Origin of the sequence: Streptosporangium sp. OZ121 (assembly GCF_051918885.1) — a bacterium.
Taxonomy (GTDB): domain Bacteria; phylum Actinomycetota; class Actinomycetes; order Streptosporangiales; family Streptosporangiaceae; genus Streptosporangium.
In genome coordinates, this window is record NZ_JBPXMC010000008.1 from 228363 (window position 1) to 324886 (window position 96524).

General features: G+C 71.1%; 82 protein-coding genes, 2 tRNA genes and 1 pseudogene (1 of these 85 only partly in view). 52 read left to right on the top strand and 33 right to left on the bottom strand.

Annotation, left to right across the window (positions count from 1 at the left end; genetic code table 11):
• A protein-coding gene (locus tag ACTOQ1_RS17855) for a leucyl aminopeptidase (protein ID WP_440068456.1) crosses the window boundary here: on the top strand, positions 1–171 show its 3' portion. Its footprint begins 1323 nt before the window's first position; only the last 171 of its 1494 coding nucleotides appear in the window; its start codon lies off the left edge, out of view; it ends in the stop codon at positions 169–171.
• A gap of 22 nt (positions 172–193) precedes the next feature.
• On the opposite strand, the gene ACTOQ1_RS17860 is transcribed toward ACTOQ1_RS17855, so the two are convergent.
• Positions 194–844: an O-methyltransferase gene (locus tag ACTOQ1_RS17860; protein WP_440068458.1), complete on the bottom strand. Its 651-nt coding sequence runs from the start codon at positions 842–844 to the stop codon at positions 194–196.
• Between the two features lie 171 nt (positions 845–1015).
• On the opposite strand from ACTOQ1_RS17860, the gene sigE reads away from it, so the two are divergent.
• From sigE to ACTOQ1_RS17885, 5 genes are all read left to right on the top strand, one after another.
• Positions 1016–1648: an RNA polymerase sigma factor SigE gene (sigE, locus tag ACTOQ1_RS17865; RefSeq protein WP_329085768.1), complete on the top strand. Its 633-nt coding sequence runs from the start codon at positions 1016–1018 to the stop codon at positions 1646–1648.
• A gap of 52 nt (positions 1649–1700) precedes the next feature.
• On the top strand, positions 1701–2231 hold the full coding sequence (locus tag ACTOQ1_RS17870; protein WP_440068460.1) for an anti-sigma factor family protein: 531 nt from the start codon (positions 1701–1703) through the stop codon (positions 2229–2231).
• Positions 2228–3268, top strand: a complete 1041-nt coding sequence (locus ACTOQ1_RS17875) for a sigma-E factor regulatory protein RseB domain-containing protein (RefSeq protein ID WP_440068462.1) — start codon at positions 2228–2230, stop codon at positions 3266–3268. Before ACTOQ1_RS17870 ends, ACTOQ1_RS17875 begins: the two co-directional genes overlap by 4 nt.
• A gap of 95 nt (positions 3269–3363) precedes the next feature.
• A complete protein-coding gene (locus ACTOQ1_RS17880; RefSeq protein WP_440068464.1) occupies positions 3364–4998 on the top strand; it encodes a S1C family serine protease in 1635 nt (544 codons plus the stop codon).
• A 104-nt stretch (positions 4999–5102) separates the two neighbouring features.
• A complete protein-coding gene (locus ACTOQ1_RS17885) occupies positions 5103–5465 on the top strand; it encodes a sec-independent translocase (protein ID WP_440068465.1) in 363 nt (120 codons plus the stop codon).
• 190 nt (positions 5466–5655) lie between these two features.
• On the opposite strand, the gene ACTOQ1_RS17890 is transcribed toward ACTOQ1_RS17885, so the two are convergent.
• Positions 5656–6798: an Mrp/NBP35 family ATP-binding protein gene (locus ACTOQ1_RS17890; protein ID WP_440068467.1), complete on the bottom strand. Its 1143-nt coding sequence runs from the start codon at positions 6796–6798 to the stop codon at positions 5656–5658.
• Between the two features lie 266 nt (positions 6799–7064).
• Between ACTOQ1_RS17890 and ACTOQ1_RS17895 the strand changes: the two genes are divergently transcribed.
• Both ACTOQ1_RS17895 and ACTOQ1_RS17900 read left to right on the top strand, forming a co-directional pair.
• The gene (locus ACTOQ1_RS17895) at positions 7065–7550 is read left to right on the top strand and encodes a MarR family winged helix-turn-helix transcriptional regulator (RefSeq protein WP_440068469.1); all 486 of its coding nucleotides are present in this window, start codon (positions 7065–7067) and stop codon (positions 7548–7550) included.
• Positions 7551–7918: 368 nt separating this feature from the next.
• Positions 7919–9838: a Xaa-Pro dipeptidyl-peptidase gene (locus ACTOQ1_RS17900; RefSeq protein ID WP_440068471.1), complete on the top strand. Its 1920-nt coding sequence runs from the start codon at positions 7919–7921 to the stop codon at positions 9836–9838.
• 155 nt (positions 9839–9993) lie between these two features.
• Here the strand turns inward: ACTOQ1_RS17900 and ACTOQ1_RS17905 are convergent, their stop codons facing one another.
• Positions 9994–10476: a DUF1003 domain-containing protein gene (locus ACTOQ1_RS17905; RefSeq protein WP_440068472.1), complete on the bottom strand. Its 483-nt coding sequence runs from the start codon at positions 10474–10476 to the stop codon at positions 9994–9996.
• On the bottom strand, positions 10466–11710 hold the full coding sequence (locus ACTOQ1_RS17910) for a magnesium transporter MgtE N-terminal domain-containing protein (RefSeq protein WP_440068474.1): 1245 nt from the start codon (positions 11708–11710) through the stop codon (positions 10466–10468). Before ACTOQ1_RS17910 ends, ACTOQ1_RS17905 begins: the two co-directional genes overlap by 11 nt.
• A 139-nt stretch (positions 11711–11849) precedes the next feature.
• Here ACTOQ1_RS17910 and ACTOQ1_RS17915 point away from each other — a divergent pair, with 139 nt between their 5' ends.
• Complete coding sequence (locus tag ACTOQ1_RS17915) at positions 11850–12800, top strand: EamA family transporter (protein WP_440068476.1); 951 nt, start codon at positions 11850–11852, stop codon at positions 12798–12800.
• A 130-nt stretch (positions 12801–12930) separates the two neighbouring features.
• Here the strand turns inward: ACTOQ1_RS17915 and ACTOQ1_RS17920 are convergent, their stop codons facing one another.
• Positions 12931–13293: a hypothetical protein gene (locus tag ACTOQ1_RS17920; RefSeq protein ID WP_440068478.1), complete on the bottom strand. Its 363-nt coding sequence runs from the start codon at positions 13291–13293 to the stop codon at positions 12931–12933.
• Positions 13294–13353: 60 nt separating this feature from the next.
• A complete protein-coding gene (locus tag ACTOQ1_RS17925) occupies positions 13354–13929 on the bottom strand; it encodes a biotin transporter BioY (protein WP_440068480.1) in 576 nt (191 codons plus the stop codon).
• 162 nt (positions 13930–14091) lie between these two features.
• Here ACTOQ1_RS17925 and ACTOQ1_RS17930 point away from each other — a divergent pair, with 162 nt between their 5' ends.
• Positions 14092–15033, top strand: coding sequence for an HpcH/HpaI aldolase/citrate lyase family protein (locus tag ACTOQ1_RS17930; protein ID WP_440068482.1), 942 nt, complete (start codon positions 14092–14094; stop codon positions 15031–15033).
• Here the strand turns inward: ACTOQ1_RS17930 and ACTOQ1_RS17935 are convergent.
• Positions 15023–15589 (bottom strand): DUF6529 family protein, encoded by a 567-nt coding sequence (locus ACTOQ1_RS17935; protein ID WP_440068484.1) that lies wholly within the window; start codon positions 15587–15589, stop codon positions 15023–15025. The genes ACTOQ1_RS17930 and ACTOQ1_RS17935 overlap by 11 nt on opposite strands.
• Complete coding sequence (locus ACTOQ1_RS17940; RefSeq protein WP_440068485.1) at positions 15589–16212, bottom strand: hypothetical protein; 624 nt, start codon at positions 16210–16212, stop codon at positions 15589–15591. Before ACTOQ1_RS17940 ends, ACTOQ1_RS17935 begins: the two co-directional genes overlap by 1 nt.
• Positions 16213–16968: 756 nt before the next feature.
• On the opposite strand from ACTOQ1_RS17940, the gene ACTOQ1_RS17945 reads away from it, so the two are divergent.
• The gene (locus ACTOQ1_RS17945) at positions 16969–20145 is read left to right on the top strand and encodes a hypothetical protein (RefSeq protein WP_440068487.1); all 3177 of its coding nucleotides are present in this window, start codon (positions 16969–16971) and stop codon (positions 20143–20145) included.
• 95 nt (positions 20146–20240) lie between these two features.
• Here ACTOQ1_RS17945 and ACTOQ1_RS17950 read toward each other — a convergent pair whose 3' ends face one another.
• Entirely contained in the window at positions 20241–20639 is a 399-nt protein-coding gene (locus tag ACTOQ1_RS17950; protein ID WP_440068489.1) for an NUDIX hydrolase, read from the bottom strand.
• Between the two features lie 74 nt (positions 20640–20713).
• On the opposite strand from ACTOQ1_RS17950, the gene ACTOQ1_RS17955 reads away from it, so the two are divergent.
• From ACTOQ1_RS17955 to ACTOQ1_RS17965, 3 genes are all read left to right on the top strand, one after another.
• Entirely contained in the window at positions 20714–21355 is a 642-nt protein-coding gene (locus ACTOQ1_RS17955) for a DUF6758 family protein (RefSeq protein WP_440068490.1), read from the top strand.
• A 145-nt stretch (positions 21356–21500) separates the two neighbouring features.
• A complete protein-coding gene (locus ACTOQ1_RS17960) occupies positions 21501–22223 on the top strand; it encodes an MBL fold metallo-hydrolase (protein WP_440068492.1) in 723 nt (240 codons plus the stop codon).
• Positions 22224–23132 (top strand): RecB family exonuclease, encoded by a 909-nt coding sequence (locus ACTOQ1_RS17965; protein WP_440068494.1) that lies wholly within the window; start codon positions 22224–22226, stop codon positions 23130–23132. It abuts the gene before it with no gap.
• Between the two features lie 111 nt (positions 23133–23243).
• Here ACTOQ1_RS17965 and ACTOQ1_RS17970 read toward each other — a convergent pair whose 3' ends face one another.
• From ACTOQ1_RS17970 to ACTOQ1_RS17980, 3 genes are all read right to left on the bottom strand, one after another.
• On the bottom strand, positions 23244–24170 hold the full coding sequence (locus ACTOQ1_RS17970) for an oxygenase MpaB family protein (RefSeq protein ID WP_440068496.1): 927 nt from the start codon (positions 24168–24170) through the stop codon (positions 23244–23246).
• Between the two features lie 56 nt (positions 24171–24226).
• Entirely contained in the window at positions 24227–25099 is an 873-nt protein-coding gene (locus ACTOQ1_RS17975) for an alpha/beta fold hydrolase (RefSeq protein WP_440068498.1), read from the bottom strand.
• Positions 25100–25211: 112 nt separating this feature from the next.
• Positions 25212–27140 carry a DEAD/DEAH box helicase gene (locus tag ACTOQ1_RS17980; protein WP_440068500.1) on the bottom strand — a complete coding sequence of 643 codons (1929 nt, stop codon included), beginning with the start codon at positions 27138–27140 and terminating at the stop codon, positions 25212–25214.
• A 369-nt stretch (positions 27141–27509) separates the two neighbouring features.
• On the opposite strand from ACTOQ1_RS17980, the gene ACTOQ1_RS17985 reads away from it, so the two are divergent.
• The gene (locus ACTOQ1_RS17985; protein ID WP_440068502.1) at positions 27510–28160 is read left to right on the top strand and encodes a ferritin-like fold-containing protein; all 651 of its coding nucleotides are present in this window, start codon (positions 27510–27512) and stop codon (positions 28158–28160) included.
• 461 nt (positions 28161–28621) lie between these two features.
• On the opposite strand, the gene ACTOQ1_RS17990 is transcribed toward ACTOQ1_RS17985, so the two are convergent.
• From ACTOQ1_RS17990 to ACTOQ1_RS18015, 6 genes are all read right to left on the bottom strand, one after another.
• Entirely contained in the window at positions 28622–28852 is a 231-nt protein-coding gene (locus tag ACTOQ1_RS17990) for a DUF3107 domain-containing protein (protein ID WP_440068504.1), read from the bottom strand.
• A gap of 210 nt (positions 28853–29062) precedes the next feature.
• Positions 29063–29692, bottom strand: a complete 630-nt coding sequence (locus tag ACTOQ1_RS17995; RefSeq protein WP_362685409.1) for a TetR/AcrR family transcriptional regulator — start codon at positions 29690–29692, stop codon at positions 29063–29065.
• Positions 29693–29752: 60 nt separating this feature from the next.
• Entirely contained in the window at positions 29753–30049 is a 297-nt protein-coding gene (locus ACTOQ1_RS18000; protein WP_440068505.1) for a hypothetical protein, read from the bottom strand.
• A 675-nt stretch (positions 30050–30724) separates the two neighbouring features.
• A complete protein-coding gene (locus tag ACTOQ1_RS18005; RefSeq protein ID WP_440068507.1) occupies positions 30725–31072 on the bottom strand; it encodes a hypothetical protein in 348 nt (115 codons plus the stop codon).
• Positions 31073–31846: 774 nt separating this feature from the next.
• Positions 31847–32167: a hypothetical protein gene (locus tag ACTOQ1_RS18010; RefSeq protein WP_440068509.1), complete on the bottom strand. Its 321-nt coding sequence runs from the start codon at positions 32165–32167 to the stop codon at positions 31847–31849.
• A gap of 667 nt (positions 32168–32834) precedes the next feature.
• Positions 32835–33161, bottom strand: coding sequence for a hypothetical protein (locus ACTOQ1_RS18015; RefSeq protein ID WP_362685421.1), 327 nt, complete (start codon positions 33159–33161; stop codon positions 32835–32837).
• 446 nt (positions 33162–33607) lie between these two features.
• On the opposite strand from ACTOQ1_RS18015, the gene ACTOQ1_RS18020 reads away from it, so the two are divergent.
• From ACTOQ1_RS18020 to ACTOQ1_RS18070, 11 genes are all read left to right on the top strand, one after another.
• Positions 33608–34516 (top strand): alpha/beta fold hydrolase, encoded by a 909-nt coding sequence (locus tag ACTOQ1_RS18020; RefSeq protein WP_440068510.1) that lies wholly within the window; start codon positions 33608–33610, stop codon positions 34514–34516.
• A 77-nt stretch (positions 34517–34593) separates the two neighbouring features.
• Positions 34594–35775 carry an adenylyltransferase/sulfurtransferase MoeZ gene (gene moeZ / locus ACTOQ1_RS18025; protein WP_440068511.1) on the top strand — a complete coding sequence of 394 codons (1182 nt, stop codon included), beginning with the start codon at positions 34594–34596 and terminating at the stop codon, positions 35773–35775.
• Between the two features lie 230 nt (positions 35776–36005).
• Complete coding sequence (locus tag ACTOQ1_RS18030) at positions 36006–36740, top strand: hypothetical protein (RefSeq protein WP_440068513.1); 735 nt, start codon at positions 36006–36008, stop codon at positions 36738–36740.
• Complete coding sequence (locus tag ACTOQ1_RS18035) at positions 36734–38110, top strand: S8 family serine peptidase (RefSeq protein WP_440068515.1); 1377 nt, start codon at positions 36734–36736, stop codon at positions 38108–38110. The genes ACTOQ1_RS18030 and ACTOQ1_RS18035 overlap by 7 nt, the downstream gene beginning before the upstream one ends.
• A 110-nt stretch (positions 38111–38220) precedes the next feature.
• Entirely contained in the window at positions 38221–39189 is a 969-nt protein-coding gene (locus tag ACTOQ1_RS18040; RefSeq protein WP_440068516.1) for a hypothetical protein, read from the top strand.
• Positions 39190–39446: 257 nt separating this feature from the next.
• Entirely contained in the window at positions 39447–40601 is a 1155-nt protein-coding gene (locus ACTOQ1_RS18045; RefSeq protein ID WP_440068517.1) for a S8 family serine peptidase, read from the top strand.
• 111 nt (positions 40602–40712) lie between these two features.
• Positions 40713–41081, top strand: a complete 369-nt coding sequence (locus tag ACTOQ1_RS18050) for a hypothetical protein (RefSeq protein ID WP_362685440.1) — start codon at positions 40713–40715, stop codon at positions 41079–41081.
• Complete coding sequence (locus ACTOQ1_RS18055; RefSeq protein WP_440068521.1) at positions 41069–41377, top strand: MGMT family protein; 309 nt, start codon at positions 41069–41071, stop codon at positions 41375–41377. Before ACTOQ1_RS18050 ends, ACTOQ1_RS18055 begins: the two co-directional genes overlap by 13 nt.
• Positions 41378–41595: 218 nt before the next feature.
• Positions 41596–44496, top strand: a complete 2901-nt coding sequence (locus ACTOQ1_RS18060) for a CDP-glycerol glycerophosphotransferase family protein (protein WP_440068523.1) — start codon at positions 41596–41598, stop codon at positions 44494–44496.
• A 503-nt stretch (positions 44497–44999) separates the two neighbouring features.
• Positions 45000–48230, top strand: a complete 3231-nt coding sequence (locus ACTOQ1_RS18065; RefSeq protein WP_440068524.1) for an ATP-dependent helicase — start codon at positions 45000–45002, stop codon at positions 48228–48230.
• A gap of 84 nt (positions 48231–48314) precedes the next feature.
• Positions 48315–52088, top strand: a complete 3774-nt coding sequence (locus ACTOQ1_RS18070) for a UvrD-helicase domain-containing protein (protein WP_440068526.1) — start codon at positions 48315–48317, stop codon at positions 52086–52088.
• Between the two features lie 34 nt (positions 52089–52122).
• On the opposite strand, the gene ACTOQ1_RS18075 is transcribed toward ACTOQ1_RS18070, so the two are convergent.
• The gene (locus ACTOQ1_RS18075; protein WP_440068528.1) at positions 52123–53136 is read right to left on the bottom strand and encodes a LacI family DNA-binding transcriptional regulator; all 1014 of its coding nucleotides are present in this window, start codon (positions 53134–53136) and stop codon (positions 52123–52125) included.
• Positions 53137–53198: 62 nt separating this feature from the next.
• Here ACTOQ1_RS18075 and ACTOQ1_RS18080 point away from each other — a divergent pair, with 62 nt between their 5' ends.
• The 4 genes from ACTOQ1_RS18080 (at position 53199) to ACTOQ1_RS18095 (ending at position 57552) form a co-directional block, all read left to right on the top strand.
• Positions 53199–54368, top strand: a complete 1170-nt coding sequence (locus ACTOQ1_RS18080; protein WP_440068530.1) for a trans-sulfuration enzyme family protein — start codon at positions 53199–53201, stop codon at positions 54366–54368.
• Between the two features lie 98 nt (positions 54369–54466).
• Complete coding sequence (locus ACTOQ1_RS18085; RefSeq protein ID WP_440068532.1) at positions 54467–55756, top strand: ABC transporter substrate-binding protein; 1290 nt, start codon at positions 54467–54469, stop codon at positions 55754–55756.
• The gene (locus ACTOQ1_RS18090; RefSeq protein ID WP_440068534.1) at positions 55753–56712 is read left to right on the top strand and encodes a carbohydrate ABC transporter permease; all 960 of its coding nucleotides are present in this window, start codon (positions 55753–55755) and stop codon (positions 56710–56712) included. Before ACTOQ1_RS18085 ends, ACTOQ1_RS18090 begins: the two co-directional genes overlap by 4 nt.
• Positions 56713–56715: 3 nt before the next feature.
• A complete protein-coding gene (locus ACTOQ1_RS18095; RefSeq protein ID WP_440068535.1) occupies positions 56716–57552 on the top strand; it encodes a carbohydrate ABC transporter permease in 837 nt (278 codons plus the stop codon).
• A gap of 71 nt (positions 57553–57623) precedes the next feature.
• Here ACTOQ1_RS18095 and ACTOQ1_RS18100 read toward each other — a convergent pair whose 3' ends face one another.
• Positions 57624–58427: an SAM-dependent methyltransferase gene (locus ACTOQ1_RS18100; RefSeq protein WP_440068536.1), complete on the bottom strand. Its 804-nt coding sequence runs from the start codon at positions 58425–58427 to the stop codon at positions 57624–57626.
• A 182-nt stretch (positions 58428–58609) separates the two neighbouring features.
• Between ACTOQ1_RS18100 and ACTOQ1_RS18105 the strand changes: the two genes are divergently transcribed.
• Both ACTOQ1_RS18105 and ACTOQ1_RS18110 read left to right on the top strand, forming a co-directional pair.
• The gene (locus tag ACTOQ1_RS18105; protein WP_440068537.1) at positions 58610–59056 is read left to right on the top strand and encodes a hypothetical protein; all 447 of its coding nucleotides are present in this window, start codon (positions 58610–58612) and stop codon (positions 59054–59056) included.
• A gap of 255 nt (positions 59057–59311) precedes the next feature.
• Positions 59312–62554: a penicillin acylase family protein gene (locus ACTOQ1_RS18110; RefSeq protein WP_440068539.1), complete on the top strand. Its 3243-nt coding sequence runs from the start codon at positions 59312–59314 to the stop codon at positions 62552–62554.
• A gap of 43 nt (positions 62555–62597) precedes the next feature.
• Here ACTOQ1_RS18110 and ACTOQ1_RS18115 read toward each other — a convergent pair whose 3' ends face one another.
• The 4 genes and pseudogenes from ACTOQ1_RS18115 to ACTOQ1_RS18130 all read right to left on the bottom strand — a co-directional run bounded on the left by ACTOQ1_RS18115 (position 62598) and on the right by ACTOQ1_RS18130 (position 67204).
• Positions 62598–63137 (bottom strand): IucA/IucC family C-terminal-domain containing protein, encoded by a 540-nt coding sequence (locus ACTOQ1_RS18115; protein WP_440068540.1) that lies wholly within the window; start codon positions 63135–63137, stop codon positions 62598–62600.
• 79 nt (positions 63138–63216) lie between these two features.
• A pseudogene (locus ACTOQ1_RS18120) lies at positions 63217–64194 on the bottom strand (IucA/IucC family protein); the annotation flags it as partial.
• On the bottom strand, positions 64191–65924 hold the full coding sequence (locus ACTOQ1_RS18125) for an IucA/IucC family protein (protein WP_440068542.1): 1734 nt from the start codon (positions 65922–65924) through the stop codon (positions 64191–64193). The pseudogene ACTOQ1_RS18120 and the gene ACTOQ1_RS18125, both read right to left, overlap by 4 nt.
• A 122-nt stretch (positions 65925–66046) precedes the next feature.
• Positions 66047–67204, bottom strand: a complete 1158-nt coding sequence (locus ACTOQ1_RS18130) for an ATP-grasp domain-containing protein (protein WP_440068544.1) — start codon at positions 67202–67204, stop codon at positions 66047–66049.
• Between the two features lie 177 nt (positions 67205–67381).
• Here ACTOQ1_RS18130 and ACTOQ1_RS18135 point away from each other — a divergent pair, with 177 nt between their 5' ends.
• The 6 genes from ACTOQ1_RS18135 (at position 67382) to nudC (ending at position 72906) form a co-directional block, all read left to right on the top strand.
• Positions 67382–67804, top strand: coding sequence for a hypothetical protein (locus tag ACTOQ1_RS18135; RefSeq protein WP_440068546.1), 423 nt, complete (start codon positions 67382–67384; stop codon positions 67802–67804).
• A gap of 123 nt (positions 67805–67927) precedes the next feature.
• Positions 67928–69316, top strand: coding sequence for a sensor histidine kinase (locus ACTOQ1_RS18140; RefSeq protein ID WP_440068548.1), 1389 nt, complete (start codon positions 67928–67930; stop codon positions 69314–69316).
• Between the two features lie 91 nt (positions 69317–69407).
• Positions 69408–70070 (top strand): response regulator transcription factor, encoded by a 663-nt coding sequence (locus ACTOQ1_RS18145; protein WP_440068550.1) that lies wholly within the window; start codon positions 69408–69410, stop codon positions 70068–70070.
• Between the two features lie 96 nt (positions 70071–70166).
• On the top strand, positions 70167–70964 hold the full coding sequence (locus tag ACTOQ1_RS18150) for a hypothetical protein (protein ID WP_440068551.1): 798 nt from the start codon (positions 70167–70169) through the stop codon (positions 70962–70964).
• Positions 70965–70966: 2 nt separating this feature from the next.
• Positions 70967–71602 carry a class F sortase gene (locus ACTOQ1_RS18155; protein ID WP_440068552.1) on the top strand — a complete coding sequence of 212 codons (636 nt, stop codon included), beginning with the start codon at positions 70967–70969 and terminating at the stop codon, positions 71600–71602.
• 326 nt (positions 71603–71928) lie between these two features.
• Positions 71929–72906, top strand: coding sequence for an NAD(+) diphosphatase (gene nudC, locus ACTOQ1_RS18160; protein WP_440068554.1), 978 nt, complete (start codon positions 71929–71931; stop codon positions 72904–72906).
• Between the two features lie 175 nt (positions 72907–73081).
• On the opposite strand, the gene ACTOQ1_RS18165 is transcribed toward nudC, so the two are convergent.
• Both ACTOQ1_RS18165 and ACTOQ1_RS18170 read right to left on the bottom strand, forming a co-directional pair.
• Positions 73082–73336: a glutaredoxin domain-containing protein gene (locus ACTOQ1_RS18165; protein ID WP_440068556.1), complete on the bottom strand. Its 255-nt coding sequence runs from the start codon at positions 73334–73336 to the stop codon at positions 73082–73084.
• A 58-nt stretch (positions 73337–73394) separates the two neighbouring features.
• Positions 73395–74666 (bottom strand): alpha/beta hydrolase fold domain-containing protein, encoded by a 1272-nt coding sequence (locus tag ACTOQ1_RS18170; RefSeq protein ID WP_440068558.1) that lies wholly within the window; start codon positions 74664–74666, stop codon positions 73395–73397.
• Positions 74667–74856: 190 nt separating this feature from the next.
• Between ACTOQ1_RS18170 and ACTOQ1_RS18175 the strand changes: the two genes are divergently transcribed.
• The 4 genes from ACTOQ1_RS18175 (at position 74857) to ACTOQ1_RS18190 (ending at position 78916) form a co-directional block, all read left to right on the top strand.
• The gene (locus ACTOQ1_RS18175; RefSeq protein WP_440068560.1) at positions 74857–76929 is read left to right on the top strand and encodes an ATP-dependent DNA helicase UvrD2; all 2073 of its coding nucleotides are present in this window, start codon (positions 74857–74859) and stop codon (positions 76927–76929) included.
• On the top strand, positions 76926–77792 hold the full coding sequence (gene tesB, locus ACTOQ1_RS18180; protein ID WP_440068562.1) for an acyl-CoA thioesterase II: 867 nt from the start codon (positions 76926–76928) through the stop codon (positions 77790–77792). Before ACTOQ1_RS18175 ends, tesB begins: the two co-directional genes overlap by 4 nt.
• 543 nt (positions 77793–78335) lie before the next feature.
• On the top strand, positions 78336–78605 hold the full coding sequence (locus ACTOQ1_RS18185) for a WhiB family transcriptional regulator (RefSeq protein ID WP_329085648.1): 270 nt from the start codon (positions 78336–78338) through the stop codon (positions 78603–78605).
• A 116-nt stretch (positions 78606–78721) separates the two neighbouring features.
• The gene (locus ACTOQ1_RS18190; protein ID WP_440068564.1) at positions 78722–78916 is read left to right on the top strand and encodes a hypothetical protein; all 195 of its coding nucleotides are present in this window, start codon (positions 78722–78724) and stop codon (positions 78914–78916) included.
• A 463-nt stretch (positions 78917–79379) separates the two neighbouring features.
• Here ACTOQ1_RS18190 and ACTOQ1_RS18195 read toward each other — a convergent pair whose 3' ends face one another.
• A complete protein-coding gene (locus ACTOQ1_RS18195; RefSeq protein ID WP_440068566.1) occupies positions 79380–80717 on the bottom strand; it encodes an ABC1 kinase family protein in 1338 nt (445 codons plus the stop codon).
• A gap of 63 nt (positions 80718–80780) precedes the next feature.
• Complete coding sequence (locus tag ACTOQ1_RS18200; protein WP_440068568.1) at positions 80781–81881, bottom strand: ThiF family adenylyltransferase; 1101 nt, start codon at positions 81879–81881, stop codon at positions 80781–80783.
• Positions 81882–82346: 465 nt separating this feature from the next.
• Here ACTOQ1_RS18200 and ACTOQ1_RS18205 point away from each other — a divergent pair, with 465 nt between their 5' ends.
• From ACTOQ1_RS18205 to ACTOQ1_RS18215, 3 genes are all read left to right on the top strand, one after another.
• Complete coding sequence (locus ACTOQ1_RS18205) at positions 82347–83132, top strand: enoyl-CoA hydratase/isomerase family protein (RefSeq protein ID WP_440068570.1); 786 nt, start codon at positions 82347–82349, stop codon at positions 83130–83132.
• Positions 83133–83273: 141 nt separating this feature from the next.
• A complete protein-coding gene (locus ACTOQ1_RS18210; RefSeq protein ID WP_329085638.1) occupies positions 83274–83789 on the top strand; it encodes a M48 metallopeptidase family protein in 516 nt (171 codons plus the stop codon).
• Positions 83786–84385, top strand: a complete 600-nt coding sequence (locus ACTOQ1_RS18215) for a DUF2064 domain-containing protein (protein WP_440068572.1) — start codon at positions 83786–83788, stop codon at positions 84383–84385. The genes ACTOQ1_RS18210 and ACTOQ1_RS18215 overlap by 4 nt, the downstream gene beginning before the upstream one ends.
• Before the next feature lie 125 nt (positions 84386–84510).
• Here the strand turns inward: ACTOQ1_RS18215 and ACTOQ1_RS18220 are convergent, their stop codons facing one another.
• From ACTOQ1_RS18220 to ACTOQ1_RS18230, 3 genes are all read right to left on the bottom strand, one after another.
• A complete protein-coding gene (locus tag ACTOQ1_RS18220; RefSeq protein ID WP_440068574.1) occupies positions 84511–85512 on the bottom strand; it encodes an endonuclease/exonuclease/phosphatase family protein in 1002 nt (333 codons plus the stop codon).
• 160 nt (positions 85513–85672) lie between these two features.
• Positions 85673–86218 (bottom strand): NUDIX hydrolase, encoded by a 546-nt coding sequence (locus ACTOQ1_RS18225; RefSeq protein ID WP_440068576.1) that lies wholly within the window; start codon positions 86216–86218, stop codon positions 85673–85675.
• On the bottom strand, positions 86215–87537 hold the full coding sequence (locus ACTOQ1_RS18230; protein WP_440068578.1) for a zinc-dependent metalloprotease: 1323 nt from the start codon (positions 87535–87537) through the stop codon (positions 86215–86217). Before ACTOQ1_RS18230 ends, ACTOQ1_RS18225 begins: the two co-directional genes overlap by 4 nt.
• 79 nt (positions 87538–87616) lie before the next feature.
• Between ACTOQ1_RS18230 and ACTOQ1_RS18235 the strand changes: the two genes are divergently transcribed.
• The 7 genes from ACTOQ1_RS18235 to ACTOQ1_RS18265 all read left to right on the top strand — a co-directional run bounded on the left by ACTOQ1_RS18235 (position 87617) and on the right by ACTOQ1_RS18265 (position 95135).
• Positions 87617–88690 carry an NAD-dependent epimerase/dehydratase family protein gene (locus tag ACTOQ1_RS18235; RefSeq protein WP_440068603.1) on the top strand — a complete coding sequence of 358 codons (1074 nt, stop codon included), beginning with the start codon at positions 87617–87619 and terminating at the stop codon, positions 88688–88690.
• Between the two features lie 209 nt (positions 88691–88899).
• Positions 88900–89325: a molybdenum cofactor biosynthesis protein MoaE gene (locus ACTOQ1_RS18240; RefSeq protein WP_440068580.1), complete on the top strand. Its 426-nt coding sequence runs from the start codon at positions 88900–88902 to the stop codon at positions 89323–89325.
• Positions 89326–89408: 83 nt separating this feature from the next.
• The gene (locus tag ACTOQ1_RS18245) at positions 89409–90455 is read left to right on the top strand and encodes a YlbL family protein (RefSeq protein WP_440068582.1); all 1047 of its coding nucleotides are present in this window, start codon (positions 89409–89411) and stop codon (positions 90453–90455) included.
• Positions 90456–90733: 278 nt separating this feature from the next.
• Entirely contained in the window at positions 90734–93670 is a 2937-nt protein-coding gene (locus ACTOQ1_RS18250) for a UPF0182 family membrane protein (RefSeq protein WP_440068583.1), read from the top strand.
• Between the two features lie 74 nt (positions 93671–93744).
• A tRNA-Met gene (locus tag ACTOQ1_RS18255) sits at positions 93745–93818 on the top strand.
• A gap of 650 nt (positions 93819–94468) precedes the next feature.
• Positions 94469–94545: transfer RNA gene (locus tag ACTOQ1_RS18260), tRNA-Met, on the top strand.
• Between the two features lie 161 nt (positions 94546–94706).
• Positions 94707–95135: a PH domain-containing protein gene (locus ACTOQ1_RS18265; RefSeq protein WP_440068584.1), complete on the top strand. Its 429-nt coding sequence runs from the start codon at positions 94707–94709 to the stop codon at positions 95133–95135.
• A gap of 150 nt (positions 95136–95285) precedes the next feature.
• On the opposite strand, the gene ACTOQ1_RS18270 is transcribed toward ACTOQ1_RS18265, so the two are convergent.
• Together ACTOQ1_RS18270 and ACTOQ1_RS18275 are read right to left on the bottom strand one after the other, a co-directional pair.
• Complete coding sequence (locus ACTOQ1_RS18270; protein ID WP_440068586.1) at positions 95286–95519, bottom strand: hypothetical protein; 234 nt, start codon at positions 95517–95519, stop codon at positions 95286–95288.
• Positions 95520–95572: 53 nt separating this feature from the next.
• Positions 95573–95983, bottom strand: a complete 411-nt coding sequence (locus ACTOQ1_RS18275; protein WP_440068588.1) for a hypothetical protein — start codon at positions 95981–95983, stop codon at positions 95573–95575.
• Positions 95984–96524 lie beyond the last annotated feature (541 nt).

The following is a 96524-nucleotide window of genomic DNA, read 5'->3' on the forward strand; positions in this document are numbered from 1 at the left end:
GTCACCGCGGCGCTGTTCCTGCGCGAGTTCACCGGTGGACGGCCGTGGGCGCACCTGGACATCGCGGGTGTCGGCCGCAGCGGCGCGGACGAGGGCGTCTTCAGCAAGGGGGCCACCGGGTTCGGCGTGCGCCTGCTGCTCGAATGGCTGTCGGGGTTCCGGAAGCGCTGACCGGGGCGCCGGAGGGGCGGTGTCAGTCGGCGAGCTTGACGGCCGCCAGGATGCCGTCCCCCAGGGGCATCATCAGCGGGCGGAGCCGCTCGTCGGAGCGGACCAGCTTGCCCAGCTCCCTGATGGAGACCGTGTCGGGGTCCCGCTGCACGGGGTCGGCCACCCGGTTGCCCCAGAGGGCGTTGTCGAAGACGACGATGCCGCCGACCCGCAGCAGCCGTACGGACTCGGCCAGATAGTCGGCGTACTCGTGCATGGCGCCGTCGCAGAAGACGAGGTCGTAGCCGCCGTCGGAGAGGCGGGGGAGCACGTCGAGGGCGCGGCCGGTGATCAGGCGGATCCGGCCGCCGGAGAATCCGGCCTGGGCGAAGCTCTGCCTGGCCAGCCGCTGGTGCTCCGGCTCCACGTCCACGCTGGTGAGCGTGCCGTCCTGGCGCATGCCGCGGAGCAGCCACAGCCCCGAGACTCCGCAGCCGGTGCCGATCTCCACGACGGCGCGGGCGTTGATGGCGGTGGCGAGGAAGCAGAGGGCGGCGCCGCCACCGGGCAGGATCGGGGGCGCTCCCACCTCCGCGCCGCGCATGCGCGCGGCCCGCAGGATGTCGTCCTCCCTGTGGAACTCGTCGGCATAGGCCAGAGTGGCCTCCAACGGACTTGTCGGCGTCTCTGCCATCGGCCTCTCCTCCCGCTTTCTCCGTACACAGTCATATAGGCACTGGGTCGCAGCCTAAGGGAGGCAGGCCCGATCGGGAACTCATGTCACCCCCGGTGCGTTGCACGGTTTAAGCGGCCTTTGCCGGTCCTGAAGGTAGTCAGTGCGCACGAAGGGACGAAACCAGGCACTATGGCGATAGCGGTGGTCCCGGAGAGAGGAGTGCTGGTGGAGGAGTCCGACCACCAGGCCGAAGCTCCCGTGTCTGATTGGACGCCTCCTACATGGGAGGAGGTGGTCCGGACGCACTCGGCGCGCGTCTACCGGCTGGCCTATCGGCTGACCGGCAACGTGCACGATGCGGAAGATCTCACACAGGAGGTCTTCGTCCGGGTCTTCAGGTCATTGTCGAACTACACGCCAGGCACTTTCGAGGGCTGGCTGCACCGCATCACCACCAACCTGTTCCTCGACATGGCGCGGCGCAAGCAGCGCATCAGGTTCGAGGGGCTCGCCGACGACGCCGCCGAGCGGCTGCGCGGGCGCGAGCCTTCTCCCGCACAGGTGTACGACGACACCCACCTGGAGCCCGACATCCAGGCGGCACTCGACGCGCTCGCGCCCGAGTTCCGCGCGGCCGTCGTTCTGTGTGACATCGAGGGGCTGTCCTACGAGGAGATCGCGGCGACGCTGGGCGTGAAGCTCGGCACGGTACGCAGCCGGATCCACCGTGGGCGGGCGCAGCTGCGTGAGGCGCTGGAGCATCGCGCGCCGCGGAACGACCAATTCCCCCCGAGCGTTACCCACGGGGAGGAATTCGCATGAGAAACCACAGTCATGACGAATGTCACGACGAGCCACTTGGCAAGGAGTGCGCATGAGTCACCTTGGAGAACGCGTTTCCGCACTGGTCGACGGTGAGCTGAATCACCACGAGCGCGACCGTGCCCTGTCGCATCTGACCTTCTGCGCCCCCTGCAGGGCCGAGGTCGACGCCATGCGGGCGCTGAAGAGCCGGTTGCGCTCCCTCGACGGTCCCGCGATGCCGACGGACCTGACGATGTCCCTGCTGCGGATGGCGGAGCCCGGCGGCCCGCTGCCCCCGCGCGAGCGCCCCTTTCCGGCCTCACGCACCTTCGGCGGCGCGCCCATTCCGAGCATGCACAGCGTCGCTCCCCCCGACAACCGGCCCCGGGGCCGTTCCGGGGGCCCTCGCCGTGCCCGGAGGGCGGGATACGTCGCGGTGGGCGTCGCCTCGGCGGCCGTGGCGATCGGGACGCTGTTCGTGGTAGGCGGGACCGACCCCAACCCTCGTGTCGTGCCACCGGTCGACATGTTCGCCAACCAGCACAGGAACACCGCGCCCTACGGCGGATCGGCGACGCCGATTCTCTCCCCCTCTCCGTGATCCGGCTGCCCGCCACGGTCATCCTGGCCGCCCTGTTGCTGCTGGGGCTGGTGGCGGGCGGTCCGGCGTACGCCGTCCGGTCCCCGCACGCCGTGCCGCCGGACGACGTCGAGAGCGAGGACACCGGCCTGCACCTGCTCCGTGAGGCGGCGGTCGCGGGCCGGTCCCGTGGATACTCCGGCACCCAGTACGTCACCGCCTGGGGCGCCGACGGCTCCTCCGGCGCCGCCGCCTCGGTGCTGGAGGTGCGAAACGTCCCCGGAGAGGGAATGACGGTCCGCGCCGAGCCCTCAGGCTCCGTGCGGAAGGCCGATCCCGGCACCCCGGCCGGGGGCATGTCCAGCCCGTCCGAGGCGATGCTCGAGGTCCTGGCCCGCAACTACCGGGTCGTGACGGCGGGGGAGGGCTTCGCCTGCGGGCGCCCCGCCCGCCTCGTGGACGTCCTGCGGGCCGACGGCACGGCCGCCGCCCGATACTGGCTCGACGAGTCCGGGGGCCCGGTGCTGCGCCGCGAGCTCATGGACGCGGAGGGCCGGGTCGTCAGCGCCGGGGCCTTCGTCGATCTGACGCTCGACCCGGTGGCGAGGGCGCCGGTGCCGGTGATGGCCGCCGGCGGCCCGGACCTGGCGGAGCTTCCCCGGCTGGAAGCCGAAGGCCGGCGGTTCCCCCGCACCCTGCCCGGGCGCCTGGAGCTGTTCGCCGCGCACGACATCCCTCCTGGATACTTGTATCTGGGCTACTCGGATGGCCTGTCGGTTGTGTCGGTTTTTATCCAGTCTGGGATGCTTGATGAGGAACGCCTCCGTGGTTGGCATGCGGAGGAGCGCAAGGGGCATACGATCTGGGTTCGAGACCCAGCTGGGCAGGAGACGATCTGGGCGAGTGGGGGTCATGTCTACACCGTCTTTGCCGACGCGCCGGCCGACATGGTCGACGCCGCTGTCGCGGCGTTGCCGCACGAGCCCGTTCCCGATCTCTGGACGCGGCTCGGCCGAGGCGCGAGCCGCCTGCTCTCCTGGGTCAATCCCTTCGGATAACGCGTGCTTTACACATCTCGTATGCCGCTCGGGGGAAGATTGCCGGGTTGACTCGGTGAGCGGCCGCCTGCGAGGCAAGGAGTAGTGAGTATTCGATGACCGACGATGCCCGTACTTCCCATGAGGCGCACGATGCTGAGGGGCGTACGCCGTCGGACTTCACCGACGGCGGACACGGCACTGCCGAGTCCCGGCGCGCCGACTCCTCAGGCCCTGAGTTCTCCCGCCCGGAGTTCCTGCCCGCCGGGGAGGGGCCCTTCCCGGCGGAGCAGCCCCGCGACGACGGCTGGAGCCAGCTGGGCGCCCCGCCCGACCGTGCCCGGTGGGGCGGGCGGCAGGACCAGCCCGAGCTGCTCCGCCACGACGACAGGGACGTGCCGCCCGGCGAGGGCGGCCGGGATCCCGGCCTCACCGGGGAGCACTGGGGTGACCCCTCGGGCAGGCCCAGGCACGACACGGCGGCCTTCGCGTCCCAGGCCCCGCCACCCCCGCCACCCCCGCCGCCCGCCCAGGCGTTCGGCATGGGACCGGGCTGGGCGCCGCCTCCGGGGAGCCTGGGGGCTCCCGGGAGCTTCGGCGGCCCGCCGCCCCCACCCGCGCCCGTCCGGCGCGGGCCGCGTACCGCCACGCTGGTGATCCTCGCCCTGATGGTCGCGCTGCTCGCCTCCACGCTGGGCAGCGTCGGCACCTACCTCCTCACCAAGCCCGCGGGCTCGGGGCGCGACCCCTCCTTCAGTCTGGGAGGGGCACCGACGGGTTCCAGCATCCGGCCCCCCGAATCCGTCGCGGGTGTGGCCTCGAAGGTCCTGCCCAGCGTGGTGTCGCTGGCGGTCGAGGGCGGAGCGAGTTCCAGCACCGGCTCCGGCTTCCTGATCAAGGGCGGCTACGTGGTGACCAACAACCACGTGGTGGCCAACGCCGAGCCGAGCGGTCAGATCCAGATCCAGTTCAACAACCGCAAGTCCACCTCCGCCGTCGTCGTGGGCACCGATCCCGAGTCCGACCTGGCCGTGGTCAAGCCCGCGGAGACCTTCGGCGCCCCCGAGATCACCCTCGGCAACTCCGACAACGTGGTCGTGGGAGATCCGGTCATCGCCATCGGGTCCCCGCTGGGGCTGACCGGCACCGTCACCTCCGGCATCGTCAGCTCGCTCAACCGTCCCGTCCAGGCGGGCGAGGAGAACAGCTCCGAGGCGACCTGGCTCAGCGCCGTGCAGACCGACGCCGCGATCAACCCCGGCAACTCGGGGGGCCCGCTGGTCAACGTCAACGGTGAGGTCATCGGCGTCAACTCGGCGATCGCCACGCTCGGCAGGTCGGTCGGCGGCCAGAGCGGCAGCATCGGCCTGGGCTTCGCCATCCCGGTGAACCACGCCCGGCGGGTCGCCCAGGAGCTGATCACCACGGGCAAGGCCAAGAAGTCGCGGATCGGCGTCGCCATCGACCCGACGTACCAGGGCGTCGGGGTGCGCATCGCCACCGAGCCCAGGCAGGGCACCCAGCCGGTCGAGCCGAACGGTCCCGCCGCCCAGGCGGGGCTCAAGCCCGGAGACGTCATCCTGGAGGTCGAGGGTGTCGTGCTCCAGGACGGCAACGAGCTGATCGCCATGATCCGCAACAGGGCCCCAGGCGAGAAACTCTCGATCAAGTACCAGCGTGGCGGCCAGGAGAACACCGCGACGGTGACCGTCGGCGCCGCCCCCGAGCAGCCCTCTCCCAAACCTTCCTGAGCGTGAGGGCGGGGCGCGTGCTCACGAGCAGGGGCGTTAGTGTGGAACCTCTCCGGTGTGTGGCCGGAGAGGAGCTTCTGGCATCCTCCCGGTAGGAGATCACCGTGTTCGGACTCGGCTGGCCTGAGATCGTGGCGCTGGTGGTGATCGCCCTTCTCGTCTTCGGCCCGGAGAAGCTTCCCCAGGCCGCCTCGCAGGCGGGCAAGACGCTGCGCAACCTGCGCCGGATGGCCAACAACGCGAGAGACGACCTGCGGACGGGCCTCGGGCCCGAGTTCGCCGACTTCGACCCGGCCGACCTCAACCCGAAGAACTTCGTCCGCAAGCACCTCACCGCCGACCTCGAGGACGACTGGAACGGCACCTCGGCCACCACGGCCACCGCCGAACCGGCCGACCACGCGATGAGCGGCGCCGACGAGCTGGGCTACGGCGAGATCCCCCCGTACGACTCCGACGCGACCTGATCGCCGGACCTCGCCCGGTCTTCGGGCCTCATCCGGCCGGCACGCGTCTCCTACGGCCGACGGCGGCGCCCCGTGAAGGGGCGCCGCCGTCGTCGTGCCGGGGGAGAGCCCGGACCGGCCGGGTGGAGCCGGTCCGTTCTCCCGGGGCGTGCGGCCGGTCCTGCGGGACGGCGGCCACGGTGGCCGGGGTTCAGCCGCGCCGGGTGGGCGAGATGCCGAGCTGGAGGCCCTTGATGCTGCCCGACTTCTTGCTCAGGGAGGCGGCGATGCGGCTCAGCTCGGTGGCCGCGGGGGCGTCCGGGTCGGTCAGCACCAGCGGCTTGCCCTCGTCGCCGCCCTCGCGCAGGCGCATGTCGATGGGCACCTGGCCCAGGAGCGGCACGCGGGAGCCGAGGGTGCGGGTCAGCGCGTCGGCCACGGTCTGGCCGCCGCCCTCGCCGAAGACCGAGATCCGCTCGTCGCAGTGCGGGCAGGGCAGCCACGACATGTTCTCGATGACACCGGCGATCTGCTGGTGGGTCTGGACGGCGATCGACCCGGCGCGCTCGGCGACCTCGGCGGCGGCCTGCTGCGGGGTGGTCACCACCAGGAGCTCCGCCGACGGCATCCGCTGCGCCACGGAGATCGCGATGTCGCCGGTCCCCGGGGGCAGGTCCATCAGCAGCACGTCCAGGTCGCCCCAGTAGACGTCGGCCAGGAACTGGTGCAGGGCCCGGTCGAGCATCGGGCCGCGCCACACGACCGGGGTGTTGCCCTCGGGCTTGAACATGCCGACCGAGATGACCTTGATGTCATGCGCCACCGGCGGCATGATCATGTCCTCGACCTTGGTGGGGCGCTCGGAGACGCCGAGCATGCGGGGAACGCTGTGACCGTAGATGTCGGCGTCGACGACGCCGACCTTCAGGCCGCTCGCGGCCATCGCGGCGGCGAGGTTGACGGTGACGGACGACTTGCCGACGCCGCCCTTGCCGGAGGCGACCGCGAAGACGCGGGTCAGCGAGCCGGGCTGGGCGAAGGGGATCTCCTTCTCCGGCCCCTTGTTGCCGCGCAGCTTGGTCTGCAGCGTCTTGCGCTGCTCGGTGCTCATGACGTCCATCTCGACGGAGACGCCGGTCACTCCGTCGATCTTGGAGACCGCGCCGGTGACGTCCCGGGTGATGGTGTCCTTCATGGGACAGCCGGACACCGTCAGGAAGATCGCGACACGTACGGCTCCCTCGGGGGAGATGTCGACGCTCTTGACCATGTCGAGTTCGGTGATCGGCCGACGGATCTCAGGGTCGTTGACGGTCGCGAGGGCGGCCATCACCAGTTCCGGGGTAGGTGCCATCGAAGTGTCGGCAATCACGCCACCCGGGGGCGACGGGGGATGCCGTCCCTCCTTGTCTGTTATCGATGAGGCGTCTCACGGGCGGGAACCGCCCGTCGTGGCGCCCGTATGGCTTGGCAGGAGGCCGATCCCCTCGGGGAACGGTCGGCGTCGTGAGTCCATGGTATGAACCCGGGGACACCGGAAGGAATTCCGAATCCGGCGACGATCACTGAATTCGGACAATTCGCTGTGTAGATGCGCGTGCAACGTTCTAAGGTTACTCCGTGACCCTCACGGCGGGCGAGTCAAGAGAGAGCCTCGGCTCGGCGGAGCTGGTGGTCTGGCGCATGCTCCAGCGGGCCCAGGTCCGCATCACCCGGGCTCTGGAGGCCGACCTGCTGGTCGAGCACGACCTGGCCCTGGCTTCGTACGAGGTGCTGTCGCAGCTGTCCGAGGCGCCCGAGCGGCGGCTGAGGATGAACGACCTGGCCGACCGGGTGCTGCTCTCGCGCAGTGGCCTGACCAGGCTCATCGACCGCCTCCAGCGTGACGGCCTGGTCGAGCGCGAGGCCTGCGCGAGCGACGCGCGCGGCCTGTTCGCGGTCCTGACGGACGCGGGCGCCGCGCGGCTGGCCGAGGCCGGCCCCACCTACCTGCGCGGGGTCCGCGCCCAGTTCCTGGACATGCTCGACGCCGACGAGCTGCGGCGGTGCGCGGCCATGCTGACCAAGCTCTTCCCCGGCCCCCGGACCGACACCGACCCGTACTGAGCCGCGGGGCCGGCACCGGCCTGTCCTGAGCCGCAACGGCCCTGTGCCGGTACCGGCCCTGCCCGGGTCGCGGGGTCCCCAAGTACCGCCCATGCCGGCCTGTCGCGGTTCCCGGCCGGACCGGGCCGTATCCGGCGCGGAGTGTCACCGAGGCGTTCCCGGGACACGGCCGCGGGCTCTTCCTGGCGACACACCGGGTTTCCGGCTTGCCGCGATCCGGCTCGGCCGTTCTGACCCTCCTTCGGACAAGACCGTCGAGCGCCATGTCACATGCCAGACCCAGAGTGATGTCGAACACATAAAGGATCTTGCCGGTTATACGGACACTCGTGGAGATTGCGGATATTCACGACTAATGCGGAGGCTCGATGCCCACGTTACGAGCAGCCCTCACCGCCCTCATCGTGGTCGCGGCGGGTGTCACCCCGGCCCACGCGGCCGCCCAACCCTCTCTCACCGTCGAGCGGGGACGGACCCAGCCGGTCTTCTCGTACGCCGACGCGGTCCGCGAGCACGTCTACGTCGAGTCGAGCGTCGACAGTGACGCCGACGGAAGGCCGGACCGGGTCCGGGTCGACATCATCAGGCCGAAGGAGTCCGGTCCGGGGCTCAAGGTGCCGGTGATCATCGACGAGAGCCCGTACTACGACAACTCCGGCCGGGGGAACGAGGCCGAGCGGAAGGTCTACGACGCCGCGGGGAACGTCACGAAGTTCCCCCTGTACTACGACAACTACTTCGTGCCGCGCGGTTACGCCGTCCTCAACGTCGACATGATCGGGACCACCAGGTCCGACGGCTGTCCCGACGTCGGAGGGCGGGCCGACGTGCTGGGCGGCAAGGCCGTCATCGACTGGCTGAACGGCCGTGCCACCGCCTACCGCGCCGACGGCACGCCCGCGGTCGCCGACTGGACCACCGGCAAGGCCGCGATGATCGGCAAGTCGTACGACGGCACGCTGGCCAACGCCGTGGCGGCGACCGGCGTGCAGGGACTGGAGACGATCGTCCCGATCTCGGCGATCAGCTCCTGGTACAAGTACCAGCGCTCCAACGGGGTGATCTACAACTACGACTACATGTCGTGGCTGGGCAACTACGTCGACAGCGAACCCACGGCCAAGTGCGCGGCCACCTGGGCGCGCCTGGACGCCGAGGACGGCGACGACACCGGGAACTACAACGACTTCTGGGCCGAGCGCGACTACATCGCGGGCTCGCTGGCCGACGTCTCCAAGGTGCGCGCCAGCGTCTTCGCCGTGCACACGGTCAACGACCTCAACGTCATGCCCGACAACTTCTCCACATGGTGGAAGGCCCTGGCCGACCGGAACGTGCCCCGCAAGATCTGGGTCGGGCAGTACCAGCACGTGGATCCCTTCGACTTCGAGGGGCGCCGTGACATCTGGGTCGACACGCTGCACCGCTGGTTCGACCACTGGCTGCTCGGCGTGCAGAACGGCATCATGCGCGAGCCCCGCGCCGACGTGCAGAGCAGCCTCGACCGCTGGACCACCCAGCGCGACTGGCCCGCCCCGCTCGCCCTGAAGATCCCCTTCCGCCCCGCGGCCGACGGCTCGTTCGGCCTCGTACCGGCGAAGAAGGGCCAGACCGCCACGTTCACCGACATCCGCCAGTCCGAGGAGGCGATGGTCGCCGACGTCGGCACGGTCAAGCCGGGGAGGGTGGCCTTCACCACCGGCGCGCTGCCGCTGGACCTGCGCCTGTCCGGCACGCCCGTGGTGGACCTGCGCGTCGCGCTCGACAAGCCCACCTCGAACCTGACCGCGCTCCTCGTCGACTTCGGCGAGGACACCCGGATCGACTGGCGGCGCGGCCAGGGCATCACCACGGTCACCGAGGAGAGCTGTCACGGCGAGAGCACGGCCGAAGACGACGCCTGCTACAAGCAGGTCGTCACCAACCGGGCCACCCGCCCGCTGGAGATCGTCGCCCGAGGCTGGATCGACGTGCAGAACCGCGACTCGCTCAGCACGCCCTCGCCGCTGCCCGCGGGCACCTACGGCAGGGTGAGCTGGGAGACGCTGCCGCAGGACTACGTCTTCAAGAAGGGGCACAGGCTGGCCCTCGTGATCGCGGGCACCGACGCGACCTACAGCGACGAGACGGCCACCGGCGCGAACGTCACCGTCGACCTGGCCGGGAGCAGGGTGCTCCTGCCGCTGGCGATCAGCACCCTGCGGAGCACCGACGTGCCGAAGGACACGGCCAGGTGGAGCGGACCGAGGCAGCTGGACCTGCCGGAGCCGGAGAATCAGTTCTTCTGATCCAGGAGTGATCTCCAGGAGCCTCCGATCCTCGGGAGGCCCGCGGGGGGTGGGCCGGGCGGGACGCCCGGCCCACCCCCCGTCCCGTGTCACCGGGTAGGGGCTCAGCCCGCGCGTCCGCCTGGCGGGAGGGGCCGGGCCCGCGACACCCCGGCTCACGACTCCACGGACTCCTGGGGCTCCTGGAGGTCCTCCTGCAGGCGTTGCAGCTCCGAGCGGATGTAGTCGCGGGTCGCCACCTCGCCGAGCGCCATCCGCAGGGCGGCGATCTCCCTGGTGAGGTAGTCCAGGTCGGCCTGGTTGCGCTCCGCCGCCCTGCGGTCGTGCTCGTTCTGGACCCGGTCGCGGTCGTCCTGCCGGTTCTGGGCGAGCAGGATCAGCGGCGCCGCGTACGAGGCCTGGAGCGACAGGATCAGCGTCAGGAAGATGAACGGGTAGGGGTCGAACTTCAGCGACTGGGGGGCGAAGACGTTCCACAGGACCCAGAGGGCGACGAAACCCGTCATGTAGACCAGGAACCTGGCGGTGCCGAGGAAGCGGGCGATCCGCTCCGACAGCCGCCCGAACGCCTCGGGGTCGTAGTGGGGGCGCAACCGCAGGCCGGGCTGCCTGGGCTGGTCGAGGCGGTCAGGCATCATCGCCCTCCCTCGGCCGGTCGTCCCGCTCGCGCCAGTCGTCCGGCAGCAGGTGGTCGAGCACGTCGTCCACGGTGACGGCGCCGACCAGGCGGCCCGCCTCGTTCACCACGGGAGCCGCGACGAGGTTGTAGTTGGCCAGGTAGGAGGTCACCTGGTTCAGGCTGAACCCCGGCCTGATCGGGTCCAGGGAGGTGTCCAGGATGCCGCCCAGCAGGGTCGAGGGCGGCTCGCGCAGCAGCCGCTGGAAGTGGGCCAGGCCGAGGAAACGGCCGGTGGGCGTCTCGACGGGCGGCCGGACCACGTAGACCTGCGCGGCCACCGCCGGGGTGAGCTCGCGCTGGCGGATGCTGGCCAGCGCCTCGGCGACCGTCGCGCTCGGGGGCAGGACCACCGGCTCGCTCGTCATCATCCCGCCCGCCGTGTTCTCGGGGTAGATCAGCAGCCGCCTGACGGGTGCCGCCTCCTCGGGCTCCATGAGCGCCATCAGCGCCTCGGCCTGCTCGGCGGGGAGATCCTGGAGCAGGTCGGCCGCGTCGTCGGGGTTCATCTCCTCCAGCACGTCCGCGGCCCGCTCGGGGGCGAGCCTGCTCAGGATGCCGATCTGGTCCCGTTCGGGAAGCTCCTCGAGCACGTCCGCGAGCCGTACGTCGTCGAGGGCCGCCGCCACCTCGACCCGCCGCTTGTCGGGCAGTTCGTGCAGGGCCCCGGCCAGGTCGGCGGCGCGCATCGACTCGAAGGCGACCAGCAGGTTGGCCGCGCCCTGGTCCTTCTGGACGGCGCCGAAGCCGCGGACCTCGCCCCAGTCGACGATCTTGGTCGCGCCGCGCCGGCGCAGTCCGATGCCGGGGGGACTCCCGACCACCGCGACCTTGGTGATCAGCCACTCGGAGCTTCTGGTCTCCTCCATGGCCAGATCCAGGACCGTCATCCGCTCGCCGTCGACCTGCACGCCGAGGTCGAGCAGCTCGGCGATGGCCAGGGTCTCGGTCGCCCGCTGCTCGAACCTGCGCATGTTGAGCTGGCCGCTGAAGACGACGGCGCCGGCCTTGGCGGACCGTATCCGGGTGATCGGCAGGAAGACCCTGCGCCGGGGCTGCACCTCGACGACCAGCCCGTGCACGTGCGGTGGCGTGCTGCCGGCGATGGCCACCACCACGTCGCGGACCCGGCCGATCTGGTCCCCGGCGGGGTCGAAGACCGGGGTGCCGGCGAGACGCGCGATGAAGATCCTCACATCTGAAGCGTAGGCCGCATCTCGGGCCGACCGGTCGCTGCCACGCACCCCGGCTCACGATCCGGAATCGGCTTGCTGTCCGATATCTCGACATGCCAGCATCAAACGTGCTTAACGGTAATTACGGAAACGGTGGGTCATGAGACGTGCAGGACTGCTGATCGCGCTCGCGTCCTCCCTGTGCTTCGCCTTCTCGGGACCCATGGCCAAATATCTGGGCGCGGCGGGACTGGCCCCGCTGGAGGCGGTCTGGGTCCGCATGGCGGGCGCCGGGCTGCTGCTCGTCGGCATCCTCGCGGTCGCCCGGCCCTCGGCGCTGCGCATCCCCCGCTCGCGGCTGCCGTTCCTCCTGGCGTACGCGATGATCGCGGTCGCCGGTGTGCAGGCGCTGTTCTTCGCGGCGATCACCCGGCTGCCGGTCGGCGTCACCCTGCTGATCGAGTACACCTCGCCGGTGGTGGTGGTGCTCTGGGTGCGGTTCGTCCGGCGGGTACGGCTGCCGCGGGCGGCCTTCGTCGGTGCCGTCGTCGCCGTGGTCGGGCTCGGCATCGTGGTGGAGGTCTGGTCGGGTCTCGCCCTCGACCCGGTGGGACTGCTGCTCGCCTTCGCCGCGATGACGGGCTGCGCCGGATACTTCCTGCTCAGCGACAGCTTCGGCGACGACGTCGACCCGCTCGGCCTGATCGCCTGGGGCCTGCTCGGCGCCGCCGTGGCGCTCCTGCCGATCTCCCGGCCGTGGAACATCCCCTGGGGGGCGCTCAGCGGGACCGCCACCCCCGAGGGCGGCCACACGCTGCCGGTCGTCGGGGCGCTGGTCTGGCTGATCGTGGTCGCCACGGCCGCCGCCTACATTCTTGGCGTTCTCGCGATCCGCCGCCTGTCGGCCGCCATCGGCTCCACGGTCGCCTCGCTGGAGGTCATCGCCGGGGCGGTGGTCGCCTGGATCCTGCTGGGCGAGGCGCTCGGGCCCTTCCAGGTCGCGGGCGGGGTGATCGTCCTGGTCGGCGCCTACCTGGCCCAGCGGGCCACGGCCGCGCTGCCGGCGCCCGTACCCGTGCGAGAGACCGGGGAACCGGCTCCCGTGGGATGAGCCTGTGTGCCGGGATGAGCCGGGATGAGCCGGGGTGGACCGGGATGGGGCGACATGCCGGGATGGGCCGGTGTGAGCGTCGCCGGATGGACCCGGCGGCCGACGGGGCCGTGCCGGACGGTGGCGGCGGTCAGGCGGGTTCGCGCGGGACCAGGCGTATGACCTTGGAGGCCGCCGCCCAGCGCTCCAGGAGCCTCGTGCCGTCGGGGGCGTTGAGCCGTTCCTTGGCGAGCGCCGCGACCGCGTCGGGGGCCTCCGCCTGGTCCACCACCTCCACGGAGGCCTCGAAGGCCACCAGGTGCCCGCCGTTGTCCTTGCTGCGCAGCGTCACCCGTACCTCCCCGGCCTCGGCCAGCCCCGGCAGCGGCTGCTCGCCCCCGCCGGTGACCAGGTAGATCGCGCCGTCGTGCCAGGTGTGCCAGGCCAGCCGGGGCCGGTCCAGCGACAGCCACAGGACGCTCGACTTCTTCGCGCCCTCCTCGATCACACCCATGAGACGAATGTACGGCCTGTGCCTCCCCGAATGGCGGTACAGGCCATACACGCCGCGAGGTCAGCGTCGCGAGAGCCTCCAGGCCGCCGGGAGCAGCCCCGCCGCGACGACGATCTTGAGGGCGTCGCCCAGCAGGAAGGGCACCACGCCCAGGGCGAGGCCGGTGGCGAGATCCACCTGGGCGACGGCGACGAGGACCGGCAGGCCGAAGGCGTAGATGACCAGGTTGCCGAGGATCATCGTGCCGATCGTGCGCGGGACGGTGCGGTCACCGCCGCGCTCGGCGAGCTTGCCGACGACGGCCGCCGCGGCGATGAAGCCGATGACGTACCCGAAGGACGCTCCGCCGAAGCCGGAGGCGCCGTCGGCGAACCACGGCACGCCCGCGACACCGGCCAGCATGTAGAGCGCCATGCTCAGCACCGCGCGGTTCATGCCGAGGGCGGCGCCGACCAGCACGACCGCGAAGGTCTGGCCGCTGACCGGCACCGGCGAGCCGGGCAGCGGGAAGCTGAGCTGCGCCGCCAGGCCCGTCAGGGCGGCGCCACCGACCACGAGCGCGACGTCGCGGACGCGGGAGGCCGGGATGAGGTCGGACAGTACGGCGGGCCTGGCCACCGAAGAAGCGTTTGCCATGGTGCGTGTCTCCTTTGGCAGATTCTTGATGTCCATTCTTCTGACATCTCCGGCAAGGGTCCTACGAGATCATCGCCAAGAACGAAGCGGGGTCTTTGTGCGGACGCCATAACGTCCGTCCGGTCTGTCGTCCGTCCCCCGACGGGCGTTAGCGTGTTCCCCATGCGTTCCCGACGATCGTGCCTCGCGGTGCCCGGCAGCAACCCCAGATTCCTGGAGAAGGCGCAGGGGCTCCCCGCCGACGAGGTCTTCCTCGACCTGGAGGACTCCGTCGCGCCGCTCGCCAAGGAGGGCGCGCGCAAGAACATCGTGGCCGCCCTGCGCGAGGGCGACTGGTCGGGCAGGACGAGGGTCGTCCGGGTCAACGACCTCGGCACCCAGTGGACCTACCGGGACGTCATCGAGGTCGTGGAGGGCGCGGGGGAGTTCGTCGACTGCCTGATGCTGCCCAAGGTGGAGGACGCGGCCCAGGTGATGTGGCTCGACACGCTCCTCACCCAGATCGAGAGGGCGAACGGCCTCCCGGTCGGCCGGATCGGCATCGAGGCCCAGATCGAGAACGCCAGGGGCCTGGTCAACGTGGACGCCATCGGCGGAGCGTCCCCGCGCCTGGAGACGCTCGTGTTCGGCCCGGCCGACTTCATGGCCTCGATCAACATGCGGACCCTGGTGGTCGGGGAGCAGCCGCCCGGCTACACCGAGGGCGACGCCTACCACTACATCCTGATGCGGATCCTGATGGCCGCCAGGACGCACGACCTGCAGGCCATCGACGGCCCGTACCTGGCGATCAGGGACCTGGACGGCTTCCGCCGCGTGGCGGGGCGGGCCGCGGCGCTCGGATTCGACGGGAAGTGGGTGCTGCACCCCTCCCAGATCGAGATCGCGAACGAGGTGTTCTCGCCGTCGCAGGAGGACTATGACCACGCCGAGCTGATCCTCGACGCGTACGAGTACTACACGACGGTCGAGAGGCGCGGCGCGGTCATGCTCGGCGACGAGATGATCGACGAGGCGTCCAGGAAGATGGCGCTGGTGGTCGCGGCGAAGGGCAGGGCCGCAGGTCTGCGGCGCACCACGGCCTTCACCCCGCCTACAGCTTGACCCCGATGGTGGTGAAGAACCAGAACGACGAGGTCAGCCAGAGGCCGGTCAGGGCGACGAAGGTCAGCCCGCCGAGGACCGGGAGGGTCCAGCCGGGCAGGCCCCGCTTGGGCAGCGACAGCATCTTCGCGGTGAAGACACCGTAGAAGAAGCAGCCGAGCAGCGAGTGGATCATCACGCGCGGCACGTCGAACTGGGTGCCCAGCGCGTACAGGCAGTGGAGCGCCACCGGGATCGTCAGGATGAACGCCACCCGCCCCGACCAGCGGTGCAGGGTCCCGATCCACGGCACGTCCAGCTTGATCCGGCCCCACATGACCAGCGCGGAGAAGAGCTGGACCAGTGCCAGCAGGAACGCGCCGGTGGTGAGCCAGGCCTTCATGGCCAGCGCCCCGGAGAATCCGGCCAGGCCGATCGCGTACCCGGTGGGCGCGTGGACCCGCCCGTAGACGCCCAGCCCGACCGCGACCAGCCCGCCGACGACGAGCGGGACGAGGAGCGGCGCGAGGTTGTTCGGCTGCCGGTCCTGGACAGGTGTGATCTGCGTGTCACTCATCAGAACCCCTCGATGAACTCGTCGACGTCCTGCGGATCGACCTCCACGCCGTTCACGACGGCGTTCTCGCCCGGCTCGGGGATCGGCACGTCGGCGACCTTGTCGCCCACGAGGGTGAGGCCGACCCTGGTGCCGTCGTCGAGGTAGATCCATCCGGCGCGGACGTTCGCGCCGCGCACGAGCGCGGTCGCCCTGTAGAGGCCGGAGGGCTTCTTCACGGTCGGAGCCTTGAAGCTCCACTTCCTGCCGTCGAAACCGAGGCTCCCCGCGGCCCTGCCGCCGCCGAGCTGGGCGGTGAGCGAGGCGCCGTGGCGACCGGACAGGGTGACCTTGCCGTCGGCGGCCTTGCCCTTCATCCAGGCCTCGATCTTGCCGTCGCAGAAGTAGCCGACCGCCTTGCCGTTCCTGATGGAGATGGCGATCAGCCCGCCGTTGCCGGTGACCCGCCCGGCGTAGTCGGCCTTGACGGGGGTGGGCTTGGCCGTCTTGACGACCTCCGGCTCCGGCGTCGGCGACGCCACCGTGGTGACCTGGGCCACCGGAGGGGGTGCGTCGTCCTGCGCGTTGACGGTCTGTGTGGTGGGTGAGGTGGTGGCGCTGGCCACGCCGAGGGCGACGGCCATCACCGCTCCTGCCGCCAGTGTGTATACGGGCCCCAGCCGTGTCATATCTGCTCCCTGGGGTGGTGGGTTGTGAAGTCAGGTGTACATGCCATCGTTCCGGGAGTCTGTGAACTAATCCGCACACGGGCGGACGACACCGGATTTTTCGCGAAGAGCTTCTTGCCGAGGAGCTTGTCGCCGGAGGCGGGCCGCTGATGATCGTGGTGATTCGCGACTCTAGGCGGATCGAGGCGTCATTCAAGGCGGATTAACCGGAAAAGTCGTGGCTGATGGCCGAAAAGGTCATGCTCCGCGACGCCGAGAGGGGGCGGGGCGGCCGGCGCCGAGGCGGTCTCGGGTCCGCCGGCCGTCCGGTCCCCGCGACGGAGGATTCAGGGGGATCTTCCAGTGGCTGATGTTTTTGAAATTTAAAGGATAAAACCTGACAATTCCGGCGCTCGGTTGATAAATCTGACTAGAGAGGTCTCGTCATCGCGGCCCGGACGTGTTGCTCTTGACTGTGTACGGACGGGGCCGGGTATCCGGCCGTGGGAGGTGATCGTTTCCGGAGAACGGGGTAGTAGTAGGGTCGCGTGCGATTTGCCGCATCCGTAGGGGTTGCGGCCTGCTGTTACGGAGACGACTGGAACGGTCCGGGGTGGTGACTCCGGGCTGGAACGGGCTTCCTGCAAGGAGGTGCTGAGCGTGGCCTCGGGCCCTCACGACCCGCGCTCGCAAGAGTGGCCGGCGGACGACGACGGCGTTCACGACGATGCTGTGCACGAAGGCAGGTCCCAGGAGTCCCACACGTCCCCGCCGACGATCCAGCACTCCCCGCCGGGCCCCTCCGACGACGGGGCGCGAGGGCGCCCCATGGCCTCCCCGTGGATGCTCCCGCCGTTCGCGGCACCCACCCCGGACGACAGCGAGCCGCCCCAGGCCCGCCCCGAGGGACTGGGCGGCGAGCGCCGCCGCCCGTACGCCCGCCCCTACGGCCCCGCACCCCAGCCTCCCGCCCGGCCCGCCGGACCCCCGCCCCCGCAGCAGCCTCCCGCCGGCCCTGCCGTCTCTCCTCCGCCCGAGGAGGAGAGACCCGCGGGGCAGGGACGCCACGCCACGCCCGAGCAGGGGCGGCCGCGCCTGGCGGACCGTCCGGACCTCCTGGTCGCCTCCGGGCCGGCCCCCGAGCGCAGGGGCAGGAGAAGGGCGGAGCGGCCCGATCTCCTGGTCGCCTCGGCGCCCCCCCGAGAGCCGGCGAGGGACGAACGGACGGAGCCTCCGCCGCCACCCGCGCCCGAGGACCGGATCAGGGTCGAGCCGAGCATCGCGGCGACGCCGGAACCGGCCCCGGAACCCGGCCCCGAGCCCAGGGCTGAACCCGGAGCGCGGGCCAGGCCGGACACCGGTCCGGATCGCGGATCGGCGCCCGGCCCAGGACCTGAGTGGCCTGCCGGGCCCGAGTGGTCCTCCGTGCCGGTCGAGGACGACTTCGAGCCCGTACGCCGGGTGGGGCGCCCGCCGGGCGGCAGGCCCGCCAGGCCCGACCTGCTCGTCGCGCAGGGCCCGCCCGACAGGCGGGGGCCGAACGGCGGGCGGCACCACCGCCCGGCCAGCGCGCCCTCCGCCGTGCGCCGTTCCACCCCGACCAGGCGCAGGCGCGGCCGGGGCCTGGCGATCCCGTTCCTGATGGTTCTGGTCCTCACCGTCGCGGTCGGCGGTGGCCTGGTCCTGTGGGGCTGGGTGAGCAGCCCGTTCGCCACCGGTCTCCGGCTGGTCGGCGACGAGGTGAGCTCGGGCGACGACAACTTCGTGCCGCAGGCAGGTGTCGGCGGCAACGGGTCCAACCAGGTGCTCAACGCGGTGGCCTCGGTGGGCTCCGTCATGGTCGCGGTCGGCAGCGACACCACCAGCCCGGTCCCCAGACCGCTGTTCCTGGTCTCTCCCGACGGCGGCACGACCTGGCGGCTGGGCACGGTGACCGGCCCGGAGGGGCATGAGACGGGACCGACCACGGTGGGCCGGGTGGCGGGCGGCGACGGCCTCTGGCTGGCCGCGGGCAACGACCCCCTCGGCTCCGGGCACGGCCTGTGGACCAGCTCCGACGGCCAGGCCTGGACCGCCGCCGACCCCGGCGAGCTGGGCGCCTTCACGCGCGGGGACAAGATCATGGATCTGGCCAGGACCGGCTCCGGGTTCGTCGCGGTCGGCGCGGCCGTACTGGACGACGGCACCACCGGGGCCGTCGCCTGGGTCTCCCCGGACGGACGTGCCTGGGACCGGGTGGAGACCCGCGAGATCGGCATGCCGGACAAGGTGCGCGGCATCAAGGCGGTCGTCGCCAGGGGGGACGCCGTCGTCGCGCTGGCCGACCCGGCCCAGGGCCAGTCCACCTCGGTCATCCTGCGCTCGGCCGACGGGGGCAGGAGCTGGCAGCGGACCGGCACCGCGCTCAACGACGTCGTCCCGGAGCCGGGCGCGCTGGCCGTGGCCGCCGGCGGGTTCGTGCTCGTACCGACCCAGCAGCGCAGCGACAAGGGCGAGGTCCGCGTCTACTGCTCGCCCGAGGGCGCCGACTGGAAGGCCTGTGGCACCATCACCGGCCTGGGGCCCGAGGGCACGGGCGTCAAGCGCCTCGCCTCCTCCTCGGCGGGGGTGGCCGCGGTCGTCGAGTCGGGCTTCGAGCGCTACACCGTCCACACCAGCGAGGACGGCCGCGACTGGAGCAGGACCACCGACCTCGGCGAGGTGCCGGGCTCGCTGCGGGCACTCGCGCTGTCCGACACCGGCACGCTCGTCGTCGGCGGCGACGAGCGCGCCGCCGACGTGGACAACCGGGTGGTCCTCATCACCGCGCCCAAGGGCGGCGAGCCGAGGCCGGTGCCCCTGAGCGGGATCCAGGGCCTCGCCAGAGCCGCCCGCGAGACGGCCAGGGTGGCCGCGGGGGACGGCAGGTTCGTCGCGGTCGGCGCCGTCTCCGGCGACGCCGGGATCTGGAGCAGCGCGAGCGGCGAGGACTGGAAGGCCGGCGGCCCGGCGCAGCTCCTCGGCGGCCCCAGGCGGCAGGCGCTCGCCGACGTCGCGCACGGCAGGCGGGGCTGGCTGGCCGCGGGCAGCACGATGACCGACGCCTCCTCCACCGAGCCGCTGCTGCTCACCTCCTCCGACGGCCAGAGCTGGCGCAGGGTGCCGGTGCTGGGTCCCCTCGCCCCGGCGGGCGACCACGACTTCCTCGCCCCGCACGCGGTGGCGGCGGGGCCGTCCGGCTACGTCATCGCGGGCGAGGACCGCGGACCCGCCGCCACAGTGCCCGTCCTGTGGTTCTCCACCGACCTCAAGCGCTACTCCAGGGCGGCCAAGCTTCCCGCGGGCGGTACGGGGGTGCGGCTGCACGACGTCTCGGCGACCTCGTCCGGGTACGTGGCGGTCGGCGGCACCGGCACGGCCGAGCGCGAGACCGGGGTGGTCTGGGTGTCGGCCGACGGGGTCAACTGGACCGCGCGCAAACCGGTCCTGCCCCCGGGGGCGACGTCCGCGGGCCTGCGGCACGTGGTCCTGTACGGCGGGTACGTCGTCGCGGCGGGCACGGCCAGGACCGAGGACGGCACGAAGGCCTTCGGCGCGGTGTCGGACGACAACGGGGCGAGCTGGGAGTTCTCCTGGTTCCCCGCGGACCGGGCGTCCGCCGTCCAGGACCTCGCCGCGACGCCGGAGGGCGTGGTGGCCGTCGGCTGGCACGGGGTGCCGGGGGCCGGAGACAGCGCGGCCTGGACCTCTGAGGACGGGCTGAAGTGGCAGCGCCACACCCCGAGCCAGGGCGGCCTGGACGGAGACGGCGCCCAGTGGCTCGGCGCGGTGGCGGTCTCCGGCGGCCAGGTCGTGGCCCTGGGCCGCTCCACCACCTACAGCGCGGACCACCTCACCCTGTGGCGTTCCACGCTCACCTCGTCGCGATGACCGGAAAGCACCGGAAAGCACCGGAAAGCACAGGGAAGCACCGGGAACCGCGGTGCTCCACGCTCGCGGCGGTCCCGTGACCGGACCCCGCGAGCTCACCCGGGCGCGATGACCGCCCACTCGACCAGCGCGTCCAGCAGGCCCGGGGCGAGGGGGAGGCGCGCGAGCTCCTCGGGGGCGAACCAGCGGGCGTCCGCGGCGTCGTCCCCGGCGGCGAGCGTGCCACCGGAGACGACGGCGAGATAGTCGCGGATCTCGTAGACGGCGCCGCCGGGGCCGGGGCGGTCCACGGTCCCGGCCAGGAGCCCGGGGACGACCGTCAGGCCGGTCTCCTCGAGGACCTCCCTGGCGACCGCCTCGGGATCGGACTCCCCGGGTTCGACCCGCCCGCCGGGGATGGACCACAGGCCCTCACCGGGCGGCCGGCCACGGCGGACCAGAAGCATCCGCCCCGAGCCGTCAAGGATGATCGCTCCGACACAATTTACGCGCACATGGAAAAGATTACGTTGTGATAACGACCAAGCCTCTTGACGGATGGCCCGCCGAAGAAGCAGCGTGGGTAGTCGTGAAAGCCGCCCCTACGTGCCCACGGTGTTTCGGCCCGCTTCGTCCGCCGAGTGCTTGGTCAAGCTCCTGGAGATGCGGTCCCCACGGCGATGTCCTGCCGTTCCAGCCACCCAGACCTCCGTCCTCCGCCGCGGTGGAGGCCGTCACCCGAGGTTCCCGCGTACCCGTCTGGGTCCCCTGGCCGCTGCCCACGGGGTGGCTGGTCACGGGGTTCGGCGAGGTGGGCGACGAGCGCAGCGACGTGCGGGCCACCGTGGTCGCGCTCTCCGGTCCCTCGCTGACCCATGGTCCCGCCGACCTGCTGATCATCGCCGAGGAGCCCGGAGTGGGGCTCGGCGCGGCGTTCGCGGGGCTGGAGGGCACCGATCCGGGGACCGGGTTCGACACGGGCCCGCCGCACGCCAAGATCGCCGTCAGGGGCCATCCGGCCGCCCTGTGGTGCGTCACCGCCGCCCCCGACCGGGCCGTCTACGCGGGTGAGGCACTCGGAAACTGGCTGTGGGCGGTCGTGTGGCCGCCCGAGGCCGGTTACCTGATCACCCTGGCCGAGCTGTCCCTGCGCGACCTGCGCGACCAGGACCAGACCCTCGACCTGCCCTTCGGGGCGTTCTCCCCGCGTCTGGACGTCCCGGCACCCTGACACCGCCCGCGCGCCCGCCCTCCCGCCGGGCCGCCCTCGCCCTCCCCGCCCGCTCCTTCTCCGGAGCCCCCGCCCGCTCCTTCTCCGGAGCCTTGACCCTCGCGTCCGAACCGGAGGGCGGGGGGAGGCAGTAAAGTTCGGAAGCGTGACAGCGCGTATCGAGCGAGTGGTGACCGAGGGCGTCGTCGATGTCGACGGCGTCGAGCACAAGGTCGAGAACAACACGTGGATCCTGGGTGACGACGAGGATGTCATCGTCATCGACGCCGCGCGCGACGCGGAGAAGATCCTGGAGAAGGTCGGCGAGCGTGAGGTGCTGGCGATCATCTGCACCCACGGCCTGCCCGACCACGTGGGCGCGGCCATCGAGGTCGCGGCCAGAGACGAGGCGGTGGTCGCACTCCACCCGAAGGACCGGCCACTGTGGCGGCTGACCTGGCCCGACACCTGGCCGGACATCGACATGGAGGACGAGGGCCTGTTCGAGGTCGGCGGCGTCCAGCTGGAGGTCATGTCCACCCCGGGCATCTCCCACGGCGGCGTGTCGCTGTACTGCGAGGCCCTGGACGTGGTCTTCACCGGCAAGACCCTCCAGGCCGACGGCCCCGGCAGGATCGGCGGTGAGTATCCCGCCCTGGCCGACCAGCTGACCGCCATCGGCGGGCGGCTGTTCACCCTGCCGCACCGCACCCGGGTGCTGCCCGCGCACGGCGAGGAGACGACCATCGGCGATCTGGAGCCCCAGTTCGACGCCTGGCTCTCCGGCTCGCTGACCCGCGGCCCCGAGGCGCCGCAGGAGGAGGGTCCGCTGACCGACGGCACGCGCGCGGCGGGAATCCGGCTGAATCCCCGGAACGACCTGCTCTAAATGGACCAACTTCCCCTGGAGGGCATGCCGCGGCGGCTCTACGCCTGCACGCCGTCGCGGCTGAACAACTGGCTCGACTGCCCCCGCCGCTACCGGTTCACCTACCTGGACCGGCCCACGCCGCAGAAGGGCCCGCCGTGGGCCCACAACAGCGTGGGCGCCAGCGTACACAACGCCCTGGCCGCCTGGTGGCGCGAGCCGTACGAGCGGCGCACGCCCGAGGTCGCGGCGAGCCTGCTCACCAGGGGATGGATCAACGAGGGTTTCCGTGACGCCGAGCAGTCGCGGACCTGGCGCGACCGGGCCGGGGAGATGGTCTCCGGATACGTGGCGAGCCTCGACCCGTCCGCCGAGCCGGTCGGCGTCGAGCGCACGGTCGCCACGCGCACCTCCGTCGTGGCGCTCTCCGGCCGCGTGGACCGGCTCGACCGGCGCGGCGAGGAGCTGGTCGTGGTCGACTACAAGACCGGCCGCCGCCCGCTGAGCACCGACGACGCCCGTTCCTCGCTCGCGCTGGCGGTTTACGCCATCGCCTCCTCCCGGATGATGCGCCGCCCCTGCCACCGGGTCGAGCTGCACCACCTGCCGACCGCCTCGATCGTGGAGTGGGAGCACACCGACGAGTCGCTGGCCCGCCACCTGGGCCACGCCGAGGAGATCGCCGTCGAGGCCTCCGAGGCCGACGAGCGCTACAAGGAGTGGTCGGCCACCACCCGGCCCAGGGGGACCGCCCCGCCCAGGGCGCGCGGCGACGGCGACGGCACCCCGCCCGCGGTGCCCCCCGAGATCGACGCGGCCTTCCCGCCCCGTACGGGCCCGCTGTGCTCGTGGTGCGACTTCCGCCGCCACTGCCCCGAGGGCCAGGCCGCGGGCGACGACCGCGAGCCCTGGGCCGCCCTCGCCGACTGAGCCGCGGGACCTGCCCGACCGGGCCGGGGCCGCGGTCGCATTCGCGAGAGCGTTCCGTCAGTGCCGTCAGTGCCGTCAGTGCCGTCAGTGCCGTCAGTGCCGTCAGTGCCGTCAGGAGGGCCGGGACGGCCAGCGGCGCGGGTCGGTCAGTCCCCTGAGCCCTCCCGCCATGTCGTAGCCCGCCGCGCCGAGCCGCTCGCGCGAGCGGGTGAGCATCTCGCGGGTGGCGGGCATGAACGCCCGGTCGTGGACGCGCTCGGGAAGCGTGTCCATGGCCAGCCGGAACGCCCTCAGCGCCGCGGTCACCGCGCCCGGCGGCACCTCGGGCAGCACGCCGTACATCCGCCTGGCCCAGCCGGGCAGCGCGTAGTAGCAGAGCGCCCCGAAGGGGAAGTAGGCGGGTTTGCCGGGGGTGAGGGCGCGCAGCCCGGCGGGCAGGCGCGGCCACATCAGGAAGCGGACCGTGGCCACGGCCTCGGGGGTGACCCTCAGCAGCGGGCGCGTCGAGGCGAGATAATCGTCCAGCTCCGCCACGGAGCCGGGTACGTCCTCGGCGTGCAGGCCGACATAGGTGGCGCTGCGGCGCTGCTCGGCCAGGTAGCGGTCGGCCTGGCGGTCGTCGAGCCCCAGGCCCGCCCGCCGTGCCACGGACAGGTAGGAGGAGACCTCCGCGCAGTGCACCCAGAGCAGCAGCTCCGGGTCGTCCACCCGGCGGACCCGGCCGGTGTCGGGGTCGTCGAAGCGCAGCCGCCGGTGGATCCCCCGGACGCGGCGGCCGATCTCGTCGGCCTCCGCGGGACTGCCGAAGGTGACCCTGCCCACGAAGTCCGCCGTACGGTGCAGCCTCCCGAACGGATCCCGCCGGAAGTCGGAGTTCTGCCAGACCCCGCGCATCGCGAGCGGGTGCAGGGCCTGGAGCATGAGGCCGCCGACCCCGCCGATCCACATGGAGCGGTCGATGTGCACCAGCCACGTCACGGTGTGCGGGGGCTGGACGACGATGTCCTCGATGTCCTCGATGTCCTCGATGCTGGCCATGGTCGGCACATGGTTACACGGCGGCCGGCGGCCCGTCCAACAAGGTCCCCGGCCGGTCAGCTCCTCAGACGGCTCTCGGCGGCGTTCCAGAAGCGGATGAGGGCGGCGGCGGTGGTCTCCGGGGCCTCCACCGCAGGGGAGTGGGCCGCGCCGGGGACGACCACGCAGTCGGCGTCCAGGCGGCGCGCCATCTCCGACTGCATGCGCGGCGGCCAGCCGTCGTCGTGCTCGCCGTACAGGACCAGGGTGTCGACGCCGACCTGGGTGAGATCGTCGCACCGGTCCGGCGCGGAGAGCACCTCCTCGGTCATCGTGATCATGCCGACGGTCGAGTTGGCGAACAGCCGCTTGCGCAGGAAGGCGATGATCTCGTCGGACACCCCCGAGGCCAGGGCCTCCGGCTCCATCCGGGTGTGCCACAGGTGCTCCAGGCCGACGCCGGGCAACTCCGAGATCATGAAGCGGCCCGCGCGCTCGCGGGGCCCGACGATCGCGGCGGGCCCGGAGCTCATGAGCGTGTAGGACACGAACCGGGTGCGGCCGTCGATGACCGCCTCCCGGGTGACCAGGCCGCCGAACGAGTGGCCGACCAGGTGGATCGGGCCGCCGTGGCCGATCACCTGGGCCAGGACGTCGACGTCGTTGCCGAGCGCGGCGCAGGTGTAGGCGCTCCTGTCGTCAGGGCCGCTCGTCTCGAACTGGCCGCGCATGTCGATCGCGACGACCTGACGGCCCGACTGAGCGAGCGTCTGCAGGACCGCGATGAAGTCTTCCTTGCTGCCGGTCAGGCCGGGAACCAGCAGGGCGGGCCACCGCTCGGGAATGCCGCTGACGGGCAGGGCCTCCAGTACGGCGAAGGCGCCCACCGCCGTCTCGATCTGGCGAGAGCGGACGCCAGGAGGCAGGGTCAGAAAACGCGGCGTACTCACGTGGCCCCACGATACCTCTCTTGGTGACATCGCTCCGTGCGTCCGGGAGGGGCCGGGAGCGTGAAAAGGGGCGCCACCGACATGGTCGCGCCCCTTCTCATGGTGACACTTGCTAGTTGGGGCGACGCGTTCCCCGCTGCTGCTGGCCACCGCGCACCGGCGGGCGGCGACGGCTCTGCACCCGTTCCGAGGCCGCCGAGGGGGCGATCTCGTCGTCCTCCGACGCGAGGTCCGGCGACTTGAAGATCACCGCGAACGGGCTCGGGGGGATGATCTTCTCGGGCTGCGGCCGGGGCTTGGAGGCCTCCACCACGGGTTCGTCGTCCCAGCGCTCCGCCATGGTGTCGTCGTCCTCTCCGCGATCCGTGAACTCCGCCACCCGCTCCTCGGTCCACGACGGAGCCGAAGGGGCCTCCGAGATCGCCGGGGCCGCCGGCTGCTCGCGCCTGCCACGGCGCTGCCGGCGAACCGGCTCCTCCGCCGTGGGCTCGGCGTGAACCGCGGCCGCCGGGGTCGCCGGGGTCGCCGGGGTCGCCGGGGTCGCCGGGGTCTCTGCCGTGCCGACGAGGCTCACCTCGGGGTTCAGCCCGGCCTTGCGAGCCCGGCCCCTGCGGGGCGCGGTCTCGGCGGGCTGCTCGTCACGGATGTCCCTGCGGGCTGCCATGTCCGTCTCCACCTCGGCGATCTCGACGACAGGGGGCTGAACCTCCTCGGCCACGACCGGCGCGGGGATCTCCTCGCCGGTACGGCCTCCGCGGGTGCGACGGCGCTCGCGGGACGTGCGCGCGGGGCGCTCGCGGCGCTCCTCGCGATCGTCCTCGCGTCCCCTGCGGGGGTCGTCCTCGCGCCCCTTGCGGGGAGAGCGGGAGCGGATGCGGCCGGTCTCACCGAGATCCTCGACCTCCTCGGCGGCCAGGCCCGCCCGGGAGCGGTTGGCGCGCGGCAGCACGCCCTTGGTGCCCTCGGGGATGCCCAGGTCGCTGAAGACGTGCGGGGAGGTCGAGTAGGTCTCGACCGGCTCGGGGAAGGCGAGCGAGAGCGCGTTGTTGATGACCTTCCAGCGAGTGAGGTCCTCCCACTCGACGAAGGTCACCGCGACGCCCGTCTTGCCGGCCCGGCCGGTGCGGCCGATCCGGTGGACGTACGCCTTCTCGTCCTGCGGGCAGTCGTAGTTGACGACGTGGGTGACGTCGTCGACGTCGATGCCGCGCGCCGCGACGTCGGTCGCGACCAGCACGTCGATCTTGCCGTTGCGGAAGGCCCGCAGGGCCTGCTCGCGCTGGCCCTGGCCGAGGTCGCCGTGCACGGCCGCGGCGGCGAAGCCGCGCTCCTTGAGCTGCTCGACGACCATGTCGCAGGCGCGCTTGGTCTCACAGAAGATCATCGTGAGCCCGCGGCCCTCGCACTGCAGCAGCCGGCCGACGATCTCGATCTTGTCCATCCGGTGCGTGCGCCAGACGAACTGCGTCGTCTGCGGGGTCGCCTCGGCCTCGATGTCGTTGTTCTCGGCCCGCACGTGGGTGGGACGGGTGAGGTAACGCCTGGACAGGGCGACGATCTCGCCCGGCAGGGTCGCGGAGAACAGCATCGTCTGCCGCTCCGCGGGGATGAGCTTGATGATGCGCTCGATGTCGGGCAGGAAGCCCAGGTCGAGCATCCGGTCGGCCTCGTCGAGGACGAGCGTCCCGATCTGGCTGAGGTCGAGGTGCTTCTGCTTGACCAGGTCGAGCAGGCGGCCCGGGGTGCCGACGATGACGTCGACGCCCTGCTTGAGCGCCTCGATCTGGGGTTCGTAGGCGCGCCCGCCGTACACGGTGAGGATCCGCGAGCCGAGCTTGCCGGCCGCCGTCACGAGGTCCTCGGTGACCTGGACGGCGAGCTCGCGGGTCGGTACGACGACCAGCCCGCGGGGCTTCTTGCGGTTCTTCCTCGGCTTGCCGACACGCTGCAGCATCGCCACGCCGAAGGCGTAGGTCTTGCCGGTGCCGGTGCGCGCCTGGCCGATGATGTCCTGGCCGTTGAGGGCCAGGGGGAGTGCCATTTCCTGGATCGGGAACGGCGCGATGATGCCCTCGGTCTCAAGGGCATCGGCGATCTCTGGGGTGACTCCGAGGTCTCGGAACGTCGTCAGCTTGGCCTGCCTAAATCTCCGTTGAAGGCAGGCCTGCCGGGACCACGGGCAGAAAACGTGTTCCCCGTGCCGGGTCCTCGCGGAAGGTCCAGCCCTCTCATGTCATCAGCGACCGCTGCGGCGTCACGCCGACTTTTGGGGGCGTCCGAGAGTGGATATCCCGGATTAACACGGTGCGGTCGCACTTTCACAGAGCAGTGTACTCGATACCACAACGGAGAACCGATTTCTTCGTATTCCCGGTGAATCGCGAGGTCGCTCAGCTCGTAGGCTGCCTCCATGACCGATTCCCCTCCCGGTGTCTCCGACCTGCTCGGGGTCCTCGCCTACGCCGAGCTGACCGCCTTCCTCAGACTCGCCGAGGACGCCACCCGGTACGCCCCCTCACTGACCGACCAGGCGGCGCTCGGCGGTCTCGCGGCGGCCGAGTACGCGCACTTCGAGTTGCTCCGCGACCGGCTCGCCTCCCTCGGGGTGGATCCCGAGAAGGCGATGGCGCCGTTCACCGGGCCGCTGGACGACTGGCACGCCCTGACCTTCCCCGGAGACTGGCTGGAGGCTCTGGTCAAGGCGTACGTCGGCACGGGGATCGCGCTCGACTTCTACCGCGAGGCGGCCGTCGGTGTGGACGACGAGACGCGGAACCTCGTCGACGAGGTCCTCGCGGACGAGGGGCGGTCGCAGTTCGCCGTCGAGAGGGTCCGTGCGGCGCTCCAGGAGGATCCCAAACAGGCCGGGCGGCTGGCGCTGTGGGCCAGGCGCCTGGTGGGGGAGGCGTTGAGCCAGGGACAGCACGTGGCCGCCGCCAGGCCCGAGCTCGCGGCCCTGCTGGTGGAGGCGGCAGGGGAGGACATCAGCCGGATGTTCGCCCGGCTGACCGAGAAGCACGGCGAGCGGATGTCCGCCCTGGGGCTGACCCCGGGCCCGTAGCGCGGCGGCCGGGTCCCCACCGGCCTTCCGGCCGTCGTGACCGCCGTTCCCGCCCGGCGGGACCGGACGCGGGCGACCTCCCGGGTGCCGGTCCGCCGTGGTGACGAATCAGCGTTTTCCGCCCCGCTACGTGGGAGAGCCCGTTTCACCTTTGGCGTGAACGCCGGAGCGCCGCGGACGGATCCGGTAGCGTGCGAGACATGAGGGCCTCGCGCCGCTATGGCAGTTCCTTGACGAGATGTGGGCCGAACCGCTGGACTTCGCGTCCCGTGCTGCGCAGGGGAGGCGCGGGCTGTCCGGCCATCAGCCGGGGGCGGGAGCATCTCCGCCGTGTCAGACGCCCGCGCTGCTGCGGGCTCGGCGAGCGGGACGATTGCTCGGGCGGCTGAGGGCCACGCTCGCGCCGGATCCGCGGACCGCGCCATGCCGCGAAGGGCGACCTGGCGCGAGCCCGGAATCCGTCAGAGCGTGCCGCCGAAGCCGACGGGTCGCGCCTCCTCCTCGCCGATCTCGATGAAGCCGAGCGAGGCGACCGGGACGATGATCTTCCGGCCGTTGACGTCGGTGATGGTGAAGACACCGCTGCTGGACGCGAGGGCGGCGCTGATCTCGCTCTCGAGCTGCTCGGCCGTGAGGTCGGTCTCCACTACGAGTTCACGGTGTACGGAACGTACGCCGATCTTGATTTCCATCGTGCTCCCTTTCGATGAGGGTTGCTCGTCCCATGGTCGCCCCACGGGAAGGCCGACGCGCCGGTTGATCGCGTCAAGCGAACAGATGATCGCGGCAGGCGAACAGCCGGTCCGGAGGCCGGGACATCGCAGGATCCCTCGACGCCCGGCGAGGGAGCGGGGGAAACCGGCCCGGCCGGCGCCGGGAGCGCGGGCGGTGCCGGGGGTCTCTCAGTGGTCGGCGACGGTGCGGGGGAAGCCGGAGATGCCGCGCCACGACAGGCGGGCGATGAGCTGGGTGGCCGCGTCCTTGGGAATGGAGCCGTTGCTGCTGATCCAGTAGCGGGCGCTGACCTCGGCCATGCCGACGAGCCCGACGCCGAGCAGGCGCGCCTCGTCGCTGGAGCAGCCGGTGTCCTCCTGGATGACCTGGCTGATCATCTCGGCGCTCTCGCGGAGGTTGCGCTCCATGCGCTGGCGGACCGGGGCGACGTTACGGAGATCCGACTCGAACACCAGCCGGAACGCCTCACCCTGGCTGGAGACGAAGTCGAAGAAGGCGCCGATCGCGGCCTGGACGCGCTGCTTGTTGTCCGTGGTGGAGGCGAGGGCGTCGCGGCAGCGGGTGATCATGTCGTCCACGTGCAGGTCGAGCAGGGCCAGGTAGAGCTCCTGCTTGCCGGGGAAGTGCTGGTAGAGGACCGGCTTGCTGACCCCCGCCCGCTCGGCGATCTCGTCCATCGCGGCCGCGTGGTAGCCGTTCTCCACGAACACCTCCTGCGCCGCGCTGAGCAACTGGCGGCGGCGGGCCGTCCGGGGCAGCCGGGTGCCCCGGGGCTTGGCGTCCGGGGTAGCGGTCACGTGGTCTCCTCGTGTCAAGCTCCTGGCGTTCGTGGCCATCCTACGCGCGGGTAACCCGGGTCAGCGATAATCGTCCTCGTCGAGCTCGACGGTGCGCCGCTGCTCGAAGGTGTCCGCGGGATCGGCCTCCAGGGGGATGGAGTCGGGCCACTCCGCCTCCTCCTCGCGCACCGTGCGGCTCTGCTCGGCGGCGTCGGCGGGGTCCACCTCGACCGGGAGATCGACGGGCGCGTCGGAGCCGTCCTCGCGCACCGGCCGGTGCTGCTCGGCGGCGTCGGCCTCGGGTGTCTCGACGGAGAGCTCCTCGGGAAGGTCGTCGACCGCTTTCCCGTGCGATGTGTCGCCGCGCGCGTTCATATGTCTGACATCCCCTGTCGTCATCCGGGCTCCGGCACGTTCCCTCTCCTCACCCGGCTCCTGCAAACGTCGGACATCGCCCAGCGTACGACCTCGGATGCCGCGCGCCGAGAAAGACGCGGCATCGGATTGCCCATGACGGCACCTGCCGCGTTGACGGCGTTTCGCGTCCGTGCGGACGTGTTTCGAACGTGAGTGCGATGCCGATGGCGAGGTGTCCGGCCGGAAGAACCGTGCCGGGGGCCGGGGGCCGGGGGGCCGGGAGGTGCGCCGCGCCGCCTGAGGCGGGAGGGGGGCGAGTGGTTCCGGGGAGGCGGGTGGCCTGAGGGGAAGGGCGGGGGAACGCCGGCGAGGGCTCCCGCGCCGGGCTTCGGATGTCTCGGATATGACAGGGCGGGGGCCGGACATGACAGGGCGGGGGCTCCGCGGTCGGAAAACCGCGGAGCCCCCGCCTGCAATTCGTGAGAAATGATAACTCGCATTTTATCGAGAGCCGGAATCCGGGAGATCCCTCCCCGGCCTTCCGTGCTCATCGTTCGGATCGGCGTTTCTCCGTGGAGGAGCGCGACCCTGGTGGATACGGGACTTCTACCTCTCCGTCACGGTTTCGGAGCCCCCTGAAAAAGGGTTCCGACCGTTTTCGGTGTCGTATTCCGATCCCGTGTCAAGCGTGGATCAGGACGCGACCGGAGCCACCGGAGCCAGGGGCGGTCCGGGAGGGCCAGGAGGCCTGTTGTCCGTCTCCAGGGGCACGAGGCGGTCGGAACGGGTCTTGTTCTCCAGGCGGTTGCGGTTGCAGTTGTCCTGGTTGAGAGTCAGCCTGAAGCGGTGGTGGTGACGACGGTAGTGGTGACGACGGCCGCAGCAGCCGCCGCCGCCCCAGGTGGTGAAGGTGCCGGCGGTGACCGCGGTGGTCATCGCGTTGGCGCTCGTGACGGTGGTCGCCGCGCCCATGGCGACGACCCCGCCGGCCAGCGCCGTGCTGATCGCGAGCCCTGCGAGCACACTCTTGAACTCGGGCATTGCGTTTCCCCCTTGAAAGGATTGATTTACCAATTTTTGGCATTTTCCGTATGAGTCGGAAATTGCCAGAGATGGCTAGAGATGACCGATGATGAGCCATCCCTGGTTGTCATAGTTTCCTCGCATGTCTGCCGACAAACAGAGATCGAAGGCTTTTACCCTACTCTTAGCTATTTATCGTCGACGTTGGATACTTATTGGTCGCTTTAAAGTGAAATGTATTTAATGTCGGATTTGTTCTTCTGGGCGGAGAAGAAAGGGGCCGGGTATCGCAGGGGGGCGGGCCGGTGCCGCTCGCGCATGTCCCCTCGTGTGCCGCTCGGTGCCGCCATGGGGCCTCGGCTCCGGGGTGCGGTCCAGGGCCTCCCGGAAGGGGGGTGGGGGCCGGCCCCTGCCGCGGGCGATCCGCCGGCGTGCTTCGGCTTCGAGGTGGTGGAGACGGGAGTTTCGAGGTGGAGGGGAGCAGGGGGTGTGTCATGAACAGGACATAACAGACGAAAGCCCCGCGGTCCGGAAACCGCGGGGCCTCGCCTGTGACTTCGTGAAATGAAGAACTCGCACTGTGAATGAGGGTCAGGTCCCTGGGGATCTCTCCTCAGGTTCCCGCTGTCGCCGTTCGACCGATGTTTCCGGATGGGAAGCCCGGCCGTGGCGGATGCGAGGATCCCGTCCCTCCGTCACGGTCTCGAAGCCGCGGACGATCGCGGATCCGGCCGTGAATGAGCTCGTCCTGCGACCGCGCCCCGATCGGGGTGTGCGGCCTCGGGCCGGCGACTAGCTGCGGACACCGTCAGTGAAGAGCGGAACGATGCGGTCGCTGCGGCTGTCGTTGTACAGCTCGTTGTCGTTGTTGTTGTGGTTGTTGATGATCAGCCTGAAGCGCTTGCGGCTGTGGTGACGGTGGCAGTGGCCGCCGCCGCAGCAGCAGCAGCGACGCCCGCCGTAGCCACCGCAGGTCGGGAAGGCGGCGGCGGTGACCGTGGTGGTCATCGCGTTGGCGCTCATGACAGTGGTCGCCGCGCCCATGGTGACGACCCCGCCGGCCAGTGCCGTGCTGATCGCGAGCCCTGCGAGGACACTCTTGAACTTGGGCATTGCGTTTCCCCCTTGAAAGGACTAATTATCCCTGTTTTCGACATTTTCCTTATAGGCCGGAAAACGTCAGAGATGGCCGGTGATGAGCCATCCCTGGTTGTCATAGTTTCCTCACATGTCTGCTGACAAACGGACATCGAAGGCTTTTGCACTCCTCTTAGCTATTTATCGTCGATGTTGGATGCCTATTGGTCGTTTTGAAATGAAATGTATTTAATGTCGGATTTGTTCTTTGAAAACGGAGGAGGGGGCGGGGCGCCGCCCGCCGGTGAGCCGGTGCGACCCTCGCGTACCGGTGCCGAGGCGGAGGGTGTGGGGCGGGGGTGCGGGGCGGAGTGCGGGGCGGTGGCGGGAAAGGCGGTGCGCGGGAAGCCAGGGCGCACGCGAAGGCCCCGCGGTCCGGAAACCGCGGGGCCTCGCTTGTGACTTCGTGAAATGAGAACTCGCACTGTGGCGAGGGTCAGGGTCCTGGGGATCTCTCCTCAAGTTTCCGCTGTCGCTGTTTGGCCGGCTTCTCTGGGTGAGAGGCGGCGCCGCGGCGAATGTGGGAGTCCTGTCCCTCCGTCACGGTTTCGAAGCCGCCGGAAATCGCGGATCGAGCCGTGAGTGATCCTGTCCTCTGATGGTGCCGCGCCTCCGCACGAACGCGCGGTTCCGGGCCTGGCGACTAGTCTTCGTCGCCACCGAAGGTCAGAGGCCGGAGACGGTCGCTGCGATTGTCATTGCGCAGGTAGTTGTCGTTGTTGTTGTGGTTGTTGATGATCAGCTTGAAGCGGTGGTGGCTACGACGGTGGTGGCGGTGGCCACCGCAGCAACGGCCGCAGCCGCGACGCCAGCCGCAGCCGCCGCCCCAGGTCGGGTAGGCGGCCGTGGTGATCGCGGTGGTCATCGCGCTGGCGCTCGTGACGGTGGTCGCTGCGCCCATGGCGACGGCTCCACCGGTCAGCGCCGTGCTGATCGCGAGCCCTGCGATGACACTCTTGAACTTGGGCATGCGTTTCCCCCTTGAAATGATCGGTTACCCCGATTTTCGACATTTTCCGCATAAGGCGGAATTGCCAGAGATGGCCGGTGATGAGCCATCCCTGCTTGTCATGATTTCCGCCCATGTCTGACGAGAAACGGGAATCGATGGGTTTTGCTAACCTCTTATCTATTTATGGCACGTGTTGAACTCTTATTAGTTGTTTTGAAGTGAAATGTCTTTAATGTCGCTTTTGTTCATCGAAGGTGGGAGGGGTTCCGCTGCCGGGGTCGCGCTCGACGGGCGGGGGCGGGGGTGGGGCGGAAACGCCGCCGAGTTGATGATGATAAATCATGTAATAAAAGACATCTGGGGAAAATAGGCTTATGTGTCTTTTGTGATACCCGGAGGCTGTTGCCTGGCGTGTGGCGGGCCGAACTATCGTGGAAGGCAGCGGAACGACAGGAGGAGGCGCGGTGAACAGCCCAATCCCCATATGGCAGGGCGAGATGATCGACCTCGGCGACCAGCGGGTCCACGTGCGGTCGACGCCGCGAGGGCCCGCCGAGACCGCCGTCTACGTGCACGGCCTCGCGGGTTCCGCGACCAACTGGACCGACCTGATGGGCGAGCTGTCCGGAGTGGCGACCGGATACGCCCTCGACCTGCCCGGCGCCGGATACTCGCCGGAGCCGCCCGGCGGCGACTACTCCGTCGACGCCCACGCCCGGACCGTCACCGCCCTGATCGAGCGGGTCTCCGGCACCCCCGTACACCTGTTCGGCAACTCCCTGGGCGGCGCCGTCTCGGTGCGGGTCGCCGCCACCCGCCCCGACCTGGTCCGCTCGCTGACCCTGATCTCGCCGGCCCTGCCCGACCTCCTGCCCCGGTACGGCCCGGCGCGGGTGGCGCTGTCCACCGTGCCCCGCATCGGCGAGTGGGCGGCGGGCCGGCTCACCCTCGTGCCCGCCGAGCGCAGGCTCGGTGTCACGCTCGCCATGTGCTACGCCGACATGGGGCGGATCCACCCGGACCGGCTCAAGGAGGCGGCCGACGAGCTGCGCCGCAGGGACGGCCTGCCGTACGCGGTGGAGGCGGTGATCAACTCGGCCCGCGGCATCGTCGCCGAGTACTTCAGGCGCGGGGAGACGAACCTGTGGCGGCAGGCGGCCATGGTGACCGCGCCGACGCTGGTCATCCACGGCCGCCACGACCGCCTCGTCAACCCCCGGATGGCCGCCCGCGCCGTCCGGACGTTCCCGCGCGTGCGGCTGATGCTGCTGCCCGACGCCGGGCACGTGGCCCAGATGGAGTTCCCCGAGCGGGTGGCCCGCGAGGCCGGGCTCCTGATCGCCGAGACGGCCCTCGCGCCGGTTGGGGAATGACAGGGGCCCCGGGTTAGGTTGTGAGGGGAGCGTGCTGCGCCAGCCGCATCAAGGACCCCTGAAACGGGAGCAGAACTGTGTCGTTGCCACCGCTGGTAGAGCCGGCAGCCGAACTGACCGTCGACGAGGTGCGTCGTTACTCGCGCCATCTGATCATCCCTGACGTCGGCATGGCCGGGCAGAAGCGCCTGAAGAACGCCAAGGTGCTCTGTGTGGGCGCCGGAGGCCTGGGTTCCCCCGCGCTGCTCTATCTCGCCGCCGCGGGAGTGGGCACGCTCGGCGTCATCGACTTCGACGTGGTCGACGAGTCCAACCTCCAGCGGCAGGTCATCCACGGCCAGTCCGACGTCGGACGCCCCAAGGCGGAGAGCGCCGCCGACAGCGTCAGGGAGATCAACCCGTTGGTCGACGTGGTCGTCCACAACGAGGCTCTCACCACCGACAACGTGATGGAGATCTTCGCCGCCTACGACCTGATCGTGGACGGCACCGACAACTTCGCCACCCGCTACATGGTCAACGACGCGGCGGTCCTGCTCGGCAAGCCGTACGTCTGGGGCTCGATCTACCGCTTCGACGGCCAGGCCAGCGTCTTCTGGGCCGAGCACGGTCCCTGCTACCGCTGCCTCTACCCCGAGCCCCCGCCGCCCGGCATGGTCCCCTCGTGCGCCGAGGGCGGCGTGCTCGGCGTGCTGTGCGCGTCGATCGGCTCCATCCAGGTCAACGAGGCCATCAAGCTCCTCGCGGGCATCGGCGAGCCGCTGGTCGGCCGTCTGATGATCTACGACGCCCTGGAGATGAACTACCGCTCGGTCAAGGTCCGCAGGGACCCCGAGTGCGTGCTCTGCGGCAAGAACCCGACGGTCACCCAGCTGCTCGACGACTACGAGGCGTTCTGCGGCGCGGTCTCCGAGGAGGCCCAGGAGGCCGCCTCCGGCTCCACGATCACCGCCGCCGAGCTCAAGTCCTGGCAGGACAAGGGCGAGAGCATCTACGTGATCGACGTCCGCGAGCCGAACGAGTACGAGATCGTGTCCATCCCCGGCGCCGTGCTCATCCCCAAGGGCGAGTTCCTCAACGGCTCCGCGCTGGAGAGGCTGCCACAGGACAAGAAGATCGTCCTGCACTGCAAGTCCGGTGCCCGCTCCGCCGAGGTCCTCGCGGTCGTCAAGAGCGCCGGCTTCTCCGACGCCGTCCACGTGGGCGGCGGCGTGCTCAGCTGGATCAAGACGGTCGACCCGAGCCTGCCCACCTACTGAGGCCCTGTTTAAGGCACTGTCCGAGGGCTTCGTCCGAAGGTCCCGTGCCCGCGCGACCCGAAAGGCCTCGTGTCCCGCGCGACCCGCGCCCCGTGGAGCACCCGCTCCGCGGGGCGCTCGCCGTTCAGGGTTCCGCCGGGGTTCCGCCGAGGTCACCAAGTCCTCTCCACGCTGACGGATCTGGACGGAACGGCGGATGACACCCGCCATACCGCATTAAGGTCGGGTGCGTGAATGAAGTCCCACGTCAGCGGCGGCGTTCATGGCCGACGCTGGTCGTGGCTTCCGCCCTGACGCTGCTCTGCGCGATCGTGGCCGGGGTGGCGAGCAGCGCCGCGGCGACGGAACTCACCCGGGGGCCGACCCAGGCGGAGCTCGACCGGGCCGCCCTCGACGAGGTGGCCAGGCGCTGGCAGGCCTGGCCCGCCGGGCGAGTCTTCCCCGAGACCGTCCCCTACGCCGCGGAGCAGGGCGGTGAGGAGAAGGCCCGCCGGGTGGGCATCTCGCCGGAGACCCGCTGTGACGGCGCGGTCGACGCCAGGTTGCGCAAGGCGCTGCGGCGGGCGGGCTGCCTGGGCATCCTGCGGGCCACCTACATCGACGCGCTCCAGGGGATCGTGGTCACCGTCGGCGTCGCGGCCTTCGCGGACGAGTCCGGCGCCGCCAGGGCCAAAGCGGCGCTGCCCGGGGGCGGCGCTCCCTCGCCCGGCCTGAGGGCGCTGGCCTTCCGCGGCACCGTGACCGACCGGTTCGTCTCCGCCGGACGCCAGGCGGGCCTCGTCCGGCAGGCGGGCCCGTACGTGGTGATGGCCACGGCCGGCCAGACCGACGGCCGGCCCGCCAGGGCGGTCGGCGAGCAGCGGCCGACCCTGTTCGCGTTCACCGGGGACATCGCCGACCGCATCCTCGCCGATCTGTCCATGCCCGCCCGCCCCGACTGCGTCTCCACGGAGTGGCGATGCTGACCACGCCGAGGTGTCTCCCCGCCACCGCCGGACCGCCCGCGAGGACGAGGCCGGAGGGCCGGGTGCCGGGGGCACTGCGGGCACTGGGGGCGCTGGGGGCGCTGGGGGCACTGTGGAACGTTGCGAGGCGGACGGTGCCGGTGGTGCTGGCGGCGGTGGTGGTGCCGGTGGTCATGGCCCCGGTTCCGGCCGCGCGGGCCGACGACGTCAGGGACAGCCAGCGGGAGGTGCTGCGGACCCTCGACCTGCCCGCCGCCTGGCGGATCTCCGAGGGCAGGGGCGTGACCGTGGCCGTGCTCGACTCCGGGGTGGACCGCGACCACCGTGACCTGGTCGGTTCGGTGACCGAGGGCAAGGACTTCACGGCCGGGGCAAACCCGCCGGGAGTGAGCCCCCTGAGGCTGCACGGCACGTACATGGCGTCGCTGATCGCCGGGCACGGCCATGGGCCGGGCGGGGCAGACGGGGTGATCGGCGTCGCGCCCCGCGCGAGGGTGCTGTCGGTACGGGTCATCCTGGAGGACGAGGAGCCGGGTTTCCGGGAGTTCAACACCGCCGAGCGCTACGAGAACGTGGTGGCCAGGGGCATCAGGCACGCGGTGGACCGCGGCGCCGACGTGATCAACATGTCGATCTCCAAGGAGCTGGCGACCAGGGAGGAGCGATCGGCGATCCGCTACGCGATCTCCAAGGGGGTCGTGCTCGTCGCGGCGGCGGGCAACGAGGGCGCCGAGGAGCCGGACGCCGGCGGCCACGCCCCCTACTCCTACCCTGCGGCCTTCCCGGGAGTGGTCTCGGTCGCCGCGACGGACCGCGGGCTGCGCCGGGCCTCGTTCTCCAACCGCAACCCCTCGGTCCTGGTGGCCGCGCCGGGGGTGGACATCCTCGGCGCCGGTCCGGGGGACGAGTACTGGGTCGGCCGGGGCACCTCTCAGGCGACTGCCCTGGTGTCGGGGGTTGTCGCCCTCATTAAGGCCAAATATCCAAAAATGTCGCCCGTGCTGGTCGTGCAGGCGATCACCGAGGGAGCCACCCGGCGGCCCGCGGGCGGCTACGACACCGGTACGGGCTTCGGCGTCGTCAACGCGACCCGGGCCCTCGCCGCCGCCGCCAGGATCTCCCGGCACACCCTCACCGCCGAGGGGGCCGGGGGACACGACCCCGCCCGCCCGCTGGGCCTGCCGGTCGAGCCGGTGCGGGTCGTCCACCGCGACCGGGACCGGATCACCCTGTACGGCGGCGTGGCCGTGGCCGCCGGGTTCGGCGCGGTCGTCTCCCTGATCGCGCTCGCCGTGTTCGTCGGCCGTACCCGCCCGCCGGAGGCCTTCGAAGAACCCGGGCCCGGTCCGGCCGCGGCCCCCTGGCCGTGAGCTCCCGACGGTGCCGGGCGAACTCCCGAGGCCCGGTCCGGCCACGCGGAGTGCCGCGAAAATACCCGCCGCCGATAGGGCGGAGAGGTCCTTCGACGTAGCATCGGAGTATGTCGCAGCAAGGGCGGTCCCAGGAGCCGGAGCGGCCTCTGGGAACCCCCGCCCCCCGCGCTCGCGGCGGCTGGCCGCCGTCAGGCTCCCGGGTGGGCGGCGTCGGCGGGTCCGGCGGTGGCCGGATCCGGCGGGCGCCCGCGCCGGGCTCCGCGGCCAGGCGGGCCCGCGTGCGGGCCTGGCCGGCGGCGGGGCGCGACCGCGCGGCGGTCAGGCGGACCGAGCTGGCGACCCTGGAACAGGGCATCCGTTTCCGTACGATCTTCCTGATCCTGATGGGCACGATCCTCGCCATCGCCGCCACCAACGTGCTGACCGGTACGGTCGGTCTGGTGCGCGAGACGAGCTCGCGCCCGCTGACCGCCGCCGAGCAGGCCCGCTACATCCAGGACGACATCGCCAGGCGCTGGCACACCTGGAGCGCCGACCTGGTCTTTCCCGTCGAGTTGCAGTACATCGGCCTCGGCAGGGTCCAGCAGTACGCCCGCAGGGTCGGCCTCGCCCCCGAGGTGGCCTGCGCGGCCGGAACGGACGCGCCGGTGGGCTCGGTGCTCTCGGAATACGGCTGCCGCACCCTGCTGCGGGCCACCTACGTCGACCAGACGTCCTCCTTCGCCTTCACCGTGGGCATCGCCGTGCTCGGCGACGAGGAGCGGCGGATCGCCGCCTCCGCGCAGCTGGCCGTGGACGATCGGGTGGGGGTGCGCCCCGTGGCCTTCCCCGGCACGGCGACCGAGCTGTTCGGGGCCGCGCAACGCCAGCGCAACGCCTGGATGGGTGTCGGTCCCTACATCGTCTTCTCCACCGCCGGCTACACCGACGGCCGCACCCGGCAGGCGGTCTCCCCCGAGGAGATCCTGCACAGCGAGCTGTGGCCCGCGGCCCAGGCGGTCGCGGGACGCATCGCCCGCGCCCTCGGCGACGAGCCCAGCGCCGTGCCCCAGTGCACCCAGGGGAACGTGTGCTGAGGCGGCGGTTCTGGGCGGCGGGAGCGCTGGTCGCGCTCTCGGTGGCGGGTCCGGTCCCGGTCGCCGCCCCGGCGACGGCCACCTCGGCGCTCGCCGGGCCCGTGTCGACCCCGCCACCGGAGCCGGCCGCGCCGTCGGGATCGGCACCACCTGAGTCGTCAGGGCCTGGGTCGGCTCCGTCGGAGTCGGCACCACCTGGGTCGGCTCCGTCGGAGTCGGCACCGCCCGAGCCCGCGCCTCCCGAAGGCGCCGCGGACGTGCGCGAGGACCAGCGCTGGGTGCTGGAGATGCTCAACGCCGAGAAGGCGTGGAAGGTCACCAAGGGGTCGGGCGTCATCGTGGCACTGGTCGACAGCGGGGTGGACGACCAGGTCGCCGAGCTGCGGGGGCGGGTGATCTCCGGGCCCGACATGGGGTCGATCAGGTTCGACAGGGACACCCCGGACGCCGGACGGCACGGCACCGCGATGGCCTCGCTCATCGCCGGGGCGGGCAAGGGGGAGGGGGGTCTTCTCGGCGTCGCGCCCGAGGCCAGGATCCTCTCGCTGCCGTTGATCGTCGAGGAGCGGCCCGAGGACGGGTCCGCCCTGCCGGAGGAGGACCTGCGCTCGCGCAACGACAGCCCTCTGGCCCGCGCGATCCGTTACGCCACCGACCACGGGGCCAAGGTCGTCAGCATGTCGCTGGGCGCCTACGGGCCGCACCGGAGCGAGCGTGAGGCGGTCTCCTACGCGCTCTCCCGGGGGGTGGTGCTCGTCGCCGCCGTGGGCAACGACGGGGACTCCCAGTACGCCATGGACAACGCCACCTCCTTCTGGAACTTCCCCGCCGGATACTCCGGGGTCATCGGGGTGGGCGCGGTGGACGACCTGGGCAGGCCTGCGACGTTCAGCAGCGACAACCTGTCGGTCCTGGTCTCGGCGCCCGGCGTCGACGTGCCGGTGGTCGTTCCCGGCGGGAAGTACGGATCCTCGGAGGGGACCAGCTCGGCGACCGCGCTGGTCGCCGGGGTCGCCGCCCTCATAAAAGCAAAATATCCAGATATATCGCCGCAAATGGTGTCGCAGGCTCTCACCTCCACGGCGACGGCGGGTCCCGCCACCGGCTACGACGACCACATCGGGTTCGGCGTCGTCGACGCCGCGGCGGCCCTGGCCAAGGCGGGCCGGCTGGTGGCCGGCGCGGCGGAGGTCCCGGTGCCCGACGGCAGGCGCTTCGGCGACGGCACCCTGCCCACCGAGCCCAGCAGGCCGGGCCCCGAGCCCGTGCGCCTCTGGCTGTACGGCGTGGGCCTCGCGGGCGGCCTGCTGGCGTTCGCGGGGGCCGTGGCGATGCTCAACCGGCACTCCGGCAGGGCCGGGCCGGCGATGGCGGCCTTCGAGCCGGTCCGGCGCGGTAGATCGCGAAGGTAACCGTAATTCGACTGCGATTCGAACGCGTTTTGGACACCGTTCGGATGCGGTAGCCCGGATGTCTGGATTCACGCCCCGGAAAACCGGGAACGTTCGCTAGTCTCGCGCGTTATGGGGTACGAGTTGCGCGTGGAGCGCCCTGCGCCTCTCGCCTTCGCGGAACTCGCGACTGTGCTGGGGCAGGCGGGGTTCGAGTTCAGGGGCTCGCAGGAGTCGGGAGAGATCCTGGCCCGCCACAACGGCGCGGTCCATGCCATCGCGGTATGGGACGGCCGCCTTTCCGGCACTCCCGGATCCGACTGGCAGGTGGCCCAGCTGGCGCGCGTGTCCGCCCTGCTGGGAGCGCGGCTGGTGGGCGAGGACGGCGAGTCCTACGCGATCCGCGGCGGCCTGGTCGAGCAGCTGAACGGCTCGGCGGCCTACGAGTTCGGCAAGCTCGACGAGATCCTCTCCGCCGGACCGACCGTATGGAGCCAGTAGGCCATCCCACCCCGTACGCCGAGCGGGTGCTCGACCTGGTCGAGCGCATCCCGTCCGGAATGGTGATGTCCTACGGCGACATCGCCGAGTACCTCGGCGAGGGGGGCCCGCGCCAGGTCGGCAGGGTGATGTCCACCTGGGGCGGGGGCGTGCCCTGGTGGCGTGTCGTGCACGCCGACGGCACCCCGCCGCCCGGCCACGAGCAGCGGTGCCTGGCGAGCTGGCGCGAGGAGCGGACCCCGCTCAGGGGCGCCCGCGCCGACATGCGGGCGGCCAGGTGGGACGGCAAGCCGTAGATCGCGCGGGCGGTCAGGTGGGGTGGGAAGCGTGGATGGTGCGGGCGGCCAGGTGGGACGGGAAGCCGTGGATCGCGCGGCGGGAGGACGGGGGAGACCCGCCAGATCACAAATGCCTGTAAATCCTGCAAGCCCGTAAATCACGGCGTAACCGGCCCTGCCGTGGCGCACTACCATGGCCTAGGACAGCGCTCTGTCCGAAAGGCGGTGCTTTCCCCATGGCCACCGGTGCCACTCCCGCGCGATCCAGCGGCGACCCCGTCGCTGATCGTCTGCGGGCTGTCCAGGATCTCTGCGACCGGGGAGAACCCCTCGACTCGATCATGGCGGCGGTGCTGGCCGACGGGCTGAAACCGGCTGAGCGCCGCCGCTTCGACGCCGACGCGCTGGCCGGCCCCCTGGGCTCCCGGCTGGAGATCGCGGCCAAGCGGGGCGCCGCCAGGCGCCGCGAGTTCGTCACGCTCCTGAAACCGTACGTGACCGGTGTCGACGCGAAGGTCAAGCGCGACCTGCCGGTCGCCCGCAGGATCGCCTTCCACCTGATCGAGCACCGCGGGATCGACGAACTCGCCGACGGCGACGCGCTGCAGAAGCTCGTGACCGCCGCCGCGGAGCCGTCCAAGCGGGTCCGCAAGAGCCTCCGCTGGTACGCGGACCTGCCGCTCCAGGACGAGCTGCCCGAGGCCCTGTACCGGCTGCGGGCGGCCGACCTCATCCCGATGACCCAGATCGAGGACATCTCCTGGTCGGGCGGGCGGCTGCACATCAGCGGCCACGCCTACCTGGCCGGGCTGTCCGTACGAAGCCGCCGCTTCAACCGGGCGAGCGTGGTGCTGCGCGGCCCGCGCTGGCTGCCGCCGGTGCGGCTCCGCACCCGCAGGGTCTTCCACCCCGAGGCGACCCACGGAGCGGAGGAGGCGGGCTGCAACTACGACTGGTCCGGCTTCACCGCCGAGATGAGCCCGTGGCCGCTGCGCTGGCGTTCGGCCGTACGGGCCGTGGTGCGCGGGGGCAAGCGGCTGCTGCGCCGCCGCGCGACCGTGCAGGACACCACCACCTGGCGTACCGAGATCGTGATCTGGAGCCGGGGCGCCCGCGCCGGCGGCCTCCTGCGCGGCCCCTCCATCGGCCGCACCGAGCGCCCGGCGGGGATGGACCTCGGCAAGGGCTGGTGGATCCGTCCCGTCTGGACCTCCGACCGCGCCCTCCAGATCGTGCTGCAGCCCACCCGGGCAGAGCTGGCCGGCGTGCGGCTGGCCGGCGAGCGCCTGGAGGTCGAGGTCTTCCTGCCGGGCAAGGGCGTGACCAGGGGACAGGCCCGCCTGGACGGCCACCGGATCGCCGCCGACTTCACCCCCGTCGAGGGCGGCACCACCGTCGTCGTGCCGCTCGCGACGGCGTCCCTGCTGCAGGAGCGCGACGGCGGCCGGCTCTGGATCGAGCCCAAGGGCGACCCCGCCGCCTCCGTCATGATCGGGAAGGCTCAGGAGAGCCGTACGGTCGTCGGCGACCGCGAGATCACCGTGCTGCGCGACCGGCGCGACCGCGTGAGCGTCTCCGCCCACCGGATCCGCCCGGTCATCACCGCGGCGACCTGGGACGAGCGGGGCGCGCTCACCCTGGAGGGCTCCTACCCGGGCTCCGGCGAGGCCGCGCTGACCCTCAAGCACCGCAGCGGGCTGATCCACGCCGTCCCCCTGGAGCGCGACGACTCCCGCTTCACGGTCCGGCTCGCGCCCGCCGCGATGCCCCGCTTCGGCGACACGGCCCCGCTGAGCAGCGGCACCTGGAGCATGGCGGTCCGCGACGCGGCCGGGCAGATCGTCCCGTTCCGCGTCGACCACGCCATCCTCGACGGGCTGGACGAGGACACGAAGATCCTCGACGGCCGTGAGTACCGCCTGATCTCCACCCGTTTCGACATCCCGGTGCTGTCCGTCGCCGAGCACCTGCCCGACGACGAGAAGGGCGCCGGCGGCCTGTACGCCCTGCGCCGGCACTTCTACCCCGCCGAACGGACCCGCGAGCTGAACGACGCGACCGTCTACGCCGCCTACGACGGGCGGCAGTACGAGGGCAGCGTCCGCGCGGTCTACGAGGAGCGCGTGCGGCGCGGTGACGCCGGTGAGCACATCTGGGTGGTCAAGGACGGCGCGTTCGTGCCTCCGGGCCCGCGGGAGCTCGGCTTCGGCACGGGCGCCGGCCCGACCGTGGTGCGCGCGGGCAGCCGCGAGCACTACGCGGCGCTGGCCCGCTCGCGCTACGTGGTGACCAACGGCTTCCTGCCGCCGTGGTTCCGGTCCCGCGAGGACCAGGTCGTCGTGCAGACCTGGCACGGCACCCCGGTCAAGCGCCTGGGCAACGACCTGCCGCACATGTCCCGCGACCCCAAGCCGCCCGCCTGGCACCGGCAGGCCGTCGAGGTGCGCGGCTGGGACCTGCTGGTCTCCCAGAGCCCCTGGGCGACCCGCGTCCTTCGCAAGGCGTTCGGCTACCAGGGCGAGGTCCTGGAGAGCGGCTACCCGCGCAACGACGTGCTCGTCGCCCCCGACCGCGACGAGCTGGCCGCGGCGGTGCGCGCGCGGCTCGGCATCGCCGAGGGCGCCAGGGTGGTCCTCTACGCGCCGACCTACCGCGACTACGACCGCAAGAACGCCTCGATCCGCCTGGACCTGGCCGAGGCGCACCGGGTGCTCGGTCCGGGCCACGAGTTCCTGATCCGGGGTCACTCGATGCAGGCGGCGCCGAACGTGCGTGCCGGCCTCGGACGCGACGTCACGACATATCCGGATATCACGGATCTGCTGTTGATCGCGGACGTGCTGATCACGGACTACTCGTCGGTCATGTTCGACTTCGCGGCGACCGGCAGGCCGATGCTCTTCTTCACCTACGACCTGCAGCGCTACTCGTCCAAGCGTGGCGTCTACCTCGACCTGGCCGCCGAGGCCCCCGGCCCGCTGCTGTCCACCGGGGCGGAGGTCATCAAGGCCCTGCGGTCGATCGACGAGGTGGTCGCCGCCCACGCCGAGAAGTACGACCTCTTCCAGCGCACCTATGCGCCCCGCGACGACGGCAAGGCGACGGCGAGGCTCGTCGACCACGTCTTCCCGACCTGATCGTCCCGCGCCGGTCCGGGTGATCCGACCGGCCTCGGGGGCCGTTTCCCGGAAACGGCCCCCGAAGCCGTCTCCGGGCTCGCTCCGCGAGGGCGTCCCCGGCCCGTTCCCGACTCGTCCCGGCCGCCTCGCGGTCCCCGGCCCGTTCCCGACTCGTTCCCGGTCGTCTCGCGGTCCCTGACCGGTTCCCGGCCCGTTCCGGATGTCCCGTGATCCCTGACCGGTTTCCGATGGTTCCGCGGGTGGCCCGCACGACGCCCGTCCCACCCGTGAACCCGCCCTGACCTCTCCCCTCGGGGGCTTCCGCCCAGGTCCGCGCGGTGCTCGGGCCGGCGGATCTTCCGGAAACCGCCCGTCGCCCGCCGTGTTCGGTGGAGAATCCGCCATGCCGTACCCGCCGACTCGGCACGATCATCGTCCGGGATCTGGTGGAATGGCGAGTTGTGAGTGGTCAGGACTGGCGGCTGATACGTCGTGAGGGCGCGGGGAGGGCTGTTGCCCCTGTGCTCGACGAGCACCAGCGGGCGGTGGTGGCCCATGAGAGCGGCCCGCTCCTCGTGCTCGCGGGGCCCGGCACCGGCAAGACCACCACGATCGTCGAGACCGTCGTCGACAGGATCGAGCGCCGGGGCGTCGACCCCGAGCGGGTGCTCGTCCTCACCTTCAGCCGCAAGGCCGCCGAGGAGCTGCGCGAGCGCATCACCGCCCGGATGCGCCGCACCACCCGCACCCCCCTCGCCCTCACCTTCCACAGCTACGCCTACGCGCTGCTGCGCCGCGAGGCCGTGCTCGCCGGAGGGCTGCCGCCGCGGCTGCTGACCGGTCCCGAGCAGCTCCTGGAGATCCGCCGCCTGCTCCACGGCGAGCTGGAGGACGGTGCCACGCACTGGCCCGACGACATGCACGAGGCGCTCAAGACGCGCGGCTTCGCCTCCGAGCTTCGCGACTTCCTGGCCCGCGCCGCCGAGCGCGGCCTCGACGGGCCCGAGCTGAGAGAGCTGGGCCGCCGCCACGGCCGCGCCGACTGGGTGGCGGCCGGAGGGTTCGCCGACCGCTACCAGGCCAGGTTCGACCTCGACCTCGAACCGGTCCTCGACTACGCGGAGCTGATCCGCGCGGCGGGGGCCCTGCTCTCCGACCCCGAGGTGCGGACCCGCGAGCGGTCGGCGTACGACGCCGTCTTCGTCGACGAGTACCAGGACACCGACCCCGCGCAGGAGTTCCTGCTCCAGCAGCTGGCCGGGGAGGGCCGCGACCTGATCGCGGTCGGCGACCCCGACCAGTCGATCTACGGTTTCCGCGGCGCCGACGTCCGCGGGATCATGAACTTCCCCGACCGCTTCCGCGCCGCCGACGGCGCGAAGGCCCCCGTCGTCGCGCTGCGCGTCTGCCGCCGCAGCGGCCGGGACCTGCTGCGGGCCACCCGCCGCGTCACCGCCCGCCTGCCCGCCACCCCCGGCGGCGCCGCCCACCGCGACCTGCGCGCCCTGCCGGACGCCGAGCCCGGCGACGTACGGGTGCTGGTGGCCGACGGCGCCACCCAGGAGGCGGCGATCGTGGCCGACACGCTCCGCAGGGCGCACCTGCTGGACGGCGTCCCCTGGTCGCGGATGGCCGTGCTGGTGCGGTCGGCGACGCGCCAGGTGCCGCTGCTGCGCCGCGCCCTGGTCACCGCCGGGGTGCCGGTCGTGGTCGGCGGCGGCGAGGTGCCGCTGTTCCAGGAGCCGGGCGTGCGGCCGCTGATCAGGCTCATCCAGGTGGCGCTGCACCCGGAGACCCTCGACGAGGGGGTCGCGGAGGAGCTGCTGACCGGGGCGCTCGGCGGCACCGACATGATCGGGGTGCGCCGGCTGCGCCGCGCCCTGCGGATCGCCGAGCACGAGGCGCTGGCCAATCCCGGTGAGCACGAGGTGCCGGACGGTCCCGGCGAGCACGACGTGGACCACGTGGACGACGCTGACGACGCTGACGACGTGGACGAGATGGTGGGACGCGTCGCCGAGCGCGAGACCCCCGGCCCGCGTTCCTCGGGCGAGCTGATGGTCGCGGCGCTGAAGGACGCGCGGGAGCTGGTGAGGGTGGAGCCGCACGTGGCGCTGCCCGCCGAACGGCTCGCCGGTCTCATCTCCGCCGCCACCGAGGCCGTACGGCAGGGCGGCACCGCCGAGGACGTGCTGTGGGCCGTCTGGCAGGCCACCGGCCTGGCCAGGAGGTGGACCGACATCAGCCTCAGGGGCGGCGTCAGGGGCACCATGGCCGACCGTGACCTCGACGCCGTCGTGGCGCTGTTCGATCACACGGCCAGGTTCGTCGACCGGCTCCCGCACGCCGGGGTGGACGTGTTCGTCGAGGACCTGGTCGCCCAGGAGATCCCCGGCGACTCCCTCGCCGACCGGGCCCCCGACGGGGACACGGTCCGCATCCTCACCGCGCACCGCTCCAAGGGCCTGGAGTGGGACGTGGTGATCGTCGCGGGGGTCCAGGAGGGCGCCTGGCCGGACCTGCGGCTGCGCGGGTCCATCCTGAGCACCGACGACATGGTCGCCAGGGCCGAGGGCTCCGAGCACGAGAACCCGGCGGCCGTCTCCGCCGCCCTCGCCTCGCAGCTGCTGGCCGAGGAGCGCCGCCTGTTCTACGTGGCCGCCACCAGGGCCAGGAAGAGACTCATCGTCACCGCCGTGGGCGGCGACGACACCGAGGAGCGGCCCTCCCGCTTCCTCACGGAGCTGGTCCCCGGCTCGGCCGAGGACGCCGCGGGCGTCGACGAGCGGTCCCGCTGGCTCAGCATGTCCGCGCTCGTCGCCGACCTGCGCTCGGCGGTCGCCGACTCCACCAGGCCGGAGCCGCTGCGCAGGTCCGCGGCCGAACACCTGGCCAGGCTCGCGGCCTCCGGGGTGCCCGGCGCCCACCCCAACGAGTGGTACGCCCTCACCCCCATCTCCGACGACCGCCCGCTCAGCTGGCCCGATGACATCGTGCGCGTCTCGCCATCGGCGGTGGAGAGTTTCAGCAAGTGCGGCCTGCGCTGGCTGCTGGAGACCTCCGTGGGCGCGGGCGGCACCGACGTGGCCCGCGGCCTGGGCACGGTGGTGCACGCGCTCGCCGTCCTCGCCGCGACGGGCATGCCCACCGAGGAGACCCTCGGGAAGCGCCTGGACGACGTCTGGCACGAGCTCGACTTCGGCGGCGTCTGGTACAACCGCAAGCAGCGCAGGGTCGCCGAGGAGATGATCTCCAAGTTCGTCCGCTGGCACGAGGAGAATCCCCGGGAGCTGGTCGGCCTGGAGGAGGCGTTCACGGCCATGGTCTCCGAGGGCGTGCAGATCAAGGGCCGGGTCGACCGGGTCGAGCGCGACGGCGAGGGCCGGGCCGTGATCATCGACATCAAGACCGGAAAGAACGGCCCCAAGGACGCCGATCTCGAACGCCACCCCCAGCTCGGCGTCTACCAGCTCGCCGCGCTGCTGGGCGCCTTCCAGCGGCACGGCATGACCGAGCCCGGCGGCGCGGCCCTGGTCCAGGTGGGCGACGCGGCGGGCAAGAAGGCCGCCAAGGAGCAGATCCAGCCTCCCCTGGCGGACGACCCCGACCCCGGCTGGGCCCGCGACATGGTCGACACCGTCGCCGTCGGCATGTCGGGGCCGTTCTTCCAGGCCAAGGTGAACGACGGCTGCCGCACCTGCGCCGTGCGGTCGAGCTGCCCGGTCAGCAAGAACGGAGATCAGGTGTGCTGAGCCGCACGACCCCGGGGGACGCCCCGTGCTGAACCGCGTCACGCGTGCGGGGAGCCCGTGCGCGGCCCGGCACGGGGGCGCCACGTGCTGAGCCCGGTCCAGCTGGCCGCCAAGCTGGGCATCCTGCCGCCGACCCCCGAACAGGCCGCCGTGATCGAGGCCGGTCTCGAACCGATGGTGGTGATGGCCGGAGCCGGGTCGGGCAAGAGCGAGACCATGGCCGGGCGCGTCGTCTGGCTGGTCGCCAACGGCCTGGTCCGCCCCGAGCAGGTGCTCGGCCTGACGTTCACCAGGAAGGCCGCCGGAGAGCTGGCCGCGCGCGTGCGCGAGCGGCTCAACGGCCTGGTCGAGACCAAGCAGGTGCCCGCCGACCTGATGGAGGGCGAGCCGACCATCTCGACCTACCACGCCTACGCGGCCCGCCTGGTCACCGACCACGCCCTGCGCGAGGCGCTGGAGCCGACCATGCGCCTGGTGTCCCCTGCCGTCTCCTGGCAGCTCGCCGGTCGGGTGGTCAGCGCGTACGACGGGCCGATGGAGCAGGTCGAGTGGAGCCCGGCGACCGTCACCCGGGCGGTGCTCGAGCTGGCCGGGGAGCTGGCCGAGCACCTGCGCACCCCGCAGGACGTGCGCGACGTCGGCGCCTGGCTCGCCGGCCGGTACGCCGCGCTGCCCGGCACGCCGGTCAAGGACCAGCGCAGGCCGCTGGCCGTCCAGCGGGTCAGGGAGCAGCTGCTGCCGCTGGTCGAGGCGTACGACCGGCTCAAGCGGAGCAGGGAGGTCGTCGACCACGGCGACCAGATGGCGCTGGCGGCCAGGATCGCCGCCAAGCACGCCGACGTCGGCGAGATCGAGCGCGGGCGGTTCGCCGTGGTCCTCCTGGACGAGTACCAGGACACCAGCCACGCCCAGCTCGTCCTGCTGCGCGCCCTGTTCGGCGGAGGCCACCCGGTGACGGCCGTGGGCGACCCCTGCCAGTCCATCTACGGCTGGCGCGGCGCCTCCGCGGGCAACCTGACCCGCTTCCCCCGCGACTTCAGGACCGCCTCCGGAGAGCTCGCCCCGATCAACCGCCTGTCGGTCAGCTTCCGCAACGGCGACGCCGTGCTGGACGTCGCCGCCCGGCTCCAGCTGCCGCTGCGGATGGAGGCCAGGGAGGTGCCGGTCCTGGTGCCCGGCGGCAACCGGGTCGATCGCGGCCGGGTGGTGTGCGCCTTCCACGAGACCGCCGACGACGAGGCGGAGTGGATCGCCTCGGGGATCGCCAGGGTGCTGGGCGCGGAGAGCGCGCCCGACGGCATGCCCTGGGGCGAGGGCGAGCGCAAGAGGGCCAAGCAGAGCGCCTGGGGCGGCCCGCAGTGTCTCCAGCCGCACGACGTGGCGATCCTGGCGCGCAAGCGCTCGCAGTTCCCCGCGCTGCGCAGGGCGTTGGAGGCGCGCGGCATCCCGGTCGAGATCGTCGGTCTGGGCGGCCTGCTCACCGTGCCCGAGGTGGCCGACATCGTCTCCACCCTGCGGGTGATCTACGACCCGAGCGCCGGGGACGCCCTGGTGCGGCTGCTGTCCGGTCCGCGCTGGCGGATCGGCCCCGCCGACCTCAAGGAGCTGGGCGAGCGGGCCCGCGAGCTGAACCGGGAGACCCGCGAGGGCTCCTCGCCGGTGGCCGACCCGCTGGACCAGGTCGTGGCGGACATGGCCGAGGAGCGCGGCAGCCTGGTCGACGCCCTCGACGAGCTGCCCGACCGTCCCGCGTGGCAGGACCTGTTCTCCCCCCTGGCCGCGGTGCGGCTGGTGGCGATGGCCCAGGAGCTGCGCGTGCTGCGCGCCCACACCGGCCAGCCGCTGCCCGACCTGATCCTGGAGATCGAGCGCACGCTCGGCCTGGACATCGAGGTGGCGGCCAGGGGAACCGCCGTCGGCCCGTTCGCCGCCCGCGCCGACCTCGACGCCTTCCTGGACGCCGCGGCCCGGTTCGCCGGCGACTCCGAGGACCCGACGCTGGGCGCGTTCCTGGCGTTCCTGAAGGCGGCCGACGAGGAGGAGAACGGGCTGGACGCCGGGCGGGTGGGCGAGAGCAACAGCGTGAAGCTGATGACCGTGCACGCCTCCAAGGGCCTGGAGTGGCCGGTCGTCGTGGTGCCCGGCCTGTCCCAGGCGCTGTCCAAGGCCGGGACGCTCACCGTCGGCACCATGTTCCCCGCCCGCCCCACGACCAGCCCGAAGTGGACGGAGAACCCCCGCAAGCTGCCCTACCCGCTGCGCGGCGACGCCTCGGACCTGCCGGAGCTGGCCGGGCTCGCCAAGGAGGAGCTGGCCGACTTCGACGAGCGCTGCCGCGACCGCGACCTGCTGGAGGAGCGCCGCCTGGCGTACGTCGCCGTCACCCGCGCCCACTACCTCCTGATCGCCTCCGGCTACCGCTGGGGCACCGCGGCCAAGCCGCTGGAGCCGTCCGACTTCCTGGTGGAGATCCGCGAGACCTGCGGCCGGGTGGCCTTCTGGGCTCCCGAGGCGGAGGAGGGGGCTACCAACCCGCTCCTCGCCGAGCCCGCCGAGTCCGTATGGCCGATCGCCCCGGAGGACGTCCGCTACGCGGCGGTCCTCGACGGCGCCACCATGGTCGAGGCGGCCCTCGCCGCTCTGGCGGGGGGCGCGGCCTCCGGGGGCGGGGCCGGTTCCGCGTCCGCGTACGAGGATGTCCCCTTCCCGGAGTCCCCGGAGGCTTTCCCGGGGGAGGCGGACGTGCCGTTCCCTGACGACGAGAGCGTGCCTTTTCCCGGCGACCCTTGGGACGAGTCCTTCCCGGCGGATCCGGAGGACGAGGACGTGCCGTTCCCCGCCGATCCGCAGGACACGGGCGCTTCTCCCGGAGCGTCCGGAGCCGTGTCCCCCGCCCGGCGGAGCGAACCGGCCGGGGCCGGGACGGTGTCCGGGACGCTGCCCGAGGCCGGGTCCGGATCGGAAACCTGGTTCGCGCCGGTATCCGGGGGATCCGGGGCGGGATCGGTGTCCGAGGGCGGGGCCGAGCCGGTGGCGGTGACCGCGGAACCCGAATCCGGAACCGAGGCCGAGGCCGAGTCCGAGCCCTGGGCCGGGTTCGAGGCCGAGGCCGGGGAGCCGCCCGAGCGGCGGCCGGTGCCGACGGCCGACCTGCGGGGGTGGGACAGGGAGCGCGCGAAGGCGTGGGAGCGCGATATCGAGCTCCTGCTCAGGGAGCGGGAGCTGAACCGGCGGCGCGGTGGCGGCCGGGTGGAGCTGCCCACCCACCTGACCGTGTCCTCCCTCGTCACCCTGGCCTCCGACGCCAAGGCGCTGGCCCGGCAGATCCGCCGCCCGGTGCCCAAGAAGCCCGCCCCGCTGGCGCGCCGGGGCACCTCCTTCCACCGCTGGCTGGAGGGGCGCTGGGGCCAGCAGCGGCTGATGGACGAGTTCGAGCTGCCCGGCGCGTCCGACGACTTCGAGGAGACCGACGCCCACCTGGACGAGCTGCGCGCCCGCTTCGAGGAGAGCGAGTGGGCGGGCAGGGAACCGTTCGACGTCGAGGTCCCCTTCGAGACCATGATCGCCGACCGGGTGGTCCGCGGCCGGATGGACGCGGTCTTCCAGATCTCCGACGACCGCTACGAGGTCGTCGACTGGAAGACCGGCCGTCGCCCGAAGGGGAAGAAGGCCGAGGCCGCCGCCTCCGTCCAGCTCGCCGCCTACCGGCTGGCCTGGTCCCACCTGGCCGCCGTCCCCCTGGACCGGGTGAGCGCGGCCTTCCACTACGTCCTGCTCAACGAGACGGTCCGCCCTGTCAACCTCCTCGACGAGCGGGGCCTCGTCACCCTCGTCGAGTCGGTGCCGGCCCTCCGCTGATCGTCCCGGCTGATCCGCCGGGCCCGCGCGGGCGTCACCTCGGTGGCAGCTCTCCCGAACCGCGGACGACGAGCTCGACCGGCACGGTCACCTGCTGCCTCGGGCGCGCGGGATCCCGCAGCCGGTCGAGCAGGAGCTCCACCGCCGCGCTGCCGAGGCGGCCGACGTCGTAGCGGACCACGGTGATCCCCGGGTTGAGGACCCCCGCCATCTCGAAGTCGTCGAAGCCGACGAAGGCCGGGCGGGGACCCGGATGGTCGCGCAGGGCCTGTACGAGGCCGAGCGCGGCACGGTTGTTGGTCGCGAAGAACGCGGTCGGCGGGTCGGGCAGCGCGAGCAGCCGCCGCACCTCCTGCTCCACCCGCCAGGGGTCGAACACGCCGGTCACGCACAGCGCCGGGTCCGCGGCGACCCCGGCCGCGCGCAGCGCCGCGCGGTGCCCCTCGGCCCGGGCGTGCACCGAGCTCAACGGGTCGTTGTCCGAGATCAGGGCGATCCGCCGGTGGCCGTACGCGAGCAGGTGCTCGGTGGCGATCCGGCCGCCCGCGCCGGCGTCGAGGAGGACGGTGTCCACCTCCGCCATCCCCTCGGGCACGCGGTCGACGAAGACCGCGGTGAGCCCGCTCGCGACGTACTCCGCCAGCCAGGAGTGGTCACCGGCGGTCGGGACGATGACCATGGCGTCCACGCCCCGCCCGTACATCGTCTCGATGATCATTACCTCGCGGTCGGCCCGCTCCTCGTAGCTGCCGAACACCACCAGGGCCTCGTGCGCCGAGGCGGCCGACTCCACGGCCTTGGCGAGCCGCGAGTAGAACTCGTTGGAGATGTTCTCGATCACCAGGCCCAGGGTGAGGACCGAGCCGCCCCGAGCCAGCCGGCTGGCGGCCTCGTTGCGCCGGAACCCCAGCGTCGTGATCGCGTCCTGGACGCGTCGCACCACGTCCTGCCGTACGTGGGGCTCCTGGTTCACCACCCGGGAGACCGTCTTGAGGCTGACTCCCGCGTGGCGCGCGACGTCGGCCATCGTGGTCCTGCGAGGGCTCATCCCCACCCTTTTCCCGGACTGGTCGAGCTGATCTTCCGGAACATGTTGTACCTTGCGCAGTCATGTACGAACACATCGACGACAACTGGATCTGCAGCCGGTACGGCGAGGACGAGCCCTGGATGCTCGGCGCGGTCAACCCGCCGGTCTTCGAGAGCTCCCTGTTCACCTTTCCCACGGCGGGGGCGCTGTCGCGGAGCCTCGCGGCCGAGGACGAGAACTACGTCTACTCGCGCGGCACCAATCCCACGGTGGACCTGCTCCAGCGCAAGCTCGCCGCGCTGGAGCGGGCGGAGCGGGCCAAGTGTTTCGGCTCCGGCATGGGCGCCATCGCCGCGACGATCTCCTCGCTGGTCTCCGCGGGCGACCACGTGATCGTGCTCGGGGCGGTCTACGGTCCGACCACCCAGTTCCTCCGCTACCTGGAGAAGTTCGGGGTGTCGCATACGACGGTGCACACCGATAATCCTGCCGCTCTTGATAGCGCTGTCAAGCCGAAAAGCAGGATGCTCTACCTGGAGTCACCCTCGTACATGCGCTACGGGGTCATCGACATCCGCGCCTTCGCCGAGTGGGCGCGCGGCCGCGGCCTGACCACCGTGATGGACAACACCTGGGCGACGCCGATCTTCCAAAAGCCCCTCACGATGGGGGTCGACCTGGTCGTGCACTCGCTGTCCAAGTACATCGGCGGCCACAGCGACCTCGTCGGCGGCGTCGTGGCGGGTCCCGCGCGCCTGGTCAGGCCGCTGGCGCTGACCGAGTACCAGCTGTACGGCGCCGCGCTGTCGGCCCACGAGGCGAGCAAGGCGATCAAGGGGCTGCGGACCCTGCCGATCCGCATGGCGGCACACCAGGAACGCGGGCTGCGGGTGGCGGAGTTCCTGGTCAAGCACCCCGCGGTCCGGGCGGTCAACCACCCGGGTCTGCCGGGCCATCCGGGGCACGAGCTCGCGAGCACCCAGATGACGGGCTTCTCCAGCGTCTTCAGCGTCGAGCTGGACACCGAGGACGTCGCCGAGGTCGGCCGGTTCGTGGACGCGCTGCGCCACTTCCGCATCGGGGTGTCGTGGGGCGGCTACGAGAGCCTGGTCAACGCGCCGGCGCTCACCACGCTGGACTCCGTGCGCGCGACCATGGAGATCCCGGTGGGTCTGGTCCGTCTCTCGGTGGGGCTGGAGGACCCCGCCACGCTGATCGCCGATCTCGCGAACGCCCTGGAGAAGTCTTGACGGACCACTGAGGGCTCCGTAGCATCCCCGTCATCCAGAGTTGTGACAGCGCTGTCAAAGGCACTGCCCTCCGTTGAGCCAACCCCGTTGGGGAGACCATGAGAACACCCCCCAGGTTCGCCGCCCTGATGGTCGGCGTGCTGACCATGACACTGGCCGCCTGCGGCGCCGACGACGCCGCGGGCACGGTCAGGCTGCGCATGATCGAGAGCCTGACCAGCCCGGACCGCACCAAGCTCCTCAGGAGCCTGATCACCGACTTCGAGCGGCAGAACCCGGGGGTCAAGGTCGAGCTGATCTCGCCGCCCCTGGAGAGCGCCGACCAGAAGATCACCCAGGTGCTGCAGACCAAGAAGGGCGTGGACGTCCTGGAGGTCCGCGACCACACCGCCAAGTCGTTCTCCAACAACGGCTGGCTCGCCGAGCTCCCGACGCAGGGCTGGCCCGGCTGGGGCGAGCTGACCGAGCTCGCCCAGAAGAAGGCCGTCGAGGTGGGCGGCAAGCCGTACCTCATCCCCTACGGCTTCTACGAGAAGGTGCTCTTCTACCGCTCGGACTGGCTGCGCGAGGCCGGCGTCGCACAGCCGCCCGCCACCTGGCAGGAGGTGCACGACACCGCCAAGCGGCTCACCGACAAGGGCAAGCGCCGCTACGGATACTCCTTCCGCGGCGGCAAGGGCGGCTTCGACTACGCCGTCCTGATCGTCAGCGCCTTCAACGGCGACAAGGTGGACCCGGAGAAGTCGTTCTTCCTCAAGGACGGCAAGACGATCTGGTCCACGCCGGAGGCCGCGCAGGCCATGGACCTGTTCGTCCGGCTGTTCAAGGAGGCGTCCCCCGCCGACTCGGTCTCGTGGAGCTTCCCGGAGATGGTGCAGGGCTTCACCTCCAACGTCACCGGCATGCTCATCCAGGACCCCGAAGTGATCAAGACGATCCAGGAGAGCGGCGTGCCCAAGGACGGATGGAGCGCCGCGCCGATCCCGAAGGGCCCTGGCGGGTACGCGCTGCAGCCCGTCGGGTACGCCGGCTGGGGCGTGACGTCCTTCAGCACGTACAGGAACGAGGCGACCAAGCTCGTCCAGTTCCTCAGCGAGAGCGCGCAGAGCATCAAGTTCGCCAAGGGCAACTCGCTCATCCCGATCGCCAAGGCCGCCGAGCAGGACCCCGAGTTCTCCCAGGGAGCCTGGAAGGCGTACCTGGACGCCCAGCAGGACGACAAGCAGGTGATCACGATCCGGCCGGTCGACTACCCGGGCTGGAGCGAGTGGCAGCAGGCCGCCGACAAGGACATCCAGTCCCTGCTGACCGGCGGCAAGACGGCCGCGGACGTCCTGGCCGCCTGGGACGCGTTCTGGACGGACCAGGCGACGAAGAAGACCTCGTGACGGTGGTCGGGAAGGCGGGGTCGCGCGGGCGGGTCACCGGCGGCACCGGCGGCACCGGCGGCGCGACCCGGCCCGTCTTCGACGCCAGGCGGGCCCGCTTCATCGCGCTCTGCCTGCTGCCCGGGGTCGTGTTCGTCGCGGTGTTCACGTACTACCCGATGATCCGGGGCGGCGTGCTCGCGTTCCAGCGCTACAACCTGTTCGACCTGACCTCCACGCCGTTCGTCGGGCTGGAGAACTTCCGCGCCGTCCTCGGCGACGACCAGTTCTGGACCGCGCTGGCCAACACCGGCATCTGGGTGGCCGTGTCCGTGGTGTTCCAGCTCGTGCTCGGCTTCGGCCTCGCCCTGCTGCTGCGCAGGCACTTCCGGGGTCGCGGGCTCTACCAGGCGTGGGTCTTCTTCCCCTGGGCCATGTCGGGCTTCCTCATCGGCCTGCTGTGGCGCTGGATGTTCAACGGCGAGTTCGGCGTCGTCAACGACCTGCTGATCAAAACCGGCCTGGCCGACGAGCCGATCCCCTTCCTCTCCTCGCCCGGCTGGGCGATGGCCTCGATCATCATCGCCAACGTCTGGTACGGCGTGACGTTCTTCGCCATCATGATCATCGCGGCGCTCCAGTCGGTGCCCCGCGAGCTGTACGAGGCGGCGGACGTCGACGGCGCCTCCCGCTTCCGGCAGTTCCGCCATGTGACGCTGCCGGCGATCCGGACCACGCTGGTGCTCATCGTCCTGCTGCGGGTCATCTGGATCCTCAACTTCCCCGACCTCATCTACTCGATGACCGGCGGCGGTCCCGCGGGAAGCACGCACATCGCCACGACCTACCTCATCGAGCAGGTGCAGAACGGCGACTACGGCAAGGCCGGCGCGGTGGGGATCTTCGTCCTCGGGCTCCTGCTCTCGTTCAGCATCTTCTACCTCAACGCCACCCGGTTCGAGAAGGCGAGGGACTGACCCGTGAACCGCCCGGCCCCGCCGGCCGCCCGGATCGCGAAGGCCGTGGTCCTCGGCGTCTGGCTGCTGATCACCGTCTTCCCGCTCTACTGGATCCTGATCACCTCGCTGAAGCCCACCTCGGAGATCTTCGCGGTGCCGCTGCGCTATCTCCCCGGCAGCGCCACGCTGGACCACTACCGCGAGCTCTTCTCCTTCGCCTCGTTCGGGACGTATCTCGGCAACAGCCTGATCGTCTCGCTGGTCTCGGCCGCGGTGGTCACCGCGACCGGGGTGCTGGGCGGCTACGTGCTGGCGCGCTTCCACTTCCCGGGGCGCGGGGCGCTCATGCTCGCCTACCTGGTCACCCAGATGATCCCGCTGTTCATCGCGCTGGGCCCGCTGTACCTGATGATGTCCGGGTTCGACCTGCTCAACCGGCTGAGCGGGCTGATGCTCGTCTACGTCGCGATGCTCGTCCCGTTCTCGACGATCATCATGCGCGGCTTCTACGAACGGGTCCCCGCCGCGCTGGAGGAGGCGGCCATGGTCGACGGCTGCTCACGGCTGGCGGCGATGGTGCGCGTGGTGGTGCCCGTCATGCTGCCCGGGATCGCCGCCACCTTCATCTTCGGCTTCGTGCAGTGCTGGAACGAGCTCTTCCTGGCGATCGCCTTCATCGACAGCGAGGAGACCAAGACCATCCCGGTCGCGATGAACTCGTTCATCACGCAGTACGACATCGACTGGGGCCCGATGGCGGCCGCGACGGTGGTCTCGGTCATCCCGACGCTCGTGCTGTTCTCCTTCGCGCGCCGCTACATCGTGGAGGGGCTCACCTCGGGCGCGGTCAAGGGCTGACACCACCGCGCCCACACGGCCCCGTTCGCCCTCCCGGCACGTCACGCGCGCCGGGCGGGCGGGCGTGAGCATCAGAGCTTGCGGCCCACTCCGACGTAGCCGATCGAGGTGTTCCGCTCCCCGATCAGGGGCGGATCGACGGGGCGCCAGTCCTGGGGGAACGCCAGGCCGGGTTCGGCCAGCTCGTAGCCGTCGAAGAAGCGGGCGATCTCCTCGCGCGTGCGCAGGTTCAGCGCCTCGGTGGCCCGCTTGTAGACCTCCAGCGCCTCCGGCGTGCTGTCGGCGCTGGGGTCGATCGCGTGGCTGAGAACGAGGTAGCTGCCCGGCGCGCTCGCCTCGCGCAGCCGCTCGACGATCTGGTAGGCGCCCGCGCCGTCGGGGTTCTCTTCCGGGACGAAGTGCAGGATGGCGAGCAGCAGGAACGCCACGGGCCGGTCGAAGTCGACGTGCTCGCGCAGCTCGGCCAGCAACGTCTCCGGGGCACGCACGTCGGCCTGCACGACGGTGACGTTGTCGCCCTTGCCCAGGATCGCCCGGCTGTGCGCGCACACGACGGGGTCGTAGTCCACGTAGACCACGCTGGTGTCGGGCGCGCTCTCGTGCGCGATCTCATGCGTGTTGCCCCGCGTGGGCAGCCCGGAGCCCAGGTCCACGATCTGCCGGACACCCGATTCGACCAGATGGCGTACGGCACGTGCCAGGAACGCCCGGTTCTCCCGCGCGGAGTCGCGGGTGTCGGGGAAGAGCTTCAGAATCTGCTCGGCCGCGGCCCGGTCGGCGGCGAAGTTGTCCTTGCCGTCCAGGTAGTAGTCGTACATCCGGGCGACGTTGGGCACACTCGGGTCAACCCCGGCCGGCGAAGCCTGATCATCCACGGTTTCTCCAGACTCTCCCACATTTGTCTGGGTTTGATCTTAGAGAGTCTTTCGCGTCTTGGTAGCGAGATGGGGCGATCACCGCCTTGACCCCCCGTTACCCGGACAGAGGGGGTCGGGGTGGGTGTAGGTCGCCGAATCGGTCACATATGGCGGTAACCGGCGCTGGACCGAGCGTCTTGATGCTTGCCCTGACGGCCGGCTGCGGAGGCGGCGACGCGGTCACGGCGGGAACGCCCGCCGAGGCGGTGACCCAGCGGATGAAGGGCTCGACCGGTGTGAAGGTCGCCAGGCTCGTCCGCCTGGACTACGGCGAGAAAGTGTTCACCCCTCCGGCGGAGGACGACTTCGTCGTGCCGGTCGACATCGGCGAATGCAGCGAGAGCCGTACCACCGGCGTCCTCGGCGCGACCGCCTCCGACCTGACCGCGACCTACTACCGGACCAACGTCCCCGATGAGCTGAAAAGCGTTGTCCCGACCGACCTGTCCTTCATGACGACCAGGACGATCACGATCGCGGGCTCCGGCACCTACAGACACCGGGCTGACCGGCAGGACGTTCCCGCGGGCAAGTCCTGGCTTCTCGGGGACGGCATGTCCGCAGCGTCGCCGAGATCCGGCCGCTGAGGTGTCGTTCCCGTCGAAGCCGAGGGAGACGGCAGGACGGTGTGGGCCGCGTGAGAGGTCTCCCGCTCCGGGACCGCCGTCGGTTGTGCGGACCTGACCCCGGCCTCCCGGCTCCACGAGAGGGTCGACCGGCTCCTCTGACAACGAGTCACAAGTGGTACGGGCGATTATCACAGCGGCCATTGATTCGGTGTTGGGCGGAACGTATGTTCCTCTCACCATCCGAGTAAGACTCATGTTTAGGGGACCCTCCCAATGCATGCACGTCTCCGGCGGGTGATCACGGCGGCCTCCGGGTTGTCGCTGGTCCTCGCACTGGCATCCCCCGTCGTGCCCGCATCCGCCACCGCGTCCGAAACCGCGTCCGAAACCGCGTCCAGCACCACGGCGGCGGCCGTTCTCCCTCCCGACGACTACTGCCTCGGCGAGTGCTCCGACATCCTGCCCCCGGGGCAGAACGGCAACGCCACCCTGGCCGGGATCCTCGCCCACCAGACTCTGGGCACCAAGCCGAGGCACAGCGACGACCAGCTCGGCAGGTACGCGAACCTCCTGTCCGGCTACACCGGCCTGACCAACGACCAGATCGCCGACTTCTTCAACGACGCCTCGTTCGGCGTCCCCGCGGGACAGGTGGAGAGCACCACGAGCCCGCGATCGGATGTGACGATCGTCCGCGACAGGGCGACCGGTGTCCCGCACATCACCGGGACGACTCGCGAGGGCACGATGTTCGGCGCCGGGTACGCGGGCGCGCAGGACCGCCTGTGGGTGATGGACCTGATGCGGCACGTGGGCCGCGGCGAGCTCACCCCGTTCGCCGGCGGCGCGCCGGGCAACCGGGCGCTGGAGCAGAGCGCGTGGCGCAACTCCCCCTACACCGAGGCGGACCTCCAGGCGCAGATCAACAGGGTCAGGGACTCCGGCCCCCGGGGCGCGCAGCTCTACACCGACGTGCAGAACTACATCGCCGGTGTCAACGCCTACATCGACCGCTGCATGGCGGACCGCAACTGCCCCGGCGAGTACGTCCTGACCGGGCACCTCGACGCGATCACCAACGCGGGCGGCCCGGTGGACTTCACCATGACCGACCTCGTCGCGATCTCCGGCGTGATCGGCGGCCTGTTCGGCGGCGGCGGCGGGGCGGAGATGCAGTCCGCGCTGGTGCGGGTCGCGGCCCGCGCCAAGTACGGCACCGCGGCCGGCGACCAGGTCTGGGCGGCTTTCCGGGCGCAGAACGACCCGGAGACGACGCTCACCCTGCACGACGGCCAGAGCTTCCCGTTCGGCGACGCGCCCGCCGGAGCCACCGGGGTCGTCCTCCCCGACCCGTCGACGGCGCCCGTCGACATCACCGCGAACGAGACCGGCTCCGCCACCTCGGCCGCCACCTCCTCGGCCACGGCCGAGGAGGGCGTGCTCGACGGACTGCTCGTCGACAACTCCAAGCCCGGCATGTCCAACGCCGTGGTGGTGTCGGCGGCCAAGTCGTCGACCGGGAACCCGGTCGCGGTGTTCGGCCCGCAGACGGGCTACTTCGCCCCCCAGCTGCTCATGCTGCAGGAGCTCTCCGGACCCGGCATCCGGGCGCGCGGCGCCGCCTTCGCCGGGCTCAACCTCTACGTGCTGCTCGGCCGGGGCACCGACTACGCCTGGAGCGCGACCTCCAGCGGCCAGGACCTCACCGACACCTACGCCCTCCAGCTCTGCGAGCCCGGCGGCGGCGCGGTCACCACGGCGTCCAACCACTACCTCTACCGGGGCGTCTGCACGGAGATGGAGACGCTGAGGAAGACCAACTCGTGGAAGCCCACCGTGGCCGACTCCACCGCGCGCGGCTCCTACGACCTCGTCATCCAGCGCACGAAGTACGGCCTGGTGAGCTGGCGCGGCACCGTCGGCGGGCAGCCCACCGCCTTCACCACGCTGCGGTCGACGTACCACCACGAGGTCGACTCGGCGATCGGCTTCCAGATGTTCAACGACCCGGCCCAGATGGGCGATCCGGCGGCGTTCACGAACTCGGCCTCCACCATCGGCTTCGCGTTCAACTGGTTCTACGTCAACTCCAGGGACTCGGCGTACTTCATGTCGGGCGACACCCCGGTCAGGTCCGCGGTGTCCGACCCGAACCTGCCGATGACGGCCGACGCGGCCCACGAGTGGGCGGGCTACGACCCGGCCGCCAACACCGCGACCTACACGGCCCCCGCCACCCACCCGCAGGCTGTGAACCAGGACTACTTCGTCAGCTGGAACAACAAGCAGGCCAAGGACTACGGCGCCGCGGACGGCAACTTCAGCTTCGGGCCGGTTCACCGGGCCGACCTGCTGGACGCCCCGATCAAGGCGGCCCTGTCGGGAGGCGGCAAGCTCGACCGGGCGGGCACCACGAAGATCATGGCTGACGCCGCCGTGACCGACCTGCGCGGCAAGAAGGTCCTGCCCGACCTGCTCCGGGTGATCAACAGCGCGGCGGTGACCGACCCGGTCCTCGCCTCGGCGGTCGCCAAGCTGTCGGCCTGGACGTCGGCGGGCTCCCGGAGGCTGGAGACCTCGCCGGGCAGCAAGGCGTACGCCCACGCCGAGGCGATCCGCGCGTTCGACGCGTGGTGGCCCAAGCTCGTCCGCGCGCAGTTCAGGCCCGGGCTGGGCGACGGCCTCTACCAGTCGGTGGTCAACGCCATCCAGATCAACGAGTCACCCTCCGGCCACCAGCAGGGCGACCTGTCCACCCTGCCCACCTCCGCGAACGAGGCCCAGGCGCACAAGGGGTCGGCGTTCCAGTACGGCTGGTGGGGCTACGTGAGCAAGGACGTCAGGAGCGTGCTCGGCGACCCGGTCTCCGGGCCGCTGCCCGCCAGGTACTGCGGGAACGGCACGGTGGCCGGCTGCCGTACCGTGCTGCTGGAGAGCCTGGCGGCGGCGCTCGCCGAGCCCGCGACCACGACCTACCCGGCGGACGACGTGTGCTCGGCGGGCGACCAGTGGTGCTCCGACGCCATCGAGCACTCACCGCTCGGCGGGATCACGCACTCGCTGATCTCCTGGCAGAACCGGCCGACCTACCAGCAGGTCGTGTCGTTCCCCGCCCACCGGGGCGAGGCGATCGCCAACGTGGCGGAGGGCAAGAGCGCCAGGGCGTCGAGCACCCAGCTGTTCTACCCGGCGAGCAGGGCGGTCGACGGCAACCCCACCACCCGCTGGTCGAGCTCCTCCAGTGACAACCAGTATCTCCAGGTCGACCTCGGGGCGGCCACGACCGTCTCCAGGGTCCTGCTGCGCTGGGAGGCGGCCTACGGGGCCGCGTACTCGATCCAGACCTCGGCCGACGGCTCCACCTGGACCACCGTCCACTCCACCACCACCGGAAACGGCGGGGTGGACAACGTGAGGTTCACCCCGACCAGTGCCCGCTACGTCCGCATGCAGGGCGTCACGCGCGGCACGTCGTACGGCTACTCCCTCTACGAGCTGGAGGTCTATCCCCGCTGACACGGAGGGTGGGGAGGGCGGTGACCACCGCTCTCCCCGCCGCTCAGGCCGTGGCCAGCGGGTTGGCGACCGTCACGTACCCCGCGGAGCGGTCCGCCGAGCGCGCCCACCGGACCGACAGGTTGGCCTTGGCCGGCAGCGGTGCCCCCGACAGCAGGTCCGACAGCGGCCGGGGCCATCCGCGCGACGCCGCGTACCCCGCCAGCACCTCCCCGGCCACCGCCCACAGCTCCCGGGTGGACCCTGTCCCCGCGAGGGAGGCGGCGATCTCGACGAGGTGGTTGACCATCAGGCAGTAGACCACCCGGTTCCAGCCGGAGGCCGCGTCGTAGGTGAGCGCCTCGGCGACCCGGCCGGGCAACCCGGACAGGTCGTGCCGCCCGGCGACGAGTTTCGTGCCCTCCAGGTCGCGGAAGACGGCCTCCACGGGCAGCCCCTCCGCGTCCACGCCGATCAGGACGTTCTGCAGGTGGGGTTCCAGCACCACGCCGTGGCCGAGGTAGGCGTCGAGCACCGGCGGCGCCACGCGTTCCACGTACGCCCGCCACCAGCGCACCGGATCGGCCACCGGCCACCCGGCCATGGTCGGCGCACCGCCCGGCGGCCAGCGCCCCGCTCAGCAGCGGGGTCACCCCCGGCCTGCAGACCGACCACGGGCCCATCCGGACGATCACGCCGAGCCCTTCCAGCAGCCGGGTGCCCAGCTCCGCGGAGCGATAGCCCGGTTCCGGCAGCCAGCGGGTGCCGGGGAAGGCGGCCGCCAGGTCGAGGAACACCGGTTCGAGGCGGCGGCTCAGCTCGACCGCGCCCGCCAGCTCGTACCAGGAGTTCTTCCGCACGCAGTTGGTGATCCGCACGTCCAGGCTGAACTTCAGGCACCGGTCGATCAGCGGCTCGTAGACCGTGCGGACCGACGACGTGGGAACCGCCGTCCGGGAGCTGTCGCCCAGGTCGACCAGACGGCCGTCGGCCAGCGGCGCGGCCAGGTCCGCCGCGAGCAGTTCCAGCTGCCACGGGTGCGCGGGCAGCAGCGAGTAGCCGGGCGGCGCCTGGCCGAGCTCGTCGAGCGCGCCGGTGTCGCCCGCCTCGGCCAGCACGTCGTCCCTGACCCCGAGCAGCCGCAGCGGGAAACTCGCGTGCGCCTCGGGCGCGTAGCGCAGCCAGCCCTCGCCGCCGCGCGCCTTCGGGCTGGGATGGAACGGGTGCCCGAAGACCAGCGCCTGCTCCGAGGCCAGCCACGGGTCGGCGGGCGGCGGGACCTCCCGCCGGGCCGCGATCAGCGTCGCCAGGGCGTCCCTGCTCGCGGCCACCTGGGCGCCGAACTCGTCGTTGCCCTCACCCCCACCGTCACTCTCGCCGAGCTCGGCCTCCACCAGCCGGACGAGCAGGTCCGCCGAGAGCGGCTGCCAGGAGTCGTTCTCCAGCCACTCGGGCCGCCCTTCGAAGCGCAGCGCGAGCCCGCCGTGCGCACGCGCCCGCAGGCGGGTGCCCGCGACGCGCAGCAGCACGTACGGTTCCTCGTACCCGACCTGCCCGCGAGGTCCCGCGATCTCCCTTACGCAACAGCGCAGCAGCGCCGACACCGAGGCCTCCTCGGCGAGGGCGACGGCGGCGGGTGAGCCGAGGGCGAGGCTCGTCATGTCGTCCTTTGCGTGATCTGGGAGGGCTGGCGGAGATAGTTCGGCCCGCTCGTGCCGTAGAACTTGTTCACGTCCCGCGCACCGGTGCGCGCCTTGTCCACCAGGGTTCCGGCGGTGATCATCGACTTGCCGACGAGCCGGGCGGCGTCGAGGGTCCTGGCCCGCAGCAGCCTGGCCATCGGATCCTCCCCGTACTCGTCGAGCGCTTCGGCGAGCGTGCCGCGGACCAGCTCGGAGGCCGCCGGCGGCGGCAGCGCGCCGAACGTCACGGCGGCGGCGGCCAGGTGCAGGGTGATGGTCACGAACACGTCGGCGAGCGCGTGCGGGTCGTCGGTGAACATCCGCGCGTCGGCGAGGTCCGGCACCGCGAGTCCCGCGTCCCTCAGCCTGTCGGGCGAGGTCAGCAGGCCGTCGTTGTCCTTGACGAGCAGCCGTACGACCCCCTCGCCCGTGGCGCCGCCACCCGTGGCCTCCCCACCTCCGAACACCAGCGAGAGGTTCTGCTGGTGGGCCTCCAGCGCCGTGCCGTACCTGACGAAGAGCCGCACGTGGAAGCGGAACAGCACCCGCAGGTACCGGCCGAGCAGCCGGGCGACGTCCCCGCCGGACCATCTTCCCGCGAGCTCCTCCACGACCAGCCCGCCCCCCGGCAGCGGCGCCGTCAGCGCCGCGACCGGGACGACCTCCCCCGCGGGGTGGCGGCGCAGGAGCCAGCCCAGGTACTCGTGCCCGGCGTGCCCGTACGTCTGCTCGTCGGCCAGGAGCACCTCCGGATCGGGCATGGCCCGCAGGAGCAGCTCGGCCCGCGCCCCGTCGGCGAGAGTGTCCGGTTTGAGCGACCTCCGGTTGCGCAGCCCGAGGGTGCTGGTGGTCAGCGGCAGCTTCAGGTGCGTGCCCGGGGCGATCTCGACCGTGCGCATCGACAGCGTGGGCCTGACCTCCAGGCGCGCCAGCGGGGCCACGACCGTCCCCGGGATCTCCTCGACCGCGGGGACCGTCAGCGGGTGCACGGGGAACAGCACGTGGGTCTCCGCGAGCTCCGAGGCCAGGCCGACGGCGGGGAACCCGGGCGCCCCCGGCATCTCCGCCCCGGTGAGCCGCTCCCGCGGCACCGCGGCCCAGCGCAGCTCGAAGGAGGGCGCGAACTCCGGCGCGTACGCGGTCAGCTCCTCGTCGGACAGGCCGATCCGGCACCGGGCCGTCGGGTAGACGGGGTGATCGACGAACGCGGCCAGCGTCTCGTACCACATGCCGTCGCGTCCGCTCCCGCCGCCCGCCGTGCGCGCGGTCCCGTTCCCCGCCGTATGCCCGCTTTCCTGGCTCTGGCCCTGGTCCGGTGTACGCGTGAGACCGGGGCGAGCGGCGGGACGTACGGCGGCGATGGTGGAATCCAGCCTGGCGAGCACCTCCTCGCGGTGCACGTCGTGAAGGTCGAGGGCGCGCAGCGCCTCGCGGCACTCCGTGACGAACGACTCGACCCCGGCGGCGTCGGCGGGAGCGGAGATCTCCCGCAGGGTGCTCAGGACCTCTTCCAGGCGCAGTGCCTCCTCCGGGGCCGCCACGAAGTCCTGGAACAGCGAACCGGGGGTCAGCCGGACCCGCCTGCCCCCGGGCAGGACCAGCGCGACGCCGTCCCTGCCGCGGGTCACCCGCCCGGCCAGGCCGCCGTAGTCCTCGCGCAGGAGCGCGTTCAGCACCCGGGTGGCGAGGTATCGTTCCCGCCCGCTCACGGGGCCCCCGCCGCTCACACGGTCACTCGCGGATCCCCGGGTCACGCGGTCGCCTGCGGGTCCCCGGGTCACGCGGTCGCCCGTGGAACTCCGGTCCACGCGGTCGTCCGTGGGCTCCCGGCTCATGCGATCACCCACGGGTTCTCCGCGGTGAAGGCCGCGACGGCCGCGTCAACGCGTGCCCGGTCGGGCCCGATCGCGCGGACGATGCCCATGTAGTCGCGGTTGGTGTTGCTCAGGTCGATCCGGTCACCCACGGCGCGCAGCGGCCGGTGCCAGATCCGGACCGGATCGCCGGGCGCGGGGACGATCGTTCCGGGAGACCTCACCACGGTCCCCGGGCGGTCGGCGACCACGCTCAGCGCGGTCGCGTGCCCCTCCGTCCGATCGGGGAGCTTCGGTTCGGCCCCGAGATGCACGCTGAGAACGAGTTCGAACAGGGGCACGTCCAGCATGCTCGCCAGCAGGAAGTCGCAGTGGTCGCCGATGACCCGGTAGTTGACCTCGACGATCCGCGGCCCGGCCGGGGTCATCACGTACTCGGTGTGGCAGGCCCCGAACCCCACCCGCAGCGCCTCCAGCGCCCGCAGCACGTGGTCCCTGCCGGGAGGCGGCTCCCAGTCGAGCCTTTCCTCCACGAAGTGCGGCAGCGGTCCCAGGGTGGTGCGGAAACCGCCGAGCACCCTGATCCGCTCGCCGTCGCCGAGGGTCTCCATCGTGTGCAGCGGCCCGTCGAGATACTCCTCCACGACCAGTGTCTCTCCCGGCCGCCTGTCCCGGATGGCCGCGACGGCCGTCGCGAGCTCGCCCGCGTCGCGGACCAGCACGACGTCCTCGCTGGCCACGCCCTCGCGCGGCTTCACGACCGCGGGGAACGGCATGCCGGCGGGCGGTGGGTCGGCCGGTGCCAGCCGCGCGGAGCGAACGGTCTCGACTCCGGCGGCGGCCAGTCGCCGCCGGGTGAGCGCCTTGTTCTTGGTGTCGACGCAGGCCCGCCAGTCCTTGCCGGGAAGACCGAAGTAGGCGGCGGCCAGCGCCGTCTCCGCCTGGATGTGGTCGGAGTTCGAGAAGATCGCGTCCGGGACGCGGTGGTGCGCGACGGCGTCGATCACGGCCCGCGCGTCGCGCACGTCGCAGCGGAGCACCTCCGCCCCGGAGTCGCGGTACCGCTCGGGGCGGTCGGTGAGGATCGTGACCTCACAGCCGAGCGCGCGTGCCGCCGGGAGGAAGCCGTCGGTGACCGAGTCGGTCGGCTTGAGCGCGGTGAGGTACAGCCGCAATGCAGGGACCCCCGATATCAGGCAAGGCTAACCTAACTCGGCGATCCTAGCCTGAGGCCGATCAGCACGCGGAGGCGATCGGCCTATTGACAGTACATGTCCGTGTCGTCCGATGATGAGAGTCTTCTCATCTCCATCCCAGCCTGATCTCCTATGGCGGCGCCTAGCGTGGACGCCATGAGCCGCAGGACGTCAACCGTCAGCATGGTGATCGGGATACTCGTCACCGCGGTCGCGATGTTCGCGGTCGTGGTGCTGGTCCAAGGCAGTCCGGGCAGCCTCGGGGAGGCCGTCGTGGTCGACAGGGAACGGGGCGGGGAGACGGCCGAGACGGGCACCGCGCAGCCGCGGCCCCCCGGAGACTCCACGGCACCGGCCGGCCCGGGAGCCTCGGACGGCTCCGGGGCACCCGGCGACCCGGAGGCGCGGGACGACCGGACGCCCCCGGGATCCGCGACCTCCGGCGAGCCCGGCGCGTCCCGCCTGGCCGGAAGGGAGCGGGCCGAACGGGTGCAGCCCCCACCGCCACCGCGAGGCGGGGGAGACGACGACGGTGGCGACGACGACGGCGGCGATGACGGCGATGACGGCGACGACTGAGACTGCGGCTGAGACGGAGCCGGGGACGACTGAGGCCACGACTGCGGCTGGGACGGGGACGACTGGGACGGCGGCCGGAACGGGGACGGCCGGAACGGCGGCGGCAGAGGCGACGGCCGGGCGGTGAGCGCACGGACCCGCATCGTGGGTTGGACGCTCGCGGTCGTCGCCCTCGCCCTGAGCGTCTCGGTGTTCGCCACCTGGACCATCCTGCTGGTCAGGCTCGAAGACCGGGTGAACGCCGAGCTGGCCAACGAGGTGGAGAAACTCCACTGGTACGCGAAGAACTCGACCGCCTCCCCGCCGGCGCTGCTCGAGGAGTACCTGAAGATCAACGCGCCCGACCGCCACGAGACCTTCTTCGTGATCCTCGACGGGAAGGTCCGCTGGCGTACGTACGCGGAACCCCCGGCCGTGCTGGACACCGACCGGGCGCTGGTGGCGCGGATGGCCGCCGCGACCGAACCCACCTGGGACTGGGCTCCCAGCACGGCGGGGCTCGTCCGCTGGGCGGTCGCACCCGTGATCGCCGACGGCGAGGTCGAGGGCGCCTTCGTGGCCATCGTCTTCTACGACCTCGAACGCCGCGAGGTCGTCGAGGCGGTGCGTGTGCTCGGCCTCACCGCGCTGGCGGCGCTCCTCCTGGCCGGGGCGGGTGGATGGTTCGTCGCGGGAAGGGTCCTCGCCCCCGTGCGGCTGGTCCGCCGGACGGCGGAGCGGATCGGCGGCTCCGGCGATCTCAGCCGGCGCCTCACCGTCTCCGGCGACGACGACGTCTCGGCGCTGGCCGCGACCTTCAACCACATGCTCGACCGGCTGGAACGCGCCTTCGCCGTGCAGCGCGACTTCCTCGACGACGCCGGGCACGAGCTGCGCACCCCGATCACGGTCGTCCGCGGCCACCTCGAACTCATGGGCGACGATCCCGAGGAGCGGGCCGCCACCCTGGCCCTGGTCACAGACGAGCTGGGGCGGATGAACAGGATCGTCGACGATCTGATCATGCTCGCCAGGTCGGAGCAGCCGGGCTTCCTCACCCTTGGGGAGGTCGAGCTCGCCGATCTCACCGTCGAGGTCGTGGCCAAGGCCCGCGCCCTGGGAGAGCGTCGCTGGCGGGTGGACGAGGTGGCCGAGGAACAGGTCACGGCCGACCGGCAGCGCCTCACCCAGGCGCTGATCCAGCTCGTGGCGAACGCCGTGCGGCACACCGGTCCAGGCGACCTGATCGCGGTCGGTTCCGCCGTACGGGAGGGCAGGGTGGAACTGTGGGTGCGCGACACCGGTCCCGGCGTGCCCGCCCAGGATCGCGAACGGATCTTCAACCGCTTCGTCCGAGGTGCGAGCCGCACCGGGTCGCACGACGGCGCGGGGCTCGGTCTCGCCATCGTCCGCTCCATCGCCGAGGCGCACCGGGGCACCGCGCGGGTCCGCGCGGCCGACGAGGGCGGGGCGCTCTTCCTGATCTCCTTCCCGTACGAGGAGATCCCCGTGACGCTCTCGTACGAGCACTGATGTCCCCGTACGAGGAGAACTCCCGATGTCCTTCCACGCCGCACGGTGTGGAAGGCGCGACCGTGACAGTCCCCCGAGGGAGGAGCCGAGGGTGAACCGCATCCTGATAGCCGAGGACGAGGGCCGGATCGCGTCCTTCCTGGAGAAGGGCCTGAGAGGCAACGGGTTCACGACCACCGTCGTCGCGGACGGTGTCGCGGCGTACGAGTACGCCCGTGCCGGTCGCTTCGACCTGATGATCCTGGACATCGGGCTTCCGCTGAGCGACGGCTTCACGGTCCTGCGACGGCTCCGGCAGGAGATGGCGACCATCCCCGTGATCATCCTCACCGCCCGCGACAGCGTCGCCGACACCGTCGCGGGTCTTGAGGGCGGGGCCGACGACTACCTCGCCAAGCCCTTCTCCTTCGAGGAACTGCTGGCACGGGTACGGCTCCGCCTGCGCCCTGAGCGCGTCCCGGAGACGACCGTCCTGCGCGTCGGCGACCTCGCCCTGGACCTGCGGACCAGGCGGGCTCACGTGGGCGAGCACTCCGTCGACCTGTCCACCCGCGAGTTCGCCCTCGCGGAGATCTTCTGCCGCCACCCCGACCAGGTTCTCACCCGCCAGCAGCTGCTCAGCCACGTGTGGGGTTTCGACTTCGACCCCGGCTCGAACGTGGTGGACGTCTACGTCCGCTACCTGCGCCGCAAGCTGGGAAACCAGCGAATCGAGACCGTCAGGGGGTCCGGCTACCGCCTGCGGGTCCGGTGAGAGTCCTCTCATCCCGCGCTCATGATGGGTCCACCGGCCACCGGAAATCTGGAGTCATCCGAACAGAAGGTGCGGAACGACTTTCAGGAGGGCCAGATGAGCCTGGTACTACGGCGGACCCTGCTCGCCATCGCGATCACTCTCGGACTCGGGACCACCGGCGTCCTCGCCGGTATTCCGGCGGCCCAGGCATCCGCGTTCCCGGCTCCGCCCACGGCGGTTGCCAACGTCGCGGACGACGACGATGACGATGACGATGACGACAGAGGCGGTGATGACGACGACGGTGGTGACGACGACCGGGATGACCGGGATGACCGCGACGGCGGCGATGACGGCGATGACGGCGATGACGGCGACGACAAGGACGACCGGCGAGCCGGACCCGCCGACGACCGGGACGACGACCTCCCCCGGGGCGGCGTGGAAACCGGCCAGGGCAGCACGTCGCGCGATGACGATGACGACGACCGGGCGCCCGCGGGTGGGGTGGACACGGGCCAGGGTGGTGCGTCGCGCGATGACGATGACGACGACGACCGGGCGCCCGCGGGTGGGGTGGACACGGGCCAGGGTGGTGCGTCGCGCGATGACGATGACGACGACGACCGGGCGCCCGCGGGTGGGGTGGACACGGGCCAGGGTGGTGCGTCGCGCGATGACGATGACGACGACGACCGGGCGCCCGCGGGTGGGGTGGACACGGGCCAGGGTGGTGCGTCGCGCGATGACGATGACGACGACCGGGCTCCGGCCGGTGGGGTGGAGACCGGGTTCGGCGGGACGGCCGAGAAGGAGGGCGTGCCGCTCTGGGTGCCGGCGGGACTGGCCGGTGCCGGGCTGCTGGCGGGCGGCGGCTTCTGGTTCAGCCGCCGATTCACCTCGGGGAGCTGACCGTGCGGACTCCCGGTGCCCTCGTGGCCGCTCTCTCCACTCTCTCCGCCCTCGTGGTCATGACCGCGTGCTCCACCGAGGTCGCCGCGCACAGCGCCTCAACAGCCTCCACGGTCTCCGAAGCCTCCACGGCTTCCACGGCCCCCGAAGCTTCCACGGTCTTCACCGCCGCCCAGGTCGTACGACCTCCGGCCAGGGGTGAGGTCGCCAACCCGGTGCGGCTCCGCGTCCCGGCGATCGGGGTCTCCACCTCGGTGATCGCGCTGAAACTGGACGCGAGGAACAAGCTGGTCGCTCCGGTGCGCTTCGACAGGGTGGGCTGGAACAAGGCCGGTCCCGAGCCCGGCGAGGCCGGTGCGGCGGTCATCGCCGGGCACGTGGACTCCAGGACGGGACCCGCTGTCTTCCACCGGCTCGGGAAACTCCGCCCGGGACACCGCGTCCACGTCGACAGGGCCGACGGAAGCACGGTGACGTTCACCGTCCGGCGCCTGGCCCGCTTCCCGAAGAGCCGGATCCCCGACAGGCAGGTGTACGGCTCCGCCAAGGGAGCCGAGCTGAGGCTCATCACCTGCGGCGGGACCTTCGACCGCGAGCGGCGCAGCTACCGTGACAACGTGATCGTGTTCGCGAGCTGACGGCTCGGCGCCACGGGGACGGCCGGGTGGAGCGTGCCACGAGAGGCGCGGGTATCGGGAGAGAGGTCCCGGTGCCCGCGCCCGCGTCGTGTTCCCGTCCCTGGATCCCCGGCCGCACCTCGGGCTCGTGCCGGAGGAGCCCGGAAGAAGCCGTGAGAGCCCGGGGAACCCCGGACCGCGGGAAGCGGGGACGGAGAGAGGGAGGAGGGAAAAGCCGGTGATGTGCTGGAACGCGTACCGCCCGCTCCCGCCCGTACGCCGGGAAGGGCGGAGAGGGCCCCGCCCGGCGACATAGTATGTGCACTCGGTTGGGGAGGCGGAACAGCGTGGAGATCACGGCACAAGAAGGACTGTTGGGGCCGCTGCTGCTCGCGCGCAGTGCCATCGACCGGTCGGCGATGCTTCGCGGCGACGCCGAATGGCTCGAAAGGACCTGGGCGGACGCCGCGACCAGGGTCGTGGTCGTCGACGACGGGCAGGCGCTGGTCCGGCGCAGTGGCGGAGAGGTCAAACTGGTCCTGCTGCCCACGGCCGACGCGCCGGAGGGGGAGCGCTACCTGCTCGGTGTCGACGCCGAGGGCGTCGCCTACTTCGCCGTGGCCGCTCCGCTGGCCGACAGCGTCCACAACGGTTCCTTCAACCGGATCCTCTCCCCGCTGGCGCCCTCGGAGCCGGCGGAGGACCAGACCCTCACCGCGGGGCTCCGGCAGGTGGGGTCGTTGCTGGGCGACCTGGACGCCGGGCTGCTGGTGTACGCGGTCGCCCTGGACGCCTGGCATTCCACCCACGAGTTCTGCCCCCGGTGCGGGAGCGGCACCGAGGTGCGCGCGGGCGGGCACGTGCGCGTCTGCCCCAAGGACGGCAGCCAGCACTTCCCCCGGGTCGATCCCGCGGTGATCATGCTGATCCACGACGACGATGACAGGTGCCTGCTGGCCAGGGGACCGCAGTGGCCGGAGGGGCGGCTTTCGGTGCTGGCCGGGTTCGTCGAGCCGGGCGAGTCGCTGGAGCACGCCGTGGCGCGCGAGGTGGCCGAGGAGGTCGGTGTGCGCGTCGCCGAGCCCCGCTACATGGGCAGCCAGCCCTGGCCGTTCCCGCGCAGCCTGATGCTCGGCTTCTTCGCGCGGGCCACGTCGACGGAGTTCGTCCTCGACCCCGAGGAGATCGCCGAGGCCCACTGGTTCAGCCGCGCCGAGCTACTGGCCGCGACGGAGAGCGGCGAGGTGCGCCTGCCGTCCGAGGTGTCGATCGCCCGCAGGCTCATCGAGACCTGGTACGGCGAACCGCTGACCGGCGGCTGGTGACCCCGCCCGCCGCGGAAAGGCCTCGTCACCGACCGGCGGCCGGCGGGCCGTCCTGAGCGAGGCCGTCCGGGGGAGATCGTCCGGGGGAGATCGTCCGGATGGAGGCCGTCCCGGCAGACGGGAGCCCCGGTGTCCGTGGAAGCGGAACCGGGGCTCGGGCGTCGCGGGGGAGCGGCTACACGCTCGCGCCCGCCAGGATGCGCTTGACTTCGATCACCGAGGGGTTGGTCCTGACGATCCGGCCGGTGGGGGAGTCGACAACGACGGTGGGTACGACCTGGTTACCGTTGTTGACGCTCATGACGAACGTGGCGGCGTCCGGGTTGCTCTCGATGTCGATCTCGTTGTAGGAGATCCCCTCGCGGCTGAGCTGGCTCTTCAGTCGCTTGCAGGGGCCGCACCAGGTTGTGGTGTACACAGTCAGCGCCATGTCGTGAGAAATCCCCTCATGTGATGTCCGGCGCCATTGGCAACAAGGCGAGGGCCGTTCATCTTCCCGATGAGAGCAGCTTCTCCGCGACCCACTGCTGAACCCGTTCCGCCACGCCGGGCAGCCGGTAAAGAGGCGCGCTGTGCTCGATGCCGGGCTCGGTGACGATCGTCACCGGCACGCCGACCTGGCGCAGGTGCTCCTTGAGCTGCTTGCCGTGCTCCGGCGACACGAACTCGTCCTCCGAGTGCACGACCAGCATGGGCGCGTCACCGCGGCTCGCGTGCCAGGGGACCTCCATGCTCGCCCATACCCGGGCGCACTTGCCGGTGGGCTCACAGCCTCCGGCGAGCTTGATGGCCGACTCGCGCAGCTTGCGCTTCTCCAGGTCGAAGGTGTCGGTGCCCTCGGTGTACGCCGTGAGCGGGGAGATCACCGGGGAGATGCCGACCACGCCGCGCAGGCCGGGCAGGCGGCTCTTGTAGGTGCCCGCCGCACCGGCCAGGTGGCCTCCGGCGGAGAAGCCGACGATCACGTAGTTTTTCGGGTCGAAGGACCACAGCGCCGCGTGCCGCCGCGCGGTGGCGATCGCGTCGAGGGTGTCGGTGCGCTGGGCCGGCCAGGAGGCGTCGGTGGAGAGGCGGTAGTTGATGTTGAAGACGACGTAGCCCTGCTCGGCGTAGCTCCGGCTTACCTCGGTCATGTACTTCTTGTCACCCGACGACCACCAGCCGCCGTGGATCAGGAAGACGCCGGGCCGCTTCAGCTCGTCGGTCTGGTACCAGACGTCCATGCGCTGGCGAACGTGCGGGCCGTACGCGACGGTGTTGACGACGGTGCCCTGGGCCAACGGGTCGGGCTCCGCCACCGGAGGGGGTGTCGGGTTGCCCTCGCCGGTCCTTCCCGTGCCGCTCTTCGAAGGAGAAGTAACGGCCTTCCCCGCGCCGGCCTTCCTGGTCTCGGCCGCGCCGGCTCCGGCGGCCCTGGTCTCGGCCGCGTCCGTGGCGGTCCTGCCGGCACCGGTCCTGCTGACACCGGCCCTGCCGACGCCGGCCACTCCCACGCTGGCCACTCCCACGCTGGCCCTCGCCATGCCGTACCTGCCGGTGTCCGCCCTGTCCGCTCCGGACCTCTCCGTACCGGAAGCCCTCCCGGTACCGGTCCCGGCCGTGTCGGCGGTCCCCCCGGTGCCGGCCTTCGCCGGGCTGGGCGTACCGCTGGGCTGGGCTGGAGTCGAGATCGCGTGGGCATGCGCGGTCGTGTACACCACCGCGGGTCCGACCATCGCCGCCGCCAGGGCGAGCGCACCCACGGTTACCCCAGTTCGCACGGGCCTCTTCCTTCCCCGGAATCGTTCGGCCCCCATTGTGGAGTAAAAAGGCCGCTTTGTGCATCTCGGCGAACCACATAGGTTGACGGCGGCGAGTTGCCAGAATGACTGATGCTTGGTCGGTGACTGGGAGGATGTTGCCGCCCGGTCCGTTCGACCGCGTGTGTTCGACTGCGTGTAAGGAGGCTCCGTGGGGCCCGACGACGTTCTGGCGGCACTGGATCCCGAGCAGCGTGAGGTGGCCGAAGCCGTCCGGGGGCCGGTCTGCGTCCTCGCCGGAGCCGGGACGGGCAAGACCCGCGCCATCACCCACCGCATCGCGCACGCGGTCCACAGCGGGGTGGTCGACGCCCAGGGCGTGCTGGCGGTGACGTTCACCACACGCGCGGCCGGTGAGCTCAGGCAGCGGCTGCGGCAGCTCGGTACGCCGGGCGTGCAGGCGCGCACCTTCCACGCCGCCGCGCTGCGCCAGCTCACCTACTTCTGGCCGCGCGTCATCGGTGGCGACCCGCCCAGGGTGATCGAGTCGAAGCTGCCGCTGCTGATCGACGCCTGCCGCTCCCTGCGCAAGAACCAGGACCGCTCCGAACTGCGCGACATCGCCTCCGAGATCGAATGGGCCAAGGTCACCCAGATCGCCCCCGAGGACTACGCGGAGGCCGCCAGGAAGGCGGGCCGCACCTCGCCCGTGCCCCCCGAGGAGGTCTTCCGGCTCTACGAGGCCTACGAGAACCTCCGCCGCGAGCGGCACCTGGTCGACTTCGAGACCATCCTGGAGCTCACCGCGGCCGTGATGACCGAGCACCGCGAGGTGGCCTCCCAGATCCGCCAGCAGTACCGCTACTTCGTGGTCGACGAGTACCAGGACGTCAACCCGCTGCAGAAGCTGCTGCTCGACACCTGGCTCGGCGGGCGCGACGACCTGTGCGTGGTCGGCGACCCCAACCAGACGATCTACTCCTTCACCGGCGCCACCCCCCGCTACCTGACCGGCTTCTCGGTCGAGCACCCCAACGCCACCGTGATCAAGCTGGTCCGCGACTACCGCTCCACCCCCCAGGTCGTCTCCCTGGCCAACCGGGTGCTCGACAGGGCGCGGACCCCGCACAAGCTCGCCCTGATCGCCCAGCGCCCGGACGGCCCCGAACCGGTCTTCACCGAGTACGACGACGAGACCGCCGAGGCGGAGGGCGTGGCGCGGGCGGTGAAGAAGCTCGTCGGCGGCGGCGTGCCGACCCGCGAGATCGCCGTGCTGTTCCGGGTCAACGCCCAGTCCGAGGCGTACGAGCAGGCCTTCGCCAAGGCCGGTCTGCCGTACGTGCTGCGCGGCGCCGACCGCTTCTTCGAGCGCCCCGAGGTCCGCCAGGCGGTCGTGCTGCTGCGCGGTGCCGCCCGCTCGGCCGAACCCGGCGACACGCTCGTCTCGACCGTGCACCACATCCTGTCCGGCATCGGGCTCACCCCCGAGGCACCCGGCGGCGGCAAGGCCCGCGAGAAGTGGGAGTCGCTGAAGGCCCTGGCCGACCTCGCCGAGGACCTCGCCGCCACCGGCGCCGACCTGCCCGCCTTCGTCGCCGAGCTGGAGCGCCGGGCCGGGGAGCAGCACGCGCCGCCGGTCGAGGGCGTCACCCTGGCCTCGCTGCACGCCGCCAAGGGCCTGGAGTGGGACGCGGTCTTCCTCGTCGGCGTCACCGAGGGCATGCTGCCGATCATCTACGCCGAGACGCTCGACCAGATCGAGGAGGAGCGCCGCCTCCTGTACGTCGGCGTCACCCGCGCCCGCGCCCACCTGGGGCTGTCGTGGGCGCTGGCGCGCTCGCCCGGCGGGCGGCGTTCCCGCAAACCCTCCCGCTTCCTGGACGGGCTCACCGGCCGCTCCGCGCAGAAAAGCCGCGTCGCCGCCCCGGCCGCGGCGGCCGATCGCCGCCAGGTCGCCGCTCCGATCAGCTGCCGGGTCTGCGGCAAGACCCTGGCCGCCGCCGCCGAGCAGAAGCTCGGCAGATGCGCCGGCTGCCCCGCCGACTACGACGAGTCGCTGCTCGAGTCGCTCAAGTCCTGGCGTACGGGAGTGGCGAAGCACGAGAAGATCCCCCAGTGGGCGATCTTCACCGACGTCACCCTCCAAGCCATCGCCGAACGGGCGCCGCTCTCGGAACAGGACCTGCTGGCGATCACCGGAATCGGACGCGTCAAACTGGACCGTTATGGCGAGGCGGTGCTCGAACTGTGCCGTATCGCCGCGAACCGGACGGAGGGCGCGTGAACGAGGCGTTAAAGGAGCTCCTGGACCTGCTCGACCTGGAGCAGATCGAGCTCGACATCTTCAGAGGGCGTAGTCCGGAGGAGCGCATCCAGCGTGTCTTCGGCGGCCAGGTGGCCGCCCAGGCACTGGTCGCCGCGGGACGGACGGTGCCCGACGACCGCAACGTCCACTCGCTGCACGCCTACTTCATCCGTCCCGGCGACCCGGCCATCCCGATCGTCTACAACGTCGAGCGGGTCCGCGACGGCCGGTCCTTCACCACCCGGCGGGTGGTGGCCGTCCAGCACGGCAAGGCGATATTCACGATGTCGGCCTCCTTCCACGTGACGGAGACCGGTGTCGAGCACCAGGCGGTCACGATGCCCCAGGTGGTCGATCCCGAGGGCCTGCCGCTCTTCCAGGACCGGATGCTCCAGGCCGTGGGGACGGATTCGCCACTGCGCGAGTGGGTGTCCAGGCCGAGGCCGGTGGACGCCCGCTACGTGACGCCCCTCACCTGGGAGGCCTACCGCGACCCTGAGCTGCGCGGTTCGAACACCAACGTGTGGTTCCGCTACGACACGGAACTGCCCGACGACCCGCTGCTGCACGTGGTGCTCGCCGCCTACGCCTCCGATTTCACCCTGGTCGACACCGTGCTGCTGACCCACGGCCTGGCATGGGGCGCGTCGAACCTCTCCGGTGCCTCGCTGGACCACGCGATGTGGTTCCACCGTCCTTTCCGCGTGGACGAGTGGATGCTCTACGCCCAGGAGTCGCCGTGGTCGGGGGCGGCGAGAGGGCTCGCCAAGGGAGAGATGTTCACCCGGTCCGGAGAACTGGCCGTGTCGGTAGTGCAGGAGGCGATGATCCGCGTGAGATAGTCGCAAAGTCGCAGGTAGAAAATATGTTGCCCCCTCCCGGGGCCGGGGTTTAGGGTCATGGTCAAGCAAGTCGGACGCTACTGTCCGACGATCCACGAATGGAGGTGAGTCCGCTGTGAGGAACATTCTGATGTCGTCCCAGATGGGGCTCACTTCCGCGCGCCGTAACACCGTTCTGCCTTGTGGCAGCCAGACCATCCTCGCCAGAGGCGCGGCTGCTCTGGTTCTGCAGGCCAACCCTGCCCATCTCCAGGTGGAGACCGGCCGTTGGTTCGCTCCGATCGCCTTCCCGGCGACGGACGTTCCGGCTGCTCGTAACCGAGTGGGCGACAGCTACGCAGCAACGACCAAGCACATCGGAAACGGTGGACTGCGCGGTCCGCAACCCTGGGGGCATCCTCCGGTCATAACCTGACCGAGGAAAAAGCCTTCAGGCCGCGGATCCGCACCCAGGATCCGCGGCCTTCTTGTTTGTCCGCGTCATTCCTGACCCCCACCCCAAGAGGTAATCGAAGATCAACACCTAGCTGAGAGGTGAAGCAGATGGGGGCCCAGACGGTCATGGACCTGATCGACGAAGCCACAATCCCCTGTCGTACCGACCCCGACCTGTGGTTCGCCGAGTCTCCGGAGGACGTGGAGTTCGCCAAGGCGCTCTGCGGAGGCTGCCCGATCCGTGAGGCCTGCCTGGCCCGCGCGCTGGAGCGCGAGGAGCCCTGGGGCGTCTGGGGCGGCGAGCTCGTCCTGCGGGGGGCGATCGTCCCCCGGAAGCGTCCGCGCGGGCGTCCCCGCAAGAACCCGGTCGCTGCCTGAACGATCCGGTCGCTGCCCGGACCGCCGAGAACCACGAACCACCGAGAACCGCACACCACCGAACCACCGAGAACCCGAGCCATCACGAGCCGGACGTTTCCGAAGGGACCATTCCGATGAGCTACTTCACCGCCAGAGGCCTCGACCTGCCGTCTATGCAAGAAGAACTGGTCCGTGACCGAATACGGACCCTTCACCGCGAGGCGGAGGAGCATCGCAGGGCCGCCGGCCTTCAGCGCCTCCAGCGCGCGGAGCGCGACGCGGAGCGTGCCTCGGCGCGCCTGCGGAGCGCGATCCTGCGCCTCGTCTGATCTGTCGTGTCTGTTCGATAAGAACCGGCGGCGACGTGTGGAGAACGCACGACAGACACACGTGGTCGCACGCGAGACGGATCGAAGAACGAGACGGACGAGAAAAGCGAGACGGACGAACGAGGGGTGACCCGCTCCGGCGGGCCACCCCTCAAGCGTCTCGCCAGGCCCACCATGCCACGGGACGCCACCGGGCATCGCCGGGCAGGAATGCCGAGGGATGTCGAGGGATGTCGCGGGACACCCAACGACACCGAGGGGCGGCAGGGGATGTCGCCGGACGGCGAGGGACGCCGAAGGACGTCGCGGGACGCTGGAGGACGGCGAGGGATGTCGCCGAACGTCGTGGGACGGCGAGGGATGGTCGCCGGGCGCCGAGGGGCGCCGAGAGATGTCGCGGGACGGCGGGGAATGTCGCCGGGCGCCGAGGGGCTCGAGAGGCGCCGGGGAAGAAAGACATCCCTCAGGCGCTGGTGAGGGTGGGTTCTCCCGAATCCTCGTCGGCGAATCCGGGGACCCAGCGGATGACCTCCTCGCGGAAGCGGGCGGTGGCGCCGAGCTGGCAGAGGACGCCGACCCCCGCCGCGTGCACGCGGTGGATGAGGACGTACGAGGCGGGCAGGTTGAGCTGGCGCACCACGTTGCCGGGACGCAGGTCGGTGGCCGTGGCGGCCTGCCGCTGGAGCCACTCCCTGCTGAACGAGAACTCCTCCACGGCGGTCGGCTCGACGTAGGGAGCCAGGAACGCCCGCAGGGCTTCGGGGTCGATCTCGATGTGCGGCTGGATGAAGCCCTCGTCACGCAGGCCCTGCACCACGGTCGACATGTCGCCGTTGTTGAAGATGCGGGTCAGTTTTCCGAAGACCTTTGGGTATCCGTCGGGCATCCGGTTGACCGCGCCGAAGTCGAGCACGCACATCCGGCCGTCCTCGACGATCCGGAAGTTGCCCGGATGGGGGTCGGCGTGGAGCATGCCCAACCGCGCGGGCGAGGAGAACAGGAAACGGACGAGCTGGAGTCCGGCCCGGTCGCGCTCCTCCTGGGTGCCGTCGGTGATGATCCGCGACAGTGGGGTGCCGTCGACCCATTCGGAGACGAGCACCTGCTCGTTGGCGGCGATCACGTCCGGGATCAGGAAGTCGGGATCGTCCTTGAACTCCAGGGCGAAGGCGTGCTGGGCCTCGGCCTCGCGAAGGTAGTCGAGCTCCTCGACCACCCGCTCGCGCAACTCGCTCAGGACGGCCTTGATGTCGAGGCCGGGCAACAGCACCCCGAAGAGCTTGCCGAGCCGGGACAGCTGGGTGAAGTCGGAGAGCAGAGCCTTGCCCGCCCCCGGATACTGGATCTTGACCGCGACCGTCCGGCCGTCGTGCCAGACCGCCTTGTGCACCTGCCCGATCGACGCGGCGGCGGCCGGTCTGTCGTCGAACGACAGGAAGTTCTCCTGCCAGTCGTCGCCCAGCTGCTCGACGAGGACCTTGTGCACGGTCGCCGCCGGGAGCGGCGGGGCCGCGTCCTGGAGTTTGGTCAGGGTGGCGCGGTAGGGGCCGGCGATCTCGGAGGGCAGCGCCGCCTCGAAGATGGACAGCGCCTGGCCGAGCTTCATCGCCCCGCCCTTGAGCTCTCCGAGAACCTTGAAGATCTGCTCGGCGGTGCGTTCCTGGATTTCCTGGGCGACGATCTCAGCGGACTTGCCCCCGATCCGCTTTCCGAGACCGAGAGCGGTGCGGCCGGCGAACCCGATCGGCAGGGCCGCCAGCTTGGCGGAGCGCGCAACGGCGCGGCGCGGAAGGTCACTCACCTTGGTTGGCGGCGCGTCCACTGGTACAGCGAGACGCCGCTCCCTCCCTTCGCTGTGTGTCCGTCAGCGGCAGGTAGCCGACGCGACCATTGTTAGCGAACCCAACTCGTTTCGGAAGCAACGACATTGAGGATGAACACTCCAGGATCGCCTCTTCCAGCTCAAATCTGGCAATATTTCCATTGTGCTGTTTGTCACAGCGGGTTCACGGCCGTCGATCACAGCGAGTGCGTGACCTGCCGCCGACGCCGCCACCAGCGTCGACAGCGCCGTGCCACACGCGATTTCTCCCGCGGGGAAGCCACCCAGCCGGGCACTGACGACAGGCCATCCTGGGTCACGATCCCGTCGGGTCAAATCCAGGCAGTGCAGACACGTGCTCCGTCCGGGCAGCACCAGGGGGCCGACCGACCCGGAGCCCTCGAAGGCGGTGACCAGCAGATGCGGGATCTCCCACTCGACGAGCTCCCTGACCAGGAGACCGTCCAGCGGCACCACCGGCGCGAGCACCGCCAGGTCCGGAGGCCTGGCCCCGTCGGCCAGCTGGGCCGCCCCGTCGCCGGTCCAGGCCGTGAGACCGGGCGCCAGCCTCTTGGCCACCGCGACCGCGCCGTCCTGCCTGCTCATCCCCACCTCCGTCCAGCCGAGGCCACCGGGGACGACATCCCGTCGCCGCGCCGTACCGGGATCGATGACGCAGATCCGGCCGACCCCGGAGGCGGCGAGCAGGCCGACGACCTGCGCGCCCACCCGGCCCGCGCCGTAGACCCGGATCTGGGCCTCTCGCCGGCGCTCCAGCGCGGCGAGCCCACCGTCGATCGTGCCCGGGGTGAGGGAGAGCGCGTCGAGATCCGGCTGGAGCCGATCGCGCTCGGCCATCGCGAGCGCGCGCAGCGGGCCTGGACCCGCACCCGCGTCGTCCACCACGCCACGGCTGACCAGCAGGTCGAGCAGGGTCCGGCCGCGCTCCTCATCGAGACCCGCCTCGGCGGCGCCGGCCAGCACGCCCGCGAGATCCCGTACGCCGTCGAGGCTCTCCACCCAGCGGCGGACCTCGGGCTCGAGATCGGTCAGCACCACCGCGTGGCGGGGATGCAGCCCGAACTGCAGGGTGCGCCCGTCGCGGGCGACGCGGCGCAGAGCGGGCTTCAGACGTGGTCGCATCGGAGAACCTTTCCTCGGGGCGGCCTGCGGATGAGCCGGTGAGCGGGGGACGAGCAGGCCGGGGGGTGGCCGGGGGTGGCCGGGTGTGCCAGCGTGGCATGGCCCCGCACGGTCCCGGACGCCTTTTCCCGCGCCTGTGGATAACTCCCGCCCTGTGGATAACCCGCCCCCGGGGCCGATCCGAAATGAGCCTTTCGCCCCCTCCGTCCCGTGGATGCGCTCGTCTCGGGGACGTGGGGGCTTCCGCCTCTCCCGGACGAGGGACGCCCGTTCCGCTCACCGGAGCGGGAAATCCGTCTCGCCTTCCGGGACGGGAAACAGCAGGAGAGACGGCCGGATGGTTTCGAGGGCGACGGGAGGGACGGGGACGATGGGGGCGGCGGGCCGGAGAGGCTGCGGAGGCAGGCGAGGGGCGGGCGGCCCCGGGAGGTGGTGGGCGGGAGAGCGTGGGTTACGCTCCCCGGCATGGACGAGCTCTTGGTCGACCGGCGTGACGACGGCGTCGCGGTGCTCACTCTGAACCGCCCCGATCGGCGCAACGCGATGACCGAAGGAATGACCGCCCGGTGGCGGCTGGCCGTCGCCGATCTCGCGGCGGACCGCGACCTCCGGTGCGTCGTCGTCACCGGGGCGGGAAACGCGTTCTGCTCCGGAGGAGACCTGTCCTGGCTCGCCGAGCGGGCCGCCGAGGGAGTGCCCGCACTTCGCGAGCGGATGCTCGGTTTCTACCGGACCTGGCTGGCGATCGCCGACCTGGAGGTGCCGACCATCGCCGCCGTCAACGGCTCGGCCGTCGGAGCGGGACTGTGCCTCGCCCTGGCCTGCGACCTGGTCTACGCCGCCGAGGAGGCAAAGCTGCTCGTCCCCTTCACCTCGCTCGGCCTGCACCCCGGCATGGCGGCGACCTACCTGCTGCCCAGGGTCGCGGGGGTGGGCGTGGCCCGGGAGATGTTGCTCACGGGGCGGACGCTGACGGGCGCGGAGGCGGCGCCCGCGGGGTTGGTGACCAGGGCGTTTGCCCGCGAGTCGCTGATGGCCGAGGTGATGGGGATCGCGTCGCGCACGGCGGCCGGCGCGCCGGCCGCCACCCGGCTCACCAAGATCGCCCTGGCGGGTGGCGGGCACGCCGACCTCGACGCCGCGCTGCGCTGGGAATCCCTCGCCCAGCCGGTCACGATGATCTCCGACGACATGCTTGAAGGGCTGGCGGCCCAGAGAGAACGACGGGCTCCGCGATTCGGCAACGCATGAGACGGCTGATATCCAGGTTAATTAGATAAGTCACGGTCATAGTTGATCACCCGTGTTGAACAATCGACGAACGGGGATTGACCAGCGGGAACGTGTTCTACCCCCTGGTGTGAATTCGCCATTCTCGGCTACCGTTCATATGTGCCCCCCGAGACAGTCGAGGTCCGCCGCAGTTCTCGCCGCCGGCGGACGGTTTCTGCGTACCGCGACGGCGAGAAAACGATCGTGCTCCTCCCCGCCGGTCTGAGTAGCACCGATGAGGAACAATGGGTGCGCCGTATGCTCGATCGCCTCGCGGCCAAGGAGCAGCGCAGACGTCCCTCCGACGACGATCTGCTTGATCGGGCCGTCGATCTGTCGGCCCGCTATCTGGGCGGGGAGGCGAAGCCGTCGAGCGTGCGCTGGGTGGAGAACCAGCAGCACCGCTGGGGCTCGTGCACCCCTGATCACGGCACCATCAGGATCTCCACACGGCTGCGGGGCATGCCGTCGTGGGTGGTCGACTACGTGATCATGCATGAGCTCGTCCACCTGCTGGTGCCGAGTCACGGCTCGCGCTTCTGGGCGCTTGTGGAACGCTATCCCAAGGCCGAGCGGGCGCGGGGCTTCCTGGAGGGATTCTCCACGGCGGCCCACGGTTCCGCGGAGGAATGTTGACGGAAGACCGAGTGGTGGCCGTTCTCGTCACGCCCTCCGTGGCGGACGCGGCTCCTCCGGGAGTCGACGCCACCGACTTCCTCACCGCCGTCGCCGAGGACGCCTACGAGCTCGTCGCCGGCCTGGACTTCGTCTCTCCCGTCGTGGTGACGAGCGTCCCGGGCATGGAGGAGATCGTCTGGCCGGGCACCCCGGTCGTCGAGATCCCCGATCTTTCCGGCAGTGCCCTGGTCGAGGCGGCCTTCGCGGCCCTGCCGTACGGCGAGCAGGCGGTCCTGCTGAGCGCCGACGCGCCCGACCTGCCCCCGCTGCTCATCGGAAAGCTCTTCCGCGAGCTCGGCAGGGCCAGGATCGCCGTCTGCCCGGACGCGGGGGGCGGCACGGTCGCGCTGGCCGCCCACCTGCCCTATCCGGACTGGGCCGCGGTGGGCCTCGACGACCTCGATCCGATCAAGACGCTCCGCGCCTCCGCGCCCGGCAGCCGTATGGTCGCGAGGGGCCCGGGCTGGCACCGCCTGCGCACCCCCGGCGACATCCGCCTCCTCGACCCGGGCCTGGAAGGCTGGGACAACACACGGGCGCTGCTCTCGCCCTGAGGCCTCGGGGGATCGCGCGCCTGGTCGCCCGTCCGAGCCGTCCGAGTATCCGGCCGTCCGAGTGTCCAGGCGGCTCAGGGTGGTTCAGGCGGCCCGCGAGACCGGGTGCCCTGGTGCCCGGCCCGTCAGGGCTGGGGCAGGCGCAGGTCGGCGAAGACGGCCCGATGGTCGGTGCCGGGAACGGTGTGCACGCTGACCGCGTTCACTCCCACCCGCCGGTCCACCACGACGTGGTCGATCGTGATCAGCGCGGGGACGCGCTTGTTGACCGGCCACGTGGGGGTGAGGCCCTCCCCGGCGCTGTCGGCCGCGTCCAGGTAGCCACGGCTCAGAAAACGGCGCATGGCCGCGTGGTCGAGGCTGGCGTTGAAGTCGCCGGCGAGGACGCGGATCGTGTCGGGCGCGGCGGAGGGCAGCGCGTCCAGCGCCGCCGTCCAGTCGTACACCTGCCTGCCCAGCGGCGGGAAGGGATGCACGTCGACGATCTCGACGGGCCTGGCGCCGGGCACGGTCATCAGCGCGGCGGGCATGTTGTGCCCGATCGCCTCGAACAGGTTCTTCCTGGGGGTCAGCGGATACCGCGCGTACAGGCCGCTGCCCCCGGCGCTCCACTCCGGCTCCAGCACCTGGTACGGCATGATCTTCCCCAGCCCGGCCGCCTCCAGCTTCTCGACCATCCCCGGTGTCAGCTCCTGGGTGCTGAGCACATCCGGGTTCAGCCGCCGGACCAGATCCATCACGGCGCCGGGTTCGGCGCGCCCGAACAGCGTGTTGAGCGTCAGCACCCGCAGGGGCGTCCCCGTCACCGCCTCCCCGGAGCGCAAGGCCCTGGGGAGCACGCTGAGGCCGAGCGCCGCGGCGGTGACCAGCGCCACGGCCGTCACCGTCCGGTTGCGGGCCAGCGCGGACAGCAGCACCGGCACGAGCGAGGCCGCGGCCACGTACGGGGTACCGGTCATGAGCTGGGTGGTCAGCGAGTCGCGTTCGAGCCCGGCCACCCGGGCCACCGCCCAGGCGGCGAACGGGGTCACCGCGGCCCAGGCGAGGCTTCTGGGAATCCTCCAGCGGCGGCGCCGCGCCGGCGGCACGACCGTGCCTCCGACGCCTTCGACGCCCCTGTCAGCCACGATGTCCACACTCACAGTGCCCCGATCCGCTCCGTACAGCCTGATGAGGACGAAGATATCCGGGGAAAGGTGAGACACGCGTAAAACGGTCCAACGCCCTCGGGGCACGCCCAGGACGGCCCGGAACCGGTCGCCGGACCGTACGAGGCCGAGCGTCCGGTCACGTGGAGCGCAGAACCTCGCGGGCGCGGCGGGCCAGGCGGCGGGTCGCCTCGTCGGAGAGCTCGGGGATCTCCTCCACCGGGAACCAGCGCAGGTCGAGCGACTCGGCGCTGATCACGGCCTCCACGCCGGCGGGGGCGACGGCGCCGTACTCGACGTCGAGGTGGCTGCTGTGCGGCGGGTGGCACCAGACCAGGTGCCGGTCGAGCGCGAGCGGGCCCGGCAGCAGCCGCAGGCCCGGAATGCCGGACTCCTCGGTGGCCTCACGCAGCGCCACCGCCTCCAGGGAGGCGTCGCCGCGCTCGCAGTGCCCTCCCATGGGCAGCCACATCCCGGCCTTGGGGTGCAGCGTCAGCAGCACCCGCTCGCCGTCGTGGGAGAGCACCGCGGTCGTGGCCGTCAGGTGGCCCGGGACGCACTCGCGCCACATCGCGTCTTCATCGGCGTGGAGGTGCTCCAGGAACTCCTTGCGAAGGATCTCCTCGTCGGCCGTGGGCGCGGTCCACCCCGTGAGCACCTCCTTCGCGTCGGCGCGCAGGCTCACACGCCGCCGTCCCGGCCGCCGTCGTCCTCGCGGCCCTTCCCGCCGTCGTCACCGTCCTCGCCAGGGGCGGCCGGAGGCCCCTGCCGCGGGGTCCCCTCCAGGGACGACAGGTCGAGCTCGGGCTCGCCCCGTACGAACCTCTCGGGGTCGTCGAGGTCGTCGGCGGTGGGCATCAGGTCGGGGTGGTTCCAGACCGCGTCGCGGCCGTCGACGCCCCGGTCGGCCTCCAGCGCCTGCCACAGGGCGGCGGCCTCGCGCAGGCGGCGGGGCCTGAGTTCGAGGCCGACGAGCGTGGCGAAGGTCTGCTCGGCGGGGCCGCCGGTCGCCCTGCGGCGCCGTACGGTCTCCGACAGCGCGGTCGCCGAGGGGAGCTTGCCGTCCGCGGCGCCGTCCACGACGGTGCCGACCCAGCCCTCGACCAGGGCGAGCATGGTCTCCAGCCGGGACAGGGCGGCCTTCTGCCGCTCGGTCTCCTCGGGCTTGAGCAGGTTGCCGCCGCTCAGCGCCTGCTGGAGCTGCTCGGGGTTGTTGATGTCGAGCCCGCGGAGCTGCTCCTCCAGCGCGGAGGCGTCCACCGTGATGCCCTTGGCGTACTCCTCCACGGCTCCGAGCAGGTGCGCGCGCAGCCACGGCACGTGCTGGAACAGCCGGTGGTGGGCCGCCTCGCGCAGGGCGAGGTAGAGACGGATCTCCTCGGAGGGAGTCTCCAGACCCTGGCTGAACGCCGCGACGCCGCCGGGCAGCAGGGCGGCGTTGTCCGACAGCGGCAGGCCGATGTCGGTGGAGCCGATCACTTCGAGGGCGAGCGAGCCGACGGCCTGGCCGATCTGCTGGCCGACCATCATGCCGCCCATCTGCTTCATCATCCCCATCAGCGGCCCGGCCATGGCCTGTGCCTCCGGGGGCAGACCGGTGGCGCCGAGCGTGCCGCTCATGGTCTCGACCATGCGGGCGGCGATCGGGTCACAGAGCTTCTGCCAGACCGGGACGGTCTTCTCGATCCACTCGGAACGGCTCCACGCCTGGGGGTTGCTCACCCCGCTCGGCAGGGAGGTGGCCTCGTTGAGCCACAGATCGGCCAGATTCAGGGCGTCGACGATCTGGCGCCGCTCGCCCTCCATGACACTTGGATCGCCCTCGGCGACCACGACGTGCCGTGCGATGTTCTTCGCCATGTCCCAGTTGACGGGACCTGAGGTCGGCGGAGCGGAGAGCATGTCGGCGAACTGGCGCATTGCCGCTGCGATCTGCTCCGGGTTGCCGAACATGGCGAACGGATTCTCGTTGGGGTCGTTTTCCCGACCTGGCAAGTCAGTCACCGCTCTACCTCGTGCAGGATGGAGGAGTCCACATCCGCCACGTTATCCGTCGCATGGCGGGTCAGTGCAAAGTGAGGACCTGGTGCCTACCTCGAAACGCTCCCGGCCCCCCGTCGTCGCCGTCACCGGCGCCGCCTCGGGCCTAGGCCGTGCCTTCCTCGCGAAGGTCGCCTCGTCTGCGGATTTCCGCAGGGTCGTGGCCATCGACGAGCAGCGTGGTGATGTTCCCGACGTCACCTGGCGGGTCCTCGATGTCCGAGATCCGCTCTTGGCGAACCGCATATCTGATATTGACGTGCTCGTGCATCTGGCGGCCGACTACGCGCTCGACGTCAACCCGGCGGAGCGGCGCGCCTACAATCTGCGAGCGGCCCAGACGGTGCTCACCGCCAGCGCCGCCGCACGGGTGCGGCGGGTCGTGCTGGTCACCAGCGCCATGGTGTACGGCGCCGTTCCCGAGAATCCCGTCCCGCTGCCGGAGGGATCGGCGGTCGCCGCCGAGCCCGACACGGGCATGGTCGGCGACCACCTGGAGATCGAGGCGCTGGCCCGGCGCTCCCTGCGCAGCCATCCCGGTCTCGACGTGACCGTGGTCCGGCCCGCCGCGGTGGTCGGTCCCGGCGTCGACAGCGTGGTGACCCGGCACTTCGAAGCGCCCAGGCTGCTGACCGTCAAGGGCTGCAGCCCCCGCTGGCAGTTCTGCCACGTGGACGATCTCGTCTCGGCCCTTGAGATGGCGGCGCTGGGCACGGTCTCGGGGGTGGTGGCCGTCGGCGGCGACGGCTGGCTGGAGCAGGAGCAGGTGGAGGAGATCTCCGGGCTGCGACGGCTGGAGCTGCCCGCCGGGCTGACCTTCGGGACCGCCCAGCGCCTGCACCGCCTCGGCGTCACCCCGGCCCCGGCCACCGACCTGCACTACGTCGTCTACCCCTGGGTGGTCGACTGCGCCGCGCTGCGCGAGGCCGGATGGAAGCCCCAGTGGAGCAACGAGGCCGCGTTCGAGCAACTCCTGGAGTTGCGTGAGGGCAAGCACGCCGTCGTGGGCCGCCGCCTGTCCGGCAAGGAGGCCACACTCACCGCGGCCGGCGCCACCGTCGCCGTCCTCGGCACCGCGGCGATCGTCCGCGCCGCCCGCAAGAAGCGCCGCCCCTGACGTTCGCGCGGGGCGGACGTTCCGCGATTGGCGTACCGGTTCGTATGAGTTCGCATGAACCATGCGGGTTCGTAGGGGCTCGCGTCGTCCACAGGGGGTATGTCGTCCACAGGGGGCATGGAGGACGACGAGGCAGGGTGACCCGGGTGCCTGCCCCCGAGAGGGTGCGCGGCCGAAGGCCGTTTTTCCCGGGCGGTACGCTTTGCGGCGTGGATGTCATCCGGTTGCTCGATATTCGCGACAGCGCGCTCTCCGTCGACGAGGTGCTCGCCGCCGTCGGCGACCACGCCGCGGGCGGCACGACCGTCTTCGTCGGCACGGTACGCGAGCAGGATCACGGAAAGCCGGTCACGAGCCTGTCCTACTCGGCGCACCCGAGCGCCGTGGACGAGCTCCGCCGGGTGGCCGAGAAGATCGCCAAGGACTTCCCCGTGACCGCCCTGGCCGCCGTCCACCGGGTCGGCGACCTGGAACTCGGCGACATCGCGGTCGTCGTGGCGGTCGCCGCGCCACACCGGGGCGAGGCGTTCGAGGCCTCCCGCAGGCTGATCGACGACCTCAAGAGCCAGGTCCCCATCTGGAAGAACCAGCTTTTCACCGACGGCTCCTCCGAGTGGGTCGGGGCCTGCGGGTGAGCCCGGCCGGCGGGTGCGCGGCCGTCGGCGCGGCGGCGTCCGGGTGCGGTTTCATGACCTGTCGTACGGCATAGGCTTTGTCCATGTCCCGACGAGCGCTGACCCTCATGGTGGCGGGCTTCCTCACGCTCATGCTCGCGCTGGTCGGCGCCGTGCTTCCGGTGCCGTACGTCGTGCTGAGTCCCGGGCCGACCGAGAACACGATCGGCGACGTCGACGGCAAGCCGGTGATCAGTGTCGAGGGGCACCAGACGTATCCGACGGAAGGCAAGCTCAGCCTCGTCACCGTCGCCTACCAGGGCGGGCCCGGCACCAGGATCGACCTTTTCAGCGCGCTCAGGGGATGGATCGATCCCACCATCGCGGTCGTGCCCGAGGAGACGATCTTCCCTCCGACGACCACCGCGAAGGAGGTCGAGCAGCAGAACACCCAGGAGATGACCAACTCCCAGGACGACGCGACCGCGGCGGCGCTGACGGAGTTGAAGATCCCCTACAGCTCGGTCGTGACCGTGGCCTCCACCGAGAAGGGCCTGCCGGCCGACGGGAAGTTCAAGGTCGGCGACGAGATCGTCTCGGTGGACGGCACGCCCGTGTCCGACCGCGAGACCGTCTCCGCCTCCGTCCGCAGGCACAAGCCGGGCGAGCAGGTCAGTTTCGTCGTCAACCGGGGCGCCCAGAGCGTGACCATCGCCGTTCCGACCGCCGCGGGCAGGGACGGCAACCCCATCGTGGGCATCACCATGCGGGTCGGCTACAAGTTCCCCTTCCAGGTAAAGATCAACGTCGGTGACGTCGGCGGGCCGAGCGCGGGGATGATGTTCTCCCTGGGCATCCTCGACAAGCTCACCCCCGGGGCGCTGACCGGCGGCAGGTCCATCGCCGGGACCGGGACGATCACCGCGGAGGGCGAGGTCGGCCCGATCGGCGGCATCCAGCAGAAGATGGTCGGCGCGAGGAAGGCGGGGGCGACGGTCTTCCTCACCCCCACGGAAAACTGCGCCGAGGCGGTCAAGGCGATCCCGGCGGGCCTCAGGCTGGTCAAGGTCTCGACCCTGCACGAGGCCGTCCAGGCGGTCGACGCGCTCCGCACCGGCTCGGGTTCCGTGCCGAGCTGCCCGGCCGGCTGATCCCGGAACCGGGCGGGGGAGAGGCCAGAAAAGCGGGACGCCACGCCCGATCCACGAAAAAGATCAGGTTTTCCGGTCCCGGGCCTCGTCGCGGGGCACTCATCGGGCCTCTCGTACGTTGGACCTGTGGACCCGAGACCAGCGGGCGTTGTGGCCGGACCGTGCCCGAAAGGCTGAACGCGACCCAACTCCCGCCGGTGTAGGTTGCCAGACACGGACCGTGCTCTTACGACAAGGGGTTGGCCTTGAGCTTCCGGACCCCCGGAGCCGGCAGGGCAATGCGCTTGCCCCGCCGGCCACGATTGTTAGTTCCCGTCGCGATCGCGCTGGTCGCGATAGTCGCGTTGTTCTTCCTCTTTGCCAGCATTTTCACTGATTACCTCTGGTATGACTCGGTCGACTACACGGCCGTCTTCTCCGGTGTGGTCGTCACGCAGATCCTGCTCTTCATCGTCGGCGCGTTGCTGATGGTGGGCATCGTCGGCGGCAACATGCTGATGGCGTACCGGATGCGGCCGATGTTCGGCCCGGGGATGTTCGGCGGCGCCAGCGGCGCCGACCGGTACCGCATGGCCCTCGACCCGCACCGCAAGCTGATCTTCCTGATCGGCGTGGCGGTGCTCGGCCTGTTCTCGGGATCGTCCTTCTCCGGGCAGTGGAAGACCTGGCTGGAATTCGTCAACGCGACGCCGTTCGGTGAGGTCGACCCGCAGTTCAAGATCGACATCTCCTTCTTCATGTTCACCTATCCGTTCATCCGGATGGTGCTGAACTTCCTGTTCGTCGCGGTGGTGCTCTCCGCCCTGCTGGCGGCGATCGTGCACTACCTGTACGGCGGGTTCCGCCTCCAGTCACCCGGCGTGCACGCCTCGCGCGGCGCCCGGGCGCATCTGTCGGTGCTGCTCGGCGTCTTCGTGCTGCTGAAGGCGATCGCCTACTGGGTCGACCGGTACGGGCTGGTCTTCTCCGACCGGGGATTCCGGCACGGCGCCTCGTACACCGACGTCAACGCGGTGCTTCCCGCCAAGAGCATCCTGGCGGTCATCGCCCTGATCTGCGCGGTCCTGTTCTTCGCCGGGGTCGTGCGATCCGGCGGGATGCTGCCCGGCGTCGGCTTCGGGCTCCTGGTGCTCTCGGCCATCCTGATCGGCGGGGTATACCCGGCCCTGGTCGAGCAGTTCCAGGTCAAGCCGAACCAGCAGGGCAAGGAGCAGGAGTACATCAAGCGCAACATCGACGCGACCCGAAAAGCCTACGGCGTCAACGACGCCGAGGTGATCGACTACACGGCTCAGGGAGACCCGGCCAAGGTCAACGTCACCGCCGACAGCTCCATCTCCGGCGTGCGCCTGCTCGACCCGAGCCTGGTCGCCAAGACCTACCAGCAGAAGCAGCGAATTCGCGGTTACTACGACTTCCACGAGCCGCTCGACGTCGACCGCTACCCCGACGCCAACGGCACGCTGCGCGACACCGTCGTGGCCGTGCGAGAGCTCACCGGACCGCCGGCGGAGCAGAACAACTGGATCAACCGGCACCTCGTCTACACCCACGGCAACGGCTTCGTGGCCGCGCCCGGCAACGAGGTCGACTCCGAGGGCCTGCCCAACTTCAACGCCAAGGACATGCCGGTCACCGGTTCCCTGGCGGAGCGGACGAAGCTCAAGGAGTCGCGGATCTACTACGGCGAGGCACCCGGCTCGACCGAGTACGTCGTCGTAGGCGGCAACGGCCAGCGGGACCAGGAACTCGACTACCCCGAGAGCGGCGGCACCGGCCAGAAGAACACCACCTACGACGGCAAGGGCGGGGTCCCGGTCGGCTCCTTCATCAACCGGATGCTCTACGCCGCCAAGTACGGCGAGATCAACCTGCTGCTGTCGGGTGACGTCAACACGAACTCCAAGATCCTCTACGAGCGCAACCCGCAGGCGCGGATCGCCAAGGTGGCGCCGTTCCTGAGCCTGGACGACAACCCCTATCCGGCGATCGTCGGCGGCAGGGTGGTCTGGATCGCCGACGCGTACACCACGTCCAACGCCTACCCGTACTCCCAGAGCAAGAGCCTGGAGGCGATGACGCGCGACACCATCACCGACCCGCGCCTGGTGGTCCCGCAGCCGCGCGACCAGATCAACTACATGCGCAACTCGGTGAAGGCCATGGTGGACGCCTACGACGGCACCGTCAGCCTGTACGCCTGGGACGAGAAGGACCCCATCCTGCAGACCTGGCGCAAGGCCTTCCCCGGCGTCATCAAGCCGCAGACGGAGATGTCCACCGAGCTCAGGCAGCACCTCCGCTACCCGGAGGCGCTGTTCAAGGTCCAGCGTGACGTGCTCTCCCAGTACCACATCTCCGACCCGAACGCCTTCTACAGCGGCCAGGACTTCTGGAACGTCCCGAACGACCCGTCGTCGGGCGAGCGCGACATCAAGCAGCCGCCGTACTACCTGTCGGTCAAGATGCCGAAGACCGCGGCGCCGTCGTTCTCGCTGACCACCACGTTCGTACCGCGCCAGGGGCCCAACCTGGCCGCCTTCATGGCCGTGGACGCCACCCCGGGAGCCGACTACGGGAAGCTGCGCATCCTGCGCATGCCGTCCAACACCACGATCCCCGGGCCCGGCCAGGTACAGAACAACTTCCAGAACAAGTTCTCCGGCGAGCTCAACCTGCTCGGACTCGGTCAGGCGAAGGTCCGCTACGGCAACCTGCTGACCCTGCCGTTCGCCGACGGCCTGGTCTACGTCGAACCGGTCTACGTGGAGATCGCGGCCGCCTCCGGCCAGGAGCCGTATCCGATCCTCCGCCGCGTCCTGGTGGCCTACGGCAGCAAGGTCGGTTCGGCCGACACGCTCAAGGGCGCGCTGGAGCAGGTCTTCGGCGGTGGCACCCAGGCGGCGCCACAGGAGGAGGCCAAGCCCGGCGAGGCCAAGCCCGAGGAGGCCAAGCCCGCCACCGCACTGGCCCAGGCGATCGACGAGGCACAGGCGGCGTACGACAAGGCGCAGAAGGCCCTCCAGGCCAACCCGCCGAACTGGACCGACTACGGCAACGCCCAGAAGGAGCTCCAGGCGGCGCTGTCGAAGCTGAAGGGCACCGAAGCGACGACGGGCGCTACTGCCACCCCGTCGCCCTCACCGTCGGGAACCCCGGCACCGTCCGCCACACCGGTCCCGTCGGTCACACCGACGCCCGCACCGAGTCCCTAGGAGACACCCGAGGGCCCAGCGCCATTCGATTCGCGCCCACCACCAAAGCCGGGTATGGTTAAGACATACACCGACGCGGGGTGGAGCAGCTCGGTAGCTCGCTGGGCTCATAACCCAGAGGTCGCAGGTTCAAATCCTGTCCCCGCTACAAGAGAAGGCCCCGGTCGCCGGAAACGGCGACCGGGGCCTTTGTGTTGTCGCTCCTTCCGGGAAAGACCGGCTTTTCCCTCAAAAAGACCTTCTGCCAAAAACCCGCTCCCGGCAAAGACCGGATACGTGTCTCGCGAAACGCGCCCGCACAGCGGGTACGCGGATCCACGACACGGGCCCTACCCGGGGCCGTCCCGGCCCCGCAGCGCTTGTCGTCGCCCCTCAAGGGCCCGACCGCCAGGCGCTGCCCCGACGGCGCCACGGAGGCCCTGAGCCCGCACCACGGCACGGGTGTCCTGCCGGTTCCACCTGCTCGGACTCGTCCGGTCGATGACCGCGGCGGTGCTCTGGCGCCCCGGCCGCGGCTCTGGCCGGCCACGCCCTCTTCATCGGTGGCACTTCGTGCTCGGGGGCTTCGCGCGGTCGATGACCGGTTGCGCGGACATCACCGTCATTCACGTGCCTGTGGCCCCGAGCCCATCCCTGTGGCCCCGGGCTCATCGCCCTCACCCGTGGCCATGCTGACCTGGGCGATCACCCCGCGGCACGAGCCCTCGCGGACGGAACGGCGCGGGGCACGCCACTCCGCGTTCCCGTACCGATTTGCAGCCGGAGGGGGATTCCGGATATTGTTCAAACACACACCGACGCGGGGTGGAGCAGTTCGGTAGCTCGCTGGGCTCATAACCCAGAGGTCGCAGGTTCAAATCCTGTCCCCGCTACCAATCGAAAGGCCCTGATCTCCCAGAGATCAGGGCCTTTCGCATTTCCGACAGCCGGAACCGTCTTTCTGCGCCGGGGCATCACACCGTCGTGAGCGTGGTGGACGAGAGGCGCTTCGAGAGGTACTTCGAAAGATGCCGAGTCCGAGAGGTAGCGTGCCGCTGTGGCCGAAACATCCGAACCTGTCCTGCGCTGGCGCGTGCGCCGCGACCTCCTCATCATGAAGATCGTCGCCGCGCTCGCTTTCGCGGTGCTCACGGTGTTGACCCTCGGCGACCTCCGGGGCGCGATCCTGGCGGGTGTCGCGTCCGCGGTCCTGGTGGTCCTGGCGGTGCGCGACGTCCTCGCTCCGGTACGGCTGACCGCTGACGGCGAGGGCCTCGTCGTGGTGAAGGGCTTCGCCGGATCCGAACGGGTGCCGTGGAGATCCGTCGAGCGCATCCGGGTGGACACGCGGACCCGCTTCACCTCGCGCACGGAACTCCTGGAGATCGACACGGGGGAGAGCATCCACCTCCTCAGCCGGTTCGATCTGGGGGCGCCGTGCCGGGAGGTGGCCGACGAGCTCCGCTCGTTCCGGACGGGTTCGTAGCCTCTTCGGGCTCCGCCGGCCGAAGGGTCCGGCTCGCGGGGCGATCCCCGGCCATGCCTTCGGGGCCTTCGGGGCCTTCGGGGCACCGCCACGGGCCCGGGACCCGGCGCCGGTCGGCGGCTGCCGGGACTCGGCCCGCGATGACGTTCGTCAGGCTCTGACCCTCACCCTGCGATGTCTCGGGACGAAACTGGGCTTGGTACGGCGTACCAGCAGACTCGCCTTGTAGAGAGCCCAGCAGGTGAGGAAGGCCCCGAAGGAGACCTGCCCGATCCAGGTCCACGCCGAGGTCTCGACGGCCGCGAACATCACTACACCGGTCCAGACAAAGCCGAAGACGCCCACGAGGGTCGCCGCAGCCCAATTCAGCCTTCGCTGCAACATGCCTGGAGTCTTACAGATCTTGGTTCAAGGCCAGGTCAATGACGCGGAACGCCTCATCGTGGGAGGCTACGGCTTGTGCCGGCACACCTCCGCGCGCGAGACCCGCCGGTGCCCATCGGGGTGGCTCCAAGAGGGTTCTCCTCGAGACAGGCCAGCAACGCCGCCGCGGTATGGGCGTCGGCAAGGATCCGGTTCACCTCGTCCTCGGATGTCGGGAGCTGGCCACGCTTGGCGAGCTCGTCGGTGAGGAAGGTCAACGGCTCCGGATAGTCGGCCGCCTCCGCGGCGACCGTCGCCCGAGCCGCGGTGAGGAGACGCAGATAGTAGGCGCGGAGGGTCGCCTCCCTCATGCGTGCGTCTTCAAGGTCGTTCAGCAGAGACCTGGCAACCCTCAGTAGGTCACCTGGATGGTCGGCCTCCGCGTCGATGTGCGCGCGGATGTCGTCGAACTCCGAGCGGGTCATGGTGCTCACCTCCACGGCGGAGTCAGGATCCTGACCCTCGCGCCTACTTCGTATCCAGAGTCGATTGCGAATGGCTTGACGTCTGGTTGCGCGCTTCGACTTCCTATGACTGTTTGGGACGCGCGAGTCTCCGGGATGGTTGGCAAGTTGTCTCTGTGACGTGAGAGTCCTGGTAGTGTTCTTTCCGCAGGGCAGCGAAGTTCCAGGTTTAAACCTTCTGGGGCGGACGAATTGCCCAGCAGAACCCTCTCTGATCCCGGCAAATCGGGCGTGTCCGCACGATTGGACAACGACCGGATGTTGGAGTAAGTTAGAGGGGTTGCCCTGGAAACGGGGCAGTCGCAATCCTAGCGGGTTCGGCGGGATCGAGTCGAGAGTCGGAAATCCGACAGTTTGACACGAAACCGGCACTCCCGATAAGATAGTGACACGAAATGGAACGCCCCGGAGTTCTGCCGGACCACTTGGTCGGGTCAGGGTGATGGTGTACGCGTCCGTTTCTTGAGAACTCAACAGTGTGTTAAAAGCCAGTGCATGAAGC

Coding starts and splice junctions, on each gene's coding strand:
- ACTOQ1_RS18135 (WP_440068546.1), top strand. CDS start 67,382: ATGAGCCGCAGGACGTCAACCGTCAGCATGGTGATCGGGATACTCGTC.
- ACTOQ1_RS17880 (WP_440068464.1), top strand. CDS start 3,364: ATGACCGACGATGCCCGTACTTCCCATGAGGCGCACGATGCTGAGGGG.
- ACTOQ1_RS18185 (WP_329085648.1), top strand. CDS start 78,336: ATGGGGGCCCAGACGGTCATGGACCTGATCGACGAAGCCACAATCCCC.
- sigE (WP_329085768.1), top strand. CDS start 1,016: ATGGCGATAGCGGTGGTCCCGGAGAGAGGAGTGCTGGTGGAGGAGTCC.
- ACTOQ1_RS17860 (WP_440068458.1), bottom strand. CDS start 844: ATGGCAGAGACGCCGACAAGTCCGTTGGAGGCCACTCTGGCCTATGCC.
- ACTOQ1_RS17990 (WP_440068504.1), bottom strand. CDS start 28,852: ATGGAAATCAAGATCGGCGTACGTTCCGTACACCGTGAACTCGTAGTG.
- ACTOQ1_RS17870 (WP_440068460.1), top strand. CDS start 1,701: ATGAGTCACCTTGGAGAACGCGTTTCCGCACTGGTCGACGGTGAGCTG.
- ACTOQ1_RS17940 (WP_440068485.1), bottom strand. CDS start 16,212: ATGGCCGTCGCCCTCGGCGTGGCCAGCGCCACCACCTCACCCACCACA.
- ACTOQ1_RS18270 (WP_440068586.1), bottom strand. CDS start 95,519: ATGTTGCAGCGAAGGCTGAATTGGGCTGCGGCGACCCTCGTGGGCGTC.
- ACTOQ1_RS18165 (WP_440068556.1), bottom strand. CDS start 73,336: ATGGCGCTGACTGTGTACACCACAACCTGGTGCGGCCCCTGCAAGCGA.
- ACTOQ1_RS18190 (WP_440068564.1), top strand. CDS start 78,722: ATGAGCTACTTCACCGCCAGAGGCCTCGACCTGCCGTCTATGCAAGAA.
- ACTOQ1_RS18115 (WP_440068540.1), bottom strand. CDS start 63,137: ATGGCCGGGTGGCCGGTGGCCGATCCGGTGCGCTGGTGGCGGGCGTAC.
- ACTOQ1_RS18050 (WP_362685440.1), top strand. CDS start 40,713: ATGGGGTACGAGTTGCGCGTGGAGCGCCCTGCGCCTCTCGCCTTCGCG.
- ACTOQ1_RS17925 (WP_440068480.1), bottom strand. CDS start 13,929: ATGGCAAACGCTTCTTCGGTGGCCAGGCCCGCCGTACTGTCCGACCTC.
- ACTOQ1_RS17920 (WP_440068478.1), bottom strand. CDS start 13,293: ATGGGTGTGATCGAGGAGGGCGCGAAGAAGTCGAGCGTCCTGTGGCTG.
- ACTOQ1_RS18040 (WP_440068516.1), top strand. CDS start 38,221: ATGTCGCAGCAAGGGCGGTCCCAGGAGCCGGAGCGGCCTCTGGGAACC.
- ACTOQ1_RS18110 (WP_440068539.1), top strand. CDS start 59,312: ATGCATGCACGTCTCCGGCGGGTGATCACGGCGGCCTCCGGGTTGTCG.
- ACTOQ1_RS18010 (WP_440068509.1), bottom strand. CDS start 32,167: ATGCCCAAGTTCAAGAGTGTCCTCGCAGGGCTCGCGATCAGCACGGCA.
- ACTOQ1_RS18060 (WP_440068523.1), top strand. CDS start 41,596: ATGGCCACCGGTGCCACTCCCGCGCGATCCAGCGGCGACCCCGTCGCT.
- ACTOQ1_RS18250 (WP_440068583.1), top strand. CDS start 90,734: ATGCGCTTGCCCCGCCGGCCACGATTGTTAGTTCCCGTCGCGATCGCG.
- ACTOQ1_RS18055 (WP_440068521.1), top strand. CDS start 41,069: ATGGAGCCAGTAGGCCATCCCACCCCGTACGCCGAGCGGGTGCTCGAC.
- ACTOQ1_RS18085 (WP_440068532.1), top strand. CDS start 54,467: ATGAGAACACCCCCCAGGTTCGCCGCCCTGATGGTCGGCGTGCTGACC.
- ACTOQ1_RS18150 (WP_440068551.1), top strand. CDS start 70,167: ATGAGCCTGGTACTACGGCGGACCCTGCTCGCCATCGCGATCACTCTC.
- ACTOQ1_RS18245 (WP_440068582.1), top strand. CDS start 89,409: ATGTCCCGACGAGCGCTGACCCTCATGGTGGCGGGCTTCCTCACGCTC.
- ACTOQ1_RS18200 (WP_440068568.1), bottom strand. CDS start 81,881: ATGCGACCACGTCTGAAGCCCGCTCTGCGCCGCGTCGCCCGCGACGGG.
- ACTOQ1_RS17890 (WP_440068467.1), bottom strand. CDS start 6,798: ATGGCACCTACCCCGGAACTGGTGATGGCCGCCCTCGCGACCGTCAAC.
- ACTOQ1_RS17980 (WP_440068500.1), bottom strand. CDS start 27,140: ATGGCACTCCCCCTGGCCCTCAACGGCCAGGACATCATCGGCCAGGCG.
- ACTOQ1_RS17970 (WP_440068496.1), bottom strand. CDS start 24,170: ATGGCCAGCATCGAGGACATCGAGGACATCGAGGACATCGTCGTCCAG.
- ACTOQ1_RS18275 (WP_440068588.1), bottom strand. CDS start 95,983: ATGACCCGCTCGGAGTTCGACGACATCCGCGCGCACATCGACGCGGAG.
- ACTOQ1_RS18205 (WP_440068570.1), top strand. CDS start 82,347: ATGGACGAGCTCTTGGTCGACCGGCGTGACGACGGCGTCGCGGTGCTC.
- ACTOQ1_RS17900 (WP_440068471.1), top strand. CDS start 7,919: ATGCCCACGTTACGAGCAGCCCTCACCGCCCTCATCGTGGTCGCGGCG.
- ACTOQ1_RS18005 (WP_440068507.1), bottom strand. CDS start 31,072: ATGCCCGAGTTCAAGAGTGTGCTCGCAGGGCTCGCGATCAGCACGGCG.
- ACTOQ1_RS18015 (WP_362685421.1), bottom strand. CDS start 33,161: ATGCCCAAGTTCAAGAGTGTCATCGCAGGGCTCGCGATCAGCACGGCG.
- ACTOQ1_RS17905 (WP_440068472.1), bottom strand. CDS start 10,476: ATGATGCCTGACCGCCTCGACCAGCCCAGGCAGCCCGGCCTGCGGTTG.
- ACTOQ1_RS18105 (WP_440068537.1), top strand. CDS start 58,610: ATGCTTGCCCTGACGGCCGGCTGCGGAGGCGGCGACGCGGTCACGGCG.
- ACTOQ1_RS17985 (WP_440068502.1), top strand. CDS start 27,510: ATGACCGATTCCCCTCCCGGTGTCTCCGACCTGCTCGGGGTCCTCGCC.
- ACTOQ1_RS18000 (WP_440068505.1), bottom strand. CDS start 30,049: ATGAACGCGCGCGGCGACACATCGCACGGGAAAGCGGTCGACGACCTT.
- ACTOQ1_RS18035 (WP_440068515.1), top strand. CDS start 36,734: ATGCTGACCACGCCGAGGTGTCTCCCCGCCACCGCCGGACCGCCCGCG.
- ACTOQ1_RS18075 (WP_440068528.1), bottom strand. CDS start 53,136: ATGAGCCCTCGCAGGACCACGATGGCCGACGTCGCGCGCCACGCGGGA.
- ACTOQ1_RS17915 (WP_440068476.1), top strand. CDS start 11,850: ATGAGACGTGCAGGACTGCTGATCGCGCTCGCGTCCTCCCTGTGCTTC.
- ACTOQ1_RS17965 (WP_440068494.1), top strand. CDS start 22,224: ATGGACCAACTTCCCCTGGAGGGCATGCCGCGGCGGCTCTACGCCTGC.
- ACTOQ1_RS17935 (WP_440068484.1), bottom strand. CDS start 15,589: ATGAGTGACACGCAGATCACACCTGTCCAGGACCGGCAGCCGAACAAC.
- ACTOQ1_RS18080 (WP_440068530.1), top strand. CDS start 53,199: ATGTACGAACACATCGACGACAACTGGATCTGCAGCCGGTACGGCGAG.
- ACTOQ1_RS17930 (WP_440068482.1), top strand. CDS start 14,092: ATGCGTTCCCGACGATCGTGCCTCGCGGTGCCCGGCAGCAACCCCAGA.